The 115,343-nt window shown below is 27.8% G+C and carries 112 protein-coding genes and 4 pseudogenes (2 of these 116 cut by a window edge); 56 read left to right on the top strand and 60 right to left on the bottom strand.

Annotated features, from left to right (window positions below):
• The 5 genes in view from pflB to der are tightly spaced (at most 10 nt apart) and all read right to left on the bottom strand, a layout consistent with a single transcriptional unit that may run on beyond the window.
• Window positions 1-882, bottom strand: partial view of a motility protein PflB gene (gene pflB / locus A2J15_RS07455; RefSeq protein ID WP_066777983.1) — the 5' portion only. The gene continues 1,581 nt to the left of window position 1, outside the view; only the first 882 of its 2,463 coding nucleotides appear in the window; the start codon lies at window positions 880-882; its stop codon lies beyond the left edge, outside the window.
• Between the two features lie 8 nt (window positions 883-890).
• Entirely contained in the window at window positions 891-2,126 is a 1,236-nt protein-coding gene (serS, locus tag A2J15_RS07450) for a serine--tRNA ligase (RefSeq protein WP_066777981.1), read from the bottom strand.
• 10 nt (window positions 2,127-2,136) lie between these two features.
• A complete protein-coding gene (trpS, locus tag A2J15_RS07445) occupies window positions 2,137-3,096 on the bottom strand; it encodes a tryptophan--tRNA ligase (RefSeq protein WP_066777979.1) in 960 nt (319 codons plus the stop codon).
• Entirely contained in the window at window positions 3,093-3,590 is a 498-nt protein-coding gene (locus A2J15_RS07440; protein ID WP_116980512.1) for a shikimate kinase, read from the bottom strand. Before A2J15_RS07440 ends, trpS begins: the two co-directional genes overlap by 4 nt.
• Complete coding sequence (gene der, locus A2J15_RS07435; RefSeq protein ID WP_066777976.1) at window positions 3,577-4,959, bottom strand: ribosome biogenesis GTPase Der; 1,383 nt, start codon at window positions 4,957-4,959, stop codon at window positions 3,577-3,579. The genes A2J15_RS07440 and der overlap by 14 nt, the downstream gene beginning before the upstream one ends.
• Before the next feature lie 101 nt (window positions 4,960-5,060).
• Between der and A2J15_RS07430 the strand changes: the two genes are divergently transcribed.
• The 7 genes and pseudogenes from A2J15_RS07430 (at window position 5,061) to A2J15_RS07400 (ending at window position 10,036) form a co-directional block, all read left to right on the top strand.
• Window positions 5,061-5,993: a DMT family transporter gene (locus A2J15_RS07430; protein ID WP_066777973.1), complete on the top strand. Its 933-nt coding sequence runs from the start codon at window positions 5,061-5,063 to the stop codon at window positions 5,991-5,993.
• A complete protein-coding gene (gene kdsA / locus A2J15_RS07425) occupies window positions 5,990-6,802 on the top strand; it encodes a 3-deoxy-8-phosphooctulonate synthase (protein WP_066777970.1) in 813 nt (270 codons plus the stop codon). The genes A2J15_RS07430 and kdsA overlap by 4 nt, the downstream gene beginning before the upstream one ends.
• Before the next feature lie 2 nt (window positions 6,803-6,804).
• Window positions 6,805-7,269: a 6,7-dimethyl-8-ribityllumazine synthase gene (ribH, locus tag A2J15_RS07420; RefSeq protein WP_066777967.1), complete on the top strand. Its 465-nt coding sequence runs from the start codon at window positions 6,805-6,807 to the stop codon at window positions 7,267-7,269.
• On the top strand, window positions 7,269-7,667 hold the full coding sequence (nusB, locus tag A2J15_RS07415) for a transcription antitermination factor NusB (RefSeq protein WP_066777965.1): 399 nt from the start codon (window positions 7,269-7,271) through the stop codon (window positions 7,665-7,667). Before ribH ends, nusB begins: the two co-directional genes overlap by 1 nt.
• Window positions 7,664-8,341 (top strand): annotated as a pseudogene (pyrF, locus tag A2J15_RS07410) (orotidine-5'-phosphate decarboxylase); the annotation flags it as partial. The gene nusB and the pseudogene pyrF, both read left to right, overlap by 4 nt.
• Before the next feature lie 223 nt (window positions 8,342-8,564).
• On the top strand, window positions 8,565-9,458 hold the full coding sequence (gene msrP / locus A2J15_RS07405; RefSeq protein WP_066777959.1) for a protein-methionine-sulfoxide reductase catalytic subunit MsrP: 894 nt from the start codon (window positions 8,565-8,567) through the stop codon (window positions 9,456-9,458).
• Window positions 9,458-10,036 (top strand): ferric reductase-like transmembrane domain-containing protein, encoded by a 579-nt coding sequence (locus A2J15_RS07400; protein WP_066777954.1) that lies wholly within the window; start codon window positions 9,458-9,460, stop codon window positions 10,034-10,036. The genes msrP and A2J15_RS07400 overlap by 1 nt, the downstream gene beginning before the upstream one ends.
• On the opposite strand, the gene A2J15_RS07395 is transcribed toward A2J15_RS07400, so the two are convergent.
• The 8 genes and pseudogenes from A2J15_RS07395 to rpsU form a co-directional block, all read right to left on the bottom strand.
• Window positions 9,995-11,707 (bottom strand): ATP-binding protein, encoded by a 1,713-nt coding sequence (locus tag A2J15_RS07395; protein WP_066777952.1) that lies wholly within the window; start codon window positions 11,705-11,707, stop codon window positions 9,995-9,997. The genes A2J15_RS07400 and A2J15_RS07395 overlap by 42 nt on opposite strands.
• Window positions 11,707-12,525: a hypothetical protein gene (locus A2J15_RS07390; RefSeq protein ID WP_066777949.1), complete on the bottom strand. Its 819-nt coding sequence runs from the start codon at window positions 12,523-12,525 to the stop codon at window positions 11,707-11,709. The genes A2J15_RS07395 and A2J15_RS07390 overlap by 1 nt, the downstream gene beginning before the upstream one ends.
• Window positions 12,526-12,535: 10 nt before the next feature.
• Window positions 12,536-13,012 (bottom strand): hypothetical protein, encoded by a 477-nt coding sequence (locus A2J15_RS07385; protein WP_066777946.1) that lies wholly within the window; start codon window positions 13,010-13,012, stop codon window positions 12,536-12,538.
• 9 nt (window positions 13,013-13,021) lie between these two features.
• Window positions 13,022-13,502: pseudogene (locus A2J15_RS07380) on the bottom strand (YajQ family cyclic di-GMP-binding protein).
• Window positions 13,492-14,427: a D-2-hydroxyacid dehydrogenase gene (locus tag A2J15_RS07375; RefSeq protein ID WP_066777943.1), complete on the bottom strand. Its 936-nt coding sequence runs from the start codon at window positions 14,425-14,427 to the stop codon at window positions 13,492-13,494. The pseudogene A2J15_RS07380 and the gene A2J15_RS07375 overlap by 11 nt, the downstream one beginning before the upstream one ends.
• A 2-nt stretch (window positions 14,428-14,429) precedes the next feature.
• Window positions 14,430-15,599: a glutathionylspermidine synthase family protein gene (locus A2J15_RS07370; RefSeq protein WP_066777941.1), complete on the bottom strand. Its 1,170-nt coding sequence runs from the start codon at window positions 15,597-15,599 to the stop codon at window positions 14,430-14,432.
• Window positions 15,600-15,608: 9 nt separating this feature from the next.
• Entirely contained in the window at window positions 15,609-16,214 is a 606-nt protein-coding gene (locus A2J15_RS07365) for a UPF0323 family lipoprotein (RefSeq protein ID WP_066777939.1), read from the bottom strand.
• Between the two features lie 122 nt (window positions 16,215-16,336).
• Entirely contained in the window at window positions 16,337-16,549 is a 213-nt protein-coding gene (rpsU, locus tag A2J15_RS07360) for a 30S ribosomal protein S21 (RefSeq protein WP_002780697.1), read from the bottom strand.
• 167 nt (window positions 16,550-16,716) lie between these two features.
• Between rpsU and ccoG the strand changes: the two genes are divergently transcribed.
• The 5 genes from ccoG (at window position 16,717) to A2J15_RS07335 (ending at window position 24,486) form a co-directional block, all read left to right on the top strand.
• Window positions 16,717-18,081: a cytochrome c oxidase accessory protein CcoG gene (gene ccoG / locus A2J15_RS07355; protein WP_066777938.1), complete on the top strand. Its 1,365-nt coding sequence runs from the start codon at window positions 16,717-16,719 to the stop codon at window positions 18,079-18,081.
• Complete coding sequence (locus A2J15_RS07350; RefSeq protein WP_066777936.1) at window positions 18,081-18,719, top strand: TetR/AcrR family transcriptional regulator; 639 nt, start codon at window positions 18,081-18,083, stop codon at window positions 18,717-18,719. The genes ccoG and A2J15_RS07350 overlap by 1 nt, the downstream gene beginning before the upstream one ends.
• Window positions 18,720-18,828: 109 nt before the next feature.
• Complete coding sequence (locus A2J15_RS07345) at window positions 18,829-19,932, top strand: efflux RND transporter periplasmic adaptor subunit (protein ID WP_066777934.1); 1,104 nt, start codon at window positions 18,829-18,831, stop codon at window positions 19,930-19,932.
• Window positions 19,932-23,054 (top strand): multidrug efflux RND transporter permease subunit CmeB, encoded by a 3,123-nt coding sequence (gene cmeB, locus A2J15_RS07340; RefSeq protein WP_083074281.1) that lies wholly within the window; start codon window positions 19,932-19,934, stop codon window positions 23,052-23,054. The genes A2J15_RS07345 and cmeB overlap by 1 nt, the downstream gene beginning before the upstream one ends.
• Entirely contained in the window at window positions 23,047-24,486 is a 1,440-nt protein-coding gene (locus A2J15_RS07335; RefSeq protein WP_066777930.1) for a TolC family protein, read from the top strand. The genes cmeB and A2J15_RS07335 overlap by 8 nt, the downstream gene beginning before the upstream one ends.
• A 49-nt stretch (window positions 24,487-24,535) precedes the next feature.
• Here A2J15_RS07335 and cmeU read toward each other — a convergent pair whose 3' ends face one another.
• On the bottom strand, window positions 24,536-24,787 hold the full coding sequence (gene cmeU, locus A2J15_RS07330; protein ID WP_066777928.1) for a CmeU family protein: 252 nt from the start codon (window positions 24,785-24,787) through the stop codon (window positions 24,536-24,538).
• A gap of 128 nt (window positions 24,788-24,915) precedes the next feature.
• On the opposite strand from cmeU, the gene A2J15_RS07325 reads away from it, so the two are divergent.
• Window positions 24,916-26,253, top strand: a complete 1,338-nt coding sequence (locus tag A2J15_RS07325; RefSeq protein ID WP_066777925.1) for a coproporphyrinogen III oxidase family protein — start codon at window positions 24,916-24,918, stop codon at window positions 26,251-26,253.
• Window positions 26,254-26,267: 14 nt separating this feature from the next.
• On the opposite strand, the gene hemJ is transcribed toward A2J15_RS07325, so the two are convergent.
• From hemJ to A2J15_RS07305, 4 genes are all read right to left on the bottom strand, one after another.
• Window positions 26,268-26,717, bottom strand: coding sequence for a protoporphyrinogen oxidase HemJ (gene hemJ / locus A2J15_RS07320; RefSeq protein ID WP_066777922.1), 450 nt, complete (start codon window positions 26,715-26,717; stop codon window positions 26,268-26,270).
• Window positions 26,701-27,174, bottom strand: coding sequence for a signal peptidase II (gene lspA / locus A2J15_RS07315; protein WP_066777915.1), 474 nt, complete (start codon window positions 27,172-27,174; stop codon window positions 26,701-26,703). Before lspA ends, hemJ begins: the two co-directional genes overlap by 17 nt.
• The gene (gene glmM, locus A2J15_RS07310; protein ID WP_066777914.1) at window positions 27,167-28,504 is read right to left on the bottom strand and encodes a phosphoglucosamine mutase; all 1,338 of its coding nucleotides are present in this window, start codon (window positions 28,502-28,504) and stop codon (window positions 27,167-27,169) included. Before glmM ends, lspA begins: the two co-directional genes overlap by 8 nt.
• Before the next feature lie 86 nt (window positions 28,505-28,590).
• Window positions 28,591-29,616 (bottom strand): cytochrome-c peroxidase, encoded by a 1,026-nt coding sequence (locus tag A2J15_RS07305; protein ID WP_066777912.1) that lies wholly within the window; start codon window positions 29,614-29,616, stop codon window positions 28,591-28,593.
• 192 nt (window positions 29,617-29,808) lie between these two features.
• Here A2J15_RS07305 and plsY point away from each other — a divergent pair, with 192 nt between their 5' ends.
• From plsY to A2J15_RS07280, 5 genes are all read left to right on the top strand, one after another.
• Window positions 29,809-30,417, top strand: a complete 609-nt coding sequence (gene plsY / locus A2J15_RS07300; protein WP_066777910.1) for a glycerol-3-phosphate 1-O-acyltransferase PlsY — start codon at window positions 29,809-29,811, stop codon at window positions 30,415-30,417.
• Window positions 30,402-30,719, top strand: coding sequence for a dihydroneopterin aldolase (locus tag A2J15_RS07295; protein WP_066777907.1), 318 nt, complete (start codon window positions 30,402-30,404; stop codon window positions 30,717-30,719). The genes plsY and A2J15_RS07295 overlap by 16 nt, the downstream gene beginning before the upstream one ends.
• Window positions 30,720-30,796: 77 nt before the next feature.
• Entirely contained in the window at window positions 30,797-31,468 is a 672-nt protein-coding gene (hsrA, locus tag A2J15_RS07290) for a homeostatic response regulator transcription factor HsrA (protein ID WP_066777904.1), read from the top strand.
• Between the two features lie 103 nt (window positions 31,469-31,571).
• Window positions 31,572-31,817, top strand: a complete 246-nt coding sequence (locus A2J15_RS07285) for a YfhL family 4Fe-4S dicluster ferredoxin (RefSeq protein ID WP_066777902.1) — start codon at window positions 31,572-31,574, stop codon at window positions 31,815-31,817.
• Entirely contained in the window at window positions 31,817-33,277 is a 1,461-nt protein-coding gene (locus A2J15_RS07280) for a Ppx/GppA phosphatase family protein (RefSeq protein ID WP_066777900.1), read from the top strand. The genes A2J15_RS07285 and A2J15_RS07280 overlap by 1 nt, the downstream gene beginning before the upstream one ends.
• Here A2J15_RS07280 and A2J15_RS07275 read toward each other — a convergent pair.
• From A2J15_RS07275 to A2J15_RS07240, 8 genes are all read right to left on the bottom strand, one after another.
• Complete coding sequence (locus tag A2J15_RS07275; RefSeq protein ID WP_066777898.1) at window positions 33,274-34,068, bottom strand: hypothetical protein; 795 nt, start codon at window positions 34,066-34,068, stop codon at window positions 33,274-33,276. The genes A2J15_RS07280 and A2J15_RS07275 overlap by 4 nt on opposite strands.
• Entirely contained in the window at window positions 34,068-34,373 is a 306-nt protein-coding gene (fliN, locus tag A2J15_RS07270; RefSeq protein WP_066777897.1) for a flagellar motor switch protein FliN, read from the bottom strand. Before fliN ends, A2J15_RS07275 begins: the two co-directional genes overlap by 1 nt.
• Complete coding sequence (locus A2J15_RS07265; protein ID WP_066777894.1) at window positions 34,373-34,795, bottom strand: chemotaxis protein CheX; 423 nt, start codon at window positions 34,793-34,795, stop codon at window positions 34,373-34,375. Before A2J15_RS07265 ends, fliN begins: the two co-directional genes overlap by 1 nt.
• Window positions 34,796-34,868: 73 nt before the next feature.
• A complete protein-coding gene (trpA, locus tag A2J15_RS07260) occupies window positions 34,869-35,618 on the bottom strand; it encodes a tryptophan synthase subunit alpha (protein ID WP_066777891.1) in 750 nt (249 codons plus the stop codon).
• Complete coding sequence (gene trpB / locus A2J15_RS07255; protein ID WP_066777888.1) at window positions 35,611-36,789, bottom strand: tryptophan synthase subunit beta; 1,179 nt, start codon at window positions 36,787-36,789, stop codon at window positions 35,611-35,613. Before trpB ends, trpA begins: the two co-directional genes overlap by 8 nt.
• Window positions 36,786-37,385, bottom strand: coding sequence for a phosphoribosylanthranilate isomerase (locus tag A2J15_RS07250; protein ID WP_066777885.1), 600 nt, complete (start codon window positions 37,383-37,385; stop codon window positions 36,786-36,788). Before A2J15_RS07250 ends, trpB begins: the two co-directional genes overlap by 4 nt.
• Complete coding sequence (gene trpD / locus A2J15_RS07245) at window positions 37,372-38,973, bottom strand: anthranilate phosphoribosyltransferase (protein ID WP_066777882.1); 1,602 nt, start codon at window positions 38,971-38,973, stop codon at window positions 37,372-37,374. Before trpD ends, A2J15_RS07250 begins: the two co-directional genes overlap by 14 nt.
• Window positions 38,957-40,216, bottom strand: coding sequence for an anthranilate synthase component I family protein (locus tag A2J15_RS07240; protein ID WP_066777880.1), 1,260 nt, complete (start codon window positions 40,214-40,216; stop codon window positions 38,957-38,959). Before A2J15_RS07240 ends, trpD begins: the two co-directional genes overlap by 17 nt.
• Before the next feature lie 398 nt (window positions 40,217-40,614).
• Between A2J15_RS07240 and A2J15_RS07235 the strand changes: the two genes are divergently transcribed.
• From A2J15_RS07235 to motB, 6 genes are all read left to right on the top strand, one after another.
• Window positions 40,615-41,400: a sulfite exporter TauE/SafE family protein gene (locus A2J15_RS07235; RefSeq protein ID WP_066777878.1), complete on the top strand. Its 786-nt coding sequence runs from the start codon at window positions 40,615-40,617 to the stop codon at window positions 41,398-41,400.
• Window positions 41,401-41,487: 87 nt separating this feature from the next.
• Window positions 41,488-44,313 carry an excinuclease ABC subunit UvrA gene (gene uvrA, locus A2J15_RS07230; RefSeq protein WP_066777875.1) on the top strand — a complete coding sequence of 942 codons (2,826 nt, stop codon included), beginning with the start codon at window positions 41,488-41,490 and terminating at the stop codon, window positions 44,311-44,313.
• A 6-nt stretch (window positions 44,314-44,319) separates the two neighbouring features.
• Window positions 44,320-44,763 carry a YqaA family protein gene (locus A2J15_RS07225; RefSeq protein ID WP_066777872.1) on the top strand — a complete coding sequence of 148 codons (444 nt, stop codon included), beginning with the start codon at window positions 44,320-44,322 and terminating at the stop codon, window positions 44,761-44,763.
• A gap of 135 nt (window positions 44,764-44,898) precedes the next feature.
• Window positions 44,899-47,538 carry a DNA polymerase I gene (gene polA, locus A2J15_RS07220; protein ID WP_066777870.1) on the top strand — a complete coding sequence of 880 codons (2,640 nt, stop codon included), beginning with the start codon at window positions 44,899-44,901 and terminating at the stop codon, window positions 47,536-47,538.
• A 15-nt stretch (window positions 47,539-47,553) separates the two neighbouring features.
• Entirely contained in the window at window positions 47,554-48,330 is a 777-nt protein-coding gene (motA, locus tag A2J15_RS07215) for a flagellar motor stator protein MotA (RefSeq protein WP_066777868.1), read from the top strand.
• Window positions 48,331-48,332: 2 nt separating this feature from the next.
• Window positions 48,333-49,076, top strand: a complete 744-nt coding sequence (motB, locus tag A2J15_RS07210; protein ID WP_066777865.1) for a flagellar motor protein MotB — start codon at window positions 48,333-48,335, stop codon at window positions 49,074-49,076.
• On the opposite strand, the gene flhB is transcribed toward motB, so the two are convergent.
• Both flhB and A2J15_RS07200 read right to left on the bottom strand, forming a co-directional pair.
• The gene (gene flhB, locus A2J15_RS07205; RefSeq protein WP_066777862.1) at window positions 49,073-50,170 is read right to left on the bottom strand and encodes a flagellar biosynthesis protein FlhB; all 1,098 of its coding nucleotides are present in this window, start codon (window positions 50,168-50,170) and stop codon (window positions 49,073-49,075) included. The two genes, motB and flhB, sit on opposite strands and share 4 nt — an antisense overlap.
• A gap of 105 nt (window positions 50,171-50,275) precedes the next feature.
• A complete protein-coding gene (locus tag A2J15_RS07200) occupies window positions 50,276-50,872 on the bottom strand; it encodes a peroxiredoxin (protein WP_066777860.1) in 597 nt (198 codons plus the stop codon).
• A gap of 168 nt (window positions 50,873-51,040) precedes the next feature.
• Here A2J15_RS07200 and A2J15_RS07195 point away from each other — a divergent pair, with 168 nt between their 5' ends.
• The 6 genes from A2J15_RS07195 (at window position 51,041) to A2J15_RS07170 (ending at window position 54,342) form a co-directional block, all read left to right on the top strand.
• Window positions 51,041-51,325, top strand: a complete 285-nt coding sequence (locus A2J15_RS07195; RefSeq protein WP_066777857.1) for a DUF362 domain-containing protein — start codon at window positions 51,041-51,043, stop codon at window positions 51,323-51,325.
• A gap of 112 nt (window positions 51,326-51,437) precedes the next feature.
• The gene (gene ndk / locus A2J15_RS07190; RefSeq protein ID WP_066777855.1) at window positions 51,438-51,851 is read left to right on the top strand and encodes a nucleoside-diphosphate kinase; all 414 of its coding nucleotides are present in this window, start codon (window positions 51,438-51,440) and stop codon (window positions 51,849-51,851) included.
• Between the two features lie 4 nt (window positions 51,852-51,855).
• Window positions 51,856-52,209 carry a hypothetical protein gene (locus A2J15_RS07185; RefSeq protein ID WP_066777852.1) on the top strand — a complete coding sequence of 118 codons (354 nt, stop codon included), beginning with the start codon at window positions 51,856-51,858 and terminating at the stop codon, window positions 52,207-52,209.
• A gap of 27 nt (window positions 52,210-52,236) precedes the next feature.
• Window positions 52,237-52,383: a 50S ribosomal protein L32 gene (rpmF, locus tag A2J15_RS07180; protein WP_066777849.1), complete on the top strand. Its 147-nt coding sequence runs from the start codon at window positions 52,237-52,239 to the stop codon at window positions 52,381-52,383.
• 5 nt (window positions 52,384-52,388) lie between these two features.
• Complete coding sequence (gene plsX / locus A2J15_RS07175; protein ID WP_066777847.1) at window positions 52,389-53,375, top strand: phosphate acyltransferase PlsX; 987 nt, start codon at window positions 52,389-52,391, stop codon at window positions 53,373-53,375.
• Window positions 53,368-54,342 (top strand): beta-ketoacyl-ACP synthase III, encoded by a 975-nt coding sequence (locus A2J15_RS07170; protein WP_066777844.1) that lies wholly within the window; start codon window positions 53,368-53,370, stop codon window positions 54,340-54,342. The genes plsX and A2J15_RS07170 overlap by 8 nt, the downstream gene beginning before the upstream one ends.
• A 42-nt stretch (window positions 54,343-54,384) precedes the next feature.
• On the opposite strand, the gene serC is transcribed toward A2J15_RS07170, so the two are convergent.
• Complete coding sequence (gene serC, locus A2J15_RS07165) at window positions 54,385-55,461, bottom strand: phosphoserine transaminase (RefSeq protein WP_066777841.1); 1,077 nt, start codon at window positions 55,459-55,461, stop codon at window positions 54,385-54,387.
• 10 nt (window positions 55,462-55,471) lie between these two features.
• The gene (gene xseA / locus A2J15_RS07160; RefSeq protein WP_066777838.1) at window positions 55,472-56,635 is read right to left on the bottom strand and encodes an exodeoxyribonuclease VII large subunit; all 1,164 of its coding nucleotides are present in this window, start codon (window positions 56,633-56,635) and stop codon (window positions 55,472-55,474) included.
• A gap of 173 nt (window positions 56,636-56,808) precedes the next feature.
• Here xseA and A2J15_RS07155 point away from each other — a divergent pair, with 173 nt between their 5' ends.
• The 3 genes from A2J15_RS07155 to A2J15_RS07145 are packed head-to-tail and all read left to right on the top strand — an operon-like array spanning window position 56,809 to window position 59,729.
• Window positions 56,809-57,774: a Bug family tripartite tricarboxylate transporter substrate binding protein gene (locus tag A2J15_RS07155; protein WP_066777836.1), complete on the top strand. Its 966-nt coding sequence runs from the start codon at window positions 56,809-56,811 to the stop codon at window positions 57,772-57,774.
• Complete coding sequence (locus tag A2J15_RS07150) at window positions 57,771-58,226, top strand: tripartite tricarboxylate transporter TctB family protein (RefSeq protein WP_066777833.1); 456 nt, start codon at window positions 57,771-57,773, stop codon at window positions 58,224-58,226. The genes A2J15_RS07155 and A2J15_RS07150 overlap by 4 nt, the downstream gene beginning before the upstream one ends.
• A 9-nt stretch (window positions 58,227-58,235) precedes the next feature.
• Window positions 58,236-59,729, top strand: a complete 1,494-nt coding sequence (locus A2J15_RS07145) for a tripartite tricarboxylate transporter permease (RefSeq protein ID WP_066777830.1) — start codon at window positions 58,236-58,238, stop codon at window positions 59,727-59,729.
• Here the strand turns inward: A2J15_RS07145 and ubiE are convergent.
• From ubiE to A2J15_RS07080, 13 genes are all read right to left on the bottom strand, one after another.
• Window positions 59,726-60,433: a bifunctional demethylmenaquinone methyltransferase/2-methoxy-6-polyprenyl-1,4-benzoquinol methylase UbiE gene (gene ubiE / locus A2J15_RS07140; RefSeq protein WP_066777828.1), complete on the bottom strand. Its 708-nt coding sequence runs from the start codon at window positions 60,431-60,433 to the stop codon at window positions 59,726-59,728. The two genes, A2J15_RS07145 and ubiE, sit on opposite strands and share 4 nt — an antisense overlap.
• A gap of 219 nt (window positions 60,434-60,652) precedes the next feature.
• Window positions 60,653-61,063, bottom strand: a complete 411-nt coding sequence (perR, locus tag A2J15_RS07135) for a peroxide-responsive transcriptional repressor PerR (RefSeq protein WP_066777826.1) — start codon at window positions 61,061-61,063, stop codon at window positions 60,653-60,655.
• A gap of 86 nt (window positions 61,064-61,149) precedes the next feature.
• Window positions 61,150-62,994 (bottom strand): 1-deoxy-D-xylulose-5-phosphate synthase, encoded by a 1,845-nt coding sequence (gene dxs, locus A2J15_RS07130; RefSeq protein WP_066777824.1) that lies wholly within the window; start codon window positions 62,992-62,994, stop codon window positions 61,150-61,152.
• Window positions 62,987-63,808 carry a flagellar assembly protein FliH gene (gene fliH, locus A2J15_RS07125; RefSeq protein WP_066777820.1) on the bottom strand — a complete coding sequence of 274 codons (822 nt, stop codon included), beginning with the start codon at window positions 63,806-63,808 and terminating at the stop codon, window positions 62,987-62,989. The genes dxs and fliH overlap by 8 nt, the downstream gene beginning before the upstream one ends.
• A gap of 9 nt (window positions 63,809-63,817) precedes the next feature.
• Complete coding sequence (fliG, locus tag A2J15_RS07120) at window positions 63,818-64,846, bottom strand: flagellar motor switch protein FliG (protein WP_066777817.1); 1,029 nt, start codon at window positions 64,844-64,846, stop codon at window positions 63,818-63,820.
• Entirely contained in the window at window positions 64,846-66,528 is a 1,683-nt protein-coding gene (gene fliF, locus A2J15_RS07115; protein ID WP_066777814.1) for a flagellar basal-body MS-ring/collar protein FliF, read from the bottom strand. The genes fliG and fliF overlap by 1 nt, the downstream gene beginning before the upstream one ends.
• Window positions 66,529-66,577: 49 nt before the next feature.
• Complete coding sequence (gene hisC, locus A2J15_RS07110) at window positions 66,578-67,675, bottom strand: histidinol-phosphate transaminase (RefSeq protein ID WP_066777812.1); 1,098 nt, start codon at window positions 67,673-67,675, stop codon at window positions 66,578-66,580.
• Window positions 67,665-68,738 (bottom strand): prephenate dehydratase, encoded by a 1,074-nt coding sequence (gene pheA / locus A2J15_RS07105; RefSeq protein WP_066777809.1) that lies wholly within the window; start codon window positions 68,736-68,738, stop codon window positions 67,665-67,667. Before pheA ends, hisC begins: the two co-directional genes overlap by 11 nt.
• Window positions 68,726-69,493, bottom strand: coding sequence for an HAD-IIA family hydrolase (locus tag A2J15_RS07100; protein WP_066777806.1), 768 nt, complete (start codon window positions 69,491-69,493; stop codon window positions 68,726-68,728). Before A2J15_RS07100 ends, pheA begins: the two co-directional genes overlap by 13 nt.
• A gap of 1 nt (window position 69,494) precedes the next feature.
• A complete protein-coding gene (lysA, locus tag A2J15_RS07095; protein WP_066777803.1) occupies window positions 69,495-70,703 on the bottom strand; it encodes a diaminopimelate decarboxylase in 1,209 nt (402 codons plus the stop codon).
• Between the two features lie 32 nt (window positions 70,704-70,735).
• Window positions 70,736-71,794 carry an LptF/LptG family permease gene (locus A2J15_RS07090; RefSeq protein ID WP_066778071.1) on the bottom strand — a complete coding sequence of 353 codons (1,059 nt, stop codon included), beginning with the start codon at window positions 71,792-71,794 and terminating at the stop codon, window positions 70,736-70,738.
• Between the two features lies 1 nt (window position 71,795).
• Window positions 71,796-72,341 (bottom strand): aminoacyl-tRNA hydrolase, encoded by a 546-nt coding sequence (pth, locus tag A2J15_RS07085; RefSeq protein ID WP_066777801.1) that lies wholly within the window; start codon window positions 72,339-72,341, stop codon window positions 71,796-71,798.
• Complete coding sequence (locus A2J15_RS07080; protein ID WP_066777790.1) at window positions 72,338-72,874, bottom strand: 50S ribosomal protein L25/general stress protein Ctc; 537 nt, start codon at window positions 72,872-72,874, stop codon at window positions 72,338-72,340. The genes pth and A2J15_RS07080 overlap by 4 nt, the downstream gene beginning before the upstream one ends.
• A 273-nt stretch (window positions 72,875-73,147) precedes the next feature.
• Here A2J15_RS07080 and A2J15_RS07075 point away from each other — a divergent pair, with 273 nt between their 5' ends.
• A complete protein-coding gene (locus A2J15_RS07075) occupies window positions 73,148-73,753 on the top strand; it encodes a dethiobiotin synthase (RefSeq protein WP_066777787.1) in 606 nt (201 codons plus the stop codon).
• Here A2J15_RS07075 and A2J15_RS07070 read toward each other — a convergent pair.
• Window positions 73,740-75,023, bottom strand: coding sequence for an adenosylmethionine--8-amino-7-oxononanoate transaminase (locus A2J15_RS07070; protein ID WP_066777784.1), 1,284 nt, complete (start codon window positions 75,021-75,023; stop codon window positions 73,740-73,742). The two genes, A2J15_RS07075 and A2J15_RS07070, sit on opposite strands and share 14 nt — an antisense overlap.
• A 67-nt stretch (window positions 75,024-75,090) precedes the next feature.
• Between A2J15_RS07070 and A2J15_RS07065 the strand changes: the two genes are divergently transcribed.
• The 7 genes from A2J15_RS07065 to A2J15_RS07035 are packed head-to-tail and all read left to right on the top strand — an operon-like array spanning window position 75,091 to window position 80,166.
• The gene (locus A2J15_RS07065) at window positions 75,091-76,233 is read left to right on the top strand and encodes an aminotransferase class I/II-fold pyridoxal phosphate-dependent enzyme (protein ID WP_066778068.1); all 1,143 of its coding nucleotides are present in this window, start codon (window positions 75,091-75,093) and stop codon (window positions 76,231-76,233) included.
• On the top strand, window positions 76,230-76,841 hold the full coding sequence (locus tag A2J15_RS07060) for a pimeloyl-ACP methyl esterase BioG family protein (protein WP_066777781.1): 612 nt from the start codon (window positions 76,230-76,232) through the stop codon (window positions 76,839-76,841). Before A2J15_RS07065 ends, A2J15_RS07060 begins: the two co-directional genes overlap by 4 nt.
• Entirely contained in the window at window positions 76,838-77,524 is a 687-nt protein-coding gene (locus tag A2J15_RS07055; RefSeq protein WP_066777778.1) for a methyltransferase domain-containing protein, read from the top strand. The genes A2J15_RS07060 and A2J15_RS07055 overlap by 4 nt, the downstream gene beginning before the upstream one ends.
• Before the next feature lie 52 nt (window positions 77,525-77,576).
• On the top strand, window positions 77,577-78,326 hold the full coding sequence (gene modA / locus A2J15_RS07050; protein ID WP_066778066.1) for a molybdate ABC transporter substrate-binding protein: 750 nt from the start codon (window positions 77,577-77,579) through the stop codon (window positions 78,324-78,326).
• Window positions 78,323-78,607 carry a hypothetical protein gene (locus A2J15_RS07045; RefSeq protein ID WP_066777773.1) on the top strand — a complete coding sequence of 95 codons (285 nt, stop codon included), beginning with the start codon at window positions 78,323-78,325 and terminating at the stop codon, window positions 78,605-78,607. The genes modA and A2J15_RS07045 overlap by 4 nt, the downstream gene beginning before the upstream one ends.
• Before the next feature lie 9 nt (window positions 78,608-78,616).
• A complete protein-coding gene (modB, locus tag A2J15_RS07040) occupies window positions 78,617-79,291 on the top strand; it encodes a molybdate ABC transporter permease subunit (RefSeq protein WP_066777770.1) in 675 nt (224 codons plus the stop codon).
• The gene (locus A2J15_RS07035; protein WP_066777767.1) at window positions 79,288-80,166 is read left to right on the top strand and encodes a sulfate/molybdate ABC transporter ATP-binding protein; all 879 of its coding nucleotides are present in this window, start codon (window positions 79,288-79,290) and stop codon (window positions 80,164-80,166) included. The genes modB and A2J15_RS07035 overlap by 4 nt, the downstream gene beginning before the upstream one ends.
• An 11-nt stretch (window positions 80,167-80,177) precedes the next feature.
• Here A2J15_RS07035 and A2J15_RS07030 read toward each other — a convergent pair.
• The 3 genes and pseudogenes from A2J15_RS07030 to surE form a co-directional block, all read right to left on the bottom strand.
• Window positions 80,178-80,990: pseudogene (locus tag A2J15_RS07030) on the bottom strand (lysostaphin resistance A-like protein).
• A 255-nt stretch (window positions 80,991-81,245) separates the two neighbouring features.
• Window positions 81,246-81,908 carry a tRNA threonylcarbamoyladenosine dehydratase gene (locus A2J15_RS07025; RefSeq protein WP_116980511.1) on the bottom strand — a complete coding sequence of 221 codons (663 nt, stop codon included), beginning with the start codon at window positions 81,906-81,908 and terminating at the stop codon, window positions 81,246-81,248.
• Window positions 81,898-82,674, bottom strand: coding sequence for a 5'/3'-nucleotidase SurE (surE, locus tag A2J15_RS07020; protein WP_066777756.1), 777 nt, complete (start codon window positions 82,672-82,674; stop codon window positions 81,898-81,900). Before surE ends, A2J15_RS07025 begins: the two co-directional genes overlap by 11 nt.
• Before the next feature lie 281 nt (window positions 82,675-82,955).
• Between surE and lpxB the strand changes: the two genes are divergently transcribed.
• From lpxB to A2J15_RS06980, 8 genes are read left to right on the top strand one after another with little or no spacing between them, the layout of a single operon-like run.
• Window positions 82,956-84,053 carry a lipid-A-disaccharide synthase gene (gene lpxB, locus A2J15_RS07015; RefSeq protein WP_066777753.1) on the top strand — a complete coding sequence of 366 codons (1,098 nt, stop codon included), beginning with the start codon at window positions 82,956-82,958 and terminating at the stop codon, window positions 84,051-84,053.
• A 9-nt stretch (window positions 84,054-84,062) separates the two neighbouring features.
• Window positions 84,063-84,548, top strand: coding sequence for a transcription elongation factor GreA (gene greA / locus A2J15_RS07010; RefSeq protein WP_066777750.1), 486 nt, complete (start codon window positions 84,063-84,065; stop codon window positions 84,546-84,548).
• A 9-nt stretch (window positions 84,549-84,557) separates the two neighbouring features.
• Complete coding sequence (locus A2J15_RS07005) at window positions 84,558-85,316, top strand: metallophosphoesterase (RefSeq protein ID WP_328435120.1); 759 nt, start codon at window positions 84,558-84,560, stop codon at window positions 85,314-85,316.
• Window positions 85,309-86,265, top strand: coding sequence for a chemotaxis protein (locus A2J15_RS07000; RefSeq protein WP_066777745.1), 957 nt, complete (start codon window positions 85,309-85,311; stop codon window positions 86,263-86,265). Before A2J15_RS07005 ends, A2J15_RS07000 begins: the two co-directional genes overlap by 8 nt.
• Window positions 86,266-86,268: 3 nt before the next feature.
• Entirely contained in the window at window positions 86,269-88,572 is a 2,304-nt protein-coding gene (locus tag A2J15_RS06995; protein ID WP_066777742.1) for a hybrid sensor histidine kinase/response regulator, read from the top strand.
• A gap of 4 nt (window positions 88,573-88,576) precedes the next feature.
• On the top strand, window positions 88,577-89,098 hold the full coding sequence (locus A2J15_RS06990; protein ID WP_066777739.1) for a chemotaxis protein CheW: 522 nt from the start codon (window positions 88,577-88,579) through the stop codon (window positions 89,096-89,098).
• Entirely contained in the window at window positions 89,098-89,721 is a 624-nt protein-coding gene (gene serB, locus A2J15_RS06985) for a phosphoserine phosphatase SerB (RefSeq protein WP_066777734.1), read from the top strand. The genes A2J15_RS06990 and serB overlap by 1 nt, the downstream gene beginning before the upstream one ends.
• Window position 89,722: 1 nt before the next feature.
• A complete protein-coding gene (locus A2J15_RS06980) occupies window positions 89,723-90,691 on the top strand; it encodes a transaldolase (RefSeq protein WP_066777732.1) in 969 nt (322 codons plus the stop codon).
• Here A2J15_RS06980 and A2J15_RS06975 read toward each other — a convergent pair.
• The 10 genes from A2J15_RS06975 to A2J15_RS06930 all read right to left on the bottom strand — a co-directional run bounded on the left by A2J15_RS06975 (window position 90,688) and on the right by A2J15_RS06930 (window position 101,001).
• Window positions 90,688-91,110, bottom strand: a complete 423-nt coding sequence (locus A2J15_RS06975; RefSeq protein WP_066777729.1) for a Sua5/YciO/YrdC/YwlC family protein — start codon at window positions 91,108-91,110, stop codon at window positions 90,688-90,690. The two genes, A2J15_RS06980 and A2J15_RS06975, sit on opposite strands and share 4 nt — an antisense overlap.
• Window positions 91,111-91,497: 387 nt before the next feature.
• Window positions 91,498-94,770 (bottom strand): carbamoyl-phosphate synthase large subunit, encoded by a 3,273-nt coding sequence (gene carB, locus A2J15_RS06970; protein WP_066777724.1) that lies wholly within the window; start codon window positions 94,768-94,770, stop codon window positions 91,498-91,500.
• Window positions 94,771-94,926: 156 nt separating this feature from the next.
• Complete coding sequence (mreC, locus tag A2J15_RS06965) at window positions 94,927-95,676, bottom strand: rod shape-determining protein MreC (protein ID WP_066777722.1); 750 nt, start codon at window positions 95,674-95,676, stop codon at window positions 94,927-94,929.
• On the bottom strand, window positions 95,666-96,706 hold the full coding sequence (locus A2J15_RS06960; protein ID WP_066777719.1) for a rod shape-determining protein: 1,041 nt from the start codon (window positions 96,704-96,706) through the stop codon (window positions 95,666-95,668). The genes mreC and A2J15_RS06960 overlap by 11 nt, the downstream gene beginning before the upstream one ends.
• 10 nt (window positions 96,707-96,716) lie before the next feature.
• Entirely contained in the window at window positions 96,717-97,940 is a 1,224-nt protein-coding gene (clpX, locus tag A2J15_RS06955) for an ATP-dependent Clp protease ATP-binding subunit ClpX (protein ID WP_066777715.1), read from the bottom strand.
• Entirely contained in the window at window positions 97,940-98,725 is a 786-nt protein-coding gene (gene lpxA / locus A2J15_RS06950; RefSeq protein ID WP_066777712.1) for an acyl-ACP--UDP-N-acetylglucosamine O-acyltransferase, read from the bottom strand. Before lpxA ends, clpX begins: the two co-directional genes overlap by 1 nt.
• The gene (gene fabZ, locus A2J15_RS06945) at window positions 98,725-99,165 is read right to left on the bottom strand and encodes a 3-hydroxyacyl-ACP dehydratase FabZ (protein WP_066777709.1); all 441 of its coding nucleotides are present in this window, start codon (window positions 99,163-99,165) and stop codon (window positions 98,725-98,727) included. The genes lpxA and fabZ overlap by 1 nt, the downstream gene beginning before the upstream one ends.
• Window positions 99,166-99,253: 88 nt before the next feature.
• Entirely contained in the window at window positions 99,254-100,345 is a 1,092-nt protein-coding gene (locus tag A2J15_RS06940) for an epoxyqueuosine reductase QueH (protein WP_066777705.1), read from the bottom strand.
• Window positions 100,346-100,798, bottom strand: a complete 453-nt coding sequence (gene bcp, locus A2J15_RS06935; protein WP_066777702.1) for a thioredoxin-dependent thiol peroxidase — start codon at window positions 100,796-100,798, stop codon at window positions 100,346-100,348. It abuts the gene before it with no gap.
• Window positions 100,795-101,001 carry a tautomerase family protein gene (locus tag A2J15_RS06930; protein WP_066777699.1) on the bottom strand — a complete coding sequence of 69 codons (207 nt, stop codon included), beginning with the start codon at window positions 100,999-101,001 and terminating at the stop codon, window positions 100,795-100,797. Before A2J15_RS06930 ends, bcp begins: the two co-directional genes overlap by 4 nt.
• A gap of 233 nt (window positions 101,002-101,234) precedes the next feature.
• Here A2J15_RS06930 and ilvE point away from each other — a divergent pair, with 233 nt between their 5' ends.
• The 7 genes and pseudogenes from ilvE (at window position 101,235) to A2J15_RS07915 (ending at window position 109,744) form a co-directional block, all read left to right on the top strand.
• Entirely contained in the window at window positions 101,235-102,149 is a 915-nt protein-coding gene (gene ilvE / locus A2J15_RS06925) for a branched-chain-amino-acid transaminase (RefSeq protein ID WP_066777697.1), read from the top strand.
• 10 nt (window positions 102,150-102,159) lie between these two features.
• Window positions 102,160-103,242 (top strand): prohibitin family protein, encoded by a 1,083-nt coding sequence (locus A2J15_RS06920; RefSeq protein ID WP_066777695.1) that lies wholly within the window; start codon window positions 102,160-102,162, stop codon window positions 103,240-103,242.
• Window positions 103,243-103,252: 10 nt separating this feature from the next.
• Window positions 103,253-103,780 carry a DUF2393 family protein gene (locus tag A2J15_RS06915; protein WP_066777692.1) on the top strand — a complete coding sequence of 176 codons (528 nt, stop codon included), beginning with the start codon at window positions 103,253-103,255 and terminating at the stop codon, window positions 103,778-103,780.
• On the top strand, window positions 103,780-104,289 hold the full coding sequence (locus tag A2J15_RS06910) for a DUF2393 family protein (protein WP_066777690.1): 510 nt from the start codon (window positions 103,780-103,782) through the stop codon (window positions 104,287-104,289). The genes A2J15_RS06915 and A2J15_RS06910 overlap by 1 nt, the downstream gene beginning before the upstream one ends.
• Before the next feature lie 277 nt (window positions 104,290-104,566).
• Window positions 104,567-105,139, top strand: a complete 573-nt coding sequence (locus A2J15_RS06905) for a cytochrome c3 family protein (protein WP_066777687.1) — start codon at window positions 104,567-104,569, stop codon at window positions 105,137-105,139.
• Window positions 105,140-105,153: 14 nt separating this feature from the next.
• Window positions 105,154-107,672: pseudogene (locus tag A2J15_RS06900) on the top strand (molybdopterin guanine dinucleotide-containing S/N-oxide reductase).
• 332 nt (window positions 107,673-108,004) lie between these two features.
• Window positions 108,005-109,744, top strand: a complete 1,740-nt coding sequence (locus A2J15_RS07915) for a methyl-accepting chemotaxis protein (protein ID WP_116980510.1) — start codon at window positions 108,005-108,007, stop codon at window positions 109,742-109,744.
• A gap of 352 nt (window positions 109,745-110,096) precedes the next feature.
• Here A2J15_RS07915 and A2J15_RS06890 read toward each other — a convergent pair whose 3' ends face one another.
• The 3 genes in view from A2J15_RS06890 to A2J15_RS06880 are tightly spaced (at most 21 nt apart) and all read right to left on the bottom strand, a layout consistent with a single transcriptional unit that may run on beyond the window.
• A complete protein-coding gene (locus A2J15_RS06890) occupies window positions 110,097-112,463 on the bottom strand; it encodes a DUF7494 domain-containing protein (RefSeq protein ID WP_066778873.1) in 2,367 nt (788 codons plus the stop codon).
• Window positions 112,464-112,484: 21 nt separating this feature from the next.
• A complete protein-coding gene (locus tag A2J15_RS06885; protein ID WP_066778879.1) occupies window positions 112,485-113,873 on the bottom strand; it encodes an NADH-quinone oxidoreductase subunit N in 1,389 nt (462 codons plus the stop codon).
• Window positions 113,863-115,343, bottom strand: partial view of an NADH-quinone oxidoreductase subunit M gene (locus A2J15_RS06880; protein ID WP_066778881.1) — the 3' portion only. The gene runs 7 nt beyond the window's last position; 1,481 of the gene's 1,488 nt are visible here — the last part of the coding sequence; the start codon falls outside the window, past its right edge; its stop codon occupies window positions 113,863-113,865. Before A2J15_RS06880 ends, A2J15_RS06885 begins: the two co-directional genes overlap by 11 nt.

The following is a 115,343-nucleotide window of genomic DNA, read 5'->3' as shown; positions in this document are numbered from 1 at the left end:
CATTTTTGCATAAATTTTAGCAGATAAGTACTTTGCTACATCTGAATAAGGCTCTGTATTAATTATTTGAAACATTTGCAAAGCTTCAGGATAATACCCTTTATAATAATTAATTAAACTTAAATAGTAATCATAAAGTTTTGACTTACCTTCTTTAGAAAGATATACCTCAGCTAAATCTATATAATATCTAAATTTCTCTTTATCATTAAATTTTAAAGCACAAACTGCTGCATTAATAGCCGAAACGCTTTGATTTTCTCCATTAGCTATAGCCTTTTTAAAACTTTCAAAAGCCTCTTTAAATTTATTCTCATTCATTTGAGAAACACCTAAATTATAATTAGATAAAGACTCATTATAAACAGCAACTTGTTCATAAACTTTTAAGGCTTGTTCAATTTCACCTTTTAAATACAAAGTATTTGCCTTTTGTATCATACTATCAATTTTTTGCATATCATTATATTTATAAGATTCATCTGGTACAATTACAGGTTGCTCTATAAGCTTAGAAGCTATAATATCTGGTTTAATTTTTCCTTCATTAAAAGTTAAATAAAACAATGTAAAAACTAAAACACAAATTATTCCTAAAGATAAAGCAACAAGAGACATAAATTTACGATCTTTATACCACATTATTGGTATATTCTCTTGAGCTTTTTCAACACTTAAATTATCTTCAGGAGCACTTTCTCTTGTAAAATTAAAACCACTATCACTATTTTCTTGGGATAGTTCTTCTGGCAAAGATTTAAACTCTTCATCTTGTGGTGCTTGACCCTCTTGACCTTGAAATTCTTCTAAACTTTCATCGAATCTTTCTTTGTTTAAACTATCTTCTGATTCTTTTAATATAATATCTTCTTGTTCTGCCATTTATACTCTTAAAAATATTTTTTTAAAACATCAGGAATATGAATTCTTCCCTCTTTATCTTGATAATTTTCTATAATTGCCACCAAAGTCCTGCCCACTGCTAAAGAAGATCCATTAAGAGTATGAACTAATTCATTTTTTCCTTTATCATTTTTATAACGAATTTTAGCACGTCTTGCTTGAAAATCACGACAATTTGAAATCGAGCTAATCTCACGATATTTATTTTGTCCAGGAAGCCATACCTCAAGATCTACAGTTTTTGCTGCACTAAAACCCAAATCACCTGTACAAAGCATTAAATGTCTATGTGCCAAACCCAAAGAGCTTAATAAATCACTCGCACATTCAAGCATTTGTTCAAAAACCTCATCACTTTGTTCAGGTTTAGTAATACTTACAAGTTCTACTTTTTCAAATTGATGTTGACGAATGATACCTCTTGTATCACGCCCTGCACTTCCTGCTTCTTTTCTAAAACAAGCACTATAACAAGTCATTTTTATTGGCAAACTCTCACTACTTAAAATCTCACCACTATAAAGATTAGTCACAGGAATTTCAGAAGTTGAAATTAAATACAAATCCTCATCTTTTATCCTATACATATCGTCTTTAAATTTAGGCAATTGTCCCGTTCCAAACATAGTATTTTCATTGACTAAAAAAGGCACATTTACCAATTCAAAACCACGACTTCTATTAAAATCTATCATATAATTTATCAAAGCACGGTTTAACAAAGCGCCTTCATTTTTAAGTACACAAAAACGACTTTGAGAAATTTTAACCCCACGTACAAAATCAAGCCAATTTAATTTCTCTCCTAACTCAAAATGTTCTTTTGGAGTAAAATCAAATTCTATCGGTATTAATACTTTTTTAAGTTCTACATTTTCATTTTCATCTTCTCCCACAGGCACCGCATCATCAGGGATATTAGGAATAGCATAAACAATAGTCTCAAGTTCCTTTTCTAAAACATTAACCTTTTGACTTTGCTCATTGATTTTTATTTTATTTTTATTTAATTGTTCTTTTAAATTTTCTTTATCTTTCACACTGTTTAATTCTTTACTAAATTTATTTTGAAAAGCTTGCAATTGCTCTAAGCTTGTTTTTTCTTTTTTTAAACTAATAAAAAGCTCAGCAAGTTTTTTTAAGATCTCTTCATCTATTTTTTTATTTTTTAATTTTTGAGCCACCTCATTAAAATTATTTTGTAATTTTTTTAAATCTAGCATATTTTACTTCCTAAAATCCGATTTTTTCATAAATTTTTTGCATTTTCTCTTTAGCAATTTTTCTTGCCTTTTGTGCACCAAAATCTAAAATTTCTTTTAAATGAGAAGGTTTTTGTAAAAACTCATTATATTTTTGCCTAGCTTCTTTAAAATATGCACTTAAAACTTCATTTAAATACATCTTAAAATGTCCATAACCCTCACCACCTTTTTCATAACGAGCTTGCAATTTTTTTTGCTCTTTATCATTCAAAAATAATTTTATAATTTTAAAAACATTACAATTTTCATAATCTTTAGAATCTTTTAAAGGAGTACTATCTGTAACTATAGAAGTAATTTGTTTTTTTAAAGTTTTTTCATCAGTAAAAATATCTATAGTATTTTGATAAGATTTACTCATTTTAACACCATCTGTTCCCACCACTACTGCAACTTTCTCATCAACTCTAGGTTCAGGTAAAACAAAAATTTCACCCCACTCATTATTAACTTTTAAAGCTATATCACGAGCAATTTCTAAATGTTGAATCTGATCTTTTCCTACAGGAATAATCTTTGCATCAAACAATAAAATATCAGCTGCCATTAATACAGGATAAGAAAAAAGTCCATGGGATGCACTCAGTCCTTTAGCCACTTTATCTTTATAACTATGAGCACGTTCTAATAAACCCATAGGAGTAAATTGCGATAAAATCCAATAAAGCTCTATAACTTCTTTTACATCACTTTGCAACCAAAATACACTTTTTTGAGGATCAATACCAAGACTCAAGAAAGCTGCAGCAGCTTTTAAAGAATTTTGTTTTAATTCTTCTCCATTTTGTAAGGAAGTCATAGCATGATAATTTGCAATAAATATAAACATTTCATTAAAATCTTGAGCATCTACTATTTGTTTAATCGCACCAAAATAATTACCTATATGCAAATCTCCACTTGGTTGAAGCCCTGTTAATACTCTCATTTTACCACCTTTTTAATCTCACTTAAAAGTTTATCTACATTTTTATTTTCTATATCAAGAATAAAATGTGCTTTTTTTTCATATTTATTTAAACGTTCATTATATAATTTTTTTGCTTTAATTTCATCATAAAATAAAGGTCTTTTAAAAATTTCATTATCATCTAAATTCTTTTTTAAATATTCAAAACTTGCCTTTAAATAAATACAAAAACCCATATTTTCTAAATTTGAAACATGAATAAAACCCCCTCCAGTTGCAATACAAGCTTTATTACAATGTATAAAAAAATTAGCCATTTTTTGTTCTTCTTCTCTAAAAAATTGTTCGCCTTTTTTTTCAAAAATAGTATTAATTTTTTGATTAAATTTTTGTTCTATTAAAACATCGCTATCTAAAAAAACAAGATCTAAATCCTCAGCTAAAGCTCTAGCTAAAGTGCTTTTTCCACAACCCATAAAACCTATAAAAATGATATTTTTAAATCTCATCATTTTCCTTATTCCCCTTCTTACGCGAAGCAATTACTAAAGGAACTCCTTTTAAATCAAATTCTTTTCTAATTTGATTTTGCAAATAACGTTTGTAGCTAAAATGTAAAGCCTTAGGACGGTTCATAATAAGAGCAATTTTAGGTGGAGCTAAGTCATACTGAACTGCATAATAAATTTTTACTAATTTACCGCAATCATGAGGCAAAGGATGTAATTTTAAAGCATTTTGTACTGAAATATTAAGTTTTGAAGTAGGAATTTTTTGTATGAAATTCTCAAAAACTTTTAAAATTTGATCAAGTAAAACATGCACTCTTTTTCCGCTTAAAGCTGAAACACTAACCACAGGTGCATAAGCAAGAAATTTAAAACGATCAAGATGCAATTCTTTAATTGTTTGATTAAAATCTCTTTCACTTATATCCCACTTATTTAAAACTATAATTACGCCTAAATAATGCTTAGCCATAAGTCCTGCAATACGTTCATCAAGTTCATTAAAACCTTCTTGAGCATCTAATACTAAAAGTGCAATTTGCGAATTTTGTAGAATTTTTTCAGTACGATTTAAAGCAAAACGTTCAAGACCTTGAATTTTACTCCTTTTCCTAATACCTGCGGTATCAACAAATTCTATCACCTTATCTTTATACATTATGCTTTCATTAACAGGATCTATAGTTGTACCTGCTAAGGTGCTTACTACACTTCTTTCTTGTTTTACTAAGACATTTAAAAGACTTGATTTTCCAACATTAACGCGACCTATAATACCAACTCTAATATGATTTTGATCAATTGATTTAAATTCAATTTCTTCATCTTTTTGATAATTTTCTAAAAAATCTTCTAAATTTTCTTCTTCATCGGGAATTAAAAATTCTTCGTGCAAAAATTTTTCTATCCAATTATAAAGTTCATCCAAGCCTGTATTATGCACTACAGAAAGATGAAAAATTTCTTTTATACCAAAATTTGAAAATTCCCATGCTCTTTCTTCATCTTTTTTATTATCTATTTTATTAATCACCAAAGCTATAGGCTTTTGTAATTTTTTTAAAAAATAAAAAAATTGCCTATCTTCTTCATCGGGAGCTAATTTCCCATCAACCAAATAAAGAATAATATCACTTTCTTTTGCAGCTTTTAAAGTATTTTTTTTAACCGCTTTAAAAAGTTCGTTTTTATCATCAAGCCCACCGCTATCAACAAGTAAAGCTTTTTTAGAATGAAGATGAATTTCTGTTTTATTCGTATCTCTAGTTGTGCCTGAAATCTCACTTGTAATCGCAATTCTTTGCTTTGCCATTCTGTTAAAAAGACTTGATTTTCCAACATTTGGCTTACCTATGAGTATAATGCTTTGCATTTTTTTCCAATCCAAAAGTTTTAATATATGAATTATATAAGATTTGCCTTAATATTAAGCAAAAAAGATTAGAATTAACCATATTTTAATTAAGGAAAAAGATGCTAAAAATAATTAAACATAACTTAGGAATTTATTTTATGATTTTAGCTTGTTTAGATTTTGCATTTATGGGAGCTTGTGCAAAAATCTTAAGCAAAGAAATAAGCTCAATTGAAATCATGTTTTTTAGAAATATTATAGGAATTTTTTTTATTGTTTATCTTTTAAAATCTTCTAAATTTCATAAAAAAGGGGGAAATTTTTGGCTTTTAGTGTTTCGTGGAGTAGCAGGAACACTCTCACTTTATATGTTTTTTTATAATATTTCAAATATTACTTTAGGTGTGGCTTTTGCCTTTCAAAAAACCTCCCCTATTTTTATAGCCTTACTTTCTTTAATAATTTTTAAAGAAAATATTGGATTTAAAGGTTGGCTTGGGATATTACTTGCTTTTAGTGGGGTAATATTCATTATGCAACCTTGGGAAGATAATTTAATGTCTTCAAATTTCGATTTAAAAAATTCGATTATAGGTGTTGTAAGCGGATTTTTAGCTGCCTTAGCTCTTACAAGCGTTAGAGAACTTAAAAAATTTTACACCACAGAGCAAATTGCCTTTTCTTTTATTTTTTTAGGTACCTTAATGCCTCTCATTTCAATGTTAAGTGCTCAATTTTTTGATCCACAATATTTAAAATCATTACATTTAGATTTTATTCTAGCACCCTTTGTTATGCCAAGTATGACAGCTTGGCTTATTATTATCATTATGGGAACTTTAGGAACCATTTATCAAATTCATGTTACTAAAGCTTATAGCGTAGCTAAACAAGCAGGTGTTATAGCCGGAATAAGCTATCTTGATGTAGTATTTAGCATGATAGTAGGAATAATTTTAGGAGATAATTTACCAAATACTATGATTTTTTTAGGTATAATAGGAATTGTTTTTGGTGGATTAATTTTAGTTAAAAATAAAGGAAAAAAATGACAAAAATAATATTAATTGCTGGTCCTTGTGTAATAGAAAATAAAGATTTAGTTTTTAAAGTGGCTGAACAATTAAAAGATTTTAATGAAAATGAAAATATAGAATTTTATTTTAAATCAAGCTTTGATAAAGCAAATCGCACAAGCATAAATTCTTTTCGTGGACCTGGACTTGAAGAAGGACTTAAAATTTTACAAAGCATAAAAAATGAATTTGGTATGAAAATTCTTACTGATATACATGAAAGTACTCAAGCAAATCCTGTAAGCGAAGTAGCAGATGTTTTACAAATTCCTGCTTTTTTATGTCGCCAAACAGATTTACTTGTCTGTGCAGCTAAAACTAAAGCAAAAGTTAATATTAAAAAAGGACAATTTTTAAATCCAAGCGATATACAATATAGCGTTAAAAAAGTCCTTCAAACACGTGGTATAGAAAAAGAAGGTTATGAAGTTGCCAAAGAAAATGGTGTTTTTGTAGCTGAAAGAGGAGCTAGCTTTGGCTATGCTAATTTAGTCGTAGATATGCGTTCTTTAGTAATTATGCGTGAATTTGCTCCTGTAATATTTGATGCAACACATAGCGTGCAAATGCCTGGAGCTGCTGGAGGAAGCAGCGGGGGCAAAAGTGAATTTGTAGAACCTTTAGCAAGAGCAGCTGCTGCTGTAGGCGTTGATGGTTTTTTCTTTGAAACCCATGTAAATCCTTGCCAAGCCCTATGCGATGGAAGCAATATGCTTGATCCAACACGTCTTAAAAATTGCATGAAAGTATTATTAGAAATTCAAAATATCATAAAGGAAAAATAAAAATGAATATCATTGAAGGAAAACTAAACTTGCATTCAAATGCCAATATTGCCATTATTAATGCAAGATTTAATCATATCATTACAGATCGTCTAGTAGAAGGCGCTAAAGACGCCTTTTTAAGACATGGAGGCAAAGAAGAAAATTTAAGCCTTATACTTGTTCCTGGTGTTTTTGAAATTCCTTTCATCTTAAAAAAAGCTATAGAATCTCATCAATTTGATGGTATTTGCTGTGTTGGAGCTGTGATCCGTGGATCAACTCCACATTTTGATTATATTTCAGCAGAAACCACTAAAGGCGTGGCTAATGTAAGCTTAAACCACAATACTCCAGTTAGTTTTGGAATTTTAACAACTGATACTATAGAACAAGCTATAGAAAGAGCAGGTAGCAAGGTAGGTAACAAAGGTTTTGAAGCTATGATAACAGTTATTGAAATGCTTAATTTAAGCAAGGAATTTTAATGGCATCACGTCATCAAGTCCGTCAAAGTGTTGTATCTTTACTCTATGCCTTTGAATTAAATTCTGAGCATGATGCTTTTATTAATGAAATTTTAGATGAAAAAAAAATACGTAATGAACAAAAAAAATTCACCTTAAGCTTATATCATGGAATTTTAGCTAATTTAAATAATATTGATCAAACCCTTAATTCATTTCTTAATGAAAATAAAATTATAGCTTTAGGATATATAGAAAGATCAATATTAAGGCTTGGGGCCTATGAATTACTTTTTACTGATACACCTAGCGCTGTAGTTATTAATGAAGCTATAGAACTCGCCAAAGAACTTGCTAATGATAATTCTCCAAAATTTATTAATGGAGTTTTAGATACTTTGATAAAGACTAAAAAATGAAACTTTGTGTTGCACTCGATCTTGCCACTAAAAAAGATTGCTTACAACTTGCTAAAAAATTGAAAAATTTAGATCTTTGGCTTAAAGTAGGTTTAAGATTATATCTAAGAGATGGTTTTAAAATCATAAAAGAACTTAAAGAAATTGATGATTTTAAAATTTTTCTTGATCTTAAAATTCATGATATTCCCAATACTATGGCGGATGCATGTGAAGAAATTTCAAAACTCGATGTAGATATGATAAATATCCATGCAAGTGCTGGAAAAATAGCTATGCAAGAAGTTATGTCAAGACTTAACCAACTTCCAAAACGTCCCTTAGTTTTAGCTGTTTCTGCTTTAACAAGCTTTAATGAAGAAGATTTTTTTAGTATTTATAAGCAAGAAATTAAAAAAGCAGTAATTAATTTTTCAAAAATATCTTTTCAAAGTGGTCTTGATGGTATGGTGTGCTCAGTTTTTGAAAGTAAAATTATTAAAGCAAATACGCACGCTAATTTTTTAACATTAACACCTGGAATTCGTCCTTTTAAAGAAGCAAACGACGACCAAAGACGCGTTGCTGATCTAGCAATGGCAAAAAATAATTTAAGCGATTTTATAGTTATTGGAAGACCTATTTATAAAAACGATAACCCAAGAGAAATTTGTAAAAAAATTTTAGAAAACATAAAATAATATGAAATAATTAATACCCATAAATTAAATAATCTATATTCTCTTATCAATAAAATATACTATCAAAATAAATACAAAAAAACAAAATTTTTAATTAAAAAGCTTTCAACTTTTTAAAACTAAAAATCTCAAAATAAGAATTTAAAAAGCTTTAAAAATTAATTTTATATTAACGCTATTGTAGTTTAATAATAAAAATTTTTAATAAGGAAAAATTATGAATATTACTCCTGAAAATTTATATAAAAAAAGAAGGGAATTTATAAAAATGGGAGCTGGAGCTTTACTAAGCTCTACTTTATTAAGTTCTAAATTATCTGCTTTAAACTTTACAAGTGATACCAATCTTAATAAATTAGAAATCAGTGATGAAAAACTTGCTACAAATTATGTTAATTTTTATGAATTTTCAACTGATAAAAAAAGAGCTGTATCTTTGGCACAGAATTTAAAAACCCAAAATTGGAAAATAGATATTAATGGAGAAGTAGAAAAACCTTTTAGTTTAAATATGGAAGATATTTTAAAATTTTCTCTAGAAGAAAGAATTTACCGTTTACGTTGCGTTGAAACCTGGTCTATGGTGGTACCTTGGATAGGTTTTGAATTGCGTCGTTTAATTGATATGGCTAAACCTACAAATGAAGCAAAATTTATCAAATTTACCACACTTTTTGATAAAAATCAATTTCCTGATCAAAATGCTTTATTTCCAACCATAGACTATCCTTATGTAGAAGGTCTTCGTATGGATGAAGCTATGCATCCATTAACTTTATTAGCCGTAGGCATGTATAAAAAACCTTTACAACCACAAAATGGAGCTCCAATACGCCTTGTTGTACCTTGGAAATATGGTTTTAAAAGTATCAAATCTATAGTAAAAATAGAATTTGTCAAAGAACAACCAAAATCCACATGGGAATTAGCAAACCCTAGAGAATATGGATTTTATGCAAATGTAAATCCCAATGTATCTCACCCTAGATGGTCTCAAGCTAATGAAAGAGCTTTAGGAGATTTCTTTACCAAATCAACCTTATTATTTAATGGATATGAAAAAGAAGTAGGAAATTTATATGCTGGTATGGATTTAAAGGTAAATTTTTAATGCATATAATACATTTTAATATACTTGCTTTTTTAAGCTTTTTAACAAGTTTAATTTACAGCTTATATAATATTTTTCAATCTTTTGATCTAGTAAAAGAAATTTATATTTATACTGGAATTTTTGCCTTGATTTTTTTAAATTTAAGCATATTTTTTTCTTTAATCCAATTTAAAAAGACAAAAAATTATCCCAAATTATTAGGAATTTTTGCAGCATTTTGGACTATTTTGCATTTTTTAAATTATTTTATTTTTGATAGAAATGCAAAAATTTCAAGACTTCTTGATGATATCTCACACCATCTATTAGAGGCAAGTGGTTTTATTGCTTTTATTATCATCCTTTTCATGCTTGCAAGCTCTTTTAAATGGTTTACAAAAATTCAAAAAATAAGAAAATTAGGGTATTTGTGCCTAGTTTTGGCAAGCTATCATTATTTTTTAAGTCCAAAAGTTCCTATGTTTTGGGAATGGAGTGCTTTAATTCTTGGATTATTATATTTCTTATTCCATTATATAAAAATATTTAAAAAATTAAAATCCAACAATTTTACTTTTATCAAAACTAGAATTTAATTCTTTTTGTATACTTTCTAGAAAATCTCGCATACGAAAAATTCCATCTTTAGATACAGCTATTTTTAAAGCTGTATTTTTTATCACCATTAAGATTTGCGCTCCACTTAATTCATATTGAGCCAAGATATTTATATCAAAAGCCTTTTCAAATGATGCTTTTTTAGGTAAAAATTTATCCCACATCTTTAATCTATCTTTTAAATCAGGCTTTTTAAATTCTATCTTATAATCAAATCTTCTTGAAAAAGCACTATCTAAACTCTCTAAAAAATTCGTTGTAGCAATGATTACTCCGCTAAAACGTTCAATCTGTTCTAAAAATATATTTTGCATTTGATTATGCATTTTATCACTTCCACCACTACTTTCAACTCGAGCACTTAAAAACTGATCAGCTTCATTCAAAAGCAAAATGGGACTTTGTTTACAAGTTTGAACTATATTCTTATAAGTATCAAAAATTTTTCTAACATTTTGCTCGCTTTCTCCCACCCATTTACTAAGAATTTTTGAACAATCAAAACTCAAAATAGTCTTTTTCATTGATTTAGCCATAGCTAAAGCTGACATAGTTTTACCCGTTCCTGCAGGTCCATAAAAAATAATTTTTGCTTCTATATTTTTACTGCTCTTTATACCCCAAGAGTGCAATCTTTCTAAAACTTTTTTATCTTGCTGTTTTAAAATATTTTCTAAAAGTTCTTTTGTATTTTTAGGCATAATAACATCATTAATATCAGCACTAGGCTCTATAAGTTCAAATATATCTTGTTCTTTTAAAACATTTTCAATTTTAATTTTTTTACTTTGTTTAAACTCAAAATTTATAATCCTTTGCAAAATTTCATCTCTTATAAAAAAACTTTTAGAAATATCTCCAAAAGCATTTAAATATTCATCATATTCAATTAAATGTAAAAGAGAGGTATTTTCTTGTAATAGTTTTTTATTATTATGCTTTTCCAAATCATTTTCACTAACCAAAGAAAGTAAAAAATTCATTTCTCTTGATATAGAATTTTCACTATTTAAAACATATTCTTCTTTTAAAAGTGCTAAAAAAATAATTTGTTCTTTAAAATCAAGATTATATTCTTTAAAAATATCCGCTAAAATATTATAAAATTTACTTTTTTTCAATCTTTGTTTAATATGCTTTTCATAAAGCTTAATTTGATTTTTTATTTCAATATTATAAGCACTTTTTTGTACAAAACTCAATCTTTCATATAAACGAATACGTATAAATTCGTCTTTTAAATATTCTAAATAATCACTATAAGCTTCACATTTTTTAAAATCTAAATGAGGTTTTTCCTCTAAAAATTCTAAAAAATACTCACTCAAACTTAACTCACTTTGAAGTAAAGTAAGAATCAATGTTTGCGTTTTACCAGTCTCCATATTTTTAAAAAAACTTGAATTTTGATTTACAAAACCTCTTTCAATAAGTTTTTTCAAGTCTTTTAAAGCATCTAAATAAGTATATTTATCATTACCAAAAATATTTGACAATAAAGTAAAAGTATTAATAGAAGATACCGAAACAACATAATTTTTACAAAGCTCTCTTAAAATTAAAGCTTCATTTTTTGTACATTTAAGCTCTTTATAAATTTGGGTATCTTCTATATTTTTGCAACTCAAAAAGTTTTTTAATTTATCCATTATTTTTTAAATTCCTTTAGTTCACTCTCATTAAATTCTATACAAATATTTTCATCTAAAAAATGTTCCTCAAAAGGTAAATAACAAATCTTTAATTTCCCTCTATCTAGTAAAAAATTATTATTAAATTTCACATTTTGCAAATCTTCAAAGCATTCATTACAAGCATTTTGAAGTTTCATATGAAGAAGATTTTTGAAATCTTGGTTTTCAATATCATATAAATCATATAATTTTAAAAACTTATGATTATGCATATCATAAACAAAATTTTTTAATTCTAAAACTTCACGACTTATACCATCTTCGTAAAAATAATGAGTCTGTTCAAAACTTAATCTTTCATCTTTAAAAAAAATAGGTTTTTGACGAATTTGTTCAAAACTTAATATACCTTTATGAATAGGATAAAAATCTTGAAAATTATGACTAAAATTAATAAAATTATGCTTTATACGTATACTATCTTCAGATCGAATAAGCTCTAAAGAAGTTTCCCCTAAATTTTGACCTTTATATATTTTTTGATCATATATTAATATTTTAGAAGAATTAATTTTATATTTTTTTTGTTCATCTTGCCAAAAATCATTTATCTTAATAAGTGGAATTTCTAAATTCCCATTTTTATCATTGATAACTAAAAAACTAGAACTAGTTTGATTATTATCTCTATCAAAAAGAGGAATCATAGGATTATTATTATATACTATGGCGAAAATTTCTTTATTTTCTAAATCATAAAAAAACAATTCTCCTTTATAAATTTGAGCAAAAGTCAATTTTACACAACAAAAGATAAATAAAAAAAACCTCAAAATTTATCCTTTAATTTTGAATGTATGTTAAAACAATTTTTATACCTGAAATATTATCAAAAAAACTTACTTTATCATAACAAACTTGATAAAAAATTTCATAATTTTTACTTTTTAAATTTTGCTTAAAACCACAACTTGTTTTTTCTATGTTACGACCCTGCCATAAAACATTTTTATTTAAAATATCTTTTAAAATATCCTCATAATATATATTTTTAAAAAACTTTTGATTAAATACTTCCTTATCATAACATATAAAATTCAGGCATATTTTATCTTTTATTTTTATTTGAAAGAAAGCTCGTCCTAATTTATAAACCTCTAAATTTAACATATGATTTTCTTTTTTTAAAAAAGCCACATCATGAATTTTTACCATAGGAGAAATAATCAAAGTGTTTAAACTTTGAGTTGAAGCATTTTGATTTTTTACACTACATCCATAAATAAAAAAAACTAATACTGCAATAAAGCAATATTTCATAATTTAACCTTATTTAAAATTTTTAAAACTAAGATTAAGCTCTAATTGAAGATTTTTAAGTAAACTCATTGTTGCTTGCAAATCATCAATTTGCTTAGCTTTAATACGAATTTCTTCTCCTTTCATGGAAAAATCTACTTTCAGTTTACTATCTTTAATTGCTTTATTGATTTTTTTTGCACTTTGACTATCTATATGATCATTAACTTTTAAATTTAAACGAAATATTGCCCCATGTTCACGAGAAAGCTCTTTAATAGCATTTGCATTAATACCTCTTTTAATTAACTTTACAATCAGTGTATCAACTAATACATTTAACTTTGATTCACTAGAACATCCAAGTTTAAAAATCTTATCTTTTTCACTGAATTCAATTTCATATTTTATGCCCTTTAAATCATAACGAGTTCTAAGCTCTTTTTTTGCCTGCTCAAAAGCATTTTTAAGCTCTTGCTTATCTAATATCAAAACTGTGCTCATTTGCCATTTTCAATCCATTCTTTAAGATTATTAAAGACCATATCCATTAAGACACTTAAAGCTTCTTTACTCGCCCATGCTACATGTGGAGTAATAATTAAATTTTCCTTATTTTGAATATTTAATAGTGGATGATTTTCTATCATAGGCTCATACTCTAAAACATCTAAAGCTACACGAATATTTTTTTCATCTATAATTTTTGCTAAATCTATTTCATTAATAATACCACCTCTACCGACATTAACTAAAATTGCACCATCTTTTAAAAACCGTAAATTATTAAAATTGAGTAAATTATAAGTTTTTGCATTTAAGGGTGCATGAATACTTACAATATCACAACTTTTCAATAACTCATCTAAACTTAAATGTATAAAATCTAAATTATGATTTGTCCCACTAGTGGAATAATAATAAATTTGAGCTCCAAAAGTTTGAGAAATTTTTGCCACTTCTTTGCCTATAGCTCCTAAACCTATAATACCATGTTTTTTACCATTGAGCGTATTTAAAATCCTGCTATAATCAGTGAAAATAGGACTATTGCACCATTTGCCTTCTTGACTCCATTGAGTATAATAAACAACATGATTTAAAAAAGCAAATATTAAAGCAAAAGTATGCTGCACAACACTCATAGTAGAATATCCTGCTGCATTTTTTACTATTATACCTTTTTGCTTGGCATATTCAACATCAATATTATTTACACCTGTAGCAGTTTCTAAAATAAGTTTTAAATTCCCGCATGCATCTATAACCTTTTTATCAATTACTACCTTATTAGTCATAACAACATCAGCATCTTTTAAACGCTCAATAGTTTGTTCTTTACTTGTTGTATTATAAACCTCTAAAGAACCCAATTGTTTAAAAATACTTAAATCATAAGTCCCTAAAGTTGCTGCATCTAAACATACAATTTTCATTTTTAATCCTTAATAATATGACCTACAAATTTAGAATAATTATCAAGTATAAGACCACCTTTTCTAAAACCTAAACCACAAGCCTCATAAGCAAAAAAAACACCTGCTTGATAGTATTCATTTTCATGAGAATTAAATTCCACATATTCTTGATAAATTACTTTATTATTTGCATAAGGACCAACATTTTCATGTAAAATTTGTCCCTCTTTTATTATACTAATATTTGCTCCCTCTCGACCAAATACAGGTTTTTTTACATAATTTTTTCCTTCTAAAGGCTTATCCTTTGTCTCCAAAAGCAAAGGATGATTAGGAAAAAGCTCCCATAAAATTTTCAAAATTCCTTTAGATTGAAATAAAAGAGTATAAGCAGGATTTAAAATAATAGCCCTTTGATTACGCATAATTTGTGTTAAAAGCATAGCAAGTTCACCTTCTTCTATAGCTATATCTTCCCAAGGGATAAGTTTAAACCAGTATTCATAATTTTCACCATCTTTTAAAATTCCCTCTTCACTAAATTCAACTTCATCCACAAAAGAAAAATCAGTTTTAAAACCTGATTCTTTAGCAATGTGAGAAAGTAATTTTGTAGTAATTTCTTCTTCTTTGCTTCCTGCTACACTTGAAAATAAAATTTTCCATCCTTGATAATGATCTCTAAAACTTTCAATACTTTCATCAAGAGTAATAAGTCTTTTAAAATTATCCATCAAACCTTCATAAATATTATTAAATTGTGCACTCTCATCCATACCATTTTGTTTTAAAATCGCCCATTGTAAAATGGCACTTTCAAAAAGAGCTGTTGGTGTATCAGCATTAAATTCTATCAATTTTATAGGTCTACCATCAAGTCCACCTGCTAAATCAAAACGTCCATACAAATGCCAATGCACTTCATTTTCCCAACTCATTTTAATCGCATTAATCAGGTTAAAAGGTATACCTAATTCATCAAAACGATTATTATCTATAACATTTTGAGCTGCACTTATAAACATATCATAAAGCTCATTTACAGCTTCATAATATGCATTTGCCTCTTCATTTGTAACACACACTAATTTATTGCCAATATAATCACTCCCATCTTCATCTGTATGCCATGAAAAACCTATGCTTTCTAAATAATCTTTTTGAAGTTTATTAACTTGTAATAATTGCATTTTATATCCTTAAGAACCAAAAGATGAAGAACTAGAACTTGCCTTAGATCCTCCTCCGAAAAATCCTGATTTTTTAACTCCTGAACCAGAATTTGTTGCACCTGCCTTATTAAAACTATTTACACTTCTTTGATAAGCACTTTGATTAGAAAAAGCACTGCGTTGTTGATTGGCAAAATTTTGATTATTAAAAAGCTTTGAACCTATCCAGCTTCCTAAAATTGCTCCTGCAGCACTTGCAAGCAAAGCCTCACCTAAACCTAAACCTCCATTGCTAATTTGTCCATTATCTTTAGTTAAATTAGAAGTTCCATTATCAATTTTCATTGCTTCTTGTTTAATCAACGCATCCATTTCTTCTTTGGATAAAATACGCTCCATACCATTAAGTTCTTTTAGTACAACTCTTGTTTCATCACTTGGATATTGATCTTTAATCTTATATTGTCCTGGAGCCAATTCCTCAATAATAACAAAAGCCCCTTTTGTATTAGCTGCTTGATTTAAAATATCTGCATCTTGATTATTATTTTGACATCCTACCAAAACACCACCTGCAACAGCTGTTAAACCACTAATCATACTAAGCTGAATAATTTTTTTAATTTGTTTCATAAATCTATCCTAATTTAGAGGCAAAAATTTTCTAATTTTTTAAGAATTTTAACAAAAAATAATAAATATTTTAATAATTAGTAGAATATAAAAAAGATAAAAAGCCCATTTGGGCTTTAAGCTTAAAGTCTTGATTCATAACGTCTAAGCATATAAAGTCTTTTAAGCATTTTTTTACGTGCTGAAATTTTTTGTTTTTTACGAATTTCAGTCATAGGCTCAAAAAATCTTCTTGCTCTTACTTCAGTTACAACTAGATTCCTATCTACTTGTTTTTTGAATTTACGATAAGCCTCATCAAAAGACTCATTAGGATGCACCTTAATTCCTGGCACAGTCCTCACCACCTTTCTATAAAAATAAATTTTTAGCTTATTATTATAAAATTTTTCTTATTAATTCTAACTTAGAAAGCATTTAAAAATTGTTTTAGTTTTATCAGATATAATTATTAAATTGCAAAGTTAATGTTTTATTAAGATTATGAACTTGGAATTTTAAAATGCAAGGATATATTACAACTTATACAAAAAAGCGATATTTTGTATATTTAATTGCAAGTATTGTTATACTTGTTTTGCCTTTTATAAGAATAAATGGAAACCATTTTTTTCTTTTAAGTTTTGATCATTCTAAATTAAATTTATTTTTTATGTCTTTTTCAACGCAAGAATTTTATCTCATGCCCTTTGTTCTTATATTTCTTTTTTTATTCATCTTTTTTATTACAACTTTAAGTGGAAGAATTTGGTGTGCTTGGACTTGTCCTCAAACTATTTTTAGGGTTATATATAGAGATATTATTCAAACTAAAATTCTTAAAATTCGTCAAAATATTAATAATAAACAAAAAGAATATCAAGGAAAGTATTTTAGAAAATTTATAGGAATAATTCTTTTTTATCTCATTTCTATAGCTGCTATAAGTAACTTACTTTGGTATTTTATTCCTCCTGAAGATTTTTTTTATTATATACAAAATCCTCAAGAACATTTACTTTTAATGGGAATATTATTTTACGCTAGTTTATTATTTACATTTGATATAACTTATTTAGCTGAAAAATTTTGTATTTATGTTTGTCCTTATGCAAGAATACAATCTGTTATGTTTGATCATGATACTATGCAAGTTATTTATGATGAAAAACGCGGTGGTTTAATTTATAAAGATCATAATAAACTTTACAAAAAACCACCTCAAGGAGAATGTATAGGTTGTGAAGCTTGCGTTAGTATTTGTCCTACACATATTGATATACGCAAAGGTATGCAACTTGAATGCATTAACTGTCTTGAATGTGCAGATGCTTGTTCAAAAGTACAAAATAATTTTAATAGACCAAGTCTAATTAACTGGACTAGTGCCAAAGCTATCCAAACAGGCGATAAAATTCATTATTTAAGATTTAGAACTGTAGCTTATTTTATCATTCTTTTAATTGCTTTAGCAATCTTAATTATTATGGGAAATAAAAAAGAAAATATGCTCTTAAATATTAATCGTAGTAGTGAATTATACAATATTTCAAATATTAAAGGAGAAACAGTCATTTCAAATGCTTATACTTTTTTATTTCAAAATACAGACTCTAAAACTCATGAGTATTATTTCAAAGCGAATTTAGAAGGAGTTGATGGTGGAATTGAAATTATACGACCAAAAAAATCTTTTATATTAAAAGCAGGAGAACAAGCTAAAAAAATAGTAGTGATTAAAGCTACAAAAAAATTAGCAAACTATGATCAAAAAGATACGATCTTAACTCTTCATATAAAAGCTTATGCTACAGATGATCAAGAGATTTCAGTTTCTAGAAAAAGTATATTTGTATACCCAAAAAGCACAATCATAAAGGATCAATAATGAATTCAAATAAAACACCCTCAAAGAAAGTTTTAGCTAGACAAGAAAAAATTAAAAATGTAGCCTTAGAACTTTTTTTAACAAAAGGATACCAAGAAACAAGTCTTAGCGATATTATTAAATTATCTGGAGGTTCTTATTCTAATATTTATGATAGTTTTAAAAATAAAGAAGGATTATTTTTTGAAATTTTAGATGATATATGTAAAAAACACTTTCACCTTATTCGCTCAAAAACACAAGAAATTAAAGATGGAAGCTTAAAAGAAATTTTAATTTCTTTTGGAATGGCTTTTGTAGAAATTTTCAATCAGCCAGAAGCTGTAGCCTTCGGTAGAATTGTCTATTCTCAAGTTTATGATAAAGACAGACATCTTGCTAATTGGATAGATAATAATCAACAAAATTTTTCTTATAATATTCTTATGGATTTTTTTCAACAACAAGAAGATTCTTTCATGAAAAAAAATGCTGAAAAACTTGCTATTACTTTTTGCACCATGCTTAAAGAACCCTATCATCATCTTAATGTTTTAATCAACGCTCCTTTAAAAAATAAAAAAGAACAAAAAAAACATGTTGAATTTATAGTCAATATTTTTCTAAATGGAATTAATAGCCATAAAAACCTATCTTAAAATAACAAATTTATTAACTAAATTAAGATATAATTAACCAAAAAATAGCTTAAAAAATTTTGTAATTTTTATTACAAAATTTTAACATTAAATTTTTCAAGGCAAAATTATGAGATTATTTCCAAAAAAAATTATTCTAACTTTAAGCATTATATCCTTATTCATTGCTTGCACTAAAGAACAAACACCAAAAATGCAAATGCCGCCTCAACCTGTAACAACTATGATGGTACACTCTGAAGATTTACCACTTAGTTTTACTTATCCAGCTAAGCTAGTTAGCAATTATGATGTTATTATAAAACCTCAAGTTAGTGGTATAATAGTAAATAAACTTTTTAAAGCTGGCGATATTGTAAAAAAAGGACAAACTTTATTTATAATAGAACAAAATAAATTTAAAGCTAATGTTGATATTGCTTATGGACAAACCTTAATGGCTCAAGCAAATTTTGAAAATGCCAGTAAGGATTTTAATCGCTCCAAAACTCTTTTTAATAAAGGCGCAATCTCCCAAAAAGAATATGATGCTGCTCTTGCCACATTTGATAATTCCAAAGCTCATTTAACAAGTGCTAAAGCTCAACTTCTAAACGCAAAAATCGACCTAGATCATACAAAAATAAAGGCTCCATTTGATGGCACCATAGGCGATGCTTTAATTAACGTAGGAGATTATGTAAGTGCTTCATCAAGTGAACTTGTTAGAATTACTAATTTAAACCCTATTTATGCAGATTTTTTTATTTCAGATACAGATAAACTTAACTTGGTTCGCAACACTCAAAATGGAAGATGGGATTTAGATAATATCCATGCCAACTTACATTTTAATGGAGAGACAATTAAAGGAAAGCTTTATTTTATTGATTCTGTAATTGATGCTCATAGTGGCACAGTAAAAGCAAAAGCTATTTTTGAAAATAACAATTCTTCATTATTACCAGGAGCTTTTGCAACAATTACCTCAGATGCATTTATACAAAAAAATGGCTTTAAAATACCCCAACTAGCTATAAAACAAGATCAAAACGATGTTTATGTTTTTCTTTTTAAAAATGGAAAAGTAGAAAAAGCTTCCATACATATAAGTTATCAAAATAATGAATATGCTATCATTGATCAAGGCTTACAAAATGGAGATAAAATCATCTTAGATAATTTTACAAAAATTCATATTGGTAGTGAAGTTAGAGAAATTGGAGCACAATAATGTTTTCTAAATTTTTTATTGAAAGACCTATTTTTGCTTCAGTTGTTGCCATTATTATTTCTTTAGCAGGTCTTATAGGGCTTGTAAATTTACCCATAGAACAATACCCTTCTTTAACTCCTCCTACAGTTAAAGTGAGTGCAACTTATACAGGAGCAGATGCTCAAACTATAGCCTCAACAGTTGCCACTCCTATTGAAGATGCTGTTAATGGTGTCGACAATATGATATACATGGAATCAACTTCAAGCTCCTCAGGAAGCATGAATTTAACTATATATTTTGAAATAGGTACAAATCCAGATCAAGCAACTATAGATGTTAATAATAGAGTTTCAGCTGCAATTGCAAAAATGCCAGAAGCAGTAAAAAAACTTGGAGTAACGATAAAAAAAACCTCATCAACAACTCTTGCTGCAATTTCAGTATATTCAAATAATGGATCTATGAATTCCACAGACGTATATAATTACATTTCTTTAAATATTTTAGACGAATTAAAAAGAATACCAGGTGTAGGAGATGCAAATGCCATAGGCAATCGCAACTATTCTTTAAGAATTTGGCTCAAACCTGATTTATTAAACAAATTTAATGTAACAGCCACTGATGTAATTTCTGCAGTTAATGATCAAAATGCTCAATATGCAACAGGTAAAATAGGGGAAGAACCCCTTACTCATAAATCTCCTTATGTTTATTCCATTACTATGCAAGGCAGATTACAAAATCCTGAAGAATTTGAAAATATCATCCTAAGAGTCAATGATGATGGATCCTTTTTACGACTTAAAGATGTAGCTGATGTTGAGATAGGTTCAGAACAATACAGTTCTCAAGGACGTTTAAATGGTAATGATGCAGTACCAATTATCATCAATCTGCAATCAGGAGCTAATGCATTACGTACGGTAGAACTTGTACAAAATAAAATGCAAGAACTCTCCAAAAGTTTTCCCGCAGGTTTAACTTATAAAATTCCTTATGATACAACAAAATTTGTGATACAATCTATCAAAGAAGTTATAAAAACCTTTATTGAAGCATTAATTTTAGTTCTTATCGTAATGTATATGTTTTTAAAAAATTTCCGGGCAACACTTATTCCTATGATAGCAGTTCCTGTCTCTTTACTAGGAACCTTTGCTGGACTTTATATTTTAGGTTTTAGTATTAATCTACTTACATTATTTGCCTTAATTTTAGCTATTGGTATTGTTGTAGATGATGCTATTATTGTGGTAGAAAATATTGACAGAATTTTACATGAAAATGCACAAATAAGCATAAAAGATGCCGCTATTAAAGCCATGCAAGAAGTAAGCTCTCCTGTAATTTCCATAGTACTTGTACTTTGTGCTGTTTTCATACCTGTTTCTTTTATATCAGGTTTTGTAGGAGAAATTCAAAGACAATTTGCATTAACTTTAGCAATTTCTGTAGCCATATCAGGCTTTGTAGCTCTTACTTTAACTCCATCTTTATGTGCTCTTTTTTTAAGACGCAATGAAAAAGAACCTTTTAAATTTGTAAAAAATTTTAATGATTTTTTTGATTGGAGTACTGCTATATTTAGTGCTGGAGTAGCATATATTCTCAAAAGAACTCTTCGCTTTGTCCTTATTTTTTGTATTATGCTAGGAGCAATTTTTTATCTTTATAAAGCTATACCAAATTCCTTAGTTCCTGAAGAAGATCAAGGCTTAATGATAGGCATTATCAATCTTCCTTCAGCATCAGCTGTTCATAGAACAATTTCACAAGTTGATCATATAAGCAAAGAAATTCTAAAAACCAATGGAATTCAAGATGCTATGGCTATGATAGGATTTAATCTTTTTACCAATTCATTAAAAGAAAATGCAGCTGCAATGTTTATAGGATTAAAAGATTGGAAAGATAGAAATATTAGCGCAGATGAAATCAGCATGCAACTTAATAAAAAATTTGCTTTTGATCGCAATGCTTCAAGTATATTCATAGGCTTACCTCCTATACCTGGATTAAGTATTACAGGTGGTTTTGAAATGTATGCACAAAATAAAAGTGGGAAAAGCTATAACCAAATTCAAGAAGATGTAAACAAACTCATCATTGCAGCCAACCAAAGAAAAGAATTAGCTAGAGTGCGCACCACCCTTGATACTACTTTCCCACAATATAATCTTATAATAGATAGAGATAAATTAAAACATTTTAATCTTAATATGCAAGATATTTTCAATACAATTAATGCAACTATTGGTACTTATTATGTCAATGATTTTTCTATGTTGGGCAAGAATTTTCAAGTTAATATTCGCGCCAAAGGGGATTTTAGAAATACCCAAGATGCATTAAAAAATATTTTTGTACGCTCAAATGATGGAAAAATGATACCACTTGATTCTTTCTTAACCCTACAAAGAAGTTCAGGTTCTGATGATGTAAAACGTTTTAATCTTTTCCCTGCAGCACAAATACAAGGACAACCTGCACCAGGTTATACTTCAGGACAAGCAATACAAGCTATTTCAGAAGTAGCAAAAGAGACTTTAGGAGATGATTATTCTATAGCCTGGAGTGGATCAGCCTATCAAGAAGTTTCAAGTCAAGGAACAGCAAGCTATGCTTTTATTTTAGGTATGATCTTTGTATTTTTGATTCTAGCAGCCCAATATGAAAGATGGTTAATTCCTTTAGCGGTTATTACAGCTGTACCTTTTGCTGTTTTTGGTTCTTTTTTATTTGTTTATTTAAGAGGTTTTAGCAATGATATTTATTTTCAAACCGGATTGTTACTTCTTATTGGACTTTCAGCCAAAAATGCAATTTTAATTGTTGAATTTGCCATGGAAGAACGTTTTAAAAAAGGTAAAGGAGTATTTGAAGCCGCTTTAGCAGCAGCAAAACTCAGATTTCGTCCTATCATCATGACTTCTTTAGCCTTTACCTTTGGAGTTTTACCAATGATTTTTGCCACAGGAGCAGGTAGTGCTTCAAGACATTCTTTAGGAACAGGACTAATAGGAGGAATGATTGCAGCTTCTACTTTAGCAATTTTCTTTGTACCTTTATTTTTCTATCTTCTAGAAAATTTCAATGAATGGCTAAATAAGAAAAGGAATAAAATCCATGAATAAAATAATATCAATAAGTATTATAACAAGCTTTAGTCTTTTTATTTCAGCTTGTTCTTTAAGTCCAAATTTAATAATTCCTGAAATAAATTATAATATTGATAATAAATTAGGTGCTTTAGATTGGGAAAAAGAAAACAATAATACTATTAACAAAGAATGGTGGAAAGAATTTGAAGATAACAATTTAAATAAAATTGTTGATTTAGCACTTCAAAATAATAGCGACTTAAAACTTGCTTTTATCCATATGGAACAAGCAGCAGCTCAATTAGGTATAGATTTTAGCAATTTATTGCCTAAATTAGATGCTAGTGCTAATGCTAATCGTATAAAAACTTCTATTAACCATCCTAATAATCGTACAGGCGAAATAAGCTATGATAATGATTTTAAAATGGGAGCAAATTTAAATTATGAAATTGATCTTTGGGGAAAATATCGCGATACATATCATGCTTCACAATCAAATTTTAAAGCAAGTCAATATGATTATGAAGCTGCTAAAATTTCAATAATTTCAAAGACAATTCAAACTTATTTTAATTTTATAAATGCTTATGAAAATGAAAATACCCTTAAACAAGCTTATGATTGTGCACAAGAAATATACACAGTTCATAATGAAAAATTTAAAGTAGGTGCTATAAGTGAATATGAACTTGCTCAAACAAAAGCTAATTTAGAAAGTATAGCTTTACAATATAATGAAATGAAGTTGAATAAAGAAAATTATCTTAAAGCTTTAAAAATTTTAACCTCAAATGATCTTAATGATATACTTTATAAGCATCAAAATTATCAAGTTTTTAATTTAAAAGAATTTAATATACCAACTGGAATTTCAAGTACCATTTTACTTCAACGTCCAGATATTAGCTCTTCTTTAGAAAGACTTATTCAACAAAATTATCTAGTTGGAGTTGCTCGTACAGCTTTTTTACCTAATCTTTCTTTAACAGGATTTTTAGGATTTGAAAGTAAAGATTTAGATATTCTTATTGAAGGAGGATCTAAAACTTGGAACATTGGCGGTAATTTTACAATGCCTATTTTTCATTGGGGAGAAATTTATAAAAATGTAAATTTAGCCAAACTTAATAAAGATGCCGCTTTTATAAACTATCAAAATACTTTAATTACAGCTTTTGGAGAAATTCGCTATACTTTAATAGCTAGAAAAACTATACGTTTGCAATATGATAATGCACAAGCAAGTGAACAATCTTATAAAAAAATTTATGAAATCGCAAAAGAACGCTATGATATAGGAGAAATATCCTTGCAAGATTATTTAATAACATATCAAAATTGGCTTAATGCTCTAGTCATTTTCAATAACACCAAATACGCTTATGCTAATTCAATTATAGATCTTATTAAAGCTTTTGGGGGTGGATTTAAACAAGATGAATATATTAACAAAGAAAAATAAAAATAGATATACCTTTTAGAGAATAAAATACTTTATTCTCTAAATCATTTTAAAAATCTTTATTTAAATCCTCATCTGTAATTTCATAAGCTTTATAAATACTTGGTAATAATTTTCTGATTGCATAATCAAAATGATAAAATTGCTTATACACTTCTTCTGAATTTAAATTCTTGGCATTTTTAAAATCAAATACTTCAGTATTAGCAATTTTAGAGATATTTTGATCAAAATAAGAATAAAATTGCTCTCTTTGTTTAAAAAAAGCATTTAAATTTCCAATAATCTTAGTTTTATCCATGTTATATCCTTTTTAAATAATTTTATAAAACTTATATCATTTTTTAGTTTAAAAAAGAAAAAATTTACCCCTATTTTAGCTAAAAATTGTTAAAGTTATGTTTTATTATATTAATATTTAGGTAAGTTATGAATTTATTACAAAATTTAACTTTAAAATATTCTCATTTTATGATGGAAAAATCCCTTCAAAAAAATTTAAATGTCAAACTTTTAAATAAAGCTCAAGAAAAATCTCCTAAAAATAATAAAACTTATATGCTTTATGCCCATATACCATTTTGTCATACTTTTTGTCCTTATTGTAGTTTTCATAAATACTATTATGAAGAAAATTTAGCTAAAATATATTTTAAAAATCTTCGAGAAGAAATTAAAATCATAAAAGACAAAGGTTTTAACTTTAATTCTATGTATGTAGGCGGGGGTACAACACTCATTAATGAAGATGAATTATTAAAAACCTTAGAATTATGCAAAAAACTATTCAATATAAAAGAAATTTCATGTGAAAGCGATCCCAATCATATAGATCCTCAAAAACTCTCTATGTTTAAAGGCATTATCGATCGTTTAAGTTGCGGAGTTCAAAGTTTTGATGATGAAACATTAAAAAAAATAGCAAGATATAATAAATTTGGATCTTCAAAAGAACTTCAAGAAAAAATTTCAAAAGCCTTAAATATCTTACCTATTTTTAATATCGATTTAATTTTTAACTTACCTGGACAAAGTGAAAAACAACTTTTAAACGACTTAGAAATTGCTAAAAGTTTAGCTCCGCAACAAATTACCACCTATCCTTTAATGAAATCCAACCTTACAAAAAATAATATTGCTAAAAGTTTAGGGACTAGTCTTAAAGATAATGAATTAAACTATTATCAAATCATATGTAATTTTTTTAAAAACTACATACAAAATAACAGTTGGAGTTTTTCTTTGGAAAAAAATAAACTTAATGATGAATATGTCAGTTCTCATCATGAATACTTAGGTATTGGCAGTGGAGCTTTTAGTTTTTTAAATGGAGAGCTTTTAATCAATGCTTTTAATTTAAATCATTATGCAAAACTCATTCAAGAAAAGCAAAATGCTAATATTGCAAAAGCTTGTTTTAGCAAAAAAGAAATCATAAAATATGTTTTTTTAAATGAAATTTTTTCAGGACAAATAGAAATTGAAAAATTTAACAAAACTTTAAATTGCAATTTAGAACAAGAACTCTACTTAGAACTTTTATGTCTTAAAACAAGTGGGGCTATAATAAAAGATAAAAATACCCTAATTGCAAGCAAATTTGGACAATACCTTTTCCTAGTTTTAATGAAAGATTTTTATACAGGTATGGATATGGTGCGTGCAGTTTTTAGAGATGATAAACGTCTTGAAAATAAAAATTATATTAATATTATGAAAGAAAATATTGATCCCTTTATTTTTACAAATATGGAGTTTAAAGCCTAAAAAGCCAAACTCCATCAAAACGGACGCAATACCATCATAAAAGCAATAATCATAAACATGATTGTAGGAAATTCATTATATATTCTAAAATATCTTCCACTTTTCTTAAATGTATTATTTGCTAAAGCTTTTAAACAATAATAATTATGAATATGATAAATTATTAAAAGAGCTACACAAGTTAACTTTGCATGCATAAAACCTGCTCCAACCATCAATACTTCCTTAGCATGAAGCATTAAACTACCTGTAATTAAAGTGGCAATCATAGCAGGAGTTTGTATATAAAAATAAAGCTTTCTCTCTTGAATTTTTACAACTTCAACAAAACCTCTATTATCCTTATGCTCTATATGATAGACAAAAAGTCGAGGTAAATAAAACAGCCCGGCCATCCAAGAAACGAATGCTAAATAATGTATCCATTTAATCCAAGAATAATAATCATTAATCCATTCTGTCATTCTTTTCCTTTTTTTTAATAAATATTTCTTGTGTTAAAATTAAAATAACACTAAGATTTATTATAACATCTGCTACATTAAAAATTGCAAAATTAAACCATTTGTGCCAAAAGAACATATCCACAACTCCACCATACATAAAGCGATCTAATAAATTTGAAACACCGGCGCCAAGCATCATACCAAAAGCTAAACTATGAGTTCTTAAAAAAGTTTTTTGCCAAAAAAGATAAATAAAAAGTGAAATAATTAAAATAAGATGTAAATATTTAAGATAATGTTCTAAAAAGCTTAACATAGAAAAAGCTATACCTGTATTTAAAGTATAGGTTAAATCAAAATATTCACTTTGCCATCTAAGACCTGATAAAGTTAAAGACTTTACCCATTGATCCAAAATCAAAACAAGAATAAAAGCACCCCAAAAATAAAGAATAAATTTAAATTTTTTAACCATTTAAGGCTTTCTTAAAAAACTCCACAACATGTTTCATTTCATTCTCTAAAATTCTAATATCTTTAGCCTCTAATAAAAGTCTAATTAAATTTTCTGTTCCAGAATAACGAAATAAAGTATTAATATTTTTATTTTCTAAATTTTGCTTAAGTTCTTTTAACCCTTTAATCTTATCTAAATCTTTCTTTTCTGCAATTTGAAGATTGGTTAAAAGTTGAGGATAAGGCTTAAGTTGACCCAAAATATAACTTGCAGGTTTCTTTTTAGAAAGCATTAAAGCACTAAATTGTAAAGCTGCTATAAGTCCATCACCTGTTTTAGCATAATCACTAAAAATAATATGCCCACTTTGTTCCCCACCAAAATTACCTCCATTGGCTTTTAATTTTTCAAGTACATATTTATCACCTACATTACAAGTATTAAGTTCTATATTATGCTTATTTAAAAACTCTTTTAAGGCTCCATTACTCATTATAGTAGCCACAACACCTGATTTTAATTTATCCTGCTCTTTAAGATAAAGTGCTAATACTCCAAGCAAACTATCTCCATTAGCTACTTGTGCTTTTTCATCAACAACAACTAAACGATCAGCATCTCCATCAAAAGCAAACCCGACATCAGCACGAAGATACTTTACTTCAGTAGCCAAATTTGCAGGATGTAAAGCTCCACAATTTTTATTAATATTAAGTCCATTAGGTGTATCATTAATAACAATAACCTCAGCCCCAAGTTCTTTAAAAACTGTTGGCGCTACTTTATAAGCTGCTCCATTAGCTACATCTAAAACTACACGTAAAGATTTTAAAGTAAGATCTTTTGGAAAAGAATTTTTAATAGACACTATATATCTGCCTATAACATCATCAATTCTTTTTGCCTGACCTATTTCATCCATTTTAACTTTAGAATTTTGTATAAGCTTATCATCAAAATAAATTTCTTCTATTTTTTTTTCTATATCTTCACTTAATTTATTTCCATGTCCATCAAAAAATTTAATACCATTATCATAATAAGGATTATGAGAAGCTGAAATCATAATCCCTGCATCACAACGCATATCTTCAGTTAAAAATGCAATCGCTGGAGTGGGCATAGGACCTATTTGTATAACATTATATCCTATAGAAGTCAAACCTGAAACTATAGCATTTTCTATCATATAACCGCTTCTTCTTGTATCCTTTCCTACTAAAATATTATTTGTAATACTTTTATCTTTAAAATAAATACCAGCAGCCATAGCTAAACGCATAGCCAAAAAGCTATCTAAAAATTCCCCTGCTTTACCACGCACACCATCAGTTCCAAAAAGTTTCATTATAAACCTTTCTAGCAAAAAATAAAATGATTATAACAAGAGTAAAATAAAGAAATTTAAACAAGCTCTTTAAAGCTTGTTTAAATTTATAATTGAGGTTTAGGAGTTTTTTGTGTTGAAATAGGTAATTGTGGATAAACAATCACAGGTTTTGTTCCTGTTAAAGATTTTAAGAAAGCTTCAATACTTTTTGCTTCTTCATCAGAAATTTTAATACCAAGTTGAACACTTCCCATTTCTTTAATTGCGTCTTTTAAATTCCAAATAGCTCCATTATGAAAATATGGTGCAGTTTCAGCAATATTTCTTAAAGTAGGAGTTTTTACCATGCCATTTACATCACCTTTAAAATCACCTAAATTTGCAAACTGATATTTGTTAGCAACTTCAAACGCTTGCATATTGCCACCCAAATTTACACCATTATGACAAGCTACACAACCTTTTTTAATAAAAAGTTTTAAACCTTTTTGCTCATCTTTAGTCAAAGCTTTTTCATCTCCTTCTAAAAATTTATCAAAACGCGATGGAGTAATAAGTGTTCTTTCAAAATTTGCAATTGCATCAGCAATATTATCAAAATTAACCCCGCTGTTACCATAAATTTTTTTAAATTCACTGACATATTCAGATAAAGATGCAATTTTTTCAACTGCAAGATCAGAAGGAGTTGCCATCTCAACATCTGCTTGAATTGGACCCTTAGCTTGATCAACTAAAGTTTTTGCACGTCCATCCCAAAACTGAGTATTATTAAGAACAGCATTATAAACTGTTGGAGAATTTAAATGATGAGGATTTACTGCCCATTTATGTCCTACTGCAGCACTAATGCCATCTGTGCCACCAAGACCTAAATTATGACAAGTATTACATGAAATAATACCACTTTTTGAAAGACGTGGCTCAAAATAAAGTTTTTTTCCAAGCTCTGCCTTTTCAAGAGTAAACTCGCTAGCTTCAACTCCATTTTGTTTTAAAATTTCATCTACTCCTTTTTGATCTTTAGGCAAAGGAACAAGACCTGAATTTTTAGCCTCTTCAATAAGACTCGTGGCATTTAAAGTTGAAAAAACTATTAAAGATGCAATAAATAATGATTTTACTTTCATTAATTAACTCCTAATTAAAATAAAATAATAACAATTTAATATTTAAATAACAATAAAATATATTTAAAATAAATTCATACTATTTTTATCTTAAATTATTGGCTTTATTTTTTGTTTATTTATTTTTAAAAGTTATAATTTTATACTTTTTAAGAAAATAATCATTTCATTAATAATTAACAAAAGGGTATTATGGAAAATCTAATAATTTATGCTTTTATATATCTTCTTAGTTCAATTCCTTTTGGACTTATTCTAAGTAAAACTTTTGCTCAAATAAATATAAAAAACGAAGGATCAAATAGTGTAGGCGCTACAAATGTTTTAAGAGTCATTAAAGAAAAAAATCCTAGATTGGCTAAAAAACTTGCCATTGCTACAGTAATTTTAGATTTTTCAAAAGCTACTATTCCTTTATTAATTTTAAAATGGCTTAATTATGATCAAAGTTTACTTTGGAGTGTAGCAGTTTTAGCTGTTTTTGGACACTGTTTTTCCATTTACTTATCATTTGAAGGGGGCAAGGGTATAGCAACAGGAGCAGGTGCTATGATAATCTTATTGCCTTTAGAAGTACTTATAGCATTTATAGTTTGGTTTCTCATAGGAAAAATTTTTAAAATATCTTCATTAGCTTCATTAATGGCTTTACTAACCTTTATTAGCACCTCTTTTATATTTCATTATGATTTAGAAATTAATACCCATGCGCCCATTTTTATTATTGCTTTTATTATAACTTATAAGCATTTACCTAATATCAAAAGATTGCTTTTTAAAGAAGAATGCAAAGTCATATAAAAATAAAATTTCGTTTTCAATGTATTATTGGAATCTTAGATTTTGAAAGAAAAAAAAAGCAAACAATTATCATTAAACTTAAAGCTAAATCAGATGAATTTTTAAATTATTCTGAAATAATTACCAAAATCAAAACATACTATAAAAAAGAAAAATTTTATACTCTTGAAGAATCTCTTGATTTTATAAGTTTAAATTTAAAAAAAGATTTTCTATATCTAACTCATCTTAACATAGAAGTTTTTAAACCAAATATTATAAAAAATGCTAAAGTTGGGGTTAAGTTGAAAAAAAAATATTAATTTTTTTTTAAAGATATTTAAACATTTACTTAAGCTATGTTATAATTTTTTAAATTTTTCTTAATAAGGATATTACGATGAGAATTTTAGTTATAGAAGATGAGATTAGCTTAAATAAAACAATTATAGATAATCTTAATGAATTTGGTTATCAAACTGATTCTTCTGAAAATTTTAAAGATGGAGAATATTTTATTGGCATTAGACATTATGACTTAGTTTTAGCAAATTGGATTTTACCTGATGGAGACGGTTTAGAGCTTGTCAATACCATTAAACATAAATCTCCAAGAACTTCGGTTATGATTATGTCTTCTAAAACAGATAAAGAAACAGAAATTAAAGCTTTAAAAGCCGGAGCTGATGATTTTGTTAAAAAACCTTTAGATTTTGATATTTTATTAGCAAGAATAGAAGCACGTTTAAGACTTGGTGGGACCAATGTTATTAAAATTGAAGATTTAATAATCGATCCTGATGAGGAAAAAATTACCTACAAAGGTCAAGATATTGAACTTAAAGGAAAACCATTTGAAGTCTTAACTCATTTAGCAAGACACTCAGATCAAATAGTCTCCAAAGAACAACTTTTAGACGCAATTTGGGAAGAACCAGAACTTGTCACCCCAAATGTTATTGAAGTAGCTATCAATCAAATTCGCCAAAAAATGGATAAACCTTTAAATATATCTACTATAGAAACAGTACGTCGCAGAGGATACCGTTTTTGCTTTCCTAAAAAATCTTAGGATTTTGCACTAATAGTGCAAAATCTTTACACTTATTTTCATATTTTTTAAGTTTAATTATTGTATAAAGTAAAATATTTTTTAAATTTTTTGAAAGGTGATAATGTCTCTTTTAATTACAAAAGATTGCGTATGTTGTGACGCTTGCAGAGAAGAATGCCCTGATGAAGCTATTTATGAAAATAGTCCTATTTATGTCATAGATCCTGATCTTTGTTCAGAATGTGTTAATGATTTTTCAGAACCTGCTTGTATCGTAGCTTGCCCTTATGAATGTATTATTCCTGACCCTGATAATGTAGAAACTATAGAAGAATTAAAACTTAAACACAAGAATAAAGAATTTTAATGGCAAAAAAAACGGCTGTTGTTGATCTTGGCTCAAATTCTATTAGAATGGTAATTTTTGAAAAAACCTCAAGATATAGTTTTTATACAGTTTGTGAATATAAACGCAAAGTAAGACTTGGAGAAAATGCCTATAATAATGGAAAAATCCTTCAAGAAGAAGCCATGCAAAGAGCAGAAAATGCTTTAGCCTTTTTTAAAGAACGCGCCTTAAAACATAAATGTAAAAAAATATTTATTGTAGGCACATCAGCTTTAAGAGATGCACCAAATTCTAAAACTTTCATTAAAAGAATTAAGGATAAATTATCTTTAAATATACGCTGCATAGATGGAAAAAGTGAAAGTTATCTAGGAGGATTAGCTGCATTAAATTTATTAAGCCCTTTTAAAGATGGGACCACTCTAGATATTGGTGGAGGCTCAAGTGAATTATGTTTAATTAAAAATAACAAAATCATTTCTTGCATTTCCCTTGATATTGGCACAGTCCGCTTAAAAGAATTATTTTACGATACAGGAAAAACAAGTACTCTAGATAAATTTATAGCACCTATCTTAGAACAAATTCCTGAAGAATTTTGCAATCACAATCTCATTGCTATAGGAGGAAGCTTAAGGGCAATTTCTAATTCCATCATGCAAAAAAATTCTTATCCTTTAAAAAATTTACATGATTTTCGTTATATGTTGCATGAAGAAAAAAATCATATTTTAAAAATTTTGAATTCTAATGCAGATTCTTTAGTCAATTTTGGTATAAAAAAAGATCGTTTTGATACCATTAAAGAAGGTATTTTTATTTTTTTAAAAATAGCAAAAAAAATTAAAGCCAAACAAATTATTACAAGTGGGGTAGGAATTAGAGAGGGAGTTTACTTGCAAGATCTATTACGTCCTAAAACTATATTCCCTTCAAATTTCAATCCTAGTTTAAAATGCTTACAAGATAAATTCTTACAATCAAAACAAAAAAATCAAACCCCACATTTTGCTTTAAAAATCTTTAAAGCTTTAGAAAATCTCCATAAACTCAACGAATATTATAAATATATATTATTAAATGCTGCAAAATTATGTCATATTGGAGAATATTTAAATTTTTATTTTGCAAACGAACATTCTGCTAATTTTGTATTAGGTGGACTTAATTATGGCTTTTCTCATCAAGAAAAAATCTTAATAGCTACTATTATCAAACTTAATGGTAAAAAAATCAATCCTTACAATCTTGAACCTTATAGGAAACTTCTACCAAATACTCATATTATATCATGGCTTAATTTTATCTTATGCTTAGCTAAAACTTTAAGTACAAATGAAGATCAAATAAACTTTTTTTTTAAAAAAAATACCCTTTATGTATATCAAGAAAATAAAATTCTTAACTTAGCAAAAGATGAACTTAAAAAAATTATCAAGCCAAGCACCATAGCTTTAGCAATCAATCAAAAACCTTAAGATTCTTTGTTTTTTTGATATTGTTCTGTAAGATTTTTGATTCTTTTTTTATTTTCCTCAAAAAAAGAATCAAAATTTACTTCCTTCTTTTTTGTAAAATAATTTTCTATTTGATCTTTTGAAATTTCATCACTTTCTAAAAGTACATTAGAACTACCTACAACCATCACATAACGTTTATTATCATAAATAAATACTATAAATTGATTATTTTTATCTAAAAATCTTTGGAAAATTATATTAAAATTTTTAAAACCGGTATTATGTTTATAAGCTATAGTTCTTTTAAACCGCCAAAGTGCTATACATAAAATTAATAAAACAGATATAACTAAAATATAATTTGTATAATCATATCCTTGCAAACTTGTATTTTTTGTCTTAGGTATTTCATGATCTAAATTCATAATAGGGGTTAAATTTGTTGCATCTGTTTTTTCTTGTCCTGTTATTCTAATTCTTATACCAAATTTATCATTAATAAAACTTGATTCAATATTAATATTTTGTTTACTTTGTAACATAATATAAGTATTATTATTTTTAGAATCAATCTTAACTTTATCGACAAGCCTTGAATGAAGTTCTTTAAATTCATCTTTTAAGTATTTTAAATCACTAAAAGTTAAAAGTATAAAATTGTTTTCTTTTTTTTGAGAAATTTTACCATTATAAACACCATCAAAAGAAAGCATCAAATCGACTCTATCATTTCTATCATAAATATTATAGCTTACTAATTCAACACTATATAAAGGTAAAATGCATAAAAACAATACCAATAATCTCATTAAATTTCTTTTTTAAAATATTGAAGCACAGTTTTAGAATCTAAAATTTCATTAATTCTTATAGCAAGATTTTTTTCATAAACCATAACTTCGCCTTTTCCAAAAATTCTTTTATTAATATAAAGCTCCACGCTTTCTCCAGCAGGCTTTTCAAGATCTATAACAGAACCCACTTCAAGTTTTAAAAGCTCAGCAACACTCATATTTGTAGTTCCAAGTTCACTTACAAAATCTACTGTAATGTCTAAAATATCTTCATAAGATTGCAAGAGCCCATGATGATCATAAATTATATTATCATTCATTATTTACAATATCCTATCCTAAAATAAGAATTTTCAAATTTATAAGTTAAAGACTCATCTAAAACTATCTTAGAAAAATCAATCTTTCCTAAATATTCAGGAATTCCTAATTTATATTCAATATCTTCCTTAGCATCATTTAATAAATTCTTAGCATAACCTATAATCTGATTAGCACACTCTTTAATTAAATCACACCAATCATCTTCTTTAAATTTTTCCCCATGAATTAAAATATCGGCAATTTTTTGTAAAAATTCCTTTGGAAAAAACAAATAAAAATTATACTCTCCTTCATTTTTTCCTATAATAGGAATGCTTGCCCCATAAAACTCACCGCTAATATCTTGAGCTGCTTGAATATGAAGTTTTAATATGTGCTCAAAAAAGTGAGAAATGGAATATTTAAGAATTTTTAACATAATGATCACCTTTATAAAAAACTTAATCAAAAAAAATTATAATAAATATAAAATAAAAATATGTTTTAAAATTTTATTTTTTGAAAATTTCTTCAATGTCTTGCATAAGGACTTGTAAATCATTTTTTTTAAAACACTCAATAATACTAGTTCCCACAATAACACCATCAGCAATTTTACGCATTTTTTTAACATCTTTATTGTCTTTAATACCAAACCCTACAAAAATAGGTAAATTGGTAAAACTTCGAATTTCTTTTACTTTATCTAATAAAATACTTTCTTCAACGCTTTTGCTACCTGTTATACCTATACTTGCTAATAAATAAATAAAACCTTGAGCATTTTTTACCAATTTTTGTATTCTTTGCTTAGGAGTTGTAACACTTATAAAAGTAATAAGAGCTAGTTGATATTTTTGACATATTTTCTTCAAATCATAACTTTCTTCAAAACTTAATTCAGGAACAATTAAAGCACAAATACCTAAAGACTTTGCCTTTTTTACAAATTTTTCTAATCCATAAGAAAAAATTAAATTATAATACACCATAAAAACCAAAGCTTTGTTTGTTTTAATCCCATCTAAAAGTTTAAAAATACTATCAATATTTATACCTTGATCTAAAACTTGCTTAGTTGCATCACTTATAAATTTACCATCAGCAATAGGATCACTATAAGCTACACCAAGTTCTAAAATATCAATAACACTCTCATCTAATTTTTCTAAAAAAGCCTTGCTTAAATGAAGACTAGGATAACCTAAAATCATATAAGCTACATTTGCTTTATCTTTATAAAATTTTCTAAAATCAATCATAAATCATACCTTTTTTATATTCTCTAAGCATTTGCATATCTTTATCACCCCTACCTGAAAGATTAATTATTATCACACTTTTTTTCTCCAAATGTGGACACAATTTTTCTAAAAATGCTAAAGCATGAGAACTCTCAAGAGCTGGAATAATACCTTCTTCTTTACAAAGCAATTTTAAAGCTTTAACACATTCTTCATCGCTAATAGCATAATACTTAGCCCTTTGACTTTCAAATAAGAAAGCATGTAAAGGGCCAACTCCTGGATAATCAAGCCCGGCACTAATACTATGCACAGGTAAAATATTACCCAAATCATCTTGTAATACTTTAGTCTTCATACCATGAATAATACCTGTTTTACCTTTATTTAAAGTAGCCGCATGATAAGGCGTATCAATACCAAGCCCTCCAGCTTCAACACCAATAAGATTTACACTTTCATCTTTAATAAAATCATAAAAAATTCCAGCAGCATTACTCCCACCTCCAATAGCAGCTATAATATAATCTGCTTTTTTACCAAGTTTTTGGAGTTGTATTTTACATTCTTTGCCTATAATGCTTTGAAAATGCGTTACTATCTTAGGATAAGGATAAGGACCTACCGCACTTCCAACAACATAAAAAATATTCTTAATATCTCCAACCCAAGCTTGAATAGCTGCAGTTGTAGCTTCTTTTAAAGTTTTAAGTCCATTTTGTACTGGATGAATTGTAGCACCCAAAAGTTCCATTTTATAAACATTTAAAGCTTGTCTTTGTGCATCAATAGCCCCCATATAAATTTCACATTCAAGACCTAAAAGTGCTGCTGCAGTTGCTGTAGCTAAACCATGTTGCCCTGCTCCAGTTTCTGCTATAACTTTTTTCTTTCCCATTTTTTTAGCTAAAAGCACTTGAGCTATAGCATTATTAATCTTATGAGCTCCTGTATGATTTAAATCTTCACGTTTTAAATAAATCTCATGTTTATATTTTTTACTTAAATTACTTGCAAAATAAAGAGCAGTAGGACGTCCTACATAAGTTTTTAAAAGTTTGTCAAGTTCTTTTTTAAATGATTTATCTTTAGAAAATTTCAAAAAAGCATTTTCAAGTTCATGCAAAGCAAACATAGCACTTTCAGGTAAAAACTGCCCACCAAAATCTCCATAATAAGCCTTTTTCATCTTTTTAACTCCTTTAAAATTTTTTTAACCCTTTTTATATCTTTTAAACCTTTTTCATCTTCAAGTTTAGAATTAAAATCTAAAATTTTAGCTCCAGTTTTCAAAGCTTCTTGAAGATTTTTCAAACCTAAACCCCCTGCTAAAGCAAAATCTTTAGAATAAGATTTTAATAAGGTCCAATTAAAACTAATTCCATTGCCACCTTTTAAAACTCCTTTAGCATCAAAAAGTATCAAATCAGCATAAATTTCATTCTTGAATTCTAAAGTATTTAATACACTAACAACTTGCCAAACAAAAACTTTTTTAGTTTTTAAAATTTTAAATTCTTCACCAGTAATACAGCGATAAATTTGAATACCATCAAGCTTTACTATTTTTATACATCTTAAAATTTCATCCAAACTTTCATCCACAAAAACACCAATAACTTGCTTAGATTTTTCATGAAAAATACTACTTAAAATTTTAGCTTGTTCTAAATTCACCTGTCTTGGACTTTTAGCAAAAATCAATCCAAAAAAATCTATATTTAAAATAGCCAAATCTTTAGCATTTTGTTCATCTTTTATACCACAAATTTTAATTTTTAACACAAGCTTGATACTCCTTAAAATATTCTATTACCTTACCTGAATATATAGCTTGTAAAATCATATCTTTAGCTTTTAAAGGTGAATTGACTTTATTAGCCGTATAAAGTGCGAACATAGCATTTAAAATCACAAGATCAAATTTTGCCCCTTGCATTTTTCCGCTTAAAATATCAAGCAAATCTTTAGCATTTTCATAGGCATTAGCACCTATAATTTGACTATGCAAAGCCCTTTTAAATCCAAACTGTTCAGGAGAAATACAATATTCTAAAATTTCGCCCTCACAAAGTTCATAAATTTTAGTATCATGGCAAATGCTAATTTCATCCATACCATCATTTCCTCTTACAACTAAAGCTTTTTCACGTCCTAATTCCTTTAAAACTTCAATCAAAAGTCTGTGCACAGGTGCATGATAATTTCCCATCAATTGATATTTTAATTTTAAATTAGGATGCAACAAGGGTCCTAAAATATTAAAAACTGTTCTTATTCCAAGTCTTGATCTGATTTCTTTTAATTGTCCCACTAAAGGATGAAAAAAAGGGGCATGAAAAAAGCTAAGTTTTTGTCCATTTAAATACTTTAAAGCCAAATCTAAAGTATTTGGTGTAATAATATTTAAAGCATGTAAAATATCTGTACTTCCACTAGAACTTGAAATAGCGTAATTACCATGTTTAGCAACCTTTACCCCTAAAGCTGCCAAAATAAAAGCACTAGTTGTAGAAACATTAATACTTTTAAATCCATCCCCACCTGTTCCACAAATATCTATCATATCACTTTCATCACTAAAAGTTATAGAATAAGTTAAAATTTGTTTTACAAAAGCACTTAGGGATTTCTCATTTAAAGATTTTTCTGTAATTAAAACAAGCAAAACTGCTAATTGCAAGATTTCATAATTTTTAGACATAATAATACTACAAATTTGTTCAAAATCCTCACTTTGTAAAAAATGATTCTCACTCATCTTTTGTATATAAAAACTTAACTGCTTTTGCTCACTTTCAAACTTATTAATTTTTTGCTTTAAAAAATTAGAAAGAATTTTTAAACCATATTCACTAAAATGACTCTCAGGGTGAAATTGCACTCCAAAATAAGGTAGTTTTTTATGTTTTAAAGCCATAATAACACCTTTTTCATCAAAAGCTAAAATTTCAAGTTCATCTGAAGGTTGTTTAACTTCTAAAGAATGATAACGCATCACATTAAATTCTTGAGGCAAGGTTGCAAACAACTCATTTTCCTTACATTGTTTTACCAAAGTAGTTTTTGCATGTACAGCTTCTTGCATTTTAGATACTAAAGAATTAAAGGCTAAAGCTAAAGCTTGATGACCCAAACAAATACCTAAAACAGGTATATTAAGTCTTGCCTTAAAAATTTCAAGACAAATACCGCTTTGACTAGGATGCTTTGGTCCAGGACTTAAAATAATATGAGTAGGGTTTAAATTATTAATCTCATTAAGAGAAATTTCATCGTTTCTACATACTAAAATTTCATCATTACTTAAATTTTCTAGCATGTTTTTTATATTAAACACAAAAGAATCATAATTATCAATTAAAAGTATCATCATTTTCCTTTTTTAAATTTTTAAAAGCCAACAAAAGTGCCCTACGTTTAGCACAAATTTCTTCATATTCCTTTTTACTATCACTTTGTAAAACTATGCCTGCTCCACTTGATATATAAGCTCTATCTTTTGTAAAAAAAGTCGAACGTATTAAAATAGCTAAAACAACATCTTTCTTAAAATTTAAAAACCCAATAGCACCCCCATAAATTCCACGATCACACATCTCAAGTTCACGAATAATCTCTAAAGCTCTAATTTTTGGAGCTCCGCTTAAAGTTCCTGCAGGAAAAACAGCTTCAATCACATCAAAAATACTCACATTTTCTTTCATGGTAGCATACACTTCACTTACTATGTGCATAATAAATTTATTTTTAATAATAGAAAAAAGATTTTCTACTCTTGTATTTATCCCAAATTTAGAAGCATCATTTCTTGCTAAATCTACTAACATTTTATGTTCACTTAATTCTTTTTCATCATTTAAAAGTTCTTTTTCTAAAACATTAATATCACAATCATTATCCAAACTTCTAGTTCCTGCAATAGGAGCTAAAAAAATTTCCTTATCTTTAATTTTTAATAAAAATTCTGGAGAAGAACCCAAAACCACCCCATATTTACTTGGAAAATAAAACATATAAATACTAGGATTTAAAGTTCTTAATTGCTCATAATAATCAAAAGCATCTATTTGGTGCTTAATACAAAGCTGTTTACTTAAAACCACTTGAAAAATATCTCCATTAATAAGATATTCTTTAGCCTTTTCACACATTTTTAAAAAATCCTTATTTTCTTCTTTTAAACAATTTAAAATTTCAAAATCATAATTTTTTTCTTTTTTAAACACATTAAAATCATCTCTAAGATAATCAAAATACTTCAAATCCCCAAATTTTAAAAAAGTATTATGCTCTTTTTCATAAATTAAATAAGCCTTAGCATTAGCAAATAAAAATAAAGGAAAATCATAATTTCTTGAAGAAAAAATAGGAATTTTTTCCAATAAAGATATAAAATTCCAACTAAAAATTCCAAATAATCCCGCATGATCGCAAATACTTTTTTGAGCTAACAACTCATACTTTAATTTTAATTGACTAAATGAAAGATCATTAGCATCTAAATAATCACAATCAATTCCTATAATAATTCTGCTTAAATCCTCTACTAAATACGAATTTTTAAATTTTGAAAGGATTTGCCTATAATAAAAATTTACATTTTTAATATACATAAAATAAGCCTTTTATACAAAAAATAAAAAATTAAATATAATAAAATCAGATAAAAAGTAGTTTTTAGAAGCGCCAATAAAAAGGAGTGTAAGTAGGTTTTAAAATCAATAAATTACTAAAAAAATATTTTTCACTCATTTTTTACCTTTCTATAAAATTATTTTCTTTTAGATTATTTAAACCTTAAAGTATATAAAGATTCTAAATTAATAAATATAAATTTATCTTTAAAATGTAAAATAATTTTATAAAATTCCATATTTATAGGAATTTTAGAAACATTAATTACAAAATTTAATGCTCAAATAAAAATATTTTTAATAAAAACTAAGATAATACTTAGCTTAATAAGATAAAATACACCTCATTTTAAATATTTTAATAATTTGGGAAAATTATGGAAATTGCAGATATACCCTATTTAATTATAGGAATAATTTCAGGTATTGCCTCTGGACTTTTTGGAATTGGCGGAGGCATGATTATTGTACCTTCAATGTTTATGCTTGGATCAAGTGCTCATCATGCTATTGGAATTTCTGTATTTCAAATGATTTTTGCAGCAATTTTTGGCTCTTATATTAATTATAAAAAAAAGAACTTCAATCTAAAAGATGGCATTATAATAGGGTTTGGAGGACTCCTAGGAGGTAGTTTTAGTGGTATGCTTTTAAAAACTTTAAGCGATATCACTCTTACTAGTATATTTTTAATTGTAAGTTGTATATTTTTTATTAAATATGCTTTTAAAATCAAAGAAAACGTAACAAAAAATCAACAAAATTTTTGGATAAAAAATATAGTTTTATTTATTGCAGGTTCTTTCACTGGAATTTTTGCCATTTCCCTAGGAATAGGCGGCAGTCTTTTAATCGCTCCTATTTTAGCTTATTTTTTAGGATATGATAGCAAAAAAGTTGTTTCCTTGTCTTTATTTTTTGTCATTTTTGCATCAATTTCAGGTATTATCTCCTTTTCAAATTCTGGAGTTATAGATTTTGAAGTCATTCATAAAGGTGTATTAGTAGGCATTGCTTCTATGATAGGAGTTTTCATAGGCATAAAAATTATAGAAAAAATATGTATTACAGCCCACAGAAAAATTCTACTTTATGTTTATGCTTTATCAATACTTGGAACAACACATTCTTTACTTAATAAATTAGGAGTTATCAATTTTTAACTTAGTAATAAAACACAACCCAAGTTTTTTTAATATTTTATATGTTAAAATTTTTAAATTTATATTAATGATTATTTAGGAATAACTATGAATAATATCATAAAAATCATTGGCGCAAAAGAAAATAATCTTAAAAATATTGATCTTGAAATTCCAAAAAACAAACTTATTGTTTTTACAGGACTTAGTGGTAGCGGGAAATCTACTCTTGCTTTTGGCACGCTTTATGCTGAAGGACAAAGACGTTACATAGAAAGTTTAAGTGCTTATGCAAGACAATTTTTAGATAAAGTAAATAAACCCAATGTGGATAAGATCGAAGGACTAACTCCAGCTATTGCCATAGACCAAAAAACCACTTCCAAAAACCCACGTTCAACAGTTGGAACCATTACTGAAATTTATGATTATCTTCGACTTTTATATGCAAGAATAGGTATTCAATATTGCCACCAATGCAATCAAAAAATTTCATCTATGAAAGCAAGTGATATTATTAATGCAATTTTACAATTCCCAAAAGGAGCAAAAATTATTATTTATGCTCCTCTTGTACGTGAAAAAAAAGGCACTTATGCAGACTTACTTGAAAATTTACGCAACAAGGGCTATGTAAGAGCACAAATTGATGGAGTTTTAGTACGCCTTGATGAAGAAATCAAATTAAGTAAAACTAAAAAACATAGCATAAAATTGGTCATAGATCGTCTTGAAATTCAAGAAGATTTACTCTCACGTCTTGCAAATGATATAGAAAAAGGCCTAGAAGAAAGTTTTGGGGAAATAGAAATAGAAGTTTTAAATCATGAAGAAATAAAACTTAATAAATATTATCATTTTAGCGAACATTGTGCTTGCTTTAATTGTAAAATTTCTTTTGTTCCATTAGAACCTTTAAGTTTTTCTTTTAACTCTCCAAAAGGAGCTTGCCCATCATGCGATGGATTAGGTATTCGTTACACTTTAGATATGAAAAAAATTATTAATGATAATTTAAGTCTTGAAAATGGTGCTGTTAAGATTATGTATGGTTTTAATAAAAGTTATTATTATAAATTTCTAATTGCTTTTTGCGAACAAAATAATATTCCTACAAAAACATCTTTTTTAGATCTTAATGAAGAACAAAAACGCCTTGTATTATACGGCAATGCTAAAACCATAGAATTTCTTTGGAAAAGAAATCGTTTAAAACGTACTTTTGAAGGTGTGATTAAAATAGCTTATGAAATACTAAAAGATGAAAAAGATCTTGCAGAATACATGAGTGAAAAAATTTGCAAAGATTGCACTGGACATCGTTTAAAACCTGAAAGCTTATCAGTAAAAGTAGCTAAAAAAGGATTAGGTGAAATTTTAGATATGAGTATAGAAGATAGTACAGCCTTTTTTGCTGATGAAAAAAATTTTTCTTATCTTAATCAGCAACAAAAACTTATTTGTCAACCTATCTTAAAAGAAATCAATGAAAGACTGTTCTTTTTATATGATGTAGGGCTTGGCTATCTTTCTTTAGGACGCGATGCAAGAACTATAAGCGGAGGAGAAGCACAAAGAATTCGTATAGCCTCGCAAATTGGCAGTGGTTTAAGCGGAGTAATGTATGTTTTAGATGAACCAAGCATAGGACTTCATGAAAAAGATACTTCAAAACTTATTAAAACCTTAAGGAATTTACAACAAAAAGGCAATACTTTAATTGTTGTAGAACATGATAAAATGACTATACAAGAAGCTGATTTTATAGTAGATATTGGACCTAAGGCTGGAAAATTTGGCGGTGAGGTAGTATTTAGTGGCACCTATAAAGAGCTTTTAAAAAGCAAAAGTGAAACCGCACTCTATATGAATGGTAAAAAACAAATTTCTCAACTTCAAAATCGCCCCCAACAAGAATGGCTAAAACTTAAAAATGTCAATATTAACAATATTCACAATTTAAGCGTTGACTTTCCTTTGCAAAATTTAGTTGCAATAACTGGAGTTTCAGGATCTGGAAAAAGTTCACTCATACTTCAAACTCTGCTTCCTTTTGCCCAAGAAGAACTCAATCGTGCCAAAAAAGTTAAAAAACTTGGTGGAGTTGAAATAGAAGGTCTTGAGAAGCTTGACAAAGTAATTTATCTTGATCAAAGTCCCATAGGACGTACTCCTCGCTCTAATCCTGCTACTTATACAGGTACTATGGATGAAATCCGTAATCTTTTTGCTTCTACCAAAGAAGCTAAAATGCGTGGTTATAAAGCGGGACGTTTTTCTTTTAATGTAAAAGGAGGAAGATGTGAAAAATGTAGTGGGGATGGGGAAATTAAAATAGAAATGCATTTTTTACCTGATGTTATGGTAATTTGTGATACTTGCCATGGTAAACGCTATAATGATTCTACCTTAGAAATCAAATATAAAGGTAAAAATATCAGCGAAATTTTAAATATGAGTATTTTAGAAGCAAATGAATTTTTTAACGCAGTGCCTAAAATACGTCAAAAATTAGACACTTTAGTAAAAGTGGGCTTAGATTATCTTACCCTAGGACAAAATGCAACAACTCTAAGTGGAGGAGAAGCACAAAGGATTAAATTAGCCAAAGAATTAAGCCGTAGCGATACAGGAAAAACACTTTATATACTTGATGAACCTACAACAGGACTCCACTTTGAAGATGTAAATAAACTCATCACAGTTTTACAACACTTAGTTAATCTTAAAAATTCTGTTTTTGTAATAGAACATAATCTAGATGTCATTAAAAATGCCGATTATATCATTGATATGGGACCTGAAGGTGGGATTAAAGGTGGAAAAGTTATAAGTTGTGGTAATGTAGAAAAAGTTGCCAAAGAACATAAAAAAACCCTCTCTTACACAGGGTATTATTTAGATTTAGAACTTAAAAATACTAAAAAAATATAGTTTATCATGTTTGATTTTTTATATAATGATATTAGTTATTTGGGTCTTTTTATCGTATCTTTTCTCTCAAGTACACTTTTACCTTTAGCAAGTGAGGCTTTTGTTTTAGGCTTTATCAAACTTCAATTCAATCCTATTTTTGTACTTTCAATTGCTACTTTAGGTAATAGTCTAGGAAGTTTAAGTACTTATGCTTTAGCTTATTATGGTAAAGAAAAAATTTTAGAAAAATATTTTAGTCAATCTTTAAAAAAATTAGAAAAATTTAATATCAATTACACTAAATTTGGAAGTATTTTTGCCTTTTTAAGTTTTTTACCCTTAGTAGGAGATCTTTTTGCACTAGGACTTGGTTTTGCAAAATACTCCTTCTTAAAAAGTGCTTTTTTTATTTCACTAGGAAAATTAAGTCGTTATGCATTCATAATTTTTATAGCTAATTCTTTATAAAAATTTCATAATTTTTAATTAAATGAATCATTAAATTATATTTTTAGTCAAAAATATTTTAATATTGAGACATTTTAAGCAAAATTTTGAAATAATATAAATTAAAAAATTTCTATAATTTAAAGAAGAATTAAAATGAAAACTCTAACTATTATTGATACTTTTGGATTTTTTTTTAGACTTTATTATGCATTAAAAAATTTTACAAATTCTAAAGGAGAAGCTAGTGGAATGATTAGCGGCTTTGCTAATTTCATTTATAGTTTAAAAAATGAATATCAAAGTGATTACATTATTTTTGCCTTAGATTCTAAAGGTAAAACTTTTCGCAACCAAATTGATCCAAATTATAAACAAAATCGTACCCCTCCTCCACCCCAACTCTTAGAACAAATTCCAATTTGCATAGATATGATAGAAAAAATGGGATTTATTAGCATTTCAAAAGAAGGTTATGAGGCCGATGATATTATTGCTTCTGTAGTAAAATCTTGTGAAAATAAAGATATTTTTGTGCGCATTATTACTCAAGATAAAGACCTTTATCAACTTATTAAAGATGGTAAATCAAGTATCTATAATCCTATTTCTAAAAATAATTACGATGAAGCTGGATGTTTAGAAAAATATGGAGTAAAACCTTCACAAATAAAAGACTTTTTAGCACTTTGTGGAGATAGTTCTGATAATATACCTGGCGTTAAAGGTATAGGCTTAAAAGGAGCAAAAAACTTATTAGATGAATTTCACAATATAGAAAGTATTTATGAAAATCTAGCTTTAATACGCAATGAAAGAAGTCGTACTCTACTTTTAGAAGGTAAAAATAATGCATTTTTAAGCAAACAACTTGCTTGCTTATATGATAAATTAGAAGTACAAGATTTCATAGAAAAAGCTCTATATCCTAGCGAAGATCCTCTTTTTAAAGTTATTGATATTTTAAAACATTATGAACTTAATGCTTTACTTAAAAAACTACACCAATACTCTGATCATAAAGACACTAATTCAAATTTTAAAACTACTTTAATTCAAGATGAAAACAAACTTTTCAACATTTTAAATTCTCTTGATAAAGAAAGTATTATAGCCTTTGACACAGAAACTACAGGACTTAATACAAAAGAAGCAAAAATTGTAGGTTTTAGTTTTTGTATGAGTGAAGAAGAAGCTTTTTATGTACCTTTAACACATAATTATTTAGGAGTTGGAAAACAAATTTCTTTAGAAAATGCTAAAAAAGCTATAGAACTAATCTTTACACATTTTGTTATAGGACATAATCTTAAATACGATTTTGAAATCATTCAAAATAATTTTGATCTATCTTTACCTTTAAAATATGCTGATACCATGATTCTAGCTTGGCTTAAAAATCCCTCCTTAAAAATTAATATGGATGATTTAGCTTTAAGATTATTTAATTATAAAACCTTACATTTTGAAGATCTAGTAAAAAAAGGTGATAATTTTGCTAGCGTTGAACTTGAAAAAGCTTGTAAATATGCAGCCGAAGATGCTTATATCACCTTGAAATTTTATCTTTATTTTTTAAAAAATCTTGAACCTAACTTACTTGAACTTGCCAAAAACTATGAATTTCATTTTATACAAATTATTATGAATCTAGAAAAAAATGGTATAAAACTTAATACCAATGTTCTTGAAAATTTGATGAAACAATTTGAAATTGAAATTAAAAATTTAAGTGAAGAAATTTATACACTTTGTGAAGACAGATTTAATTTAAATTCACCTAAACAAGTAGGTGATATTCTTTTTGATAAACTCAAACTTCCGAGTGGAAAAAAAACTAAAACAGGCTATTCAACCGATGAAAAAGTTTTAAAAGAACTTTTAGACCATCATCCAGTAATTTCAAAAATTTTAGCTTATAGAGAACTTGCTAAACTTTATTCAACCTACTGTGAACCCTTATTAAAACTTGCACTAAAAGATCAAAATTCTCGCATTTATTCTAATTTTTTACAAACAGGTACAGCCACAGGACGCCTTTCATCTAAAGATCCTAATTTACAAAATATTCCCGCACATGGACAGTATGCAAAAGATTATAAATCTTGCTTCGTAGCTGAAGAGGGATATAGTTTTATTAGTTTTGATTATTCTCAAATAGAACTTAGAATGTTAGGACATTTTAGCGAAGATGAAAAATTATTAAATGCCTTTGCAAACAATGAAGACATACACGCAAGAACAGCTATTATGATCTTTGGTGAAAGCAATTATAAAACAAGAAGTATTGCAAAAAGCATTAATTTTGGACTAATCTATGGTATGGGCTATAAAACCCTAAGTCAAAATTTAAAAATAGAATCTCACTTAGCCAAATCTTATATAGAAAAATATTTTGAAAATTTTACAAGCATTAAAAAATATTTTGAAAAAGTCAAAAATGAAGTTAAACAAGAAGGTTTTATTACAACCTTAAGTGGAAGAAAACGGTATTTTGATTTTGAAAATGCTAAACCCATGCAAATTGCTATGTATGAAAGAGAAAGCATTAATTCAATACTACAAGGATCAGCAGCTGATGTTATCAAACTTGCCATGTTAGAAATAAATAAAGAATTAAATGAAGATAAACGACTTATTTTACAAATTCATGATGAATTAATTTTTGAAGTTAAAGATCAATTGTGTGAAAATTTTATAAAAAAAACTAGGGATATTATGGAAAATATAGTAAAATTAAAAGTAAATTTGCAAACAAGTTCAAATATCGCCAAAAATTGGGGTGATTTAAAATAATCAAGGAGATTTTGAATGGATCTTTCAACCATACTAGGAATGGTGCTTGCAATCACTAGTATTTCAGTAGGAGATATACTAGAAGGAGGAAATCCTTTACACGTTGTTCACCTTTCATCTTTTCTCATCGTTATGCCAACAGCCGCATTTTGCGCCATGACTTCAACTCATAAAAAAATTGTAAAAGCAGCGTATAAAGAACTCAAAGTTGTTTTTAAAGGTTCTGGTGTTAATTTACCTGAAAGAATAGCTCAATTAATAGAATTTGCAATTATTGCACGCCGTGATGGACTTTTAGCACTAGAATCAAGAACTAATGAAATTGAAAATGAATTTTTAAAAAATGCTATGATGATGCTAGTAGATGGAAAAAGCTTTGAAGAAATTCATGAAAGCATGGAAATTCAAACTGAACAACTTGAAGAACACTATAAAGAATGTGCAGAATATTGGATAGTATTTGGAGAAACTTGTCCAACTATGGGTCTTGTTGGAGCAGTTTTTGGTCTTATTTTAGCCCTTAAACTCCTTGATAATCCTCAAGCTATGGCAGCAGGTATTTCAGGTGCTTTTACTGCTACAGTTACTGGAATTTTTGGTGCTTATGCGCTTTTTGCACCTTGGGGTAAAAAAATGAAAGCTAATGGTATGGATTTTGTTAAAGAACAAATTGTTATCACTGAAGCAATAAAAGGTATCGCAGAAGGAGCCAATCCTAGAGATTTAGAAGCAAAACTTTTCAATTTTTTAAGCCACGATGATCCTAAAATTTCACAATTTGATAAAGGTTAATTATGGCTAAAAAACACAAATGTCCTGAGTGCCCAGCAGGAGAAAAATGGGCTGTACCTTATGCAGATTTTCTTAGCTTACTTTTAGCACTTTTTATTGCCTTATGGGCCATTTCAAAAACTAATCCTGCTAAAGTAGAAGCCTTAAAAACAGAATTTATAAAAATTTTTGACTATACCTCAACTCAAACTATTAAAGAAGAAAGTAAAACTCAAGAAAAATATAAAGCTGCTTCAAAAGAAGAAAGCGATGAACTTAAATCTTTAAAACAAATGACAACAACACAACAAGAAACGATTGATCGTCTTCAAGCAGCACTTGATCAAAGTGAGGATCAAATCGCACTCAATCTCCCTTCTAAAGTAGAATTTGAAAGAGGAAGTTTTCAAATCATTTCATCAGATATACAAGATTATTTAAAACGCATGGTTGAACTTACAAGTTACTTACCTCCTCAAACAAAAATAGAAATTAGAGGCTATACAGATAATAGTGATTCAAGTTTAAGAAGTTACGAACTTGCCTATAAAAGAGCAGAAAATGTCTTAAAATATTTTATCGAAGGTGGAGCTAATTTAAAAAATATCAGCATTAAAAGTTATGGGCTTAATAATCCTATTAACAACAATCCACAAGCCTTAGAAAATAATAGAGTAGAAATATATTTTAAAGTCGATACAACAGATACAAATACTCAAAAATCAGTTCTTGATCTTATAAATAAAATAGGAGGAAAATCACTTTAAGTGTTTTTAACCTCTTTATTTACTTGAGTAGCTAAACGGTTTTTATTGTTTGTATTATAAATAAAACCCAATACTTCAGCTACTGCCTTAAACATTTCCCTAGGAATCAAATCATTAATATCACAAACTTTATAAAGCTCTCTAGCTAAAGGTGGATTCTCATAAACAACAACATTATTTTCATAAGCTACTTTTTTGATACGTAAAGCTAAAAAATCTACTCCTTTAGCCACAATACGTGGTGCTTGCTCCTTGCTTGTATCATAACGGATGGCAACAGCATAATGTGTTGGATTAGTAATTACCACATCTGCTCCTGCAACATCTTGAATCATACGGCGACGCGCAGCTTCCATTTGAAGTCTACGTATTCTACTTTTAACCTGAGGATCACCTTCCATTTGTTTATATTCATCTTTAATTTCTTGTTTACTCATGCGTAAACTCTTAAAATATTGAAAACGCACTAAAAAAAGATCTAAAACCGCAATAATTAAAAAAGCAATTATTACAACAGCTACTAGAATAATAGTTTTATCTCTTAACCAAATGAGTTGATTAACTATATTATAAAGCTCAACTCTTGGAAGTTCTTGTATAAATCTAAGAAAAACTATAAAAGCTATAATAAAAACAATGCTTACTTTTAAAATAATTTTTAAACTTTCAACCAATTTTTTTAAAGAAAAAAGATTTTTTAAACCTTTTAAAGGATTGATTTTGTCTAAATTTGGAGTAATAGGTTTAGTAGTAAAAAGAAAACCAAATTGCATTACATTTCCTAAAATACCTGCAATCATAATACTTAAAACCACAGGTGCTAAAATAATTAAAATCTCAAAAATACTTTCAACCATAATAGCTTGAATAAGACGTAAATTAAACTCAACACCAATAAAACTTTGATAATACCTATATAAAGCAACAACCCTTTGACCTATAAAATCTATCATAAATAAAAGTATAGTTATTCCAACTATTAAACTGACTACAGCTGCTGCATCTTGAGATTTTGGAACATTACCTTCTTTACGAGCATCTTCTATTTTTTTGGACGTGGGTTCTTCTGTTTTTTCTTCATCATCACTTGGCATAATTTACCTAAAACAAAAATTTAAAAAATTATACAAATAAAACATATAAATTATCATTAAAAGAAAGATCAAGAAGTAAAAAGATCCTATTTAGGATCTTAAAAATTAAAGTCTGGCTTCATTTTTATTAAGATACTCTGCTACACCTTTAGGACTAGCTTTCATACCTTCATCACCTTTATGCCAACCTGCTGGACAAACTTCACCGTGTTCATTAGTAAAAAGCATAGTATCTACCATTCTTAACATCTCATCAATATTTCTACCCAATGGCAAATCATTAATTACTGCATGGCGCACTGTACCATCAGCATCAAGCAAAAATGAACCTCGAAGAGCTACAGCTTCAGCATAAAGTATATCAAAATTTCTAGCAATTTGTTTAGTTAAATCAGCAACAAGTGGAAATTGAACCTGACCTATACCGCCATTATTTATAGGAGTATTTTTCCAAGCAAAGTGCGAAAATTCATTATCACCTGAAATTCCAATCACTTCTATACCACGATTTTTAAACTCTTGGTATCTTTTATCAAAAGCAATAATTTCAGAAGGACATACAAAAGTAAAATCTTTTGGATAAAAAAATACGACTGCACCTTTTGGGCCAATATTTTTATAAAGATTAAAATCTTGAACAATTTCATTATTTCCCAATACTGCTGGGGCAGTGAAATCTAAAGCTTTTTTAGTAACTATCATAAATTACTCCCTTAAATAAAATTTTTATCAAAAAGTCAAATTATATCAATTTGAATCTTTAATTTTTCTTTAAATATTTAAGAGTTGGAATCATATAAATTATTTTATGATAAAATTATCTTTATTACATACCTAAATAAATAATATTAAAAAATTTAAGGAGATAAAATGGCTGTAAAAATTACAGATAGCTGCATTGCATGCGGTTCTTGCATAGATGAATGTCCAGTAAATGCTATTGTTGATGATGTTGATAACCCAGAAAATCAAGAAAGATATTATATTTATGCAAATAAATGTGTTGAATGTATAGGATATAATGATCAACCAGCCTGTGCTAGTGCTTGTCCAACCGATGCATGTATAGTATGGAGTACTATAGAACCAGGTCAACCTGGGCGCGATAATATTAACACGCAAATGAGAAATGAAAATACAGCAGTTTTCATATAATTATAAAAATTTCACAGGCTAATGAAATAGCTATTTTCTTAAAGATTTAATTTTTTTTAAACAAATTTAAGTATAATTTTAAGCTTTATTCAAATAAGGAGTTATTTTAAAAATGGAAAAAACTTTATCTATAATTAAACCTGATGCTGTTAAAAAAGGTGTTATAGGAAAAATTTTAGATCGTTTTGAAAGCAATGGATTAAGAATTGCTGCAATGAAAAAAATTCAACTCAGCAAAGAACAAGCTCAAAATTTTTATGCTATCCATAAAGAAAGACCTTTTTTTAAAAATTTGGTTGAATTTATGATTAGTGGTCCTGTTGTTATTTCTGTCTTAGAAGGTGAAAACGCTGTATTAAAAAATAGAGATTTAATGGGAGCAACCGATCCTAAAGAAGCTAAAAAAGGAACTATTAGAGCTGATTTTGCCCAAAGTATTGATGCAAATGCAGTTCATGGGAGTGATAGCTTAGAAAACGCTAATATTGAAATAAATTTTTTCTTTAAGCCAGATGAAATTTGTTAATTAAATGAAAATCTCTTTTTCTAAGATTAATACAAAAGAATATCCTTTTGAAATTAATCTCGAAAATATAATTTTCAAAGGAAATTTAACAAAAATAAATCATAAACTTGTTAAAATAAATGCCACAATGCAAGGATATATCTATAAACCTTGTGATAGATGCGGAGCAGAACTAAAACTTATAATTAAAGAAAAATTAGAACTCTTTGCAAGCGATGGTATTTTTAAAGACAATATAAATGAATTAAGCAATACTATAGAGTTTTTTCATGGAGAAATAAACTTAATAGAACTTGCTATAAGTGAACTTGAAGCTTATTTAAGTGATTATTTTTACTGCAAAAACTGCAGTAAATAATTTAAATTTATATACAAAGGAGATAAAATGGCAGTACCAAAAAGAAGAGTGAGCAAAACTCGTGCAGCTAAACGTAGAACTCATTATAAAATTAGTCTTCCTATGCCTATAAAAGATAAAGATGGAAGCTATAAAATACCTCATCGTGCAAATCCAGTAACTAAGGAATATTAAAATCTATGATAAGCATTGCCATTGATGCAATGGGTGGTGATTTTGGAGAAAAACCCATTATAAAAGGCGTTATAAAGGCTTTAGAAACAAAGCCTTTTCATGCTATTTTGGTGGGAAATTCTAAAATTTTAAAACCTTTAATACCTAAAAAATTAGAACAATATATACAATATGAAGAAGCAAGTGAAATTTTCTCAATGAATGAACATGCTACTGATGCTTTAAAAAATAAAGAAACAACTATATATAAGGCTATTAATTTATTGAAAGAAAAAAAAGTAGATGCTGTAGTTTCAGCTGGTCATAGCGGTGCAAGCATGTCTTTAGCGACCTTAAAACTAGGTAGACTTAAAGGCATTTTAAGACCTGCTATTGCTACTTTAATGCCAAATATTGTTAATAAAACTTTACTTTTGGATGTAGGGGCCAATACAGATTGTAAAGCTGAAAATTTATTTCAATTTGCTATAATGGGTGAAGTTTATGCTAAAGAAATTATGCAAATTCCAAATCCACGTCTTGCTTTACTTTCTAATGGAGAAGAAGAATCTAAAGGCAATGATCTAACCAAAGAAAGTCACCAACTCATGAAAAAAATTCCTAATTTCATAGGTAATGCTGAAGGTAGGGATATTTTTAATGGACAAATAGATATTTTAATTTGTGATGGTTTTGTTGGAAATTCCATTTTAAAAGCTTGTGAAGGTGTTGCAACAGCAATATTTCATCTTTTAAAAGATGAAATAAATCGTTCATTTATTTTCAAACTTGGCGCCTTATTGATAAAATCACCTTTTAAAAAATTAAAAAAACATACAGACTGGAAAGAATATGGTGGAGCTCCTTTACTTGGAGTTAATGGTTGTGTAATTATAAGTCATGGAAAAAGCGATGCTAAGGCTATTAAAAATGCAATCTTTCAAGCTATAAATTTTAGCCAATCTCATATTAATGAACTTATAGAAAAAGAATTGGAAAAATATAATGTATAAAGCCTGTCTTAAAAGCATAGCTTCTTATATTCCAGAAAAAATTTTAAGCAATACTGATCTTGAAAAAATGGTTGATACAAGTGATGAGTGGATAGTTAAACGCACAGGAATTAAAGAAAGACGCATTGCTAATGAAAATGAAAATACAAGTGATTTAGGTACAAAGGCAGCTATTAAAGCCATACAAAGGGCAAATTTACAAACTAAAGATATTGATGCTATTTTAGTAGCAACATTAAGTCCTGATTATTTTACCATGCCTTCAACAGCTTGTAAAATCGCTTCAAACCTAGGACTTATAAATATTACAGCTTTTGATATTTCAGCTGCTTGTTCGGGCTTTATTTATTTACTTGAACAAGCTAAAGCCCTCGTTGAAAGTGGATTAAAAAAAAATGTCCTTATTATAGGAGCTGAAAAAACAAGTTCTATTATGAATTATAGCGATAGAAGCATTTGTATACTTTTTGGAGATGGTGCTGGTGCTGCAGTTGTAAGTTTAGATGATAAAAACCACATTCTTGATGTACATACTGCAAGTAATGGGAATTTTGGCGATCTTTTAATGACCCAAAGATCACCAAAATCAAATCTTTGCCAAACCCTTTCTATGCAAATGAAAGGCAATGAAGTATTTAAAATAGCTATAAATACACTTAGCAATGATGTTATAGCTCTTTTAAATAAAAATAAAATCTCAGCTCAAGATATAGATCTTTTTATTCCGCATCAAGCAAATTTACGTATTATTAAAGCTGTACAGGAAAGACTTAATCTAGATGATGAAAAATGCGTTATTACTGTACAAAAATATGGTAATACTTCAGCTGCATCTATACCTATGGCTATGAATGATGCTTATGAACAAAAGCGTCTTAAAAAAGGAAATTTAATTTTACTTGATGCTTTTGGAGGTGGCTTCACTTGGGGTTCTGCTCTTTTAAAATTTGGTGGTGAAGATTTTTAATTTATTTTTCAATAAACTAAATTTATTATCTTCACATTAAAATTATGCATATTTTTCTTGAAATTTTTTCATAAATTCACATAATATTTCTACTTGGTCTAAATTTAAAGCATTATAAATACTTGCACGAATCCCACCTAAAATTCTATGTCCTTTAAGACCTATCATGCCCTCTTTTTGAGCTTCATCTATAAATACAGATTCTAAATCTGTATTTATAGGAATATTAAAACTCACATTCATTAAAGATCTATCTTTTTTCTTAGCATGTCCTTGATAAAAACCTTCACTACTATCAATACAATTATAAAGTATATTAGCTTTTTTAAAATTATTTTCATACACCTTATCAAGCCCACCTTGATTTAAAAGCCAATCCATTTCAAGATTAAACATATAAATGGCAAAAGTTGGAGGCGTATTAAACAAAGAATTATTTTGTGCATGAATAGCATAACTTAACATACTAGGAATTTTTTTATTCTGTGATCTTTCTAACATATCTTTACGGATAAAAATACAACTTAAACCTGATATCCCTGCATTTTTTTGTACTCCTCCATAAAAAAAAGCTATATTGGAAAAATCTACCTTTTTAGAAAAAAAATCACTTGAAGCATCAACGATTAAAGGGGCTTTAGTTTTAGGATAATTTTGATATTGTGTACCATAAATAGTATTATTAGAACAAATATAAGCATAATCGGCATTATCACTAAATTCTACATCAGGAATATGATTAAAATTATTTTCTTGACTACTTGCAACAATTTTTACTTTTATACCCAAAATCTGAGCTTCTTTAATTGCTTTATTTGTCCAAATTCCAGTATTAGCATATTCACAAATTCCATTTAAAGCTAAATTCATAGGAATCATAGCAAATTGTAAACTTGCCCCACCTTGTAAAAACAAGACCTCATAATCCTCATTTAAGCCATAGAGTCTTTTAGCTTTTTCTTGCGCGCCAAAATGTACTTCTTCAAACACCTTGGTTCGGTGTGAAATTTCCATAATAGAATAACCTTTTCCTTGATAATCACACAATTGCTCTTGGGCTTGTTTTAAAATTTCTAAAGGTAAAGTTGATGGTCCAGCGCTAAAATTAATTTTTCTCATAATATATCCTTTATAAAATTTTTGCTTCTTTTTGAGAAGTTTGAGAAGTTAAAATTATCATATCATCAGCTTTAAGTTCTTCTAAACTTATTATTTTATTATCTTTTTTAACACAAACAAATTTTTTACTTTTATTAAAGAAATTTTCATGCTGCAAATAAGCATTTTGCAATTTTTCTAATTTTAATTTATTAAAACTCAACTGATTTATGATTAAATTATAAAATTGTTTCTCTATAGCATAACTTTGTTTTATTTTTTCATCTAATATTTTAGGCAAAGAATTAGCTTTAAAAATTTTATTTAAATTTAAAAGCATATGATTACAATTTTGTATTTTATTTTGCAAACATTGTAATAATTTTTCTTCTAATAAATCTAAATTTTGTTCTAAATTTAACTTTGAAAAAAACAAAATATCAATAGCTGCAGAAGGTGTTGGAGCTCTATAATCTGCAACAAAATCGCTAATTACATAATCAATCTCATGTCCAATTGCTGAAATAATAGGAGTATTAGCTTTAAAAATTTCTCTTGCTAAGTTTTCATCATTAAAACAAAAAAGATCCTCTCTACTCCCTCCACCACGTGCAATAACAATAAGATCTAAATCCATAGTATCAGCTCTTTGTAAAGCTTTTATAAGAGAAGAAGGTGCTTGATTTCCCTGAGTTAAAGCATTAAAAACATAAATTTTAGCTAAAAAATATTCTTTTTGATTAATAAGTTTTAACATATCTTGCAAAGCTGCTGAAGTTTTTGAAGTAATAATACCCACTTTTTTAGGAAATTTTGGCAATTTCTTTTTAAAACATGTATCAAAAAGTCCTTCTTTTTGCAAACGTTCTTTTAAAGCTAAAAATTGTGCCTCTAAATCTCCAAATCCTGCTTTTTTCATGCTATTTGCGATAAATTGATAACGTCCACTTTCAACATATAAACTTACACTTCCAATAAGTTCTAAAAAATCACCAAGCTTTGGTTTAAAATCCACTTTTAAATTAGCATTTTTAAACATAGCACAAGCTATGCTAGATTTTTCATCCTTTAAATCAAAATACCAATGTCCTGAACCATGCATAGTAATTTTTGAAAGTTCTCCGCTTAAAACAATATCATCAAAATGCGTCTCCAATAAAGCCTTAGCTTTTAAATTTAATTCACTTACATTCATCAATTTTCCAAATATAAATTATTACAAATTGTATCAATATATTGATTTTGTATAATAAAGTTACACTTTTTTAAAAATTTTTAAGTCTAATCTCAACTAAATAGTAAAATTTTAGAAAAAATATTATATATAATACTTATATATTTCAAACTTAAAACTTAAAGGATTTTATCATGAAATTAAAAATTTTTTGCTCTATTTTAGCTTTTAGCACTATATTAAGTTTTGCTCAAGAACCAAAACGTCCTGAATGCATTGCTCCAGCTCAACCTGGAGGTGGATTTGATTTAACATGTAAACTCATTCAAGTTGGTATGCTTGATACTAAAATTATCTCAACTCCTATAAGAGTCACTTATATGCCTGGTGGAGTAGGTGTTGTAGCTTATAATACCATGGTTAATAATAGATCTAAAGATGGTAATGTAGTAGTGGCTTTTTCAAGTGGAACCTTACTTAATATAGCTACAGGAAAACATGGAAAATACAATGAAAATGATGTTAAATGGCTTGCTTCAGCAGGCGTAGATTATGGTATGATAGCCGTAAAAGCAGATTCTCCTTATAAAAATCTAGAAGATTTAATAAAAGCTTTACAAAAAGATCCCAACTCTATTAGTATAGGTGCTGGAGGATCTATAGGAGGACAAGATTGGATGCAAACAGCTTTGCTTGCAAAAGCCATTAATGTTGATGTGAAAAAAATACGTTATGTAGCCTTTGAAGGAGGAGGTGATGCTTTAACTTCACTCTTAGGAAATCACATTGATGTCATTAGTGCAGGTGTAGCTGAACTCATACCTCAAATTAAAACAAAAACTATTAGAGTTTTAGCAATTTTTTCTCCAAAAAGGCTTCCTGGAATTCTAGCTGATATTCCAACTGCTAAAGAACTAGGTTATGAAGTAGAATGGCCTACACTTAGAGCTTATTATATGGGATCAAAAGTTTCTAATGAAGCTTATAATTGGTGGCTTAATGCATTTGAAAAATTCCAAAAAACTCAAGAATACAAAGATCAACTTAATCAAAGATCCTTATTTGAATTTAACAAAAATGGTAAAGATTTAGAAGATTTTGTTAAAAAACAAACTGAACAATATAGAACATTAGCCAAAGAATTTAAGCTTATAAAATGAAAACGATTTCAAGTATAAAAATTATTGCAGGGATCTTGCTCATTATTAGTTTAATTGGAATTTATAAAGGTTTAAGTATACATTCAGATTTTAATTATGAACCCCTAGGACCTCGTGCTTTTCCGATAGGAATTTTAATTCTTATCTCCTTTTTCTCTTTATTTTTAATTTTTATTTCTAAAAATAATGGGCTTAAATGGGGTGATTTCATTTTTTGGAAAAAATTTATTATTTTAACTTTAGCCCTTTTACTCTATGCCATTTTTTTTGAACTCTTAGGCTTTATGCTTTGTACATTTTTACTAATATTTATCATGACTTTGCTTTTTAAAACAACCTTGCCTAAAGCTTGTATTTTTTCTATATTAAGTAGCATTATTCTATATTATTTTTTTGATAATGTATTACAAATTACTTTGCCATTTGGCTTTATCTTTAATCATTTTAATTAAAGGAAAATTATGGATACTTGGATGTATTTAATGCAAGGATTTAATATAGCTTTAGATCCTTACAATATTTTAATAGCATTAATAGGCTGTTTTATAGGCACTATAGTAGGTATGCTTCCAGGACTTGGACCTATTAATGGAGTAGCTATTTTACTCCCTCTAGCTTTTGGAATGAACTTACCTGCAGAATCTGCCATTATTTTACTTGCAACAGTTTATATGGGTTGTGAATATGGAGGCAGAATTTCTTCTATACTTCTTGGAATACCAGGAGATGCAGCAGCCATTATGACTACTTTAGATGGGCATCCTTTAGCTAAAAAAGGCTTAGCAGGAAAAGCCTTAAGCATCTCAGCACTTAGTTCTTTTATTGGTTCTTTTATAGCAATTTGTGGTATTATACTTTTTGCTCCACTGATTGCACAGTGGTCTTTAAAATTTGGACCTGCTGAATATTTTGCTCTTATTATTTTTGGTTTAGCAAGTTTAGGAAGCATGTTAGCTCAAAAACCCATAAGATCTTTTCTCTCAGCCTTAATAGGTCTTTTTTTAACCACCATAGGTATAGATGGAAATACAGGTGTTTATCGCTTTACCTTTGACAATCCTCATTTATATGATGGAATTTCTTTTATTATTTTAGTTATAGGTCTTTTTTCTGTTAGTGAAATTTTTTTCATATTAGAAAATACTCGTACAAGTCAAAATATTATTAATAAAACAGGTAAAATTTTAGTTAATCTTAAAGAATTTTTTCTTTGTTTTTCAGCCATTATAAGATCTTCTATCTTAGGATTTTTTGTAGGAGTTTTACCAGGCGCTGGAGCAACTATAGCTAGTGCTATTACTTATATGAGTGAGAAAAAAATAGCTGGCATAAAAGGCAAATTTGGACAAGGAGATTTAAAAGGTGTTGCAGCCCCTGAAGCAGCTAATAATGCCTCAGCTTGCGGATCTTTTATCCCTATGCTCACACTTGGACTTCCAGGTTCAGGAACAACTGCAGTAATGATGGGAGCATTAACACTTTATAATATCACCCCAGGTCCTACAATGTTTAGCGAACAAGCAAATATAGTATGGGGGCTTATAGCTTCTTTATTATTTGCTAATGTAGTTTTACTTTTGATGAATTTACCCCTAATTAGAATTTTTGTTAAAATTTTAAGTATACCTATGTGGAGTTTAGCCCCTATTATAATTATTGTTTCAATTATAGGAATTTATTCTATTAATAGCACAAGCTTTGATATAATTTTAATCTTAATCATAGGTATCCTAGCTTATATTTTAAGAAAACTTGAATTTCCAATGGCTCCTCTTATACTTGGTTTTGTATTAGGAGAACAATTAGAAACCAATCTAAGAAGAGCATTATCTATTAGCAATGGAGATTTATCAATACTTTGGAGTGGATCTATAGCTCCTATTTTACTTGTAGGGGCTATATTAATTATAATATTACCACTTTTAATAAAAAAATTAAGAAAATCTAAGATTTAGATTTTCTTAGCTATAAACATAGAGCTCACACCAAAACTAAAACTTTTAAATTCAAGCATCTTAAAACCTGCTTGTTCTAACTCAATAATCATTTCATCTTTACTCAAAAAACTTTCTATGGAATTAGGTAAATATTCATAAGCACTTTTATTTTTACTTATAATTGCACCTAAATTTGGCAAAATATTTTTAAGATAAAAATCCCTGCAAAACCCTATAAAACCATCATTTTCTCTTTTAACAAATTCTAAAATTAAAAAAATTCCATTTTGTTTAAGCACTCGTGAAAACTCACTTAAAGCTTTTTTTCTCTCTACCACATTACGTATTCCATAACTTATACTTATAATATCAGTGCTTTCATTTTGTAAAGGTAATTCTTGTGCTTGAGCTTTTATAAAATCAATATTTGGAAATTTTTGTTTTGCTATATTTAACATACCTTTACTTGGATCAACACCTTTGAGATTGAGTATATTTTTGTTTAATTTTTTAGCACTATTTTGCCAAATATTTATCATATCTCCTGTTCCACAAGCCACATCCAGTATAACTATATCATCTTTTTCACAAAGCTTTAAAACTCTTTTACAAGCGAATTTGCGCCAACTTACATCAACACCAAAACTTAAAATTCTATTAGTTTTATCATAAGTTGGAGCTATTTCATTAAACATATTTATAATTTTATCTTGCTTTTGCATTATTATCCTTAATTATAGCTTTTATAATTTTCTTGTCTTTTAATTTATAAAACCTATTTTTATATTCAAAATTATACAATAATATTAAAAATTTTTATGATAAAAAATCTTGAAGAATTTTAAGTTTATTTTTATAAAATTATCGATATTTTAAAAAATATTTATAAGAATTTTAAAAATACTAAAATAACCCTAAAAAGGGTTATTTTCTTAATTTATTTAAGAACATTCTTTACACCTGTGAACATAAGCACAAACTGATAAATGGTTAATCAAATTGCCTAATTTTTTTTCTAAATATTCTTGATATTCATCAAGTTTCACATCTTGAAAATTTAAATCATTTATATTACCACATTTAGAACAAACAACATGAATATGTTTCTCTTCATAAATATCATAACAAGTTTTTTGATTTAAAACATTAATTTCAACAACCAAACCTTGTTCTTGCAAGGTGTTAAGATTTTTGTAAACTGTGGCTAAAGAAATTGAAGGATACTCTTTTTTAATTTCTGCATACAATTCATCAATATTAGGATGTTCATGCCTTTTTAAGATTTTTAAAACGCAAAGCCTCTGTGGAGTAGCCTTTAATTCATGTTTTCTAAGCATTTCTAACAATTCCATTTTAATATCCTTATTTTTTAAGAGGAAATAATAATAAAATTTTAATTAAAAAAAGTTTATATCAAATAATATTTTTTATTATTTAATTATAAAATTTTTAAGACTTCATCAAATAAACTATTAGTATCTTTATGCAAAATTTTTTCTACTTCGCTACTTTTACCGTGTTCAATAAAACAATCTTCATATTCAAAACTGATAAGTTTAATTTGAAAATCATATTTTTGCAAAAAATTATTGATCAAACTTCCCACACCTCCAATTTTAGCATTTTCACTAAAAACAAACCAAATTTCACTTTTTTTAGCAAGATAAGACAATAATTCCTCATCCAAAGGTTTTATAAAAATCAGATCAATTAAATTCGCATCTTTTCCTATTGCTTGCAAAGATTTTAAAACCTGCCATGCTTTACCTACCCCTTGACCATAACCTAGGAAAACAATCTTGCTATCATTTTTAACAAGCCACTGAGCTTTAGCAAACTCTATTTCGCAAGAATTAAATTCTTTATCCAAAATAAAACTTCCCCTAGGATAACGAAAAGCTATAGGTCCTTTATGCAAATAAGAGTATTCCATTATTTTTTGCATCATTTGTTCATCTCTAGGAGCCAAAAGAGTGAAATTAGGCAAAGGCGCTAAAAAACTAACATCAAAAACACCTTGATGTGTTTCTCCATCTTCACCAACTATTCCTGCTCTATCTATAGCAAAAACAATACTTAAATTCATAATCGCACAATCATGAATGATCTGATCATAAGCACGTTGTAAAAAAGTACTATAAATAGCTACAAAAGGCTTAAACCCTTCTTTTGCCATAGCAGCCATAGAAGTAACAGCATGTTGTTCTGCAATAGCTACATCCCAAAAACGATTAGGATACTTATCTATAAGCTTATCAAGCCCAGTCCCACTTGGCATAGCAGCAGTGACTCCAACAATATTTTCATATTTTAAAGCCAAATTCAATAAATTTTGAGAAAAAATTTCAGTAGCTGATTTTTTAATATCAATATTTTTAATACTTTCTCCGCTATCTATATCAAAAGCTCCTACTCCATGCCATTTTGCATGCTTTCCCTCTGCTAAAATATAACCCTTACCCTTAATAGTTTGAGCATGTACTACACAAGGTTTTTGCATAGCTTTAGCTTGTTTTAAAGCCACAATAATTTCAGCTAAATTATGGCCATCAATAGGGCCAATATATTCTAAACCTAATTCTTCAAATAAAAGTCCAGGAGTAATAAGTTTAAAACTTTCTTCAAAACGTTTTGCTATATAAGTAGCACTATTAGGTAACACATCAAGCATCTTTGCTATACGCTTTTTAAAATTTTGATAAAACTGTGTTGCCATAGCTTGAGAAAGATATTTTGAAATGGCACCTATAGGTTTTGAAATACTCATTTCATTATCATTTAAAAGGATTACACAAGGAAATTTAGAATCACCTAATTCATTTAAAGCCTCATAAACCATTCCTGCACTCAAAGCCCCATCACCTATTAAAACTATAGGAGTGCGCTTTTGTTTTTTTAAAGCAATAGCCTTACACGCACCAAGTGCCAAAGAAATAGAAGTGCTTGAATGTCCAGCAACAAAATAATCTCCTTCACTAGGTTTTGTATAACCACTTAAACCATTAATTTGTCTTAAAGAATGAAAAATATCTTCTTTTCCACTTAAAAGTTTATGTGTATAAGATTGGTGAGATACATCAAAAATAAAAGGATCCTTATTAGCATCAAAAATCAAATGCATTGCTATACTAAGCTCAACAGCACCTAAATTTGAACTTAAATGTCCACCATTTTGACTGACTACTTGTATAATTTTTTCACGTATTAAAACAGCAAGATCTTCTAATTCTTTTAAACTTAATTTTTCTAATTCTTCTTTAGTGTGGGCAAATTTTTTATTCATTATTGACCATTTTTTTAATTTTCATCAAACGGGAGTTAAGATTAGATTCTATATTACCCGCATCACTAATAATAACAACACTGCCTTTACTAATAGCATCATCAAGACTGACTTTAATATGAGTATCTTGACTAAATTGCTCTTTTAAATACTCATAATCTTGAGCATTAATCTTAAGTTCAATAGCACTAGCACCTTTAAGCTCACTAATTAAATCTTTAGCTAAAGCATAAGCTATTTTTTGAGAATCAAGCTCTAACTCCTTTAAGATCACCTCTTTGGCAATATCTATAGCTGTTTGAGCTAATTCTTTTTCATTTTTCTCTATAAAAATTTCTAAATTAGCACAAGCATCATCAAGTTTTGCTATACTTTTTAAATACTTATCTTTAAGTTCATCTAATTCTTTTTGAAATTCCTCTTTTGCCTTATCAAAACCTTCTTTAGTGAATTTCTCTTTAGCATTTTCAAGTTCTGAATTTAAACGATTATTAAATTCATTTTCTTGACTTTCAATTTGCATTTGAAGTTTAATAATATTACTTGACATTTCATCAGTTTTTTTAAGTAAATCTTCAACAAAATTTGGCTGAAATGTCTGAATTTGTGATTCTTGTATAGTTTGTGTAGAGACTATACTTTGATTTTCTTGAACTACATCTTCATGAGTTCTTTTATCATTCTCCTCATTTGAATTTTGGAGATGATGCTCTACTACATGATTATCAAATTCAGAAATAACTTTAAAACGATACCCTTCTACAACATGTTGATTAGAATTTCCACCTGAAATAACATTACTACGATTAATCATTATATCCACCTATTCTATCATTTCATCTGCATCACCTGTTTGCACAAGCCCTTGTTCTGCAAGTTTTTGAACGACTTCTACTACCTTCCTTTGTGCATCTTCAACATCTTTCACACGTACAGCTCCTAAAAATCCCATTTCTTCAAGAAAAGCTTCGCTTGCACGCGCAGACATATTTGCTAAAAATTTTTGTTTTAATTCTTCGCTTGCACCTTTTAAGCCTATCATTAAATCACGCTTATCAGCAGTTTTTAAAATCTCTCTTATAGCCTGAGTACTAAGTTTTTGTATATCATCAAAAGTAAACATAAGTTCTTTAATAGTTTCAGCTAAACGTTCATCGCTTTGTTCTATATAAGTAATAGTTGATTTACTTGCTTTTTGACCTAAACGATTAAGTACTTCTGCTACAGCTCTAGGACCACCCACTTCAACTTTGTAAGAAGTAAGACTTTCAAGTTTACTTTCAAGTACAGCTGAAACTCTTTTAATAATACTTGGAGAAATATCACCAAGATTTGCCATTCTTATAACAACCTCAGCTCTTAATTCATCACTAAAATACTCTAAAGTTTCAGCCGCATGAATTGAATCCATATGAGCTAAAATAAGAGCGATAGTTTGTGGGTGTTCTTTAGTAATAAAATCTGCAAGCTGTTGGGGTTTAATTTGCGCCAAATATGAAAAATTCTGGTTATTTTCCATACTTTTAGTAAGTTTTTCAAGAATTTTATTTGCAATTTCTGGCCCAAAAGTACGAAAAAGTATTTCTTTAGCATATTCTAAACCACCACTTTTAATAAATTGATTAGATTGAAGCAAGGTATAAAATTCTTCCAAAACTGCAGTGGCTACAGAACGATCAACATTTTTAGCCATAGCAATATAACGAGAAATTTCAGTAATAACATCAATTTCCATATGCGAAAATACAGAAGTTGTAGCATCTTCACCAAGTTGTATAAGAAATATCGCTACCTTTTCGGGCATAGATAAATCATCATAAACCATTTTTTGTTCTTCGCTAAGCTTTATCATTACATATCCTTTTCGCCAAATTCACTATCGTTTTGAATTAAATTTTGCAAAAGTGCAGCAATTTCTTCACTTTTATCACTCACCAAACTACGCAATTTTTCAAGCAAAACTTCATATTGAATAGAATCTTCATTAAAATTATCTCCAAAGCCTAATTGCTCTTCAACTTTTTTTCTTGCTGCATTAAATTTCTCTAAAGCATCTTCAGCATCATCTAACACAGCATTTGAACCTTGTTCCATTTCTTCTTGAGCTGCAACATCTTCAAGCATTTTTTGAGCAAATGGAGCAATAATTTTTTTGTAAAAAATAAAAAGCAAAATCGCCGCAATAAAATATTTAACTGGTGGGATAAATGGCTCAACAAAACGGTTATAAAAAGTTTTAACTTTACTTTCAACTCTAATTGATTCACGATGAAATGGTAAATTTTGTACCACAACACTATCTCCTCTTGTAGCACTAAAATTAATAGTATTTTTAACTATACTTTCAACACTTGCAAGCTCTTCCTTGCTTAATGGAATATACTCGCTTTTAAGATCACCATTTTCATCAACAACATCTTGATATTTACCATCAATAGTAACAGCAGCAGAAGTACGAATAACTGTTGCAAACTGCTTTTTAATACTCGTAATAGTTTTAGAAAGTTCATTGTTTGTAGTGACTTGATTTTTTTTATAAGTATCAATTTGTCCTTTATTATCAAGTCCTTCAACTGGACCTATATTAGAAACTGCACCAGGGACTCCTTGAATTTCAGGATCTTTTCTGCCCGTTCTTTCTTCATTTAGAGTTTGCTCACTTCTTACTATAGGATTTGGATCATAAACCTCACTTTGTGATTCTTGTTTAGAGAAATCAAAATCTATATTAACACTTACTTTTACTTTATCTCTACCCCCTGCAAAAGGAGCTAAATTTTCTATAATTTTATCTTCTAAAGCCTTTTCTTGATCGCTTTTAAATTTAATTTGTGCACGAACTAAATCATCTTCATATGCTTCTTGCTCATCAAGAGGCACACCGCTTTGATCACTGATTTTAACATTTTCCTTGCTAAGCTTTGCAACAGCAGCAGAAACAATATTTTTAATCCCATCAATTTGTTTTCTAGTCAGCTTAAGACCCTCACGTACATTAACAACAACTGAAGCAGTAGGAGGTATTTGTCTTTCAGTAAAAACACTTTCTTTTGGAAAAGCTATATGCACTACTGCACTACGTATAGGATCTAAAGTTTCTATAGTCCTTGCAAGTTCTCCTTCAATAGCTCTTTGATATTTTACTCTTTGTTCTTCATTTGTAGCTCCAAAAGCCTGGGTATCAAAAGCTTCAAAACCCACACGACTATCTTTAATAAGTCCTTCACTTGCAATAAACATTCTTTGGCGATAAACTTGATCTTGTGGGACTAAAATTTTATTTTCACTTTCTAATTTATAAGGTATATTATTTTGCTCTAACTTAGCTACTATAGCAGCTGAAGAACTTGGACTTACATTTTCAACTAAAACAGCATATCCATTACTTACACCACTTCCATTTCCACGAAATAAAGCTAAAAATACCAAAAAACCAACCACAATAATAACAGATGCAGCAATCACTATACGCTGCTTTCGAGTTAAGTTTTGATAAAGCTGTCCAATTTGATGAAACATATTTTTAAAATCCATTAGTCCTCATCCCTCAATTTAATAAATTAGCATTTATTTTTTAATCAAGTTACTCTTTTAAAACCTTTTCAAATTCGACAAAAAATCTTTCATTTTCATAAGGTTTTCCTATAGTAATACGCATAGCATTTAAACCATAACTTTGTAAATTTCTTATTATTATACCCTTTTTAAGCAATTTTTCAGACAAATCTGTACTATTTTTTTGATCAAAAAAATAAGTAATAAAATTAGTATAACTTTTAAGAGTTTTTATATGATTTCTTTTGGCAAATTCTTCATAAAGCTCCATTTGGGTAAAATTATTTTCTAAAGTTTTTTTAATAAATTCTTCATCATCTAAAGCTGCTATTGCAGCTTTTAAAGCTAAATGATTCACATTAAAAGGTGCGCGAAGCTTGTGCAATGCATTAATAATTTGAATATTGGCTATACCATAACCTATACGCAAACCACCAAGTCCATAAAGCTTAGAAAATGTTCCCAAAAAAAGCACATTTTCAAATTTTTCGACAAGATCGCAAGGTTTTAAACACTTTTTATTATCCTTAAAACTTGCAAATTCATTATAAGCTGCATCAATAATAACTAAACAATCTTTATCTACTTCTTTTATAAATTCAAATACTTCATTAGCATTTAAACACTCACCTAAAGGATTATTAGGCAAACATAAAAAAACAACTTTAATTTCTTCTTGATATTGATTATAATATTTTTGAAATTCATTTAAATCATGAGTAATGCTTTGCGTTTTATAACATTTTGCACCAAATTGCTTAGCGTAAATTTCATACATAGCAAAACTTACACCTGCTTGTAAAAAAGCATTTTTATTATTTAATTTAGCATGTAGAGCAAATTCTATAACTTGATCACTACCTGCACCAATAATAATATTTTCATTTTTAAGCTTATATTTTTGTGCAAGTTTACTTTTAAGCTCTATCATACTATCATCAGGATAAAGATAAGCTTTATTTAAATTTTGCATTAAACTTTCAATAGCTTTTGGTGGAACACCAAAGGGATTTTCATTGCTAGCTAATTTTATAATTTCTTTAACACCATATTCTTTAGCAATCAATTCTATATCTTTACCCGGCTCATAATTATTTAAATAATTTAAAATTTCATTAAATTGCATTTATTTCTCCTGATAAATAAGATCCAAGCCAAACAATCTCATCTTGATTTTCTAAAGCTCTTTTAACATTTTCATCATCAATATGTCCTTGAAAATCTATATAAAAACTATGTAAAAATTCTTTTGATTTTACAGGACGAGATTCAAGCTTAGTAAGATTAATATTTTCTTTTTTAAACCTTTCTAATAAAGAGCTTAATCCACCTGGTTTATGATAAGCATGAGCTAAAATAGAGGTTTTACAATTTGGCATTTTAGGATTTTTAATATCACTTAAAATTAAAAATCTTGTTTTATTAGCTGCATTATCTTCTATTTTATCAAAAAGCACGGGTATATTATAAATTTTTGCAGCAATTTTCGAACAAATTGCTGCAGAATATTTATCTTTAGAAGCTAAATAAGCAGCATTAGCTGTAGATTTTGAAGGTAAAAATTCTACATTACCAAGCCCATGACTTTCTAAAAATTTACGACATTGATTATAACCTTGAGGGTGAGAATAAATACGTTTTATTTCTTTTAAATTTTCATTAATGCCTACAAAAGAATGGTGTATATCCATGTAAATCTCACCAAAAATTTTAAGTTCACTATACTTACCAAGACAATCTAAAGTAATACCTACAGCCCCTTCTGTATTATTTTCTATAGGCACAACTCCATATTTAGCCTCTTTATTGCTCAATTCTTTAAAAACATCTTCTATATTAGCAAGGGCAATATAACGACTCATAGCCCCAAAACGACTCCTTGCTGCTTGATGAGTATAAGTTCCTTCAGGTCCTAAATAAGCTATAGTTTGAGGCATTTCTAAATTTCTTGAAACAGCAAAAATTTCTTGATAAATAGCTTCTATAGCATTTTGATCTAACAATCCTAAATTGATATTTTTTAAACGTTTAATAATAGCCCTTTCACGTTCAGGACGATAAATAACACCTCCACTACTTTGTTTAATTTCTCCTATAGTTTTTACATAAATCATTCTCTCATTTAAAAGTTCTAAAATTTGATTATCTATTACATCAATTTTATCTCTAAGCTCCTCTAAATTTGACATTTTAGCTCCTTTAAAAATTCAAAAACACTAGGATAAACTCTATCAAGCAAATTCATATCAATTCCTTTAGTATCACTTATTTTACCGCTTAACACTAGTAAAGTTTTCATACCAAGTTCTTTTGCCTTAAGCAAATCACCTTTAAAGTCATCACTAATTATTTTACTTTCTTTAAAATTAGCTTTTAAATCTTGTTTTTTTAATAAATTTAAAGCTTCTTGATAAAAAGAAATACTAGGCTTACCTATAACTTCATATTTAAAATTTACAGCATGCTTAAGCATAACCATAATACCACCTACTCCAGGATAAAGTCTATTATCTTTTTTATAAATACTTGTTTCATGCATGACAATAAATTGAATTCCTTTTTTAGCAAATTCTATCATACTAGCAAAATCCTTAAATTTAAAATCATCATAACTAGCCACAAGCACAGCCTTAGGATATATAAAATCAAACTTAAAACCTAATTTTTCAAGGCTACATAAAAATTCATTTGAACCAAAAGCAGCAATCTTGCAAGGTTTTAAAATACGATTTAAAACACAAAAGGGATCGATATAGGCATCTTTTTTTATTTTTAAACCTTTTTGTCTTAAATAATCTAAAAAATCAAGTTTTTTAGTATTATTTGTAATAATAACATAAGGAATTTGTTTTATATTTAAAAAATCTATTAATTCTTTTGCACCCTGAATTAAAGATTTATCAGAATCTGAAATCAAAGTTCCTTGCACATCTAAAAAAAACATTTCATTTCCTTAAATATTTTTCTTCTAAGGCAATTTGATCTTCAAACTCTTCTCTTTGACGAATGATTCTTACTTCTCCTTGCTCAAATGCTAATTCACAAACTTTATTTCTTGTATTATAATTACTACTCATGCTAAAACCATAAGCACCTACATCTTTAATAACAACTATATCACCATTTTGAGTTTTAGGTAAAAATCTTGCTTTAGCAAAGAAATCTCCGCTTTCACAAATTCCTCCTACAATATCACATAAACTTTCTTTACCTTGATTATAAGGCAAAACAATTTCATGATAAGCCTCGTACAAACTCGGACGTATAAAATCATTCATTGCCCCATCCACCACAATAAAACGTTTTGTTTTATTGTATTTTTCATAAAGCACTGAACAAACAAACTCTCCACTTTTTGCAACCAAATATCTCCCAGGCTCCATAGCTATAGTTAAATCAAGTCCACTTAATTGCTCTAATATTCCTTGCGCATAAACATAAAGATCAGGCTCGTATTCTTTTTTTTCATAAGCTATACCAAGACCTCCTCCAATATCAAAAAATTTAAGATCTATACACAAAGCTTTTAATTCTCTTACAAGTTTTGCAACTATGCGTGCTGCTTCATGAATAGGAGCAATATCTAAAAGCTGAGATCCTATATGAAAATGTATTCCAATAGGTTCTAAAAAAGAGGAATTTTTAGCATAAAGATACATTTTCCTTGCTATATCGATATCAACACCAAATTTATTCTCATTTAATCCTGTTGAAATATAAGGATGAGTTTTTGCATCAACATTTGGATTAACACGAATACTAATTCTTGCTTTTATATCCAATTGCTTAGCCACACTTTCTAAAAGCATCATCTCAGCTTCACTTTCAAGATTAATATATAAAATATTATATTTTAAAGCAAGTTTTAATTCCTCTTTAGTTTTTCCTACCCCACTAAAAATAATCTTATAAGCTTGCGCACCTGCTTTTAAAGCACGTTGAACTTCTCCTATACTCACACAATCAAATCCACTACCTAAATGAACAAGCATTTGTAAAAGACTAAGATTAGAATTAGCTTTTACTGCATAAAAAACTTGAGATTTTCTAGCTTTAAAAGCTTCTTTAAGATTTAAAAAACGCTTTTTTATCACATCAAAATCATAAATATAAAAAGGGGTTTTAAATTCATATTTTAATTGTTTATAGTCCATTTTAACCTTCAATTCTTTATTTTATTATCAATTTATCGGTGTTTATAATACATATAAGTACTCAATAAACCTAAAAATACTATAGGTAAAACTATACCTATCTCACTTACAATAACATCATTTTGACTTAATCTAGTCAATAAAAATAATATACCCCAAATCATTAAAGTCGCAATAAAAGCTATAAAACTCACTATAGCAAGATTAAAAAACCGTGCTATTACAGGAAAAAAATAGTACATAATAAGCATTAAAAAAGGTGCAAAAAATGGAGTAAATATAAATTTATAAAGACTAATTTTAAGAGCATCTATATTCACATTTTGCGCTCTAAAAAGTTCAAAAATTTCTAATGCATCAAAAATAGAATAATCTCTATTGCTAGCCACCCCTTCTATAATTTTTGGTTTAAAGCCATATAATGATTTAATTTGAGTAAATTCATCTATTGTTAAACCCTTACTACCTAGTTGATAATTTTGAGGTAACAAAGTAATATTACCCTCTTTTAAAATCCAACTTTCACTCTTAAAATATGCATTTTTAGCATTAATTAAAGAATTTAAATTTAAATTATCAATATTAAAAATTTTTATATTTTGAGCACTATTTTGACCATTATTAATTTTTGAAATAAAAACAAAATTATTATTAAATTTTAAAAATACTTCTCCACTTTGATTTAATACTGTACCATTTTTTAAGATATTTCTTTTATAATCGTTAGCATAAGCAAAAGAAGTAAAATTAAGTCCTATATAAACACAACAAAAAAACAAAGCCCATAAGAAAGGAAATAAAATAACATAATTTTTACTAAATCCTAGTGCATAAAGGCTTACAAATTCATTAGATCTTATCATAGAAATCAAAGAAAGCACCAAAGCAAAAATTAAAGAAAGGGGCAATACATAAGGTACTGCTGAAAAAGATAAAAACATCATATAAAGCAAATCAAGATTAGCAGCTTTTGGTAAATCTTTAAAATTTAAAAGCAAATCTATACCGCAATAAAAACCAAGTAAAGCAAAAAAAATAATAAAAAAATTTTTTAAATAAATTCCTGAAATAAAACGAAAAAATATTGACATTTTAAACATTTAAACTATATTTAGACGATATAAAAGACAAATTATCATTTTTAATCAGTTCAAATAAAGCCTCTTTAGCATGAATTAAAACCTTACTCAAAATTAATTCTTCTTCGGCTTTAAAATTGCCTAAAACATGAGAAAGCACATGCTCACCCTTACCTATTCCTATACGAATTCTTTCATAATCATTCCCGCATAAACTATCTATACTTTTAAGCCCATTATGTCCTCCACTTGAACCACCTTTTTTAAAACGCAAAACTCCTAAATGAAGATCAATATCATCATGAATAACTATAATTCTTTCACATTTATAAAAATCACTAACAATTTTTACACTTATTCCTGAATTATTCATATAAGTACTAGGTTTTAAAAGAAGCAAAGAAGAACTTAATTTAAAAAGCTCTCCTTTAAATTGAGAATGAGTAAGATTTATGAAATTACTTTCTTTTAAAAGCAGATTAATAAGCATAAAACCGGCATTATGGCGAGTATTTTCATACTCTACACCTATATTACCAAGTCCTACAACTAAAATCATCTAGCTTTTTCTACACCTACAACCGCTACCCTCTCAGCATCAATCATAACAACACCCTCAGGTACTACTATATCACGAACAAGTAAAGCATCACCTACATCAAGTTTACTTACATCAAGTTCAAAATAATTAGGTAAATTTTCAGCTGCACATTTTACTTTCAATCTTCTTTTTGATTGGATTAAAACACCTTTATTTTTAAGACCAATAGCTGTACCTGTAATTTTAATTGGAACCATATACTTAGAAACTACACCTTTTTGTGCAATTTTTAAGTCTACATGTTTTAAATCTGCAGTAACAGGATCTTTTTGATAATCTACAACCACAACACTTAAAATCTGAGAACCTACTTTTACATCAAAAATTAAAGTTGTTTTTTTACGAACTTCTTTAATAAATTCATTGACTTTAAAAGCAGCATTGATATTTTCTAATCCTTTTCCATAGATGTTTGCGATTAGATAACCATCTCTTTTTAAAGCTTTAGCAGCTTTTCTACCGATACTCTCTCTAATAATACCTTCTAACATCTTCATCCTTTCTAAAAAATAAGCTTATATTATAAGCTATTTTGGCTTAGGTAAAAGTAAAAAATCTACAATTTATTTTTAATTTCTTTACAATATAATATTAAATTAATAAACTTAAATATTATTAACCAATTCATTTATGCACTATTAGGTTAAAATACAAGTATTCATAAAGCATTCTTAATCTTAAACAATCATTTTTCAAACTTTTTATTTATTATTGTAATTATTAGGTGTATAATAAATTAAAAATTTATTTTTTAAGAGTTTCAAATGCAAATTTATATAAGTGGAATTCATACTGATGTAGGTAAAACACATTTTTGTGCGAGTTTTTGTGCGAGTTTTAACTATGACTATTTTAAACTCATACAAGCAGGACTACCAAAAGATAGTGATTTAATAAATAAATTAAGTCCAAAAACAAAAATTTTTAAAGAAGGTTTCTTTTTGCAAACTCCAGCATCACCGCATATTGGTAAAATTCTTCAAAAAGCTGATTATAAAGCTTTAGAAATTATGCTTCCACAAAGTCAAAATTTACTCATTGAACTTGCAGGAGGACTTTTTTCTCCTATAGATGAAAAATATACTATGATTGATTTTATGAGTAAAAACATAAAACCAACCATTTTAGTTGCAAAATACTATCTTGGAAGCATTAATCACATTTTATTAAGTATACAAGCTCTTAAACAACGCAATATTGAAATTTTATCCCTTGTAATGATGGGGAAAAAAGATGTTTTACAAGATAATTTTGTTCAAAATTACACACAAATTCCTATAATAAATCTTGATTTTCCCGATCAACAAAACGCATTAAATCAAAATTTAAAAAAACAAATACAAAATATTTTAAATACTAAAATTCTTTAAAAATTTGCTCTAAACTCTTTATAATATAAGAAATTTGTTCTTTAGTGATAATATAAGGAGGCATGAAATAAATAGTATTTCCCAAAGGTCTTAAAAGCAAACCTTTTTCTAAAGCCTTTTCAAATACAAAAAGTCCTGGGCGCTCGTATTTAGAACTTAAAATATCAAAAGCACTAATCATACCACAGGTTCTAAAATTGCCCAAAAAATCAAATTGCTTAAGTCTTTGTAATTCTTTTTGAATAAATTGACTTAAAATTTTATTTTCCTCTAAAATATTTTCCTTCTCAAATATATCTAATACTGCATTAGCTGCAGCACAAGCTAAAGCATTTCCTGTATAACTGTGAGAATGCAAAAAAGCTTTTTTTTCTTTATAAGAAGCATAAAAAGTATTATAAATTTCATCTTTTGTAAGTACAACAGAAAGAGGCATAAAACCTCCCGTAATACCCTTTGAAAGACAAATAAAATCAGGACTTTGCTTGCATTGATGCAAGGCAAAAAGACTTCCTGTGCGTCCAAATCCTACAGCAATTTCATCAAAAATTACTTGTACTTTAAATTCACGGCAAAGTTTTATAGCCTCATCAATAAATCCAACTTCATACATATGCATATTTCCTGCACATTGTACCAAAGGCTCTAAGATAAAAGCACAAATTTCATTACCATATTTTTTTAAAACATTTGCTAATTCTTCAAGTTCTTTTTGATAATTATTATTTTTTGGTACATTAATACTTAAACATTCTAAAAGTAAAGTCTTATAAGTATCTTTATAAAGCGCTACATCACCCACACTTAAAGCCCCTAAAGTTTCACCATGATAAGAATTGCTTAAAGATAAAAATTTATTTTTTTCCTTCCCTTGATTTAGATGATAATGAAAACTCATCTTTAATGCAATTTCAATAGCACTTGATCCATTATCTGCGTAAAAACATTTATTAAAACCACTTCCAACCTTTTGACAAAGTCTAGCTGAAAGTTTTATAATAGGCTCATGAGAAAAACCTGCTAAAATAACGTGTTCAAGTTCATCAACTTGTTTTTTAATTGCATTTGCTATAAACTTATTACAATGCCCAAAAAGATTAACCCACCAAGAGCTAATACAATCCATATAAGCTTTGCCATTAAAATCATAAAGCCAAATGCCTTCAGCTTTTTTAATAGGAATTAAAGGTATATTTTCATGGTCTTTCATTTGGGTACAAGGATGCCAAATATGTTCTAAATCAAGTTTTTTTAAAATTTCATTTTGCATTATAACTTCTTTTTTAAAAATATTTTGGCAAAATAATACTTTAAAATTTCTAAATTATTGGAAAAAAATGAATCTTGAAATAATTTTGCAAAATTTACATAAAAATTATAATATAAGAACTCTTACACCTTTAAAACATGAAGGAAAATTTATTTATAAAGAAAATAAAAAACTTTTAAATTTAGCAAGTAATGATTATTTAAATTTAGCTACTTGTAAAGAATTAAAACATGAATTTTTAAATACCTTAGAAGAAGATCATTTCTTTTTTTCAAGTTCAAGTTCAAGAAGTTTAAGTGGAAATTTTACAATTTATCAAAATTTTGAAAATTTTTTAAAAAGCAAATTTAAAGAAAAAGAAGTTTTACATTTTAATAGTGGTTATCATCTTAATATCTCTTGTATAGCTGCACTTGCAAGCATCCCTAATACGCTTTTTTTAGCTGATAAATTTATACATGCTAGCATGATTGATGGCTTAAAACTTGGTAAAGCAAATTTCTTTCGTTTTCACCATAATAATATAGATAATCTAGAAAAACTCATAAAAAAGCACTATAATCAATATGAAAATATTATCATTTTAACTGAAGCTTTATTTAGCATGGATGGTGATTTTAGTAATTTAAAAGCCTTATGCGATTTAAAAAAACATTATAAAAAAATCAAACTTTATATAGATGAAGCCCACAGTGTAGGTTGCTTTGACAGCGAAGGCTTAGGATTGGTTAAAAGATTAAATTTAGAAAATGAAGTGGATTTTTTAATTTTCACTTTCGGAAAAGCTCTTGCTTCAATGGGTGCTTGTATAATATCTCATAAAAAATATAAAAGTTTTTTCATTAATAAAGCTAGGGCTTTTATTTATTCTACTGCTTTACCTCCTATTAATGTTGCTTGGACGCAATTTATCTTTAAAAAAATGCCCATTTTTGAAGAAAAAAGAAAAAAACTACAAGACTTAAGTGTGTTTTTTAAAACAAAACTTCAAGAAAAAAATTACCAAATTTTAGGAGATGCTTATATTATTTCTTTACTTTTAATAGAAAATCAAAAAGCCTTAAAAATAGCAAATATGTTTGAAACAGAAGGAATTTTTGCACCTGCAATTAAAGAACCCACTGTACCTAAAAATACCGCTAGAATTCGCTTTTCCTTACACACAGGATTAAATATAAATGAACTTGAAAGGATAATAAAACTTTTATGAAACATGCCTTTTTATGTAAAAATTTAACCTCAAAAGAACTTATTGTAGTATTTGGAGGATTTAGTTCTCATCCTAGTCATTTTTCACATTTAAAAAGCAATAAAAATGTAATCTTATTTTATGATTTTGAAAATTTTGACTTAGAATTTAATTTTAAATCTTTTTCACAACTTTATCTCATTGCTTTTTCTATGGGAGTATGTATCGCAAGCAAACTTTTAAAAAATATCAACTTCAAACAAAAAATAGCTCTAAATGGTACTAATATGGGTATTGATAAAAACAAAGGCATTCATCCTGCTATTTTTATGAAAACAATAAAAAATTTTAAATTAGATGATTTTAAATCTTCTTTATTAAACAAACATGAAAATTTAGCAAAAAAATTTATTTTTAAAGATGAAAAAGCTTTAAAAATAGAACTTCAAAATCTTTTTGATTTTGCCTTAAAACACAAAAACGATGATTTTATTTGGGATAAAATTTATTCTAGTAACGAAGATACAATTTTTCCACAAAAAGCTTTAAAAAATAGTTTTAAAACGTTAATTTTACTAAATGAACCTCATTTTGCATTTTTTCATTTCAAAACTTGGGATGAATTGTGAATTTTTTAAAAGCTAAAGATTATCAAAAACATGCTAAAATTCAAAACCTAATGGCCTTAAAACTCTGTTTAAAACTTAAACATTTTAAACAAAAACATTTTAAAAAAGTTTTTGAATTTGGCTGTGGTAGAGGCGAATTCACGCAAAAACTTGAAAAAATTATTAGTTTTGATGAATATCTTAAAAATGATATTTTAGATTATGGTATAGATTTAAAAGTACAAATTTTTGATATGAATAAACTAGCCATGCATCATTTAAGTAAAGAAAAATTTGATCTTATTGCCTCAAATGCCACCTTACAATGGCTTGATTTAGAACACATTTTACCCACACTATTTAATATGCTCAATCAAGAAGGAATTTTACTCCTTTCTACTTTTGGAAAACAAAATTTAAAAGAAATTAAACAAAGCACAGGATTTTCTTTAAAATACTTTAATATTTATACTTTAAGACAAATATTTAAAAAATATTTTTTTAATGTCAAAATCACAGAAGAAATTATAAGCTTAGATTTTAATAATGCTTTAGAAGTTTTTAAACATTTAAAATTAAGCGGAGTAAATTCTTTAGGCTTTTATCGCTTAAACAAACAATTTTTACAAGATTATGAAAAAAAATTTCAAAACAAACTTACCTATCATCCTATATACATTTTATGTCAAAAAGATACGCCATAAAATTTTGTGTTATAATATTAAAGAATAAATCCTAATAATAAAGAAAATGATGATGACAAAACTTATTGTTTTTCTAGGAATTTGGTTTTCAGCGCTTCATTTAAATGGGCAAAATTTAAGTATTTTTGTAGCTTCTTCAGCTTCAAAAGCTATGAATGAAATTAAAAACGAATTTTTAAAAATACATCCTAATGCCAAAATAGAACTTGTTTTTGGAGCTTCTGGAAAATACTATGAACTTTTAAGACAAGGGAGAGAATTTGATTTATTTTTTTCAGCTGATACTTACTATGCTCAAGCAATTTATGATAATCAAAATGCTTTAGATAAACCCAAAGTCTATGTTTTAGGAGTTTTAGCTTTATATAGTTTAGATGAGAATTTACTCAAAGGAGGAATTACTCATTTAAAAGAAAAAGCAAATAAAATTACCCATTTAAGCATAGCTAATCCAAAAGTAGCTCCTTATGGAGTAGCCGCTAAAGAAGTACTTAAAAATTTACAGCTAGATAAAATCTTTAAAGACAAAATAGTTTTAGGTGAAAATATTTCTATACCTGTTTTACATGTAGATAGCAAAAATGCTAATTTAGCTATAGTAGCATATTCTTTAGCTTCTCCTATTAATCAAGCTAAAGGAAAGGTTGTTTTAATTGATCCAAAATATTTCACCCCTTTAAAACAAAGTTATGTTATTACAAAATACGCTAAAGACAAAAAATTAGCTTTTGAATTTAGTAATTTTATCTCTTCAACAAAGGCAAAAGAAATTTTTAAAAAATATGGATTTGAAACTCCATGAACCTTTTTAACACAGAAATTGTAGAATTTTTAAATCAAAAAGATATCATTATTATAAAAATCAATTGTGAAAACATAATATTTAATGTTTTAATTTTAAATTCAAATTCTTATAAAGATGTAAAACCAAAGACAAAAGTAGAACTTTTCTTCCAAAAACATGAATTTTACTTTACCTTACCAAATACGCTCTTAAGTGTTAAAAATTCTTTCTTAGTAAAAATTGAGCAAATCAAAAAAAGAATGACATTTGCTTTATTAGAACAAATGATATTATTTTAAGGATAAACCATGCTTGATCACGTCTTTTTACAAACATTATATATTACTTTTAAACTTGCTTTTATTACCACTTTCATACTTTTTTTTATAGGAATATCTTTAGCGTATTTATTAAGCTTTGTACATTTTCCTTTTAAAATTTTACTACAAAGTCTTATTTCTTTACCTTTAATTTTACCACCAAGCGTCTTGGGTTTTTATTTACTAATAAGTTTTTCAAGCAATAGTTTCTTAGGACAATTTTTAAAAGAATATTTTAATCTTTCTTTAATTTTTACTTTTGAAGGATTAGTTTTTGCTTCCTTAATTTTTTCCCTTCCTTTTATGGTAAACCCTTTACATAGCGCTTTTTCCTCAATTAATCAAAACCTCCTTGATGCTTCTTATAGCTTGGGTAAAGGTAAAATTTATACTCTCTTTAGAATCATTTTACCTAATTCTAAAACAGGTATTTTTAGCGCCTGTGCAATGAGTTTTGCACACACTATAGGTGAATTTGGGATTGTAATGATGATAGGTGGACACAAACAAGGAGAAACTTTAGTAGCAAGTATAGCAATTTATGATGAACTTGAAGTATTAAATTATACTTTAGCACATCAATATGCTCTAATTTTATTTCTTTTTTCTTTTTTAATACTTTTAAGTCTTTATTTTGTTAACAAAAAATTAAGTTTCCAATGATAAAAATTCATATTAACCATCCCATAATTACAAATAAAGGTATTTTAAATCTTGAATTTAATAAAGAAATTAAATCACAAGAAACTACTGCTCTTATTGGAGAAAATGGAGCAGGAAAAAGCACACTTTTAAAAATTATAGCAGGACTTATAAAACCTAAATTTGGTTTTATAAAAGTAGATAATGAACTGTGGTTTGATTCTTCTAAAAAAATCAATTTAGCTCCACAAAAAAGAAAAATAGGTTTTGTTTTTCAAGATTATGCACTTTTCCCCCATATGAATGTTAAAGAAAATATCTCTTATGCTGCTAATTCAAAAAAGAAAGTAGAAGAACTTTTAACCTTAATGAAACTAGAAAATTTATCTAAAAGTTATCCTAGAAACTTAAGTGGAGGACAAGCTCAAAGAGTGGCTTTAGCAAGAGCTTTAGCAAGAGAACCTAAAATATTACTCTTGGATGAGCCTTTAAGTGCGTTAGATTTTAAAATGCATGCTTATTTACAAAATGAATTGTCTAAAATTTTACATTATTTTAAAATAACAACATTATTAGTCAGTCATAACTTAACAGAAATTTATAATTTAAGTCATAGAATCTTAGAACTTAAAAATGGTAAAATCGTTAAAGATAATTTTAAACATGATTTTTTTAAACAAACTCATATTAATACTCAACTCAATTTAAACGCCACCTTACTTGAAATAAAACAAAGTGATATTTTAGTAATTTTAAGCTTACTTATTCACCAAGATATTATTAAAATAAGTCTAAGCAAACAAAAATTTTTAGAAAATTATAAAGATATAAAAATAGGAGATATTTTAACTCTATCCATGAAAGCTTTTAATCCTTCAATCATCAAAAAAAATTGAATAATAATCTTTTATTTTGAGTAAAAAGGATAAGTAAAAAATACTAAATGTATCAAATTTAATCCATAATGAAATAAGACGCTAAACCATAAATTTTTACTATATTTATAAACTAAACCATATATTATTCCAGCCAAACTGGCAAACACTATCATTAAAATCCCACTTTTATAATGAATCAATCCAAAAGCTATGCTAGCTATTAATAAAGCTAAATTAGGATGTAAAATTTAGGTAAGCCTTTGTTGAAGATATCCTCTAAAATAAAGTTCTTCAACCAAAGCTACTAAAAAAGATTTGAAAATAAAAAATAAGGCAACCACCAAGGTAAACTCCATTCCCATTTTAAAATATTAAAATACCAAGGTATAAACAATAAAATTAAAAGACTTATACCCAATAAAAACCATTTTAATAAAGATGCTTTAATATAATTTATTGATAAATAAAGCAGGTAATAACAAAAATAAGATAAATACACCCAAAGGTTTATCAAAATTAAAATATAAACTAAAAGGCGCACTATTAACACTAGCATAAACTTGATCTAAAATTTTTGTATTATTAACACCAGGTATAAAATGTAAAAATAATACTATACAAAAAGCAAACAATATAAGTTCTAAAAATAAAGATTTTTTATATTTATAAAATAAAACCAACAAGAATGCTATCATATTACTTATAAAAAAACTCATATTTATTATATTAAAATAATACGCACAAAATACACTCAATACTAAAATCAAATAAGCTGTTTTAACCTTATTTAAAGACAATAAAACCAAAGCACAAGCTAAAAAAATATAACTTATCATAAACATGAATAATCCTAAAATTGATCAACATCTAATTTATTGTATATTTTTCTTTAAAATAATGCTAAGTAGAACATTTATTTTAATTTTTAATCATAAAAATTTATTTTTACCAATATTAAATATTTTAGAAATTATATCATAAAAATGATTTTGATTGTTAAAACTAGAATAATCTTATAAGCTAATTTTAAAATATTATTTTCTATCTTAAAAAATATTTTAAATAATCTCATATTTCTTATTTTTAAGCTTATAAAATCATATACTTTTCTTATCAATAACTTTTCTTAATGCTAAACTTGCTAAAGCTAAACCAAAAGAGGCAGTAACGCCCATAAAAGAACCAAGATCTTGACAATGTGCCTCCTCATCAGAAAAAACCACATCAAAATTCCCTTTAAAACCTGACTTTCTAAGCTCATATCGAAATTTCTTAGCTAAAGCATCGCCATGAGTTTTAAAAATACTTGTGGTTTTAATACGGGTTGGATCGAGTTTTCTAGCTCCTCCTGTTGAAGAAATAAAAATTTGTTTTTTAAAATCTACAAGGTGAACTAACGCCACTTTTGCAGGAATATCATCAATAGCATCAATAATAAGATCAAATGCACTTAAATTAAAATTTTGTAAAAATTCTTTATCAATTTTACTGACTATACCCTTAGCTTGATAAATTCTTTCAAATACTTTTGCTTTTGCCTCGCCAATATTTTCACTATGTATTTGACGATTTTGATTAGTTATTTCAAATTTATCTGCATCAATTAAAGTAAAATTTCTAAAACCGCTACGATAAAGCGAATCAACACAAATTCCACCTACTCCACCTAAACCACAAACAAGTATTTTTGTTTGTGTCATTTTTTTAAATTGATCTTCTCCAATTAACCATTTTATACGTGTAAATCTATCATTCATTATTTGCCTTTAGCCATTTTTGAACTTTTTTTATTCGCTTATAAGCTGTAAGATCCAACATTATAGGAGTTATAGTAACATAACCTTTTTTAAGTAAAGGAATATCACTTTTTTTCTCATCTTCATAATCTAAATTCGCTGCTGCAAGCCAGTAATACTCTATACCACGTGGATTTACATTAGAATGAGCTTTAAAATTATACACACGTTTACCGGCTTTACAAATTTTTATACCTTTAAATTTTGCTTTTGTTGGAAAATTAATATTTAAAAATTCTTTTTTTTCTAAAGGAAATCCTTTATCAAAAATACATTTAAGAAGCTTTTTAGTAATTTTTAAAGCATTTTTAAAATCAAGTTCTTCTTCATTGCTTTTATAAAATTGAGAAAGAGCAATAGCAGGGATTCCTTGTAAAACCGCTTCCATAGCACCTGCACAAGTTCCTGAATAAGTAATATCTTCACCTACATTTGCTCCCTTATTGATCCCACTAATAACAAGATCAGGTAAACGTGTTTTATAAAGCGCATGAAGGGCAAGATAAACACAATCTGCAGGTGTTCCCTCATCAAGCTTATAAAATCTTTTTCCTACCTTAATCAAACGCAAAGGTTTAGTTAAAGTTATAGAATGAGAACAAGCTGATTTTTCAATAGATGGTGCTACTATAGTTATTTTAGCTTTAAACTCCTTTTTTAACATTTTAACAAGTTTTCTAAGTCCTTCACTCTCATAGCCATCATCATTAGTAACAAGAATTTCTCTCATCATTTTTCCTTGCAAAAAATAAAATTCAAATTGTAACATATTTTTCTAAAATCTTGATTTTCATATTTTATATTCATTTTTATTATTTTTATAGACATTAAAATCTTGCAATTTTATTTTAATATGATAAAATTTAGCGGTCAAAATCTTAATCATTAAACATTAAATATTTTCATTACTACCTTAAATATATTGTTACTATTATTTAAGGTATAAAACTTTAAAAATTATTCAATGATGAGATTAAAAACAAAAAAACTTATAATTTATTTGGAATAAAAATGAAGACTTTTTTAGTTTGCGCCTTAGAACCCTCAGCAAATTTACACTTAAAAGAAGTTTTAAAAGCTTATCAAAAAGAGTATGAAGTATTTAATTTACTTGGAATTTATGATGAAAATTTATGCGAATATTTTAATTTAAAATCTAAACCTCTATACAGGTCGCATGAATTTAGTGCTATGGGTTTTATAGAAATTTTACCCCTTATTTTAAAAGCAAAACGCGCTATAAAAGATTTGGTAAATTTAAGCTTAACTCAAAAAATAGACGCTATTTTATGTATAGATTCTCCTGCATTTAATATTCCTTTTGCAAAAGCCTTAAAAAAAAATGGTTCAAAAATCAAAAGAATTTATTATATCTTACCTCAGGTTTGGGCATGGAAAAAAGGACGTATTCGTATCATACAAAGCCATTTTGATATACTAGCTTCTATTTTACCTTTTGATCAACAATTCTTTGATAAAAGCATCTATGTAGGTCATCCACTTTTAGATGAAATAAAAGAATTTAAAGATCAAAATGATATAAAAAACTTACTTTCAAAAAAAGAAAATGAAAAAATTATAGCCTTTTTACCTGGATCTAGAAAAAGTGAAATCAAACGCTTGATGCCTATTTTTAAAGAACTTTCTAAAAATTTTCAAGGTGAAAAAATCCTTTGTGTTCCTCCTTTTAATCTTAATAAACTTGAAATTTATGGAGATATTAAAGATTTTAAAATTCAAAGTAATACTCCTAAAGTACTTAAAAAAGTTGATTTTGCTTTTATTTGCAGTGGAACAGCTACATTAGAAGCAGCCTTAATTAAAACACCTTTTATACTAGCTTATAAAGCTAGAACAATTGATATTTTTATTGCAAAACTTTTTGTAAAATTAAAACACATAGGACTTGCTAATATTTTTTGCGATTTTGCAAATAAAGAAGCTTTAAATCCTGAATTTTTGCAAAATCAAGTTAATGTTTTAAACCTTTATGAAGCTTACAATAAATATGATTATAAGGCATTTTTTGTTAAAGTTAACTTTTTAGAAGAATATTTAAAATTTGGTAGTGCTAAAAATTTAGCAAAAATATTAAGTCAAACTCAATAAGGATAAATCATGCAAAAAGAACCAATGAGCCAATTTGGCTATGACAAATTAGTTGCTGAGTTAAAAGATCTAAAAGACAACCAACGACCTGCTGTTGTTATAGAAATTGATACGGCAAGAAGTCATGGAGATTTAAAAGAAAATGCAGAATATCATGCTGCAAGAGAGAAACAAGTCTTGATAGAAAAACGTATTGGTGAACTAAGCGATTTGATCACAAGAGCTCAAATTATTGATCCTTCAAGCTATGAACATGATAGTGTAAAATTTGGATCAAGTGTTGTTATTATGGACTTAGATACAGAAAAAGAAAGCAAATACACTCTAGTAGGAACTTGTGAAGGAGATTTAAATAAGGGTTATATTTCTATAGCTTCACCGCTAGCAAAAGCTATGCTTGGGAAAAAAGAAGGGGATGATTTTAAAGTACTCTTACCAAAAGGTGAAAGTGAATTTGAAATTATTTCTATAAATTATACACCTTTAATATTTTAAGGATTAAAAATTTTACTTCAAAATGGAGCGATTTTAATCGCTGATGCACACGAAAACGACCAAAGAAAAGGGTTTTGGGAATTTTTACAAGCCCTAAAAAAAGGAGAAATTTCCACCCCACAACTTATATTAATGGGCGATATCTTTGACTTACTTGTGGGTGAAATTTCTGCCACACATGAATTTGCAAAACCTTATATTGCTTTACTTGAAGAATTAGCTTTAAAAATAGAAATCATTTATCTAGAAGGAAATCATGATTTTAATCTTAGTTATTTCTTTAAAAAAGTAAAAATTTTTACCTTAGAACAGCAACCTCTAAAAATTTATTTGCATACAAGTAAAGGTAGTAATATTAATACTCCTAAGACTTTTATTAATTTAGCCCATGGAGATATTTTTTTACCTCCTTTATTACAATTTAGCCTCAAAAGTCTTAGAAATCATTATTTACTCTTATTTTTAAATTTTTTAAATATCTTAACTCGCAACTTTATTTCTAACAAAATTATGAGCAAACAAAAACAAAAAAATCTTTTTTATAAAATAAAAGATTTTGAAAATTTAGCTAAAAAAAGATACCAAAAATATGAAAATTTAGGCTTTTGGGTATGCGAAGGTCATTACCATCAAAATGTAATTTTAAATCAAAAAGATATCAAATATTTTAACTTAGCTAGTTTTGCACATGAGAAAAGTTTTTTTATAGTAAAATATTATCAAGAAATCAAATTTCAAGAACAGAAATTGAGGGGTCAAAATGTTTGATGAAAATATCGTGAAAACGGGTTCAAATGAAATGGAACTTGTCGATTTCCGTATCTTTAAACAAGGGCAGGATAAAGTCTATGAAGGCATTTATGGTGTCAATGTTTCTAAAGTAAAAGAAATTATAAAAATTCCAAATCTTACAGAGCTTCCAGGCGTACCTGATTATATCGAAGGCATCTTCGACCTTCGTGGGGTAGTTATACCGGTAGTAAACCTAGCCAAATGGATGCAAATTACCGAGCCTGAAAGCAGCATGCTAAAACCTAGAGTAATCATTACTGAATTTAGCAATATTCTTATTGGTTTTATTGTTCATGAAGCCAAAAGGATTCGTAGAATAAACTGGAAAGATATAGAACCAGCAACTTTTTCTGCAGGATCAGGAGCCTTAGACAAAGGAAAAATCACAGGCGTAACACGCATTGAAAATGATGAAGTTTTACTGATTTTAGATCTTGAAAGCGTTGTTGAAGACTTAGGAATTTATACGCCAAAAACAGATATTGACTTTGGAAAAATAGAAAAATTTAGTGGAACTGCTCTTATCTTAGATGATAGTATGACTGCTAGAAAACGTATTAAAGAAATGATGCAACAAATGGGCTTTCAAGTCGTTGAAGCTAAAGACGGAGTAGAAGGCTTAAATAAACTAGAAGAACTCAATCAAGTATATGGTGAGAGTTTCCACAATACACTTAAAATTATAGTAAGCGATGTTGAAATGCCACAAATGGATGGCTTTCATTTTGCTGCACGCATTAAAGAAGATCCAAGATTTAAAGACATTCCTATAGTCTTTAACTCATCTTTATCAAACGAATTTATGAATGAAAAAGGTGTCCAAGAAGCTGGTGGAGAAGGTTATCTTGTTAAATTTAATGCTAATGATTTCTTTCATGAAATTGCTAAAATTATAAAAAAACACCAATCTCAAGAACAGGGGTAAAATATGGAAGATATGCAAGAAATACTTGAAGACTTTTTGGTTGAAGCTTTTGAGCTTGTTGAGCAAATCGACCATGACTTAGTAGAACTTGAATCCAATCCAGAAGATTTAGAATTACTAAATAGAATTTTCCGTGTTGCTCATACAGTTAAAGGATCATCAAGTTTTTTAAATTTCAATGTTTTAACAAAATTAACGCATCACATGGAAGATGTTTTAAATAAAGCAAGACATGGAGAATTAAAAATCACTCCAGATATCATGGATGTTGTTTTAGAATCTATTGATAGAATGAAAACATTGCTTAATTGTATTCGTGATAATGGTAATGATAGTGCTATTGATATGGATATAGAACCAATATGCCAAAGACTTACTGCAATTTCAGAAGGAGAATCTCCAAGCACAACAGATACTTCAAATGAAACTGTTACTTCAGAAGTTGACACACCAAGTCCAAAAGAAGAAACACCTCAACAAGTTGATGTAGATGTTAATCAATTAAGCGATTCTGAAGTTGAAGCAGAGATAGAAAGACTTTTAAAAGTTAGAAAGGCTGAAGATCAAGCCCGCCGTGCACAAAAAAAACAAACTGCAAAAAACACAACACCTAAACCAAATACAACTAAAAATGCAGACAATAACGAGAAAAAAGTTCCTACCTCAGGAAGCAATAATGCTAGCAGTATGGATCAAACCATACGTGTAGAAGTAAAAAGACTAGACCACTTAATGAATCTCATTGGCGAGCTTGTTTTAGGTAAAAACCGCTTACTTAAAATTTATGATGATGTTGAAGAACGCTATGAGGGTGAAAAATTTCTTGAAGAACTAAATCAAGTTGTAAGTCAATTAAGTATTATTACTACTGATGTACAACTTGCTGTTATGAAAACAAGAATGCAACCTATTGCAAAAGTTTTCAACAAATTCCCAAGAGTTGTACGTGACTTAAGTCGCGAACTTGGAAAACAAATTGAACTTGAAATCACTGGTGAAGAAACCGAACTTGATAAATCTATTGTAGAAGAAATTGGGGATCCTATTATGCACATGATTCGTAATTCATGCGATCATGGTATTGAAGATCCAGCAACTCGTGCTGCTAATGGCAAACCTGAAAAAGGTATAGTTCAATTAAAAGCTTATAATGAAGGTAATCATATTGTTGTTGAAATCACAGATGATGGTAAAGGACTTGATCCTAATGCTCTGAAAGTAAAAGCTATAGAAAAAAATTTGATCACAGAAAGAGAAGCAGATCAAATGACAGATAAAGAAGCCTTTGCTTTAATTTTCAAACCCGGCTTTTCAACAGCAGCTAAAGTCACTAATGTTTCAGGCCGAGGTGTGGGTATGGATGTTGTTAAAACCAATATCGAAAAACTCAATGGAGTTATAGAAATTGATAGTGAAATAGACAAAGGAAGCTCATTTAAACTCAAAATTCCTCTTACTTTAGCAATCATTCAATCCTTGCTTGTTGGAACACAAGAAGAATTTTATGCTATTCCACTTGCAAGTGTTCTTGAAACGGTTAGAGTGCCAATTGATGATATTTATACCATAGAAGGTAAAAATGTATTGCGCTTAAGAGATGAAGTTCTTTCTCTTGTAAGACTTTCAGATGTATTTGGCGTAAAACAAGTACTTGAAAGTGGCGATCAAACCTATGTTGTTGTTATAGGGGTAGCTGAAAGTAAACTAGGTATCATTGTAGATACGCTTGTTGGACAAGAAGAAATTGTAATAAAATCTATGGGAGATTATTTACAAAATATTCAAGGCATAGCTGGAGCCACAATACGTGGCGATGGTAGAGTAACGCTTATTATTGATGTAGGTGCTATGATGGATATGGCTAAAGAAATCAAAGTTGATATTAAAGCACAATTAGAATCAAGTGCAAAAAAACCTAAAGAACAAGCAAGTGATTATAAAGTTTTAATTGTAGATGATTCTAAAATGGATAGAACACTTATGCAAAAAGCTTTAGAACCTTTAGGAGTGAGCTTAATCGAAGCAACTAATGGAGTTGAGGCTCTTAATATAATCAAATCAGGTGAACATGATATTGATGCAATGCTTATTGACATTGAAATGCCAAGAATGGATGGCTATACTTTAGCAGGTGAAATTAGAAAATATTCTAAATACCGCAGTTTACCACTAATAGCAGTAACTTCTAGAACAAGTAAAACAGATCGTTTAAGAGGGGTTGAAGTAGGTATGACAGAATACATTACCAAACCTTATTCTCCAGAATATCTGGAAAATGTGGTTAGAAAAAATTTGAAACTAGGATAAGAATATGAGTAATGAAAAATTAGAACAAATTTTACAAAAACAACAAGCTCAAATAACTGGTCCTGATATTGATCAAAAAGAAGATGATATCATCCAACTTGTAGGTTTTGTAGTTGGGGATGAAGAATACGCTATTCCTATTCTTAACATACAAGAAATCATCAAACCTATTGAATATACTAGAGTCCCTAGTGTACCTGATTATGTTTTAGGTGTTTTTAATATGCGTGGTAATGTTATGCCTCTTATTGATTTAGCCCAACGCTTTCATTTGGGAAGTTCTAAAATGACACCTCAAACAAGATACATTGTTTTAAGAGGAGAGGCCAATGGCACAGGGGTTGGAGGAAATGCTGGTTTTGTCATAGACAGGCTAACAGAAGCTATTAAAATTCATAGAAATAGAATCGATCCACCGCCTGAAACTTTAGTTAAGGATAAAGGCATGATCTATGGCATAGGTAAAAGGGATGATAATATACTTACCATATTAAAGGTAGAAGCTTTACTTAAACGTGAATTTTAATGATTAAACTCTGCATTTTTGACTTTGATTCCACCTTAATGGATGGCGAAACAATTGATATTTTAGCCGCAGCATATAGCAAGGATCAACAAATCAGTAAAATCACCCACCTTGCTATGAATGGAGAACTTGATTTTTTTGAAAGTCTTCAACAAAGAGTAAGTCTATTAAAAGGTATGGCTTATGAAAAAGTCTTACAAATAAGCTCCGCACTTCCCTTAATGCAAGGAGCTCAATGCCTTGTTGAATATCTTCATTCTAAAAACATACAAACTGTTATTTTTAGCGGAGGTTTTCATGAGGGTATAAATCCTGCTATGCAAAAACTTGGGATAAAAATAGGCTTTGCAAACTATTTACATCATAAAAATGGAATATTAACAGGATTAGTTGGCGGAGAAATGATGTTTTCTAATTCAAAAGGTTTAATGTTGCAAAGACTAAAAAATTTTTTAAATTTAAAAAGCGAAGAAGTCATGTGTGTTGGTGATGGGGCTAATGATATCGCAATGTTTAACGAAAGTGGTTTAAAAATTGCATTTTGTGCTAAAGAAATCTTACGATCAAAAGCTGATATTTGCATAGATATAAAAAATTTAAAAGAAATAATAAAGGCAATATAAAATGAAAAAATTTTCTCTTTGGTGTGATTTTATAGAAAATAGTTTTTTAGATAATGAATTTTTAAATTTATTGTCTCATGGTATTAATGGTGCTACATCAAATCCTGCTATTTTTAAAAATGCCATTTTAAATTCTCCTATTTATAAAGATAAAATCCTTAAATTAAAAGGTAAAAAAGCAAAAGAAATTTACGAAGAATTAGCAATTTGTGACATTCAAAAAGCCGCTGACAAACTTGCTCCTTTATTTTATCAAGGTAATGATGGTTTTATAAGCATTGAAATTGATCCACGACTTCATGATAATACCTTATCAAGCTTAGGCGAAGCAAAAAGACTATATACCCGTATAGCAAAAGAAAATGTTATGATAAAAATACCAGCAACCCATGCATCTTATGAAGTTATGTATGAATTAATGAAAAATGGTATTAGTGTCAATGCTACTTTAATTTTTTCACTAGAACAAAGTCAAAAATGTTTTGAAGTTTTAAATTCAGGTTTAATAGAATTTAGAAAAAAGAATATCAATAAAAGAAAAGATCCACAAGGTGTTATTAGTATCTTTGTAAGTCGCTTTGATAAATTTTTAAATGCTAAAGCTACAGAAGAAAACCGCATAGGAATTTTAAATGCTAATTTACTCTATAATAATATTGTATGCAAAAATGAAGCAAATATTCGTGCTTTATTTGCAAGCACAGGGGTTAAAGAAGAAAAATTAGCAAAAGATTATTATATCAAAGAACTTCTTTTTGAAAATAGCGTAAATACTGCTCCACTTGATGCTATACAAGCATTTAACACAGAATTTGAATTTAAAAAACCTTTAATGAATTTTGAAATTTATACAGAACTTAACCGCATCATTTTACAAGATGAAAGAGAAAGAGCCCATAGCGTATTATTAAAAGATGGCTTAGAACAATTTTGTATAGCTTTTGAAGAAATTTTACAAGCTTTAAGCTAACGAAGCTTTTTAAATCTTTTACGATTGAGTTTGATTATTTTTGATGGGATGTTTTCAAAAAAACTCTCATCAATCACTATATCTGCTATACTTCTAGCCCAAACCTCATCAAATTTTTGTCCATGCTTATTTGCAGAACTTGAATAAAAATAACCATTTATTTCTAAAAATTGCGCGTGTTTACATTCTTTAACTATACGAATAGCTTGGTTATTTGGATAAATAAAAGTTGTTTTTTTAGAACGGCGTATTAAATTTTTAAATTTATTTGGAATTCTTGTAAAATTTTTCAACTCACAAAATTTTGCACAAGTAATTAAACAAGGCTGATCTTTAGCCCTGCCTTTTAAAGCATTAATTTCTTCTAAATTTTTACTTAAAAATCCTACTGTAGTATCTGTTTGCGCTAAATAAATCATTAAAAAACCAGCAAGTCCGTTTTTTTCAAAAGAGTATACTTAAAATAATATTGCATATTTCTAGTACAATCTAATACATTTTTATATTTTAATTTTTTAAAACTATTTAAAGAATAATCCATTTTACTCTTACTTTGTTATAAAAAATAATTTTTGATATATTTTTTCTTTGAAAATTATATCTTTATAAACTTTCATTATAAATCCTATCAAATTAATAATTATAAAAAATATTATACCATTTAGAGAGTAATTTTATTTATCATTAATTTATTTTAAAAAATACTAGAAACTTATAAAATCTAGATTTAATATATTCTTTAAATATTAATAATTTATCAAAGTTTACATAATATAATCTTTATATAGTCTTTAAATATTTAATTTTTAATCAGATTTAAGCCATTCTTGTAAGCTTTTTACCTCCAAATAATTTTTACCTTGTATGGCTTTAATTGATTTTGCACCTGCTAAAGCTGAACGCAAATTGGTAAAATAAGGGATTTTAAAACGTATAATATTTTCACGAATTTTTTTTGTATCGCCTTTAAAACTATGACTATCGCTTGTATTAATCACTAATTGAATTTCTCCATTTTTAAGCCTATCTTCAACATTTGGACGTCCTTCTGAAATTTTATGCACCAATTCACACTCAAAACCACTCTCTATAATTTCCTTACGGGTTCCACTAGTTGCCATAAATTTAAAACCTAGTTTAAAATATTCATTAGCAAGCTTTTTAGCATATTTTTTATCTTTTTCTCTTAAAGAAATAAATACCACACCTTTTTCAGGCAAATGATTAAAAGATGCAATTTGACTTTTAGCATAAGAATTTGCAAAATCCTTACTTATTCCCATAATTTCACCAGTTGAACGCATCTCAGGACCTAATTCTAAATAACTACCACTAAGTTTTGAAAAAGGAAAAACTGCTTCTTTCACACTAATGTATTTTGAAATTTTAGGACGCAAAATTTTATGATCAAAATTTACTATTTTAAAAGTATCGTAAAATTTTAAAGCTTCTTTTAAATTGCCTTGCCACATCACACGTGTTGCAACTTTTGCCAAAGGAATACCTGTAGCTTTACTTACAAAAGGTACAGTTCTACTTGCCCTAGGATTAACCTCTATCATATAAAGCTCATTATCATATAAAGCAAATTGTATATTTAAAAGTCCTATTACACCTAAATTTAAAGCAATATCAGCAGTTTTTTGTGTAATTAATTCTTGTATTTTATCATCAATATTACAAGGAGGTAAAGAACAAGCGCTATCACCTGAATGGATTCCAGCTTCTTGTATATGCTCCATAATTCCTGCTACATAAACATCTTTACCATCACTTATAGCATCCACATCAATTTCTGTAGCATTATCTAAAAATTGATCTATTAATACAGGACTTTTATCGCTAACATCAACAGCTTCTTGCATATAAAACCTAAGTTCAAGCTCATTATTAACCACACGCATAGCACGCCCACCTAAAACATAACTTGGACGCACCAAGACAGGATAACCTATATCACTTGCTTTAAGTATTGCTTCTTCTACACTTGTTGCAGTAGAATTTTTTGGCTGATTAATGCCTAATGTTGTGATAAATTCAGCAAATTTTTTCCTATCTTCTGCCATATCAATCACCCTTGCACTTGTACCTATAATCTTAGCTCCAAAAGCACTTAAACGCTTAGCAAATTTTAAAGGGGTTTGCCCACCAAAATGAACAATCACCCCATCAGGTTTTTCACGCTCAATCACAGCTCTTAAATGTTCAAAATCTATAGGTTCAAAATACAAAACATCACTTGTATCATAATCAGTAGAAACTGTTTCAGGATTACAATTATACATAATAGTTTTAATACCCATATCCTTAAGAGCAAAGCAAGCATGTACACAAGCATAATCAAATTCTATACCTTGTCCTATACGGTTTGGTCCTCCACCTATAATCATCACTTTTTTTTCTTTTTTGTCCTTAGTTTCATGTTTACTCTGGGTTAACTCGCTTACATTTATACTAGAATAAAAATAAGGGGTTAAAGCTTCAAATTCTCCTGCACAAGTGTCTACCTCACTAAATTCAGCTATAATTTTTTGTTTCATTCTTGCATAATAAATATCATTTTGACTAAGCTCTAAATTGTCTTTTAAATTAACAAGCAAGGCAATCATTTTATCTGAAAAACCCATAGTTTTTGCTTTTCTTAAAAGAGCTTTATTGCTTAAAATATCCATATCAATTTGTTCTTCAAAATCAACAATTTCTTTAATTTGAACCAAAAACCAAGTATCTATTTTACAGAGCTCATAAAGTTCTTCTACACTAAACCCCTCTCTAAAAGCTTGTGCTATATAAAGCAAGCGTTTTTCACTGGGATTGCGAATATTAAAAATAAGATCATTTTTATCTTCAAATTTTATTCTATCAAAACCGCTTAAAGAACGCTCTAAAGAACAAAGAGCTTTTTGTATACTCTCTTTAAAAGTACGTCCTAAAGCCATCACTTCTCCTACACTTTTCATAGCAGTACCTAAAATAGTATTAGCTCCTGGAAATTTTTCAAAAGTAAAACGAGGAATTTTAGTAACAATATAATCAATCACAGGTTCAAAACTAGCAGGAGTCCCTGTAATATCATTTTGTATTTCATCTAAACTAAAACCCACTGCTAAAAGTGTAGCTACTTTTGCAATAGGATAACCTGTAGCCTTACTTGCCAAAGCACTTGATCTTGAAACCCTTGGATTCATTTCTATAACTATGATTCTACCATTTTTTGGATTAATAGCAAATTGTACATTGCTCCCGCCTGTATCTACACCAATTTCACGCAAGATAGCAAAAGATGCATTACGCATAATTTGATATTCTTTGTCTGTTAAAGTTAAAGCAGGAGCTACTGTAATACTATCACCCGTATGAATACCCATAGGATCAAGATTTTCTATACTACAAACAATAATACAATTATCTGCTTTATCACGTATAACCTCCATTTCATATTCTTTCCAACCTAGCAAACTTTCTTCAATTAAAATCTCGTGAATAGGAGATAAAGATAAAGCAGTATTAGCAAGCTCTTTAAATTCATCCATATTATATACTACACCACTTCCAGCACCTCCTAAAGTATAAGAAGCACGAATCATTAAAGGAAAACCAATTTCATCCACTGCTTTTAAGGCTTCATCATAATTATACGCATACATAGATTTTGGTAAATCCATGCCAATTTTTTTCATACATTCTTTAAAAATTTGACGATCTTCACCCTTTTTAATAGCCTCAGGATTTGCCCCTAAAAATTTCACATTATCCAAACAACCGCTTTTATAAACTTCCATAGCAACATTTAAAGCTACTTGTCCACCCATAGTTGGTAAAATAGCATCAATTTTTTCTTTTTTAATAATACTTAAAATACTTTCTTTTGTAATAGGTTCTATATAAGTAGCATCAGCAAATTCAGGATCTGTCATAATAGTTGCTGGATTTGAATTAATAAGCACTACACGATATCCTAATTCTTTTAAAGTTTTAACCGCTTGAGTACCTGAATAATCAAACTCACAAGCTTGCCCTATAACAATAGGACCACTTCCTATAAGTAAAATATTTTTAATATCTGTTCGTTTTGGCATAAATTATCCTAAGAGCATAAATTTAAGTTTTATTATAACTAAATTTTGTTTTATACAAGCTTTTAAAGTAAAAATTTACAGTTTTAATTGTATTTTAAATACAATTTCAAAACTTAAATATTGTGAATTCTAAAATGTATATTTAAGATTATTTTATTATAAACTATCAACTACATATAAATAATTTGGAATACTAATTTGAATATAAGGTTTTACTTCAACACTTTGATACATATCTTCATCATTAATCTTACTCACAATACCTACTGGTATATCCGAAAAGAAAATATTATCAAGTCCACTAGTTAAAATTTCATCCCCTATATTGATTTTTGCCCATTTTGGAATAAATTTAACCATAAGCTTACCATCTTCACCTTGAATTAAACCTGGAGCTTTAAGTTTTCCTATGTATACAGAAAAAACACACTGGTCATCTCCTTGTAATAATGCCATAGCCCTACCATTTTTATTAATAGCTATACCTGCAGTATAACCTTGATAAATTAATCCACGATTTTTAGTAATAGGAATCTTATTCCAGTCTAACCATAATTTCTTATAATCATTTAATTGCACATAAGAAATAACTCGAGTTAAAGAAACTTGAGGTAAATATTTTGTAGAATTTTGATCCTCTAAAATACGATTTAATTGATTTGCAAAACTAGTTACTTTTACAGCAATATCTTCTAATTCTTTATTTCTTATTTTTAATTTTTGAATTTGCTCAATTTGATTAAAATGTTGCGAAATAGATTCTCCTAAATAATCTTTAATATTATAAAAATTACTTATAACAAGATCATTAATACGAAGAACATTTTGCTTAACAAGCCCCCCATAATAAAAGGATATAAAAACCAAAAAGGCTAAAATAAGAACATAAAAAATCTTATTCTTCATTAGTCAATTGTTGCAATAATGAAATTTCCTCCAAAGCTTTACCCGTTCCTTTTGCTACAGCTAAAAGCGGCTCATCTGCAATATAAACTGGCAAACGTACAATTTCAGATAAATATTTATCAAGCCCACGAATTAGTGCTCCTCCTCCAGTTAAAACCACACCATTTTCTACTATATCACTTGCTAAATCAGGCGGCATCATTTCAAGCACCATTTTTAAAGCATCCGCTATTTCTTTTAAATATTCACGCATAGCCTCTCTTACATCTTCACTTGTAAGTTCAATACGACTTAAAAGCCCGCTTACTTGATCACGACCTTTAACTACCATAGAAAGTTCTTTTGGAAGCTGAATAGCAGATCCTATGGTAATTTTAATCTCTTCACCAGTTCTTTCACCTATAATAAGATTATATTTTTCTTTAACATAATTTACTATACTCATATCTAGTTTATCACCAGCAGTACGAATAGATTTAGATATTACAAGTCCACCTAAAGAAATAACTCCAATTTCAGTTGTTCCTCCACCAATATCTACAACCAAATTTCCTTTAGGTTCTTGTATAGGCAAGCTAGCCCCAATTGCTGCTGCCATAGGCTCTTCAATCAAAAACACTTCTCTAGCGCCTGCACTTAAAGCACTCTCTCGTACAGCTTTTCTTTCTACTTGAGTTAAACCATAAGGCACAGAAATAATAATTCTAGGACGTAAAAAGCTTTTTCTACGGTGTGTTTTTTCTATAAAATAACGAATCATTTTTTCTGTCATATCAAAATCTGCAATAACACCATCTTTCATAGGACGGATAGCTTCAATATTACCTGGAGTTTTTCCTACCATATCCTTAGCTTCTTTGCCTACAGCTAAAATTTTAGCTTTAGAACCATATTTTTCTCTTTCAACAGCCACTACAGAAGGTTCATTAATTACTATACCTTTATCTTTTACCAAAACAAGAGTGTTAGCTGTTCCTAAATCAATCCCCATATCACTAGAAAAAAATCCTACAAGCTGATCTAATATCATTTCTATCCTTTTAACTTATTTTTCTCTTTATTAACAATGCTTTTGCATTTTCTTTAACAACTTCTTTAGTAATTACAATATCATAATTTTTATATTCTGGTAATTCAAACATTAAATCCACCATAATTTCTTCTATAATACTTCTAAGTCCCCTAGCTCCAGTTTTTCTTTCAAGAGCAAGCTGAGCAATTGCTCTTAAAGCTTCTTCTTCAAATTTTAAATTAACCCCATCAATGGCAAAAAGCTTTTGATATTGCTTAACAATAGCATTTTTAGGCTCAGTTAAAATCTTAACCATATCATCTTCATTTAATTCATTTAAAGATGCAATCACATGTAAACGCCCTATAAGCTCAGGAATTAAACCAAAACGCACCAAATCATCAGGTTCTATTTTCTCTAATAAAGTCTTACTATCTTCTTGTTTATCTTCAAAAAAACCTACAACCTTATCACCTAATTTTCTCTTAAGTATAGTTTCTAAACCATCAAATGCCCCACCACAAACAAATAAAATATTTGAAGTATCAATTTGTATAAAATCTTGATTTGGATGTTTTCTTCCTCCTTTTGGCGGAATATTAACCAAACTTCCTTCTATAATTTTAAGCAAAGCTTGTTGCACACCCTCTCCACTGACATCACGCGTAATAGAACGATTTTCACTCATCCTTGCAATCTTGTCAATTTCATCTATAAAAACTATACCTTTTTGTGCTTTTTCTACATCTCCATCTGCAGCTTGTAAAAGACGGGTTAAAATATTTTCCACATCTTCACCAACATAACCTGCTTCAGTCAAAGAAGTGGCATCACAAATTGCTATTGGTACATCTAAAAATTTAGCTAAAGTTTGAGCTAATAAAGTCTTACCACTCCCTGTTGGACCAACAAGCAAGATATTAGACTTAAAAAGCTCAGTATCATCATTTTCAAGATCAGATTTAAAAAGTCTTTTATAATGATTATACACACCTACGCTAAAAATCTTTTTAGCCCTATCTTGACCTATAACATAACGATCTAAATAAGCTTTTAATTCTTTTGGAGTGATATCTTTAAAATCAACATTATGGTATTGCTTAGGATTTTTAAATTCTTTTTCTTCACCATAAATAATACTATAAGCACCCTCAACACAATACTCACAAATAAAAGCATCATCATTTTCATTTGCTAAAATTCTTCTTTGTGAATTTTCTATCTCATTGCAAAAACTACATTTTCTAGGCATTATTTTTTACCTCTATAAACAGGAATTCCTCGTTTGGTTTCTAATATAAAATTACACATTTTTTTAATATTTTCGCTTTGACTTTCTGCAAGTAATGCTATTGCATTCTCTTTTAAATCTCCTTGTTTAAATAAAAATTTAAAAGCTTTATTTAATCTATCAATTTCATCTTTATCAAAACGACGACGTATACCTACTAAATTTAAACTTCTAATACTTGCACGATTTCCCTCAGCTAAACAAAAAGGGACTATATCTTGTGAAAGTGCGCTAGCACCCGCTATCATACAACCTTCACCTACTTTTACAAACTGATGAATAGGAGTAAGTCCCCCTACAACAGTAAAATCTCCAAGTTCAACATGTCCTGCTAAGGTCGCATTATTTGCTAAAATAATATGATCGCCCAAAAAACAATCATGCGCAATATGACAATAAGCCATAATAAAAGCATGATCTCCAATGCGCGTAAAACCATCTCCTTTTGTCGTACCAGAATTAATAGTTACAAATTCTCTAATCGTAGCATTTTTACCTATAATAACCCCTGTTTTTTGCTCATCCTTATAAGAAATATCTTGAGGAATATCCCCTACTATGGCATAAGAAAAAATACGAGAATGATCCCCTATAGTTGTATTTGAAAGCACCCTAGCGCCTTGCTTAATGATAACATTATTACCTATTTTAGCACTCTTACTCACATAAGCATAAGCTTCTATAACAACATCATCACCAAGCTGTGCGCCTTCTTCAATCACTGCACTTGGATGAATTGTTCTCATTATTTATCTACTATCATAGCTTTAAGCTCAGCTTCTGCAACTAAATTATTTTCTACAAAAGCTTGACCCTTAAAAATCCACATGTTGGCACGATTTTTAACTACACTCATCTCATAATCAAGTCTATCTCCAGGACGCACAGGATTTCTAAATTTTGCACCATCAATACCTGTAAAATATACAACTTTACTTTTTGGATCAACTTTATCTTCCATACTTTCAAAAGCTAAGACTCCACCAGTTTGAGCCATACCTTCTAAAATTAATACTCCAGGATAAATAGGATGATCAGGAAAATGCCCCATAAAAACATGGTCACTTATGCTAATGTTTTTATATCCGCGCACCACTTCTTTAATTTTTAATTCTATAATTTTATCAACCAATAAAAAAGGATAACGGTGTGGTAAGATTTTTTGAATTTGCATTACATCTATCATTGTAAATTACCCTTAAAACAATTAAAAAATTTTATTATATAAAAAATTCATTAAAAATTATATTAACAAAAAAAGTTTTTCTTATTTTTTAGATTTTAATAAGTATTTCTTTACTATCGTTATAAATTTCACTTTTTGCTATAATTTCATATCTTGTGGGTAAAATATTTTCAAGTATAACAACAGGACTAAGATCATAAAAACCAAAATGCTTCACACGCCATTTAATTTCTACTTCTATACTTAAAGGATGTTTTAAAAAATCTTCAAAATTTTTCCATTTATTTTTAAAAAATTGATTAAAACGCCAAAATTCGACAAAAAGAATTTCATCTTTAGTACTTCTATAAAATCCTTCTTTTACATTTTGTTTTAAATTGTGTTCATCTAAAGAAAATCTTGTATAGGAATTTTTAAAATGAGAATAAAATAAAATATGCGATTTAACAGGTTTTTTATCAATTTTTATCAAAGCACTTAAAAGACGATAATTTAAAAATTTTTGTCTTATAATCTTAAATTTTAAACCTTTTTTTTCAAATAAATATGCCTTTTTATAAAGAGCTATTCTTGCTTGTATACTTGCAGGTAAAATTTGCTTATTTATGGGTGAAATAAATTCATCAATAAAACTCTTATCTTGTTTTTGTTTATTAAGCCCATAAATACAACCACAATAATTTTGATGATAAAGCATTGCTTGTTTTGCTAAAGCAAATTGTCTTTGAGTGCCGCCATTTTTACGAAAATCAGGGGCTAAAAATTCTATTCCATAAGGTTCACATTCTTTTTGCAAAGTTTTTCTTAATTGCTCTAAATCTTTTTTTGGACTTGTTAAAAGCGTAGTAGTAAGTTTTTTTTCTCCTAATTTTACTGCAAATTCTACACTAGAACCCATTCTTACATCAAAACAAATACTACATCTTTTACCTTTTTCAGGTTCATTTTCATAGCCTTTTACACTTTGTAACCATTTTTCATATTCATATTCGCCCTTATAAAGTTTAATACCAAGCTTATCACAAGATCTTTTAACATCTAAAAATCTTAATTCATATTCACTTAAAGGATGAATATTTGGATCATAAAAATAAGCTATAATTTTTTCATCAGGATAAACTTTTTTAAGTTCACTTATAAAATAATGGCTATCCACACTACAACAAATATGAACCAACATTTAAAGACTTTCAAACACTGTTAAAACATGATCTTTAACACGGACATTAGTGTAAATTTTTATAATTTTTCCCACTTCATCAATAATAAAAGTTGAACGAATTACACCTTCATATTCTTTACCATAATTTTTTTTAATTCCCCATACTCCATATATTTTACAAACTTCTTTTTCAGGATCACTAAGTAAAATATGTTTTAAATTAAATCGAGTGATAAATTTTTCATGACTTGCCACACTATCAGGACTTATACCTATAATTACTGCATTTTTATCATTAAATTGATCATAATGCATACTAAAATCACAAGCTTGTGTAGTACAACCTGGAGTACTATCTTTAGGATAAAAATACAAAATGACTTTTTTACCGATGAAATCCTTAAGACTAACTTTTATCCCATCTTGATTTAAAAGTTCAAATTCAGGTGCTTTGTCTCCTATTTTGATCATTTGTTTGCCTTTGTTTTAATTATTTCTAAACTTTCTCCACCAAAACCTATATCATAATTTTCTATATCTTCTAAAATAACGATAATTCTTTCTTTATTTTTATTATATTTTTGACTTAAAAGATCAGTTATATCACTTATAAGTTCAGCTTTTTGTTCTTTACTTAAAGCTGGTTTTGCTAATTTTATATTTACCAGTGGCACTATTTTTCCTTACAAATTTTAAAATATCTAAAATAATAATTTTTATAATTATTTCAAAAAATATTTAATGCTTTTTAACAAAAATAACTATGAATACAGTAATTTAATTCCTTCAAATAAACTTTAAATATATTCAAAACTTATTGTTAGTATATTTTTGATAAAATTACAATTTATTATTAAATTATAATAATTTTTTAAAGAATTAAACAATATATTTTTAAGGTAGAAAAATGATTTCAGCAAATAAAATTTGGATGGATGGAAAATTAATTGATTTTAAAGATGCAACTTTACATTTTTTAACCCATTCTTTACATTATGGCAATGCTGTTTTCGAAGGAACTAGAGCTTATAAAACTGATAAAGGTTTAGCAATTTTTAGACTTAAAGATCACACTAAAAGGCTCTTAGAATCTGCAAAAATAACTCTTTTAAAATGCCCTTTTTCTCAAGAAGAACTAGAAAACGCTCAAATTGAACTTATAAAGGCAAATCATTTTAAAAGCAATGCTTATATACGTCCTTTAATCTTTTTAGGTGATGGAGTTATGGGTCTTTATCATATGAAAGCTCCAGTTAGAGTAGGTATTGCTGCTTGGGAATGGGGTGCTTATCTTGGTCAAGAAGCCTTAGAAAAAGGCATTAAAGTAAAAATTTCATCTTTTACAAGAAATAGTGTAAAATCTTGCATGGGCAAAGCTAAAGCAAGTGCAAATTATTTAAATTCACAAATTGCAAAATTTGAAGCTATTGAAGCAGGTTATGAAGAAGCTTTAATGCTTGATGAAGAAGGTTTTATCGCAGAAGGAACAGGAGAATGTTTTTTTATTGTAAGGGATGGAATTTTAATCACACCTCCAAATGATTTCTCCTTAAAAAGTATTACTCAAGATACTGTACTTAAAATTGCTCACGATCTTGGTATTACTATAATGCGTCAAAGAATTTCTAGAGATGAAGTTTATACTGCGGATGAAGCATTTTTCACTGGAACAGCCGCTGAAATCACTCCTATTAATAATGTTGATGCAAGAATTATAGGAAATGGTTTTAGAGGAACTATGACTAAAAAACTTCAAGATGCATATTTTAACATAGTTTATGGACATAATGAAAAATACGCATCTATGCTAACTTATATTTAAAAGGAAATAAATGCCAGCTGATTTAAATGATTATTTTAATAAAAAAAATAAAAATTCTAACAATAACGGCAACAACCGTCACAATTTTAACTTTAAAACTCCTGAGTTTAATTTCAAAGGCTTTGGGAAATTTTCCCCTTTCATTTATGGAGCAATTATTATTATCTTATTTTTAATTATTGCTAAACCTTTTATGGTAATTAATTCTGGAGAAATGGGTATTAAATCCACTACAGGTAAGTATGATCCAAATCCTTTAGAACCAGGACTTCATTTTTTTATCCCTTTTGTACAAAAAATAACTATAATTGATACAAGAGTAAGACAAATTAATTATGCTTCTATAGAAGGAAGTAATGAGAATTTATCTTCAGGTTCAGGAGTTATTAATAAAAATAGCATTTCTGTTCTTGATTCACGTGGTTTACCTGTATCTATTGATGTAACAGTGCAATACCGCTTAAATCCTCTTCAAGTACCTCAAACTATAGCAACTTGGAGTTTAAACTGGGAAAATAAAATCATTGATCCTGTAGTACGCGATGTGGTAAGAAGTGTTGTAGGAAAATATACTGCAGAAGAATTACCAACTAATCGCAATGCTATAGCAACTCAAATCGAAGAAGGTATAAGAAAAACCATAGAAGCGCAACCTAATGAGCCTGTGGAATTACGTGCAGTGCAACTTAGAGAAATCATCCTACCTTCTAAAGTCAAAGAGCAAATAGAACGAGTACAAATTGCCAAACAAGAAGCTGAAAGAACAAAATATGAAGTTGAAAGAGCTAATCAAGAAGCATTAAAAAAAGCAGCTTTGGCTGAAGGTGAAGCTAATGCAACTATTATTAGCGCGAAAGGTAAAGCTATGGCAGTAAAAATTGAAGCTGATGCACAAGCTTATTCTAATAAAGAAATTGCTAATAGTTTGAATACGCCTTTACTGAATTTAAAACAAATTGAAACCCAAAAAGAATTTAATGAAGCATTAAAAGTCAATCAAGATGCAAAAATCTTTTTAACTCCTGGAGGAGCAGTGCCAAATATTTGGGTTGATACTAAGGATATTAAAAAACAAAGTTCTGTTAATAATTAAAGGCTTGTGAGTGGAAAAACTAAAAGAAATCTTGCTTTTTTATACTACTCATTTATATTTAGTAGATTATATGCTGATTTTATTAGTATTTTTCCTTTTCACTTGCGTTTTACTTCTTTGTGTATTTTTACGCCATAAACCTATACTAGCACTTTTCATTATTGCTTTTAATATTATCACTTGTTTTGTCGTTTACACTTATGGATATAAATTCATAGATCACAAAGTAAGATCACGCCAAATAGCCATTATGGATGAAAAAATCATACAAAGTTCTAATGCTTTAATTGTCGATTTTAATATTACAAATACTTCAAAAAATAATTTTCAAACATGTAAAATTACAGCCAAAATTTTTAGCAATATACTAGCTAATGATGATATCATACAAAAATATAAAAAACAATTTATTCCTTTTAGACAAAAAAGTAAAGAAATTAAAGATTTAAAGAAAAATTCAACACAGCTACAAAGAATTGCTTTTGAAAATTTTGATGATATAAATCATACTGTACATTTAAACTCAGAGTGTTTTTAATGCATTTTACAATCTTTCATATAATAACTTTGATTATTTTACTTTGTTGCTTTGCTTTGGTTTGTCTTTTAATTTTTCTTAAAATCAAACAAAAAGAAACAGCGTTAATTTTTTATACCATAGCAACTGTTTTTACTGCACTTTTAATATATTCTATTTTTTTAACCATCAATCAATTTACCACTCAAGCTCATCTTAGTAAATTAAGTTACACAAGAGACTTAAGACATGAAAGTGTTATTATTAGTGGAAAAGTTCAAAATCTCACCCAATTTAGCATCAAAAAATGCTATTTAATTCTTAGCATAGTAGATCAAAGACAAGTGGGTGGAGAAATCTTTAATGATAAAAATATTCGCAACGCCAAAATGCAAAATACTAGTGTTTCTTATACTATAGAAATTATTGACAAACTCCCAGGCAACACCTATAAAGAATTTAAAGCCAATGTTCCTTTCCCGCCAAGTTTCAACAATGCTGAATTTTATCATACTCTTAAATGTATTTAAAAAATTAAAATATCACACCTTTTATCTTGATAAACTAGATTATACAATCATCCAATCATCACTTAAATAAAAAAATTACTCCTCAAATTAAGTTAATTTAAAAAACATTAAAATATATTAATAATTAATTTATAATAATAATTTATATCAAAATAAGAATAATATTAAACTATTAAAAAATAAATACTTATAATAATAATTATATAATTAAGTAATAATTAAAAATAAATTGAAATACAATAATTTTATATCGAAATTTTTATATAAAGGAGTACTGATGAAAAATATTATTGTTTTATTGTTCATGACAATAGGTCTATGGGCAAAAAATACTGTTTATTCTGATTTAGTTGTAGCACTTTATCTTAATAAAGAAGATACTAAAATTATAGGTAAACTTTTACCCACCAATCCTTTTGAAATACTCAAAGATGACAATGATAAAGTTTTGATAAAAATTGAAGGCTATGTTAACCCAAAAGCACCCTGGGTGATTTATTTTAATGATTCTCAAAGAATTATCATGGCAGCATTTTCCAAAAATACTCAATTAAATTTTTCTCAAAAAATTACAGGAAAAAAAGATCAATGGGATAAAGTCAGTCTTCAAATTTGGGCTGATAAAACAGAAGTTACTCCAAACAATCAAGCAATGTTAAATCGTGCTAAAGATCTCTTTGTTAATAATTGTGGAATTTGCCATGCCCTTCACAAAGAAAAAGAATTTACCGTAAATGCTTGGCCTGCGATTTTTAAATCTATGGTTGATAGAACAGGGATTGAAAAAAAAGATACATGGCTTGTTATACAATATTTGCAAAAAAATGCAAAAGATTTTAAAGCAAATTAATTTAAGGAAAAAACATGTTAGATAGAAGAAAATTTTTAAAAATCAGCACAAGTTTAAGCACTCTAACTTTTTTACCACATACCTTAATGGCTAAAAATATAGAAGCTTCAAAAGTTAGCCTTGGACTTGTTAAAAATGGTCAAATTATCACTGCAGCGCATTGGGGAATTTTAAAACTTACTATAAAAGATGGTAAAATTATAAAAAGTGAACCTTGGGAAAAAATCACAAAAAATGACAATACTTTACAACATTATACCGCAGATATGGTTTATAAATCTCGTATAAAATATCCTTATGTGCGCAAATCTTACCTTGAAAATCCTGATCATCCCAAACCTGAACTTCGCGGAAAAGACGAATTTGTCCGCGTAAGTTATGATCAAGCCATTAAACTCATTGCCAAAGAACTTAAAAAAACAAGGGATGATAAGGGTACAAATGCTATTTTTGGCGGAAGTTATGGTTGGAAATCTAGCGGAAATATGCATAATTGCCGTATACTACTTCACAGATTTTTAAATATAACAGGTGGATTTGTAGGCACTACTGGAGATTATTCTACAGGTGCTTCTCAAGTGATTATGCCTTATGTTGTGGGTTCTATAGAAGTTTATGAGCAACAAACTTCATGGGAAAATATTTTAAGCAACTCTAAATATGTAGTTATTTGGGGAGCAAATCCACTTGCTACCTTACGCATTGCTTGGACTTCAAGCGAACAAAGAGGTTTAGCATACTTTGAAAAATTAAAAGACAGTAAAATTAAAGTTATTTACATAGATCCTATAAAAACTGATACAGCTAAATTCTTAAATGCTCAATGGATAGCACCGCGTCCAAACACTGATGTAGCTTTAATGATGGGCATGGCAAGCCACCTTATTAAAAAACAAAAAGTAGCTTATAAATTTCTAGAAAACTATACCACAGGTTTTGATCAATTTCAAAACTACTTAGAAGGTAAAGAAGATGGCATTAAAAAAGATGCACAATGGGCAAGTAAAATTTGCAACATTAATAAAAAAACTATTGAAAATTTAGCTGAACTTTTTTATGATAATCCTACTATGATTATGAGTGGATGGGGCATGCAAAGAGCACATCATGGAGAACAACCACACTGGATGCTAATAACACTATGTGCTATGCTTGGACAAATTGGAACAAAAGGAGGTGGCTTTGGATTAAGCTATCATTATAGCAATGGTGGTGTTCCAACTTGTAAAGGTGGGATTATTGGTGGTATGAATGCAGCAAGCTTAGGTATTTATAAAGATGGAAAATTTCAAGGATTAGCTAAAGAAAATGTATCTAATGCAAATGCAGAATGGTTAGAAAACACTACAAACCATTCTTTTCCTGTAGCAAGAATTGCAGATGCTTTATTAAGCCCAGGCAAAACCATTGATCATAATGGAAGCAAAATTACTTATCCTGATATTGATTTTATTTATTGGGTAGGTGGAAACCCTTTGGTGCATCATCAAGATACTAATACAAATATAAAAGCTTGGAGAAAACCTCGCACTATCGTTGTAAATGAAATTTATTGGACTCTAACAGCAAAAATGGCAGATATTATTATGCCTACAACTTCATCTTATGAAAGAGATGATATTGCTATGACAGGAGATTATTCTAACATGCATATAGTGCCGATGAAACAAGCAGTTAAACCTATAGGTGAAAGCAAGGATGATTATACAATTTTTTCTGATATTTGCAAAATTTATGGCACAGATATTTTTAATGCCTATACACAAAAGGATAAAAAACCCAAAGATTTTATCAAACAATACTATAATGATGCTTTAAAACAAACAAAAGGTTTTGGTGAAGCCTTTTAGCACTCCTATGCCTAGTTTTGAAGAATTTTGGGCAAAAAATGAACCTATAACTTTTGAACCCTCAGCTCAAAGTTTAGAATACACACGTTTTGCTGATTTTATTGAAGATCCTATTTTAAATGCTTTGGGTACTGATTCAGGGTTAATTGAAATCTATTCAAAGAACAATTCAAAATTATCATTATGATGATTGTAAAGCACACCCTACTTGGTTTGAACCTATTGAATATCTTGGCAATGCCACCAAAGAAGCACCTTTTCATTTACTTACAAATCACCCAAAAGATCGTTTACATTCTCAATTATGTCACACGAATTTAAGAAATACCTATGCAATAAAAAATAGAGAACCTATTTTAATCAATTCTAAAGATGCTAAAAATTTAGGTATTAAAGATGGCGATGTTGTACGCGTATTTAACAAACGCGGTGAAGTTTTAGCAGGGGCAATTGTAAGCGATGAAATTATGCAAGGCGTGGTCAGACTTTGCGAGGGCGCTTGGTATGATCCTGATGAAAATGGACTTTGCAAATGCGGCAGTGCTAATGTTTTAACCCTAGATATGCCAAGTTCTAAACTTTCTAATGGTAATATTTCTCACACAGGACTTGTTAATATAGAAAAATTTAAAGGAAAACTCCCAAATATTAATGCTTTTAGCCCACCAAAAGGTGCAAATTAAGAAAGCCTTAAGGCTTTCTTTTAAGCACAAAATATTGATCAAAATATAATTTATATTTTTAATATAAATATTTTTTTAATAAATAATATTTTTATATAATAAATTTTATCACCTAATATTTATAAATTGTTAATTATAAATACACTTAAAAAATACCGTATACTATCTTTAATTAGATATTATTATTGATAAAATATAAATAAATTTTATTAAAATTTATTTATATTTATGGTATAATTTCGATATTATACTAAATAAATTATTAATATTATTTTAATATTTTATTTATTTAGTATAATACTTAAATATAAAAGTTAAATATAGGAGTACTCATGCAATTATCAATACGTAAAAAAATACTTATGCTAGGAGGAATTTGCTTTATTTCAATGTTGGCAACCTTTGCAATTTTTTATTATAATAATTTACAAGGAAGTAAAAAAATAACTCAAACAACTCGCTTTTTAATCAATAAAGAAATAGACAATAAACTTGAACTTTTAACCAAATCTATGGCAATCACTTTAGGAGATTTAATTAAAAATATCCATGATGAAAAAGAAAAAAGAAATATCATAGCTACTGCAATTGAAAATTTTAGATTTGAAGATGATAAAAGTGGATATTTTTCTGTTTACAAAAAAACACTATGTGTAGCACATGCTGTAAGAAAAGACATAGTAGGTTCAGATTTAGGCAATGCTAAAGACAGTAATGGAATTTTTTACGTGCAAGAACTATACAAAAAAGCTTTAAATAAAGGAGGTTTTGTTTCTTATAAATTTACCAAACCTCAAAATGATGGTTCTACGGTAATAGCTGATAAAACATCATATAGCTACTTAATACCTTACACTAATGATATGTGGGTAACAACAGGTATGTATAAAGATACCTTACAATCTTATATTGATAAAAATTTAAGTGAATTATTATCATTTTTTTCAGAAAGCTTTTTTACAACAATCATATTTTCTATATTATTTATATTAATCATAATACCTTTTGTTTATATGTTTTATAAAAATCTTATCACAGGAGTTAAAGGAATACATGCTAATATTAACTCCTTCTTTGACTTTATCAACCATAAAACAAAAAATGTTTCTACTATAGAAGTGAAAAGTAAGGATGAATTTGGTCAAATTTCAAGTGCTATTAATGAAAATATCTTACAAACTAAAAAAGGTTTAGAACAAGATAATCAAGCAGTTAAAGAATCAGTACAAACAGTATCTATAGTAGAAGGAGGTAATCTTACAGCAAGAATTACTGCTAATCCAAGAAATCCTCAACTCATAGAACTTAAAAATGTTCTTAATAAACTCCTTGATGTTTTACAAGCTAGAGTGGGTTCTGATATGAATATTATTCATAGAATTTTTGAAGAATACAAATCTTTAGACTTTAGAAATAAAATTAATAATGCTTCAGGAAGTGTAGAATTAACTACTAATGCCTTATGCGATGAAATAGTAAAAATGCTAAAACAAAGTTCAGATTTTGCTAATGCTTTAGCTAATGAAAGTGGTAAACTTCAAACTGCTGTTCAAAGTTTAACTAGTTCTTCTAATTCTCAAGCTCAATCCTTAGAAGAAACAGCAGCAGCTTTAGAAGAAATTACCTCATCTATGCAAAATGTTTCTGTTAAAACTAGTGATGTTATTACCCAATCTGAAGAAATTAAAAATGTTACAGGTATTATTGGAGATATTGCAGATCAAATCAATCTTTTAGCATTAAATGCAGCTATTGAGGCAGCACGTGCGGGTGAACATGGTAGAGGATTTGCTGTTGTGGCTGATGAAGTAAGAAAATTAGCAGAAAGAACTCAAAAGTCTTTATCTGAAATTGAAGCTAATACTAATTTATTAGTCCAATCTATTAATGATATGGCAGAATCTATTAAAGAACAAACTTCAGGTATTACTCAAATTAATGAAAGTGTAGCTCAAATTGATCAAACCACTAAAGATAATGTTGAAATAGCTAATGAATCAGCTATCATTTCTAATACAGTAAGTGATATTGCTAATAATATCTTAGAAGATGTAAAGAAAAAAAGATTCTAACCTTTAATCTTAGCTCTTGAAGCTAAGATTAATGATTGTGGTATAATTTGATATATTAAATCTCAATTTTAGAAAAATATCAAATGCAAACAACTAAATTATTATTTCATCTGCTATATTATAAAATATTATTTTCATAATAATTGAATCCAAACTTCTTATATTTTTTACTAAAAAGTTTTATTTTGACAATTTACCAACTAAAATTATTATTATTTATATTTAACTTTTTACAATCATTAAAATCATTTTATATCTAAAATAATACATCACAATATATTGATAAAAATTTAAGTAAAATTTTTATCAATATAATAATTTAGATATTGAAAAATAATTTTTATTCTTTTAATTATTGATTTATGATTTGATTTTTACCCTGACACAAATTTTTCCAGTTTGAAGGATTTTTAACCTCAAGACATTGCTTTAAAGCTTCTTTTTGAGCTTGCATATTTTGCATTTTCTCATACACTAAAGCTAAAGTATATAACGCTCTAGCCCTATTTTCATCTGAAAGTTTTAATTTAAGCAAATCTGTTAAAACAGCTAAGCTTTCTTCATTTTTATTTATTTTCATTAAAGCATCAAGGTACATAAATTCTAAATTAGGACTAAAAAGATTTATACCTTTAAAATTTTGATAATTAATAGCTTTTGGGGCATAAGTTAAAATTGTTGTTTGCATATTATGATCTTTTGCATAAGAAAGTAAAGTGTCATAAATTTCTACCATATTAAAATTCATTGAAAAACTTTCTAAAATTTGTAAAACTTTCATAGCTTGATTATATTCATCTAAACGCAATAAAGATAAAAATTGTAAATAATAAGCCTTAAAATTTTCTTCATCACTTTTCAAAACCCTAGAATCGCTTATTTCTTTAGATATTTTAAACACTTTATCATATTCTTTATTATCAAAAAGTATAGAAGCTTTTTTAAGACCATAAAATATAAAATCCTCATTATAATTTTTATCAATATAATTAAGAGCTTGTTCTATATTAGAAGTTCTAACAAAACAAGCTAACATTTGCTTTTTATTTTCTATTTTTTGACCTATATCATATGCACTAAAACGTATAAAAATATTTGTTGCTTTTATACAATCATTAGCCTTTATTGCATTTTTTAAATCATTAAGTGCTGCTTGTTCTAAAAATTTGCTAGCCTTTGCAAGCTTATTGCTTTCTATTAAGTCTTTATAAGCTAAAACAGCACTAAAATTTCCTTCTTTATAATATAAAGCAACATCCTCATCTAAAGCTTTATTAGCAATATTTTTATCTTCATCTTCATATTCTTTCATTAATTGCGCATAACGCTCATGTAAAAAACTTGCATTATTATCCTTTAAAGCAAAAAAGACCTCATCACTTGTTTTCTTTACCTCGTCTAAATATTGACCATCTAAATAATCATCCATATATAAATCAAGATATTTTTTAGCTTCCTTAGATCTTGAAGTGCGCGATAAAGTTAAAGCCAGATCTTTTAAAGCTTCTTCATATTTAGGATCAAGTTTAGACATTTTAACAAAACTCTTTTCATAAATATCTGCACTAATATCAAATTGTCCTTTTTGACTAAATAATTTAGCAAGTTCTAAAGATCTTAAAATATCTTTTCCAAAATATTCAGGATTAGCTTTTAAAACAATATGAGCATATTCTAAAGCCTTATTTATTTGTCCATTTAAAAGTAAATTTTTTGCTAAACTCATGGCTGATCTTGCTGCTAAATCTAAATTTTTTGTATTAAAATAAGTGTTTTCATAAATTTTTACAGCTTCATCTTCCTCATTTAAATTATACATATAATCTGCATAATCAAGTCTTGACAATTGTGCAAAATAACTATTTGGTTGCTCATTATCTAAAATTGACATAATATATTCAACATCTGTACGTTGTGCTAAAGCTATATAAGTTCTTAGCATAATATGTAAAATTTCTGGAAAATTTCTATCACTCGTGAAAGTACGAGTCCAATTTTTAGCATCATCAATCATATTTTCTAAAACTTGCTGATTGCGCATACTTGAATCTTGAGTATAAAGTTTATTTTGCGCTCTTAATTTATAAAGTATAAACTCTCTAGTAAAAATACTACCTTTATATCTATTAATAGCATTTTTTGCATCAATAATTACTTGATTATAATTGGCTTTATCATATCCTTTTTTAATGCGCAAATAAGTATTAATATCTGCACTTTGAGGAATAATTACAGGATTGGAATTTAAATCTAATGCTCCTACATAAGGTAAACTTTCGTGAGGAAAATTAATATTAAAATCAAGTCCATCATAATTTTTAGCTTTTATTATTCCTGGCATAAAAAGAAAGGTAAATTTTTTACTCTTATGTGAATTAGATGATCGAAGTTCTTTATCTATATAAATATTTTGCGAAGTATCAAATATTTTTACATCTATTTTGGGTAAGATAATCATTTTAATTTTTTGCGCCTCTTGAATAAATTTTAAATCAAAAGCCTTAAAATTTTGATCTTTTAGTTTATTATCAAGCACACCTGGAATATCACATTCAAAATAAAATTTTGATTGATCAAGATATTGCTTACAAGTAAATTCTAAATCATTACTTGCATGCAAAACTGCAAAAGCTTGATTATTTTCACGACCTGTGTTTAAAACAAGTTCAAAAGCAAAAACTTGAAAAAAACTTAATAAAACTAAAAATAATATTCTCATAAAATAATTATAGCAAAACTCTTACAACATTAATAAAATAGCAAAAACGCTAACTAAAATACACAAAAATAAAATAAAATATTGCATAAAACTAAATTGGATATTGTGGGTTTTATCATTTTTTACAAATAAAGCATGAATTAAAATTTTTAAATATGCATAAAGCATAATAATAGAGGATAAAGCTACAAAAAGAGCTAAATACCAATATCCATTTAAAATTACTGTAATCAAAACCATAAATTTACCCCAAAAAACACCAAAAGGTGGGATAGCAGCTAAAGAAAGGACGCTAATACTTAAACAAAAAGCAATTAAAGGTTTTTTATATAAAAGTCCATTTAAAACCTCATAAGAATGATTTTGATAATTACTTAAAATCATAAATATACCATAATTAGCAAATGCAAACAAAATCCAATATCCAAAAATAGCAAACAATATTCCATCAAAATTTTGTTCTTTTAACAAAGGAATACATGCAAGAATAATCAAAGAAGAATACACCACAGAACTATAAGCAAACATTTTTTTAATATTCTCTTGACTTAAAGCAGCAAAAGAAGCTGCAAACATAGAAAAAACTACTAAAACCATGATAATATATTCAAAACCTGTCTGATTTAAAAAATCAAAAAGACGAATAACCACTGCTAAAATAGCAATTTTTGGAACAACAGAAATGAAAGCGATTAAATTAGTATGTGCAGCATAATACACATCTTTAAGCCAAAAATGAAAAGGTACTAAAGAGAGTTTAATAGCACAAAGTACAAAAATCATTACCCCAGCACTCAAAAGCATAGGATCTTTTTGTATTTCATTCTTAAGCGCTAAATGAGCCAATAAGTCCAAAGTTCCTGTTTTTAAATAAATAAAAGCTGCAGCCATAACAAAAAAACCCGATCCTACAGCTGCAAGAGTAAAATATTTTATAGCACTTGAAACAGCATTATTACTTCCACGCATAGCTATAAGAGTATAAAGAGCCAAAGAAGAACTTTCAAGTCCTGTAAAAATAAGTACTAAATTTGAACTTGATACCATTAAAAGTAAAGAAGCTATCATAAATAAAAATAAAGCATAAAATTCACCTTGATTTTCTTCTTTTTGCATTAAAATATATAAAAATGAAAAAGATAAAATAACTAAAGATGCATAAAAAGAAATAATATCATTATTTAAAGTAGATAAAAAAGCATTTGCATTTAAACCTTGAATATTAGCATTATTTAAAATAAAAAAAATACTTACAATTAAAGATAAAGCACTAAAACTCACATAAAATGAACGATGAAACTTCCAAAAACTAGAACAAAGCAAAATAACTATTGCACTTGCAATCAAAAATAAAAAAGGATAAGATAAACTTATATTTAAAAATTCTAAATTTAAAAAATCATTTAACATTTACTTCTCCCATTTGAGATAAAAAACTTAAACTATCTTGCTCAATAGCTCTAATATTCATTATTTTTATAAGTTCATCTACATCTTTTTGTATAGGTTTTAAAAGCATATTTGGTACAAGACCTAAATAAAAAATTATTATAACTACACATGAAAGTGAACCTATTTCCCTAAAACGCAAAGAAAAAGATTCTATAGTATTTTGTGCTTGCATAAAAAACATTTTTCTAAAAATAGCAAACATATAAATTGCACCTAATATAACGACAAATCCAGCTAAAAAAGCATAAAATAAATGAATCTTTGCTATACCTAAAAGTATTAAAAACTCTCCCACAAAAGAAATAGTAAGTGGCAAAGATATACTAGCAAGTAAAATTAAAATAAAAAAAATTGAAAATAAGGGTGATTTTTTAGCCAAAGAATGATAAAAACAAATATCATAAGTATGATATCTTTGATATAAAAGCTCTATCATTAAAAATAAAGATCCTGTTACTATGCCATGTGCAAACATATAAAATACAGCTCCACTTATACCTAAAGAATTTAAAGAAAAAATTCCTAAAATCATCACACCAAGATGAGAAATTGAGCTATAAGCAATTAATTCTTTTATATTTGTTGATTTATAAGCAATTAAAGCATTATAAATAATGCTAAGTATACATAAAATTACAATTAAAGGCATAAAATACACACTTGCATCTGGAAAAAGAGGCAAGCAAAACAATAAAAACCCATAAGGAGCCATTTTGAAAACTACAAGCATTACACTAATAAAAACAGGTGAGTTAGTATAAAGTTTTGGTGCCCAAGTATGAAAAGGAAAAAGTGGAGCTTTGATAGCAAAAGCTATAAAAAAAGCACCAAAAAGCAAGCTTTGTTCTATAAAATTAATAGCAGAAGCGTTATTTTTCCAAATTTCTAAATCAAAAGTAAAAATATTTAAGAGCTGATAATTTAAATAAGCTTGATAAATCAAAGCTACTAGCATTAAAATTGACCCTGAAAAAGCATAAATAAAAAATTTAATACCTGCTTTAAAATCTTTACCATAAACACCAATAATATAAAGTATAGGTAAAAGAGAAAATTCCCAAAAAACATAAAATAATATTCCATCTTTTGCACTAAAAAGACCCATAATGCTAAATTCTAAAAAGAAAATGGAAGAAACAAAAGTTTTTTGCTCTATTTTTAAGAATAAAAAACTTAAAAATATCATCAAAGAACTTAATAACATTAATGTAAGAGAAATACTATTAACTCCTATATGATAAGTAAAAAATTTTAAAATTTTAAAAGAAAGTTGATAATTAAAATCATTTCCTTGCAAACAATCTACAAAAATTTCAAAATTTAAAACCAAAATCATAAAACTTACAACAACGCTAAAAACTTTTACTCCCCCGCGTTTAACAAGCAAAACCACAAAAGCAGCAATTAAAGGAAAAAATATCAAGTAAT

The organism is Campylobacter hepaticus (assembly GCF_001687475.2).
Classification (GTDB): Bacteria; Campylobacterota; Campylobacteria; order Campylobacterales; family Campylobacteraceae; genus Campylobacter_D; species Campylobacter_D hepaticus.
Note: the sequence above shows the minus strand (reverse complement) of the source record. Positions and strands in the feature narration are given on the sequence as shown.

Coding starts and splice junctions, on each gene's coding strand:
- A2J15_RS06995 (WP_066777742.1), top strand. CDS start 86,269: ATGGAAGATATGCAAGAAATACTTGAAGACTTTTTGGTTGAAGCTTTT.
- motB (WP_066777865.1), top strand. CDS start 48,333: ATGGCTAAAAAACACAAATGTCCTGAGTGCCCAGCAGGAGAAAAATGG.
- A2J15_RS07075 (WP_066777787.1), top strand. CDS start 73,148: ATGCAAATTTATATAAGTGGAATTCATACTGATGTAGGTAAAACACAT.
- lspA (WP_066777915.1), bottom strand. CDS start 27,174: ATGGTTAAAAAATTTAAATTTATTCTTTATTTTTGGGGTGCTTTTATT.
- A2J15_RS07385 (WP_066777946.1), bottom strand. CDS start 13,012: ATGAAATATTGCTTTATTGCAGTATTAGTTTTTTTTATTTATGGATGT.
- fabZ (WP_066777709.1), bottom strand. CDS start 99,165: ATGATAGATGTAATGCAAATTCAAAAAATCTTACCACACCGTTATCCT.
- perR (WP_066777826.1), bottom strand. CDS start 61,063: ATGGAATTGTTAGAAATGCTTAGAAAACATGAATTAAAGGCTACTCCA.
- nusB (WP_066777965.1), top strand. CDS start 7,269: ATGGCATCACGTCATCAAGTCCGTCAAAGTGTTGTATCTTTACTCTAT.
- A2J15_RS07275 (WP_066777898.1), bottom strand. CDS start 34,068: ATGAGATTATTGGTATTGTTTTTATGCATTTTACCTTTATATAGTGTT.
- glmM (WP_066777914.1), bottom strand. CDS start 28,504: ATGAAACTTTTTGGAACTGATGGTGTGCGTGGTAAAGCAGGGGAATTT.
- A2J15_RS07295 (WP_066777907.1), top strand. CDS start 30,402: ATGCAAAGTCATATAAAAATAAAATTTCGTTTTCAATGTATTATTGGA.
- A2J15_RS06905 (WP_066777687.1), top strand. CDS start 104,567: ATGAAAAATATTATTGTTTTATTGTTCATGACAATAGGTCTATGGGCA.
- A2J15_RS07395 (WP_066777952.1), bottom strand. CDS start 11,707: ATGGATAAATTAAAAAACTTTTTGAGTTGCAAAAATATAGAAGATACC.
- flhB (WP_066777862.1), bottom strand. CDS start 50,170: ATGCCAAGTGATGATGAAGAAAAAACAGAAGAACCCACGTCCAAAAAA.
- A2J15_RS07070 (WP_066777784.1), bottom strand. CDS start 75,023: ATGCAAAATGAAATTTTAAAAAAACTTGATTTAGAACATATTTGGCAT.
- A2J15_RS06975 (WP_066777729.1), bottom strand. CDS start 91,110: ATGATTTATTTAGCGCAAACAGATACTACAGTAGGATTTTTAAGTAAA.
- A2J15_RS07090 (WP_066778071.1), bottom strand. CDS start 71,794: ATGTCAATATTTTTTCGTTTTATTTCAGGAATTTATTTAAAAAATTTT.
- trpD (WP_066777882.1), bottom strand. CDS start 38,973: ATGATACTTTTAATTGATAATTATGATTCTTTTGTGTTTAATATAAAA.
- A2J15_RS06990 (WP_066777739.1), top strand. CDS start 88,577: ATGAGTAATGAAAAATTAGAACAAATTTTACAAAAACAACAAGCTCAA.
- A2J15_RS07100 (WP_066777806.1), bottom strand. CDS start 69,493: ATGTTTTTTTTAGATGTGCAAGGAACTTTGATTTCAGATTCTGATAAA.
- A2J15_RS07280 (WP_066777900.1), top strand. CDS start 31,817: ATGGCAAAAAAAACGGCTGTTGTTGATCTTGGCTCAAATTCTATTAGA.
- A2J15_RS07370 (WP_066777941.1), bottom strand. CDS start 15,599: ATGCAATTATTACAAGTTAATAAACTTCAAAAAGATTATTTAGAAAGC.
- A2J15_RS07400 (WP_066777954.1), top strand. CDS start 9,458: ATGCATATAATACATTTTAATATACTTGCTTTTTTAAGCTTTTTAACA.
- lpxA (WP_066777712.1), bottom strand. CDS start 98,725: ATGAGAACAATTCATCCAAGTGCAGTGATTGAAGAAGGCGCACAGCTT.
- serS (WP_066777981.1), bottom strand. CDS start 2,126: ATGCTAGATTTAAAAAAATTACAAAATAATTTTAATGAGGTGGCTCAA.
- A2J15_RS07080 (WP_066777790.1), bottom strand. CDS start 72,874: ATGTTAGAAGGTATTATTAGAGAGAGTATCGGTAGAAAAGCTGCTAAA.
- serC (WP_066777841.1), bottom strand. CDS start 55,461: ATGAGAAAAATTAATTTTAGCGCTGGACCATCAACTTTACCTTTAGAA.
- cmeU (WP_066777928.1), bottom strand. CDS start 24,787: ATGGATAAAACTAAGATTATTGGAAATTTAAATGCTTTTTTTAAACAA.
- A2J15_RS07065 (WP_066778068.1), top strand. CDS start 75,091: ATGAATCTTGAAATAATTTTGCAAAATTTACATAAAAATTATAATATA.
- A2J15_RS06910 (WP_066777690.1), top strand. CDS start 103,780: ATGCATTTTACAATCTTTCATATAATAACTTTGATTATTTTACTTTGT.
- trpS (WP_066777979.1), bottom strand. CDS start 3,096: ATGAGAGTATTAACAGGGCTTCAACCAAGTGGAGATTTGCATATAGGT.
- A2J15_RS07325 (WP_066777925.1), top strand. CDS start 24,916: ATGAATTTATTACAAAATTTAACTTTAAAATATTCTCATTTTATGATG.
- A2J15_RS07365 (WP_066777939.1), bottom strand. CDS start 16,214: ATGAAACAAATTAAAAAAATTATTCAGCTTAGTATGATTAGTGGTTTA.
- pheA (WP_066777809.1), bottom strand. CDS start 68,738: ATGTCAAATTTAGAGGAGCTTAGAGATAAAATTGATGTAATAGATAAT.
- rpmF (WP_066777849.1), top strand. CDS start 52,237: ATGGCAGTACCAAAAAGAAGAGTGAGCAAAACTCGTGCAGCTAAACGT.
- A2J15_RS07155 (WP_066777836.1), top strand. CDS start 56,809: ATGAAATTAAAAATTTTTTGCTCTATTTTAGCTTTTAGCACTATATTA.
- A2J15_RS06885 (WP_066778879.1), bottom strand. CDS start 113,873: ATGTTAAATGATTTTTTAAATTTAGAATTTTTAAATATAAGTTTATCT.
- clpX (WP_066777715.1), bottom strand. CDS start 97,940: ATGCCTAGAAAATGTAGTTTTTGCAATGAGATAGAAAATTCACAAAGA.
- A2J15_RS06920 (WP_066777695.1), top strand. CDS start 102,160: ATGCCAGCTGATTTAAATGATTATTTTAATAAAAAAAATAAAAATTCT.
- A2J15_RS07345 (WP_066777934.1), top strand. CDS start 18,829: ATGAGATTATTTCCAAAAAAAATTATTCTAACTTTAAGCATTATATCC.
- ribH (WP_066777967.1), top strand. CDS start 6,805: ATGAATATCATTGAAGGAAAACTAAACTTGCATTCAAATGCCAATATT.
- A2J15_RS07150 (WP_066777833.1), top strand. CDS start 57,771: ATGAAAACGATTTCAAGTATAAAAATTATTGCAGGGATCTTGCTCATT.
- A2J15_RS07350 (WP_066777936.1), top strand. CDS start 18,081: ATGAATTCAAATAAAACACCCTCAAAGAAAGTTTTAGCTAGACAAGAA.
- A2J15_RS07185 (WP_066777852.1), top strand. CDS start 51,856: ATGAAAATCTCTTTTTCTAAGATTAATACAAAAGAATATCCTTTTGAA.
- A2J15_RS07145 (WP_066777830.1), top strand. CDS start 58,236: ATGGATACTTGGATGTATTTAATGCAAGGATTTAATATAGCTTTAGAT.
- A2J15_RS07225 (WP_066777872.1), top strand. CDS start 44,320: ATGTTTGATTTTTTATATAATGATATTAGTTATTTGGGTCTTTTTATC.
- hisC (WP_066777812.1), bottom strand. CDS start 67,675: ATGCAATTTAATGAAATTTTAAATTATTTAAATAATTATGAGCCGGGT.
- xseA (WP_066777838.1), bottom strand. CDS start 56,635: ATGAATGTAAGTGAATTAAATTTAAAAGCTAAGGCTTTATTGGAGACG.
- A2J15_RS07335 (WP_066777930.1), top strand. CDS start 23,047: ATGAATAAAATAATATCAATAAGTATTATAACAAGCTTTAGTCTTTTT.
- A2J15_RS06960 (WP_066777719.1), bottom strand. CDS start 96,706: ATGATATTAGATCAGCTTGTAGGATTTTTTTCTAGTGATATGGGGATT.
- A2J15_RS07430 (WP_066777973.1), top strand. CDS start 5,061: ATGCTAAAAATAATTAAACATAACTTAGGAATTTATTTTATGATTTTA.
- A2J15_RS07235 (WP_066777878.1), top strand. CDS start 40,615: ATGGAAATTGCAGATATACCCTATTTAATTATAGGAATAATTTCAGGT.
- pth (WP_066777801.1), bottom strand. CDS start 72,341: ATGATTTTAGTTGTAGGACTTGGTAATATAGGTGTAGAGTATGAAAAT.
- cmeB (WP_083074281.1), top strand. CDS start 19,932: ATGTTTTCTAAATTTTTTATTGAAAGACCTATTTTTGCTTCAGTTGTT.
- dxs (WP_066777824.1), bottom strand. CDS start 62,994: ATGAATAAAAAATTTGCCCACACTAAAGAAGAATTAGAAAAATTAAGT.
- A2J15_RS06890 (WP_066778873.1), bottom strand. CDS start 112,463: ATGAGAATATTATTTTTAGTTTTATTAAGTTTTTTTCAAGTTTTTGCT.
- greA (WP_066777750.1), top strand. CDS start 84,063: ATGCAAAAAGAACCAATGAGCCAATTTGGCTATGACAAATTAGTTGCT.
- plsY (WP_066777910.1), top strand. CDS start 29,809: ATGGAAAATCTAATAATTTATGCTTTTATATATCTTCTTAGTTCAATT.
- A2J15_RS07170 (WP_066777844.1), top strand. CDS start 53,368: ATGTATAAAGCCTGTCTTAAAAGCATAGCTTCTTATATTCCAGAAAAA.
- A2J15_RS07305 (WP_066777912.1), bottom strand. CDS start 29,616: ATGAAAGTAAAATCATTATTTATTGCATCTTTAATAGTTTTTTCAACT.
- A2J15_RS07285 (WP_066777902.1), top strand. CDS start 31,572: ATGTCTCTTTTAATTACAAAAGATTGCGTATGTTGTGACGCTTGCAGA.
- A2J15_RS07035 (WP_066777767.1), top strand. CDS start 79,288: ATGATAAAAATTCATATTAACCATCCCATAATTACAAATAAAGGTATT.
- A2J15_RS07000 (WP_066777745.1), top strand. CDS start 85,309: ATGTTTGATGAAAATATCGTGAAAACGGGTTCAAATGAAATGGAACTT.
- A2J15_RS07915 (WP_116980510.1), top strand. CDS start 108,005: ATGCAATTATCAATACGTAAAAAAATACTTATGCTAGGAGGAATTTGC.
- mreC (WP_066777722.1), bottom strand. CDS start 95,676: ATGAAGAATAAGATTTTTTATGTTCTTATTTTAGCCTTTTTGGTTTTT.
- A2J15_RS07265 (WP_066777894.1), bottom strand. CDS start 34,795: ATGTTAAAAATTCTTAAATATTCCATTTCTCACTTTTTTGAGCACATA.
- plsX (WP_066777847.1), top strand. CDS start 52,389: ATGATAAGCATTGCCATTGATGCAATGGGTGGTGATTTTGGAGAAAAA.
- lpxB (WP_066777753.1), top strand. CDS start 82,956: ATGAAGACTTTTTTAGTTTGCGCCTTAGAACCCTCAGCAAATTTACAC.
- uvrA (WP_066777875.1), top strand. CDS start 41,488: ATGAATAATATCATAAAAATCATTGGCGCAAAAGAAAATAATCTTAAA.
- A2J15_RS07195 (WP_066777857.1), top strand. CDS start 51,041: ATGGCTGTAAAAATTACAGATAGCTGCATTGCATGCGGTTCTTGCATA.
- motA (WP_066777868.1), top strand. CDS start 47,554: ATGGATCTTTCAACCATACTAGGAATGGTGCTTGCAATCACTAGTATT.
- carB (WP_066777724.1), bottom strand. CDS start 94,770: ATGCCAAAACGAACAGATATTAAAAATATTTTACTTATAGGAAGTGGT.
- ccoG (WP_066777938.1), top strand. CDS start 16,717: ATGCAAGGATATATTACAACTTATACAAAAAAGCGATATTTTGTATAT.
- A2J15_RS06980 (WP_066777732.1), top strand. CDS start 89,723: ATGAAAAAATTTTCTCTTTGGTGTGATTTTATAGAAAATAGTTTTTTA.
- bcp (WP_066777702.1), bottom strand. CDS start 100,798: ATGATCAAAATAGGAGACAAAGCACCTGAATTTGAACTTTTAAATCAA.
- fliH (WP_066777820.1), bottom strand. CDS start 63,808: ATGATTAATCGTAGTAATGTTATTTCAGGTGGAAATTCTAATCAACAT.
- polA (WP_066777870.1), top strand. CDS start 44,899: ATGAAAACTCTAACTATTATTGATACTTTTGGATTTTTTTTTAGACTT.
- hemJ (WP_066777922.1), bottom strand. CDS start 26,717: ATGACAGAATGGATTAATGATTATTATTCTTGGATTAAATGGATACAT.
- A2J15_RS06940 (WP_066777705.1), bottom strand. CDS start 100,345: ATGTTGGTTCATATTTGTTGTAGTGTGGATAGCCATTATTTTATAAGT.
- msrP (WP_066777959.1), top strand. CDS start 8,565: ATGAATATTACTCCTGAAAATTTATATAAAAAAAGAAGGGAATTTATA.
- modB (WP_066777770.1), top strand. CDS start 78,617: ATGCTTGATCACGTCTTTTTACAAACATTATATATTACTTTTAAACTT.
- fliG (WP_066777817.1), bottom strand. CDS start 64,846: ATGATAAAGCTTAGCGAAGAACAAAAAATGGTTTATGATGATTTATCT.
- modA (WP_066778066.1), top strand. CDS start 77,577: ATGACAAAACTTATTGTTTTTCTAGGAATTTGGTTTTCAGCGCTTCAT.
- der (WP_066777976.1), bottom strand. CDS start 4,959: ATGCAAAGCATTATACTCATAGGTAAGCCAAATGTTGGAAAATCAAGT.
- A2J15_RS07240 (WP_066777880.1), bottom strand. CDS start 40,216: ATGTATATTAAAAATGTAAATTTTTATTATAGGCAAATCCTTTCAAAA.
- A2J15_RS07375 (WP_066777943.1), bottom strand. CDS start 14,427: ATGAAAATTGTATGTTTAGATGCAGCAACTTTAGGGACTTATGATTTA.
- A2J15_RS07200 (WP_066777860.1), bottom strand. CDS start 50,872: ATGATAGTTACTAAAAAAGCTTTAGATTTCACTGCCCCAGCAGTATTG.
- kdsA (WP_066777970.1), top strand. CDS start 5,990: ATGACAAAAATAATATTAATTGCTGGTCCTTGTGTAATAGAAAATAAA.
- serB (WP_066777734.1), top strand. CDS start 89,098: ATGATTAAACTCTGCATTTTTGACTTTGATTCCACCTTAATGGATGGC.
- fliN (WP_066777897.1), bottom strand. CDS start 34,373: ATGAATGATAATATAATTTATGATCATCATGGGCTCTTGCAATCTTAT.
- ilvE (WP_066777697.1), top strand. CDS start 101,235: ATGATTTCAGCAAATAAAATTTGGATGGATGGAAAATTAATTGATTTT.
- hsrA (WP_066777904.1), top strand. CDS start 30,797: ATGAGAATTTTAGTTATAGAAGATGAGATTAGCTTAAATAAAACAATT.
- lysA (WP_066777803.1), bottom strand. CDS start 70,703: ATGGACTATAAACAATTAAAATATGAATTTAAAACCCCTTTTTATATT.
- fliF (WP_066777814.1), bottom strand. CDS start 66,528: ATGGATTTTAAAAATATGTTTCATCAAATTGGACAGCTTTATCAAAAC.
- trpA (WP_066777891.1), bottom strand. CDS start 35,618: ATGATTGATTTTAGAAAATTTTATAAAGATAAAGCAAATGTAGCTTAT.
- ubiE (WP_066777828.1), bottom strand. CDS start 60,433: ATGCAAAAGCAAGATAAAATTATAAATATGTTTAATGAAATAGCTCCA.
- ndk (WP_066777855.1), top strand. CDS start 51,438: ATGGAAAAAACTTTATCTATAATTAAACCTGATGCTGTTAAAAAAGGT.
- A2J15_RS07060 (WP_066777781.1), top strand. CDS start 76,230: ATGAAACATGCCTTTTTATGTAAAAATTTAACCTCAAAAGAACTTATT.
- A2J15_RS07045 (WP_066777773.1), top strand. CDS start 78,323: ATGAACCTTTTTAACACAGAAATTGTAGAATTTTTAAATCAAAAAGAT.
- trpB (WP_066777888.1), bottom strand. CDS start 36,789: ATGAAAAAGGCTTATTATGGAGATTTTGGTGGGCAGTTTTTACCTGAA.
- A2J15_RS07440 (WP_116980512.1), bottom strand. CDS start 3,590: ATGATGAGATTTAAAAATATCATTTTTATAGGTTTTATGGGTTGTGGA.
- surE (WP_066777756.1), bottom strand. CDS start 82,674: ATGAGAGAAATTCTTGTTACTAATGATGATGGCTATGAGAGTGAAGGA.